This window comes from Alteromonas sp. M12 (assembly GCF_037478005.1).
GTDB classification, from domain to species: Bacteria; Pseudomonadota; Gammaproteobacteria; order Enterobacterales; family Alteromonadaceae; genus Aliiglaciecola; species Aliiglaciecola lipolytica_A.
This window is the reverse complement of the sequence record NZ_CP144164.1, coordinates 1,211,103-1,326,445: the sequence shown is the minus strand read 5'-3', so window position 1 is coordinate 1,326,445 and position 115,343 is coordinate 1,211,103. Positions and strand designations below refer to the sequence as shown.

Here is a 115,343-nt window from a genome sequence, read left to right as displayed (position 1 = left end):
GCACAGATGTGATTAGTGAAGAAAATGGTGCTCATAAGAGTGGTCCTTATAATAGTGTTAGAGGGCAAAAGGTTATAGAGCACGGACGTCACTGGCTTGATGTCGCCGCTCCGCTTGAAAAGGGAAGCCATCAGAATGTAACAGCCTACTCAATTGAACAATCAACTTTAATTTGCAAACTTGATAATGGTGAGCAAACCCAACTGAGTGATACAGATCAATATATAGGTTTCATTGGCGAAGTTGGCGACCCTACATCAATTATTCTTATCCACAACGGGCTGCATATTGAGTTGCAATTCGACCGCTCGCACCCAGTTGGCGCTGCCGATCCGAGCGGATTAAAAGACATCGTACTCGAAGCAGCTTTGACTACTATCATGGATTGTGAAGACTCTGTCGCTGCAGTAGATGCGGAAGATAAAACACAAGTTTATCGCAATTGGTTAGGTTTAATGAAAGGCACGCTTTGCACCTCTGTACAAAAAGGTCAAAAGTCCATTGAACGAAAGCTTAATGACGACAAGGTTTTCACCAACCTTGATGGACAAACGAGTAGCTTAAAAGGCCGCAGTTTGATGTTTATTCGAAATGTTGGTTTATTAATGTCCAATGATGCAATTCTATTTAATGGTGAAGCTATACCTGAAGGTATTATGGATTGCATGATAACTTCATTAATTGGAAAACATGACTTATTAGGTCACAGCCCATTTTCGAACAGTGAAAAAGGCAGTATCTATATAGTGAAGCCTAAAATGCATGGTCCAGAAGAAGTTGCGTTTTCAAATGCCTTATTTGCACAAGTTGAAAAAATACTTGGACTAGAAGCAAATACTATAAAAATGGGTATTATGGATGAAGAAAGACGTACTTCAATTAACCTAAGTGCGTGTATAGAAGCAGCGAAAACCCGTGTAGTGTTTATCAATACTGGATTTTTAGACCGTACCGGCGATGAAATCCATACGTCAATGCAGCTTGGTCCATTTGGTTTAAAAGGCCAATTGAAGACGCTTCCATGGATAACTGCTTATGAAAAAGATAACGTAGGTCATGGCTTAGCGGCCGGCTTGTCTGGAAAAGCACAAATTGGCAAAGGCATGTGGCCAATCCCCGACCACATGGCCGAAATGATGAAAGCAAAAATACAACATCCTAAAGCCGGTGCTAATACAGCTTGGGTGCCCTCACCTACCGCTGCTACTCTGCACGCTTTGCACTATCATCAAGTTGATGTATTTGCAGTGCAATCGACACTTAAAGAGCAACATAGTGATGGATTAGACGATATCCTTACTGTTCCTTTAATGGAGCCAGGAACAGTGCTAGATGACGAAACTAAGACCCGAGAATTAGACAATAATGTTCAAGGCATTTTAGGTTACGTGGTTAGATGGGTAAACCAGGGAATTGGCTGTTCAAAAGTGCCAGATATCAATGATGTAGGGCTGATGGAAGACAGAGCGACACTTAGAATTTCCAGTCAGCATATAGCCAATTGGTTATTGCATGGAATAGTTGACGAGTCACAAGTCAATGCATCATTAAATAGAATGGCAAAACTGGTAGACCAGCAAAATGCCGGAGACCCTGAATACATCAATATGTGTCCAGATCTGGATAAATCTATTGCTTTTGAGGCGGCTAAGGCGCTTATTTTTGAAGGGGTAGATCAACCAAATGGTTATACCGAACCTTTACTGCATGAAATGCGTCGTAAGATGAAAGAACAACTCGCTTCTTAACCATTTACTGAGTACAAATAAAAACGCAAGGTGACCCTTATATAGAGTACCTTGCGTTTTTTTATTTCAAACTTGAAAAACGATTAATTCACGTTGAAGTAATCTTTATACCAACCTACAAAGTTTTTAATCCCGGTTTGAATTGTCGTTTGTGGACGGTAATCAACATCTCGAACCAAAGCTTCAACATCTGCGTAGGTATCAGGAACGTCACCCATTTGCAGCGGTAGTAGCTCTTTCTCTGCGGTTTTACCCAGGTTTTCTTCCAAGGTCTCAATATATTCCATCAACTGGACAGGTGATTGGTTACCGATATTGTACACTCGCCAAGGGGCTTTACTTGTGCCTGGATCAGGATTCTTACCTGACCAATCTGGGTTAGATTCAGCCGTATGATCAAGGGTACGAATGATACCTTCCACAATGTCATCAATGTAGGTGAAATCGCGTTTATGGTTACCGTAATTAAACACTTTAATCGGTTTATCTTCTAAAATCGCTTTAGTAAATAAGAATAACGCCATATCTGGACGTCCCCAAGGACCGTAAACGGTAAAGAAACGCAAGCCAGTAGTAGGCAAGTTGAATAAATGACTATAAGTATGAGCCATCAGTTCGTTGGCTTTTTTACTTGCCGCGTATAACGATACTGGATGGTCAACGTTATCGTGCACGGAGAAAGGCATAGACTCGTTAGCCCCATAAACTGAACTAGAGGAAGCATAAACTAAGTGTTTCACTTTATTGTGTCTGCAACCCTCTAATATATTCATAAAACCAACAATATTGGCATCAATATAAGCGTGGGGATTTTCTAATGAATAACGCACACCAGCTTGTGCCGCTAGGTGTACGACTTTGTCAAATTTATGTTCTTCAAACAAATCAGCCATAGCCTCTTTGTCTTCCACTGACATTTTAACAAAAGTGAAATTGTAGCTATTCTTATGCTGCTCTACTCTTTTTAATCTATCTAGCTTGAGGTTCACGTCATAATAATCATTGAGGTTGTCTAACCCCACTACTTCATCACCACGTTCAAGCAAATACAAACTTACATGAGATCCAATAAAACCGGCAGCCCCAGTTACTAAAATTTTCATTTACTTTGTCCTAAAGTCTTAAATCAACGATTTCTTTATCAATAATATATTTCAAGTCAAACACAACACAATTGTCTTTGCCTAGCGCACGGAGTTCTTGGCTCGACATTTGTTTGAACTCTTGGTGGGCAACGGCCGCAATGATAGCGTCATATTTTCCCACTTCCGGTTCACTGACTAATTTCAATCCATATTCAGCTTGAACCTCTTCAGATTCGGCCCAAGGATCATAAATATCGACATTCACATGATAGTTATCCAGCTCAGTGGCAATATCGACCACCTTAGTATTGCGAATATCGGGGCAGTTTTCTTTGAATGTGATCCCCATAAGAAGCACATTAGCGCCATTAACCATAATTTTTTTATTTAGCATTTTTTTCACTAAACGACTGACCACATATTCGCCCATTTGGTCGTTAATTCGACGTCCCGCCAAAATGACTTCAGGATGATAACCAATCTCTTCGGCTTTATGGGTCAAATAATAGGGGTCAACACCAATACAGTGTCCGCCCACTAATCCGGGGCGAAACGGCAAGAAGTTCCATTTACTACCAGCGGCTAATAACACCTCTTCAGTGTCAATACCGAGCCTTTCGAATATCATTGCCAACTCATTTATTAGCGCAATATTTAAATCTCTTTGGGTATTTTCAATTACTTTAGCCGCTTCGGCGACTTTTATGGAAGACGCCCTATGTGTACCCGCTTCAATAATACTGAGATACAATTGATCGACTAAATCACCAATTTCAGGAGTGGAACCACTGGTGACTTTGATAATGCTTTCCAGGCGATGGGTTTTATCTCCTGGATTGATTCGCTCTGGGCTGTAACCTGCATAAAAATCTTGATTGAACTTCAAACCAGAATATTTTTCGATTAACGGAATACATACTTCTTCAGTCGCACCAGGGTATACCGTTGACTCATAAATAACAGTAGCGCCAGATTTGACCACCTTACCAATCATTTCACTGGCTTTTTTCAAAGGGGTCAGATCAGGTTGACGATTTTTATCAATTGGCGTAGGCACGGTAACAATAATAAAATCACATTGAGAGAGGTCTTCAGGTTCAGATGAAAACGTCAAAGATGTCACGCTTTTTAACTCTTCAGGAGAAACTTCCAAGGTGTGATCTTCACCTCGATTAAGTTCTTCAATACGCTGTTGGTTAATATCAAAACCCAGCGTAGAAAACTTTCTGCCAAAAGACACTGCTAGGGGCAAACCAACATAGCCTAAGCCAATGATGCCTATTCGCTTTTTATATATATTTTCCGTCAAACCCTAACCTCTCTCTAAAGAACAGAATATGATTATTTTTAACCGCGTAGTTTGCACGTAAATCAGGCAAATTAGTAGTGCTATTTAAGATACCTAAGTATCTAATTTACCTAGCTAGCTATACCAACTTTTATTTGACACTATGCGTTATGTTATTGAAAGTAAGTGAATAAGTTTAATATTTCATATAAATAGAATGGTTAAAAGCAAAAGCTGTTTAAAATCTATAAATAGATATTACCAGTTCGGATTTTGGGGTAATTTGGGGTCAAAATGATGTTTACCCATAATCTGATCACGTATCGCAAAAAATGATTTAAACGCAAAGTGTTTGCAAAGTACTGCAAATGGCATCTTGATCCAGTGGCCACGAAAATAAACGATTGTTTTAGCCCATTTAATTTTGGATGACATAACTAAACTATGTTCGGGGGCAATTGATGGCAATATAGCATTTTGAATAAGCCAGCGTTGCAATTTGGTCAGTCTATAATCATTTATGTAGCTGACGACATCTGTTGGTATATTCAGGTTGGAATAATGTTGCAAAGCCTTTATACAACAAACAAATTCAAACTCAAAATCAGTTTGTTGAGAAGATTCCATTAAAACTTTCCAGAACTCAACACTCTCATTTTCTTTAATCAGAAGAATAATATCATAAAGATCACGCATCCAGCTGCTGCTATCTTCATTGGCAAACATATGAATAATGCTATGCATAACAGTGGTTGCTGGTTCCAGTACAAAGCAACCAGATTGCGTTTTTTGGCGTGAAGAAATAAATTTCTTGATATTAATTGCACGGCCACTAATCGGTGGGTATAAATTATGATGCATATCCACTACAGTTGCTCGGTTTATATGAATCAATGGTGGTATTTCATGAGCCCAATCTCGATAGTACTTTTCGTCATAGTCATTAAGGGTTTCTGATTGCCAGCGATTTTTTTTAACATGGGCTTCAGCAGCCGTAAGGTCGTTCTTATTCACCAAAACGTCAATATCAGAACAGACTCTGCCGTAACTATTCAAACTATTTCGTAGAGTATATCCCGCTCCTTTCAAGAACACTGCAGTAATACCTACTTGCTCAAGCAATAAGCGAAATTCGTTTGCCTCGAAAAAGATTTGTTGAGCCTGACGGTTTGCATAGACGTAAGCAGAATATAAATGACGTTTTACAAAGTGCGGATAAGCGTCGTAGCAACCATCGCGTTTTGCTGCATGATATAAACTAGCTAACAACTTACCTTCGCGTAAGATAAAAATAACATTTTGCCAATCCGTCAAAGCTAGATTTAACCCTCGACTTGGGTTTAATAAAATCTGGTAAAGCAATTTTGTATTCAACAACACATTATCACCCGATTACATCTTCTTTGAGAAATTCATTGACTTCATTTAAGTCATTGTACTCAATTTCAAAAAGGCGGCAGGATTTAATTATCTTAGCAACTGTATCAAACCCCGTTCCACCAAGTACATTATAGTTAAACGCATTCTTACTCAAAGTATTAAAAGCTTCCAATTGTGTTAATTGGTAAATGGTTAATTCTGAATCTGGGGAGTACTTGGGAAACACGACCGCGACAATTTCGGCTGGTTTAAATTGACTATATTGAGTTCTTTCCAGTACTTTAAGGTGTGCTACATCGCCTTTTTGAGTATCTTTGCAGATGGGAGTGAAAAATGCTTCTGGGTGCCACTTTTTGATAAGATCAATAGAGTTGTTTTTTAAACAAACAGGTCGATACCATGGGTGAACCTTAGATGTCGTGGTATCAATTATTGCCATCTCATCTGAATAGACATCCCAACCAGATAATCCAAGATGAGCCGTCAGTGTACTTTTCCCTGAGCCTGGCAACGCAGGAAATACAATGGCTTTACCGTCTTTAACTAAAACCGCTGAATGGATAAGTAAACGTTCAAATTCATGGGCTGCAACACACCAGTTCATCCCCCACTCGAGCACTGCCGCAGCTTGTGAAATGGGTAACGGTTTAAAAGGAGAACGTTGATCAGAATAAAAACTAATTTGCGGCTTAATAAACCGTCTTACGAAAGACTCATATACCAAACGTACAGAGAAATCGACTGGACCATCTAAATCAACAGAATTACCATATAAACTATCGGCGACAGACTCAACACCTTTGACATCGGTGTGTAATAAAAAACGGTACAAACCTGTTTCAATAATTTTCATTTATTATTGTCAGTCCAAAGCACTTTTTCGGTGATTAGACGCTCTATCAAACTCTTTGCCGATTCAGCACTGAGATTGAGATTTTTCATTAAATCACTTTGAGTAAAGCCAGAGGAGAGATCAGGAAAGTCAGAAAGTAATGCTTGATTGCTTTTGTTTACTAGAAAAGTGGTATCGCTATTATATCCGTTATAAATTGCAACGCCACTGTGATCCGGTAAAAAAATAAGCCGAGAACCGGCAGGAAGACTATAACGTTGCGTATTAATATTAAACACCTAAATCGCTAAATAAAGTAACAAATTTAACAGGTATATGGAGCCCAATCAGTACTACCTTCATTATACCCTAAGTCTGAGTCGGATAAGCCTACAAAACTTCCAGATAAGGACGATACATACCAATAAAAGAAAACATCTTTAATAGCTTCTGTAGCCGCTCCCACACCTTCACTATAGCTTGAATAAAAACCAAAATAGGTATTAAGATAAACTGCTGCCAAATGGTAATAAATATTGTTACTTCCAGTACCTTGCGACTCTAAACCTTCTCTGACAGTTAAAACTCTAGGGTTTAAGTCTGCAGGCAAGTTCATAGTGTGGTCATAAACTTCTTCAATCTCAGTTGCGAAACAAGAAAGCATAACCTTGTATTCATTACTATTTTTTCCATACCGGTTTTTACAATCTTTCAATTTATTAAAAGTATCATGCATATTATTGGAGTATTTTTTCCAATTACCGGGAGAACGACCGCCACTCAAATACGGCATTGAACATGTGTGTCTATCAGTATTAGTTGACAAATTACCTGACAATGCGCCAGATACAGAACATGCACCCCAAACTGATTTGGCTGGAAGGCTAACAATCACTGCTCCGGTGGCCGACTTCTTAAGAAAATTACGGCGCTTGTTCACAGCAGAAACATCCTTTTTAAACGACTTATCGAATTCATTCATTGATTTAAACCCTTTTTATGCGACTTCTGAACGCAATTAACTTTAATGAGATCGTTAAAGCAAAAACCACGCCAAGACAACAATCCATTGATTTATATATGTTTAATTAATGTAATATAGTGGTAGTGTAAATTTTTTCGACAAGCTAATCGACTTCTACGTTAGCTGATCTTAAAAGTTGTCTGACGTATTTTACAGGTATTGAGTAAGTAATGCCACTAGGCGCGGATAAAATAGTCTCTTTTGTTTCTTTTACGAACACTTTATTGATAACAGCTACGACTTTACCGGTGTCCACCTCATAAACTGCACTGCCGCTATTGCCAGGGTAAGCCGTGGCATCCATTTGATAGACTAAATACGGATCTCTTAAGCGTCTCAATGTTTTAGCATCTAATTGACTAGAATGTTCAGTAGGCACTATAACCGGCGTTGACGAGGCAATAATACCGCGATGAGTAGCCGGGTAAAGCCCTAAAACAGCCCCAATGGGAAATCCTGTAAATGCCACTTCAGTGCCGTCAGCTATCAAGTTACTTCCGGCTAGTTGAAAAGGCTTTAATTTGTTACTAATTCGAAGTAACGCTAAATCATGTAATTCATCAACTTCGACTACATATGCCTCGTACATTTTGGGATAACGTCCGACACCAGCTAGAACCACACGTTTTTGTTTTGCATTGGCGTCCAACGGTTTAGCAATAACATGATTGTTCGTCACTATATACTGTCCATTAGCTACCGCGAAACCAGTACCGTGTAAACTCGTTTGTGGGGCTTTAATTGGGTCGTATATGCCTATCCCGACTACTGATTGTTTAGCCACTTTTACGATATCGACAATGTCGTGGGCATAACTTGGACAATTTGAAAATAAAATAACAAATACAAACAAACGCTTAATCAAACTAGACATAAAATCCATATTCCATTAATTAGCTTAAAATAATAATGCAAAAAACCAAATTGTCAGCCATATTTGAAAGAAAACCAGCTTTGAGCGAAGTAATGATGCCTCAACCATACGATACCAATAAAAACCAAATCGTTCCTATATTTTCAGGTGGAGGTACACGTTTAACCTGTCATATCGGTATCCTACAGGCTCTGTTAGAAATGAAGTTAACATTTAGCCATGTAGTTGGAATATCTGGAGGCTCTATCGTTTGTGCCCTTTATTGTAGCGGAATGCCATTAGAAAAAATATTGACACTCGCACTGCACACAGATTTTAAACAATTTAAAGGCTATTCTATATTTCGCTTATTAAAAGAAGGAGGCTTAAGTTCTGGCAATCAATTTGAAAATTGGATGGATAAACAGTTAAATGGCAAAACATTTTCTCAATTATCGACTGATTTAAGTATAGTCGCCACCGATGTCAACGGCGGTGGACCAGTGATTTTCAATAAGGAAACCAGTCCAGACTTGAAAGTTTCACAAGCGGTCCGGTTTTCAATGTCGATTCCATTAATTTTTAGTTTTAAAACCTACGGTGATCATCTACTTGTTGATGGCGCAATTTTAGCCGAAGATGCACTTTTTAGAAATTGGACTGACAGCGATGCTAAAAATGTTTGTTTCAGATTGAAGAGTCAACAAATACATCAGGTGCGAAAAAGGCAGGCATTTTTTCACCTACCTGAATATATTTTCATGTTGATAAAAACATTTATGACGGCCCTATCGAGAGAGTATGTCCACGCTGAGCATTGGCATAATACAATTATTGTTGAGACTGGAACCTATTCGTCCGTGGATTTTTCGTTATCAATAGAGCAGAAACAAGAACTTTATCAAATCGGCTATGAAACCGCACATGAATACCTGCCCAAAAAAATCGATACCGAGTAACATTTATACCTTTGTCAGCAAATAACAGAACAGTTTAGTTAAACTCAACAAAATTAAGTTTAGCTCACTTTCCTAACATGGCACTCAAAGGTAAAAGCACTATTTGCGCCATAAATAGAGGTACATTTCCTTTTAAATAACCGACACATATGTGACTGACTTTATGCCCATTGCCTGGCATCGCTATTTCTGGTGTCACTACAATGTTTAACACATCATTACTTCGTAAAGATTCTAATAATCGTTTATCAATACTCAATTTATGAGAAGAGTAAATCATAGGATCTTTAATTAAGTCATGACCTATTGCTTGTGCACGTTCTAATAAAGCCGATGACAATAGACTCATGGGATACATCTGTGGAAACCGTACCTTATCTGCAAATTCATCGATGTATTCAGATTGTTCGCCAAATGCGCTGGTTAAAAAATTCTTGGCGTTGCCTACGATCATGTATTTCCGTTTTAAGAAACACTGACTTGCTTGATCAAAAGTGCGATCTGCACGCATGCCCCAGTCAATATTTTTAGGAAAATTATCCGGCAACTGAATTGGGCAAAATTCAGACTCTCGTTTAAACCCTAAAATAACAGCTTTGCCATTTGCTTTTAATAAAAGTCGATTAGACTGCTGTTCACCGTCCACACTTTGCGTTTTTTTACCTGCTTTGATATCCAGCGTTAGGCTATCACCAGGATTAACGACCCCAGCAAACGTGAACTCAAATACACTGAAGGAAAAGTTTTTAATTTCATCCGATGTATTTAATTCAGTTTGACGGTGTTGAAATTGTGTTTCGATAAAGCAGCCTAATTGAAATCCCAGAGCGATAGGCCCTTTAAATGGATTATCAGCAATCCAATTCCAGCGATTTTTATCATGAAACAAGTTAAAATCGTCTGTCGAATTCCTAGCCGTTTCAATGTGAATTTGTGATAACTGATAGTTTTTCAATTAAAATCCTCTTTTGAATGATATTCAGGCCAACTTTAAACTAATGTATAACATAGAAATTGCGGTATTTGTTTGACAAATAAGGACTTTAACCCGACACTTTAGTATTAACATAGTTTTAATTTTTTGAGTTTCCCTATTAATAATGGTCAATAAACATAACAAAGGAAAGTTGTAATGACAGAAATTTCTGCGGACAGTATTTCGGGTCATTTTTCCGATTATTTAAAACCTGTATTTTCGGAGTCTGAGCAGCACAAAAAACACTCCTTTGGTATTCGTCACCAGGTGTACTGCGAAGAGTTGCATTTTGAACCTGAAAACATTCAAAAAGTCGAAACTGATGATTTCGATGACCATGCCTATCATTGCCTAATTCAACATAAATCAAGTAAACAATATGCTGGCACTGTAAGGTTAATAACCTCAGCAGATGATAGTCAAAAATTACCGATTGAACTTTACTGTCAAGATGCAATTCAACGACCTGAACTTTTTCCTGATAATTTTGCTAGGAACGATATTTGTGAAATATCACGTTTAGCGGTTCCATTAGAATTTAGACGCCGGAAAATGGATAATTACGACGGTGCAGCTTTAGGTGTTATCAATAAAGAAATATATTCAGAAACAGAATTGCGCTGTTTTCCATTTATTGCAGTTGGATTATATTTATCTGCCACGGCAATTTTGCTGAATAAAAATATTCATCATTGTTACGTTATGGTTGAGCCTAGGTTAGCCAGAAGTATGCGATTTGTTGGACTACCTTTTGAACAAATAGGTCCGGTAATCGATTACCATGGGAAACGAGCCCCATTTTATATTCAACCTCAATCAGTTGAACAAAACCTTAAACAAGATTTTAAAGCCTTATTACGCAACATAACAGCTGAACTCGCCCCACAAATATAGATGATTGATAGCGACTAAGCATTACAGCCATAGGCGATACAAGGATATTACGGGAATTTAGATATATCCCGTTAATAGACCACGACACTAATTACTTTTGAGAGCGAGATTTATGTTTGACTATAAAGAAGCATTTTCACGTAATATTGGCTGGATGACTGAAGCAGAACAAGATGTTCTCAGACATAGTAAGGTTGCAGTAGGCGGATTAGGCGGTGTAGGTGGAGACCACGCAATTGTCTGCGCAAGGCTTGGCATAGGTAACTTCCACATATCTGATATGGATCAGTACGATTTAGTAAACTTCAATCGCCAAGCTGGAGCTTCAATGAAAACTTTAGGACAAGAAAAATCTAAAGTTATGGAAGATATATTGGCAAACATCAATCCTGAATCAAGTGTCAAGAATTTTGACAAAGGGATTAATGACGAAAATCTCGAAGATTTTTTAGACGGTGTAGATTTATATATTGATAGTTTAGATATTTTTGCTATGGATATTCGCAGAAAGGTTTTCAAGAGGTGTTACGAAAAGAATATCCCTTGCATTACTGCAGCTCCAATGGGAATGGGAACTGCAGTATTAGTTTTCATGCCGGGTAAAATGTCATTTGAAGAATATTTCTGTTTAGAAGGGTTAGAACCTGAAGACCAGTTCTACAATCTAATCATGGGCTTATCTCCAGCTATGTTGCAATTGAGCTATCTAGTTGATAAAAGCAAAGTAGATTTTTGGGCAGGAAAAGTTCCCTCAACACCAATGGGAATCTCGTTGGCGGCAGGAGTATTAAATTCAAATGTGTTGAAAGTACTGCTAAAACGAGGGGAAGTGCTGCACGCTCCTTGGGGTTGGCATGTTGATGCATATAAAAATAAAGCGAAAAAAACGTGGCGCCCCTGGGGTAATAAAAACCCTATCCAAAAATATATTATGTTCCCAATGGTTAAAAAAGCAGTAGGTAAATCGAAGCCTAGCTAAGTTTTTTAACATCTCTTCAAAAACAAAATAATAGCCATCAGCAACATAGCCCTAAAGCTCAAGCTGTTGGCGCTCCCTCCCCCCTTCTGTAGGGCTTTAGACTTTTTAGCATCATTGAATACCCAATAATAAATTAAACTTTCTATAAAGCGGCTCAGAGCTTGGCTTTCTTGTCTAACCTAATCATGTAGTAACGGAAAAAGTTCTGGCAGAAAAGCCAGCTAAGAACGTAAAAGCATTTCATTGGTAATTAGGACGGCAACTATAGATATATAACAGAAGCGTAACTTAGCTAAATGCAGACTTTATGAAACTAGCTATAGTTACCTGTACCTTGGATTTTTAGATCTAATCTTGAACGGCCGAGTATGTGACGTAAATTTGGAGGAAATATAGAGGTTAAATGGGTTAAAGATAATAGTAACTTTTGATTTTTGTAACTTTAAACAATAAAAAACCCGGTGTTTAAACCGGGTTTTTAGAATGCTTTAAAGCAATCTTAGCTTTTACGTCTGCGAGCTGCACCAGCAAGACCTAGAAGACCAAGACCCAATACCGCTAAGCTTGAAGGCTCAGGGATTTGGAAAGAGATAGAACCATCATGGTTACCATTCAATGTGAAAGTACCATCGCCGTTGTTAGTAACAGCTACGTCGTTAGGGTCAGTATTGAAATCAACGAATGAGAAGATATCAACCATGTCACCAAGTAAGTCAGTCATAGAACCGTCAGCGAAGTTGAAAACATCACCAGCAGCAACACCATTGACAGTACCAGCACCTACAGAACTAACCATAGTTTTCAAAGAAGGACCACCCAAGCTTTGAACAATTGATACGAAATCAAGAGTAAATAACTCTACGAATTCAGAAGTGTTAGTAAAACCAGGTTCAAAATAATAGAAAGTGATATCACCTGAATTATAGTTAGTTGCTAAAGATGGACCAAGAGTACCAGAAAGTTCGAATTGGAAAGTTAAACCCCAATCGCCATAGTCATTATCACTTTCAGGACCAAAACTGTTAGGCAAGAAACCTTCAACAGCATTAAAAGCAATCGCTGAACTTCCAGCTGGACCGCTTACGAAACCACCAGTAGTAGTAATTGCATCACCATCACTAAGACCGTTTGCGTCAGCATCAGTAACAAGCGTTTCAGATTGGTAGTTGTATGTAGCTTGATTTAACCAACCAGTAGTAGTTGAGCCAGCAGCTTGATTTCTTAAGTTGTCACCAAAATCAGCGCCAACATCGATAAAGAATTGGTCAGCCATAGCAACAGACGAACCAGTTGCTAAAATTATCCCTGCTATTAAGGACTTAGTTTTCATGTCTATTCTCCAGCGTAAGTAAAATAAAGGTTTTAAGTTTGCAAAGCTGCTAATTCAGTCACAAGCTTTCCATGGTTAAGTTAAAGCACATTACGGGCCAACTTTTATCTTGTTGATTTATAAGAATTTTAATTTAACATCATTTCAGCCCTGTTAAAAAGTCTGACACTTTATTTACCCAAACCTAAATATTTATTGATTTGCTTTGAGAGAATTCTCGTAATGAATACGATAACTCTGATTACTCGGTTCAATATCAAATGCTTTTTTACTCACTTCAATAGCACGCTTTATTTGTCCGTCTTCCAGTAATGCAACGCCAAGGGTGTCTAAAAGCTTAGGGTTCTCTGGACGCAAAGCCACTGCTTTTTGCGCATAGTCAACAGCCTTTTGACTATTACCGGCTTGAGTATAAAGCCATCCAAGATTGTTTAATGCAATAATGTTCTCTGGTAAGAACTTTACAATCATTTCATAATGCTCAATTGCTTTTTCTGGCTGGATATCCATGTAACTCTCAGCTAAACGCCCCCTTACATTGACATCATTAGGACGTTTCGCTAAGTGCTCTTCAAGAAAATCTATTGCGGAGTCAGCGTTCTCTAAATTAGCTTTCGCTTTCGCTATTAAAATTGCAAAGCGACCATCTAAACTCGCATTATAAGACTCTTCTAATAACGGCAACGATTCCTTAATTTTGCCTTCTGCAAAGAGTATTTGGCCATTAATACCTTTGACCGTAACCAAAGATTTAACTTGTTCAGGGAGATTATTCATCAGCCTTTTTGCAACAGATACATTACCACTCATTAAACTGTAATGAACTTCCATTACTTTAAACTCAGGGTCATCTTGATGATACCCCAAGGCTCGCTTAACTGTATCTAACGCACCGGACAAGTCCCGAAGGCCGTCATTGATATAGATCGCTCCCGTCCAAGGCTCTCTTCTTTTTGGTTCAAGTTGTTGCCAACGAGAATAAACATTCAAAGCATCTGTTGGTTTATTAAGCGCTAAATAACTATCAGCTTGAGCTTTCCAAAAGAAAAGAGGCATATCCTTAGCGGGCTTTATATTCTCTAAAATACCTAGCGCTTTTTGTGGTTCAACATTAAATACCAGTGCACGAGCATAATTGAGTTGCTTCATTAAATCATCTGGCTGCTTTTCATACATGGACTTAATTAAATCCAATGCTTGCGATTGTTCATCTTTGCCTTGTCGTGAAGCTTCAATAAAATAATCAAATGAACCTTGAACATACTCTGGATTATTCTGCGCAGCTGTTTTAAGAAGACTAAGTGCCTTATCTTCATTTCCATTTTGTTTAGCTAACTCAGCCAAAAATTTTAATGAAGCAGGATTATTAGGCGCAAGTTTAAGTATTTCATTATGAGTTTGCTCTGCTAGTTGATTTTGTTCAGACACTTCATAAATTTCAGCCAAAAGGTTGTAGGCGGTTATTTGTTCTGGTGCAAACGCAATCCAATTTTTTGCAACGCCAACCGCTAATTCATATTCGCCTTCACTCACATATGCTTGAGCTAAAACCAAACGTGCTGTTTCCATTTCAGGAGATAGTTCTATGGCCGTTATTAAATTTTCTTTTCCTGAATCATCTTTAAGAGATAATTTTAGAATACCAACACGGGTTAACTCTTCCGCGTTAGTTGGCTCGGTTTTTTTAGCCAATTCCAACATTTTTCGCGCTTTGGAATCATCTCCACTTTTTATTAGATCGAAACCAGCTTGGGTAAACAAAGTAACATCATTCAGATCATAACTTCCCATACCACCTAAAGTTTGCGCAGCATCAGTGCTATAGCCTAAGCGCAATTGGATTTCTGCGAAAAGCCTTTTTGCAGGATGTGAATCTGGAAGGACATTTTGTACTGCAGCTAAATGGTTGTGAGCTTGCTCTAGCTTCTGTAAATTATAAGATGAAACACCTGCAATAAGTCGTGATGTGGGTGAATTAGAGCCCGCTGAAATAGCCTTTTCCATGGATGTTTTTGCGGCAGCGTAATCTTTGTCATGGAATTGTACGATACCCATAAACTCATTTAATTTAGAATTATCAGGTAGCTTTTTAAGTAATGTAGTAGTTAGAGACTCAGCCTTGTCGTATTGCTCATCTCTTAGTAGTGCATCGATTAACAAAAAATTACCCTGAGCATCACCAGGTTTCTGCTCAACATATTCAGTGAAGTCTTTAATCGCAGTTGCATAGTCCCGTTGCTGCATGCTCAATTGTCCCTGCAGCAACACCGCTTCCATAAATTTCGGGTCTTCAGCTAGTAACTCTTCAAGAATGATTAGTGCATCTGTAACTTCACCATCGTTTAGTGCGTGATGCGCTCTTCCTAAGCGGCTATAGGATGAGTTAGGATAAAGTTCAGAGGCTCGCTTAATAGCTAGTTTCGCCCGCGACACTTCGTTTTTTCTAAATAAAGCTAAGCTTTTATATACCTGAGCGATCGCTTCAGTCTCGCTAGTGAGCCCAGTTAAACGCTCTACCACTTGAATTATTTCGTCATCTCGCTGTAAAAAATTGAGCGTACCTAAATAAAGAGGTAAAACTTCATTTTTAAAGTACCCTCCTTCAAAAGCTATCTTTAGTTCTTTTTCCGCAGAGTTCGAATTACCCCGTTTAAAATATACCGAGCCTAATAAAAATCTTGCTCTTAAGTTTTTAGGATCTGATGACAATGCATTCTTGAGTACGATTACTGCACTTTCGGTGTCATTTTGTAAAATCGCTTTTTCCGCTTCATCGATGTATTCGGAAGGTGTTTTTTGACTACACCCCATCATTACCAGAACAACAAGCAATACTCCGTATTTTTTAACTGAACACATATGTTTCTCTTTAAAGTTGGTATGAAATTTAGGAATTAGATAGGCCCGAATAGGGCCTATCTATGATGATTTTATCATTGAAATAGCTCAACAACTAGGCAATAAGCCCACTGGAATCTATCAAAACTTTAGTATTTAAATGGGTTTTATCAAGGCCTTTAAACTGCTTATGGTTAACCAATACAACCACTATATTAGCTCGCTCCAGAGCTGTTTCAATGGGTAACAATTCAATATCCGCAGCAACTAATTTATCCGGTAATGCATGGATATTAGGTTCAACTGCAAGCACTTTGCCCAATCCCATCTGCGCTAACCGGAGAGTAATATCCAAAGCAGGACTTTCACGCAAATCGTCAATATCAGGTTTGAATGCCAATCCTAAACAGGCAATTACAGGTCGTTTAAATTCGTCAGCAGCTTTTTGAACTTTGCCAATAACAAAGCCTGGCTTGCCGTCGTTAACTTCTCTAGCAGTACGAATAATTCTTGCTGTTTCGGGAGCCGAGTCAACGATAAACCAAGGGTCTACAGCTATACAGTGCCCACCAACACCAGGACCTGGCGTCAATATATTAACCCTTGGATGACGGTTAGCTAATGCAATTAAGTCCCATACATTGATATGCAATTCATCACATATCATCGATAACTCATTTGCAAAGGCAATGTTTACATCGCGGAAGCTATTTTCAGTGAGTTTGGCCATTTCTGCAGTGCGAGCGGTGGTTTTCAAACAGTTCCCACGTACAAACACATCGTAAAGCTCAATGGCTTTGTCACTGCATTCCGCGGACATACCACCGATAATACGGTCATTTGATACCAACTCTTCTAACACACGCCCAGGGAGTACTCGTTCAGGACAATGTGCCACAAACATATCAGGCTCTTGGCTACTGTGTCCGGGGAAGTGCAAATCTGGACGAAGTTCTTGTAACCAAGCAGTCAATTTTTCAGTAGCGCCTACAGGAGACGTTGACTCTAATACAATTAAATTACCTTTTTCCAATACCGGAGCAATGGCATTAGCCGCTTTTTCAATAAAACTTAAATCGGGTTTTTTACCTTCTTTAAAAGGTGTAGGGACGGCTATCATAAAAGCGTCAGCTGGTTCAGGTGTGAGGGAGGCTCTTAGTTTCCCCATAGTCACAGCAGCTTGAACAACCATGTCTAAATCAGGTTCAACAATATGTACCTTGCCTTGATTAATTGTATCAACAGCCTTTTCAGAGACATCAATACCAATCACTTCTACACCACGAGAAGCGATGACTGCGGCAGTGGGCAAACCAATATACCCCAAACCAATAACTGAAACTTTAGCAAATGCCATGTTTTTCCCTTAGTTATTTATAATTAAATCCGCTATTCGTTGACATGCTTTGCCATCTCCATAAGGATTATGGGCGAAAGACATTGCCTGATAAGCTTTCTCATCATTTAACAGCGCAAACGCATTTTCAACTATTTTATCGTAATCCGTACCAACCAATTTAACCGTACCGGCTTCAACTGCTTCTGGTCTTTCGGTTGTGTTGCGCATTACCAATACAGGCTTACCAATAGAGGGCGCTTCTTCTTGCACTCCACCAGAATCGGTAAGAATAATGTGAGCTCGGCTCATTAGGTACACAAAAGGAAGGTAATCTTGCGGATCAATTAGAAATACGTCTGGCGTATTTGCTAACAAACGATTGACCGGCTCTTGTACATTAGGATTTAAATGCACAGGATAAAGTACCTGTACGTTTTCTTGCTCGGCTAAGGTTTTTAACGCCCTACATATATTCTCAAAGCCATCTCCAAAACTCTCGCGACGATGGCCGGTGACGAGAATGAGCTTTTTACTTGCATCCAAAAACTCAAATCGACTGGCAAGTTCGCTATTCAATGCTGTATTAGTGGCTATTTTATTTTCCACCTGAATGAGCGCGTCTATGACGGTATTGCCTGTGACAAAAACAGAATCTTTAGATATGTTCTCCACCAACAAATTAGCTTCAGCTTTTGGCGTGGGTGCGAAATGCAGTTTGGTTAAGGCACCGGTTAATTTGCGGTTTATCTCTTCAGGCCAAGGACTATAGATATCACCGGTTCGAAGCCCAGCTTCCACATGACCCACAGGTATACGTTGATAAAATGCAGCTAAGGATGCTGCAAAAGTGGTTGTGGTATCACCATGAACTAAAATTAAGTCTGGTTTGGCTTCACTGAAAACATCCCGTAATCCCAACAATGCCCGAGTGGTAATGTCGTATAAATCTTGCCCAGGTTGCATTAAATCTAAATCAAAGTCTGGTGTCAGTTCAAAAAGCGACAATACTTGATCAAGCATTTGACGATGTTGTGCGGTCACACAAACTGACACATCTAACTGGCTATGTTTTTTAAGCTCAATTGCTAATGGCGCCATCTTTATCGCTTCAGGACGGGTCCCAAACACCAACATAATTTTTTGATATTTCATAATGACTCTTTATTGATTAGGTAAACTAGACTTTGGTTTCTACATATCCGCACAAGGCACCAAATGTCTCGAATATATCAGCGCTTATTTCATCATCATCGACCTCAACACCAAAAGTGTCTTCTATCGACGTTAACACTGTTACTACCGCCATTGAATCAAATTCAGGGATTGCGCCTAACAGGGGAGTTTCTTCATCAAATTCAACATCACTGGATAATTGTAAAACATCAATTAATATTTCTTTCACAGACGCAGCTGTATTCATACTCTTAGTACCTGTATTATTATAATTTTTTCGCTAGATAGAGCATTAATCTCTATCATCCGTTAATGTATTGTTCCATTATTTAAAGTAATAAGAAATAGTTGCAACCCATAAACAAGAGATAAGTATTAAAAATGGTAACGTTTTTTGATGAGTTAGTATCGGAATCAGCTAAACAGCATGCTCAAAAGTCTGCGTTAATTTTCAAACAAACGAAAATGACTTATGAAGAACTTGAAAATAATGTTTTGAATTTGGCCTGTGGTCTTCAATCTATCGGGGTAGAACGGCACGATCGGGTCGCGGTTTTCCTACCCAAATTGCCTGAGACTATCGTAAGTTTATTCGCAATTAGTCGCGCAAACGGTGTGTTCGTTCCAGTGAATTCGGTTTTAAAAGGGCCGCAAGTTCGACACATCCTAAATGACTGTGATGTCAAAATTCTGATTACTAGCAGTGACAGACTTAAATCTCTTGAACCGGTATTATCCAACTGCCCTGCTCTACAACAAGTAATACTCACCGACAAACTACCCGCGTTTAGCATTGATGGCGTGTCTTTTTCGTTACTCTCAGATTTACCAATTCAAGCGTTGAAACATGTACATCGCACCGACAATGACATGGCTGCCATCTTGTATACATCAGGCAGCACTGGCAGACCCAAAGGGGTTGTGTTGTCTCATCGCAATATTGTTGTAGGGGCAATTAGCGTCGCCGAATACTTAGAAAATGATCAATCAGATGTGCTTTTAGCACTGCTACCTTTGAGTTTTGATTATGGACTAAGCCAAATTACTACTGGATTGTTGTGTGGTGCAACCGTAGTGCTAATGGACTACTTTTTGGCAGGTGATGTTGTGAAAGCAATGGCGCAACATCAAGTCACCGGTCTAGCAGCTGTGCCGCCGCTATGGCAACAATTAATGAAAGCTAAATGGACAACAGAAGCAACCGAAAATTTACGCTATTTCACCAATTCCGGTGGTGCTATGCCGCAGGTAACCCTAACCTCGATTCGCGCAACATTCCCCAATGCAAAACCTTACTTGATGTATGGCTTGACTGAAGCCTTTCGTAGTACTTATTTGGCTCCTGCTTTAGTGGATGACAAAATCGGCTCCATGGGTAAAGCCATTCCTAATGCAGAGGTAATGGTTGTTAGAGAGGATGGCACTGAATGTGATGTCGATGAGCCCGGTGAACTGGTCCACAGAGGTCCTCATGTCAGCCTAGGCTACTGGAACGATCCGGCTAAAACAGCTGAACGATTTAAACCTGTGCCCGCTCAGCTTGGCGGTTTAGTATTGCAAGAAATGGCCGTTTGGTCAGGAGATACGGTTAAACGAGATGATGAAGGCTTCCTGTACTTTGTAGGGCGCAAAGATGAAATGATTAAAACTTCGGGCTACCGAGTCAGCCCAATGGAAGTTGAGGAGGCATGTTATCAAGGAGCCAGTGATATTGCTGAGGCCATAGCCAGTGGTGTAAAGGACTCTGAGCTGGGGCAAGCCATTACGTTATTGCTTGTACTCAAAGAAAATGCAAAACATTCCGAAAAAGAAATATTGGCGATGTGCAAAAAGGCCATGCCCAATTTCATGCACCCCAAATACGTCGAATTCAGAACGTCGCTTCCACGCAATCCAAATGGTAAAGTTGACCGCAGTTTGCTTAATAAAGAAGTAAAGGAAAAGTACGAAAATGTCTAAACCCACTCCCGTGCACGCCCCTATGGACCAATTCGAGACCGATCATCAGCAGATTTTAGTGGGTGGAAAAAATCTTGACACCATCGAAGCAATGCTTGATAAATCAGTGTTTTATGCTTACGACAAAAAAATCGTAAAAGCACAAATAGACAAATTTAATCAAGCAATACCTGACGCAATAAAATTACATTATGCAATTAAAGCCAATCCCTACCCGCCACTGGTGAATGCCATGTGCGAATGGGTAGAGGGCTTCGATGTAGCATCGCAAAAAGAAATGTTAATTGCTATCCAATCTGGTATGCCGGTAAAAGACATTAGTTTCGCAGGTCCAGCCAAACAACAAGCTGAAATTAAATCCGCTATTTGTGCCGGTGTCACATTACATGTGGAATCAGAGCTGGAACTAGCGCGGGCCATCGAAATAGGTCAGCAAGTAGGAATATTGCCGATCATTGCGTTTCGCGTTAACCCTGCCTTTGAGCTCAAAGCCTCGGGTATGAAAATGGGGGGTGGTCCGAAGCAGTTTGGTATTGACGAAGAACGTTTGTTTGAAATTCTGCCAACACTCGATTACAAAAAAATACAATTTCGCGGTTTCCACATATTTTGGGGATCTCAAAACCTCAAACAAGAAGCTATTATTGATGCCCATAACAATACATTCGAATTAGCCCAGCGTCTTTTAGATGTGACTCCAGTTAGCGTCGAAACAATTAATTTAGGGGGTGGCTTTGGTATCCCATATTTTCCAGGAGAAACTAGATTAGACCTTGCACCAATTGGAGATAATCTGGCGACACTGTTGTCTAAATATCCAAATTTAGCTCAAATGGAACTGATCATTGAATTAGGTCGATTTGTGGTGGCCGAAGCTGGAATTTATGTCAGTAAAATAACGGATAAAAAAGTGTCGCGGGGCCACACCTACTTAATGACCAATGGTGGTTTACATCATCACCTTTCAAATTCAGGTAATTTTGGTCAAGTGATTCGTAAAAACTACCCAGTGGCAATCGGTAATAAAATGAATCTAGGCCAAGGCACAGAAGCCGTTACCGCCGTCGGTCCTTTATGCACTCCCTTAGATACGCTAGCCGACAAAATGATGTTAACAGACCCGCAAATAGGCGATTGGTTGGTGGTATTTCAATCTGGTGCTTACGGTCCAACAGCAAGCCCTCAAGACTTTTTAGGCCACCCACATGTAGTTGAAATTTTGCTGTAAATTAATCTGGCTTAATAGTTTATGAAATTTAATAAGGCTGGCGTTAAAAAGCTTGCTATCGCTTGCGCTTTTTTCGTCTTTATTGCTTCTGCAGTTGTTCTGATTTTTCTACAAACAGATTACGCAAAAGAGCTAACAATCAAAGGCCGTCAGTACGTACAAATTAATCTGCATAAAAATTGGGGAATAAGGCTTACGCTGTTAAAAAGTGCTGACTTGTTCCTCAAACTCATACCTCAACCATCACTGATTCCGTTTGATAAAGAAGCCTCTGGGGTTGGAGTTGACCATAACAAAATAATTGATTCTCACAGTATTAAAGCACTGTCATTACTCGCTTCCAATTTTTACCCCGTGCAAAACGTCGAAGAGTTACGATCTGCAATGTTGAAGGCTCGAAAAGGCGATGTGATTCTGCTCTATCCAGGTCATTATTCTATTCTAAAACGTCTTGAAGTGAGACACCACGGTAGTCAAGACAGTCCTATTCGACTATTAAGCAGCGTGCCGGGTACCAGCATTTTGGAAATTAAAAATACAGAGGGTATATATTTAAATAAAAGCAATTGGCGCATTGAAAATCTCACATTCCAAGGAGCCTGTGGTCAACAAAGATATTGCGAACATGCAATCCATATGTATGGTAATGCTGATCAAACCCAACTAATTAATAATCAATTTATCGATTTTAACGCCGCCTTGAAAGCCAATGGAAACTACCAACAAAGCCCCGCAGTATTTGCTGATAACGTGTTAGTACAACACAATGATTTTTATAATCAAACCTTACGAAAAACCGACACCCCAGCGACGCCAATAGATGTGGTAGGAGGAAACAATTGGCTTGTTGATAACAATTTCATTGCTGACTTTGCTCGCCAATTAAGTGGTAGAGTTTCAGTAACATACGGAGGGTTTATGAAGGGCGGAGGCTCAGGTGGTGTGTTTAGCAATAATGTGGTGAATTGTGCGTGGCATTTACCTTATCAATCGAGCTTAGATGTTCGGGTGGGCTTATCATTCGGAGATGGTGGCACTCAGGATCAATTTTGTCAAAATACAGATTGTGAGTATGAGCATTTTGCGGGAAAGATAAAAAATAACTTGGTGCTTAACTGTATCAATGATGTGAGCATCTATCTCAATAAAGCTGCCGACACAGAAATAAGCGGAAACACCATATTGAACTCTGTCGGTATAGATGCTCGCTATAAACAAACTTCAGTGAAAATATTTGATAATAGATTAAATGGGCGTATTAATGCCAGAGACAATGCATTTATAAGTCAACGAGACAATGTTATGGTTAAATAACAGCTCACAGCCTACTCAGTTAAAATGAAAAACTTATTTTTATCTTTATATTCTTTAATATTTTTCACGCTGCCTTCTGAAGCACAAATATTCGACAACAGTGTTACCTTCAATTACGCCAGTAATATGGCCCAAATATATTGGCCTGAAGGTAATTTTGCTAAATTCCATAAAAAGTATGCCCGGCATTTAAATGAGTTTGAAGTTCAGGATCTGGATCGTGAGCACACTATTAGCATCGACCTATCGTCTGTTAAATTAACTAATCCACTAATGATTACCATTTCCGCCGCCCCAGGAAACAAAGGCGTGGCCGATTTCCACAGCGTTGAAAAAGGTGGATACAATGCACCTCAATTAACCTTTGTAGAAGGCGATAAAAAGCGTTTATTGTTAGCGGAAATAGATACCTTTGTGGCTAAAAAAAATCGTAAACCAGATGGATCTAAGTCGATTATTAAAGCTGGAGGTGGACATAGTGTGCTGCTGAAATTCCAGTTTAGCGAAGATATCGATTGGCAATCTTTGAAAAATCTTAAGTTACTTCTCACCACGACAAAACGTCAGTACGGCAAGTCGACGCTGCAAACAGATCAAATAGATTATGTTCCGCCATCTCGGCTGCCAGAAGTTAACGGGATTGCACAAAAATACATACTAGATAAAGGAATTAAACAAGATAGCGCAGTTTATTATGCAGATGATTTTGACGAGCAAAGTTGGTTAAACGAGATTAAGAATAAAATTGGCATGTCTGAACCCAAATGGCAAAACACTGGAGAGTTACAATTTATAAAACACAAAAACGTTAGACACTTTACTGGTCAGCCCGGCAACAGCGTGAATATTCAATTTAGAACTTCTCGTAATCTAGCCGGTAACCTCGACTATTATTTTGCTAAGGAAATTGGACGTGAGCCCGAAGAAGCTTATTTTAGATATTATTCGATGTTAGCTCCAGGCGCTAAGGTTAGTGGTGGTGGAAAACTGCCAGGCTTCAGCGGCACATACAACAAAGCCGGCTGGGGTGGTCGGCCAAACAATGGAAAAAATGGGTGGTCGGTACGTGGATCATTTTTTCAAACTGTGCCTTCATCAAACCTTGAATGGGGAGGCCGAATGCCAATCGGTAGTTACCTTTACGAAGTGGATACCAAGAACAAATATGGCAAAACTATATCTTGGGGAGACGAGTTATCGACAATGAAACCGGGACGCTGGTATTCAATTGAACAATATATCAAATTAAATACCCCTGGTGATAACGATGGTATTTTCAGAGTATGGATAGATGGAATACTCATTTATGAACGGGAAAATATGCACTTCAGAGATACGGATAAACTTAAAATAGAAAAAGTATGGTTAAATTATTATTTTGGTGGCGTCGCTAAGCCTAAAAACAACTTCAATATGTATCTCGATAATATCGTTATTGCATCAAGTTACATTGGTCCAGTTAGAAAATAGCCGCCTATTTAGGCGGCTAAGATTAAAAGTAGAATTCCATACTCAATTGAACAAAATCATCACGGCGATATTGATAAATAGGTTCATCTGGCGTATCGCTAGAGAAAAACCAGGCATCAAGACGCCACTTCCAGTTGTCACTGATTCGACTGGATGCTTCAATAAAGCCCGAACGACTATTAGTTTCATCTAAATCTTGCACAATACCAAACAGAATTTCAGTGCCATCAATATCATTGTAGACAATGCGGGTACCAAGCATTAAATCATTCTGCGACGGTGTGAGCAGAGTATTGTCCCGACCATCATATTGGTACTCCATCAGCCACCCCAAATCAAATTGAGTGTCAAACACACCAACAGTGGTATATTCAAATCCTCCCACTAACGCAGTGTAATCTTCAGCTGTAGTTTTACGGCTTATTCCTTCAAACTTAATAAGCCAAGATCCCATTACCGCAAGAAGATCGATACCAGCCTGTTGCATTTGAGGATAATAAGGTCGAAGCAAAGCCGAGTCTTCATTTAATTCAGGAACTAAAATAGGCTCTCGAGAAGTACCATCAAAGTAAGAGACCCCAACTTCCCACATTCCTAACGTGTGCTGCCAACGGGCTGCCCAATCAACATTATTTTCATCATCATCCGACTCATAGAGTGGATTATCAGTATCAACGTCTAGCGCGAACCTTGGTCGTCCATCTAATCCGGCAAACGTACGTTCACGAAAGTAAGGTAAAACGAAGACAGAAGTGGTTCCCCAATCTCTAATTAACGAAAGGTTGACCATGGGTTGGCCAAGCTTATCTTCACCATCAATGGCTTCAATCGAATCAGTTTGGTTAATAACATCAACCAGATGTAAGGATTCTGTTTGTCCCCAAAACACTTTACCCACGCCGGTACGCATTTCCCAACCGTCACCAACGTGCAACCAGATAAGTTCGCGAATATCAGCATGAGTTCGCTCATCGTCGTTTTGATCTATGCGATAAAAAGGTTTGAACGAAATGCTATCATCGCCATCATTGAAAGCTTTGTAGATTTCAGCATACCCGTAGATAGAAAAGTTCGCACGGTCCTGCTCTTCATACAAAGCATCCTGCAAAAAATAACGTTGTTCAATCACTGCTGAGCCGCGAATTTCAATATCACTGGCGGCTGAATTAGAAGCAGTAAATAACAACGCTAAGCATGTTAGAGCAGCGGTACTACCTCGCCCGTTTGAGACTATTCTTGTCAAAGTCACTGTCCTCTAGTCCAGTTTTAAACTCAATTTCATGGGTAATAAGCTCGGTACTTTTACCATTTTGCTCATTAAACATTTCAGTGCGCAATGCACGCCAATATTTATCTAAGTATAAAGTATACTCATCTAATTCAAGGGTTTTTAATAAACTATTTTTCTTATCAAAGTACTCTATTTTGTAAGGGATGTATCGTTCTTGATCTATCCAAACCTTTTGTCGAGTGTAGCCAGAAAACTCATCTACAGGTGTTTGTTCAACCACAAACATTTTTCGATTTTTGTAGGTTTCATCAGTAATATATTTAAAAGTATATTTCTCAACTTCAAACGCTGTCATATCTTCATACGCAAATTCACTGCCCATAAATGGACCAGATTTATTGCGCGATGCAATTCGCTTGACTCGTTTTAACGCAGGCAAATAAATCCATTGTTCATCGGGCTTTTTGGCATGAGAGAAATTAAGAAATGCGGTTCCATTTACATCTTTGGGCTCATCAAATATAGTGAGCGACTTGTCCCCCCCATCTAGATTTTCAAGCCCATGCAAACGCATCGCCCGCTCAGTTTCTTGCCCTTGAGAGTTGCGCAAAATCATAGTTAATTGAGCCACAGAATCTCCCCAACCTCGATCTCGCAATTTACGCTCTTTGGCGATTTCTAACCCTTTTTCCTGTGGCGATTGTGCCAACCCTTCTTTGCCGATTGTGCATAACATGAATACAGTAAAAAAAAGACCGAAACGTTTAATATGAATTTGATTAAATTTCATTGCTTGCTTCCTCAGACAAATTTTGTTTGTCAAACATCAATAGAAAAGCGGGTAAAAACAGGAAATCGACAGCTAAAGCAACGACAATAATAATACCTGTTAACAGCCCCATATCAGAGTTTAGTGCAAAGCTGGATAAAGTTAAGACAGCAAACCCTAAAGTTAAAACCACAGTGGTTACCCAAAGCGCTTTACCAACACTTTTAAAAGCATATCGCACGGCATTTTCAGCAGATTCACCGTGTTGCCGCGCATGCTGGTATTTACTTAAAAAATGAACGGTGTCGTCGACTATTATACCTAAAGCCATACTTAATACGACTGACAAGCCCATATTAATTTCGCCCGAGTATAGTCCCCAAATGCCAAAACCAATTGCTGCTGGTAATAAATTGGGGATTAAACTTATGGCCCCCATTTTCCAAGATTTCAGCGCAAACATTAAGATGACACTAATTAAAACCAAAGCCAAAACTGTACCTCTAAGTAAACTATTCATATTTGCTTCACCGATGTGAGCAAACATTAAGTTTTGACTACCAGCAGTTAGGCGCAATTCTGGGGCATTTTCTTCGACCCACTGATAAGCTTGCTGTTCAAAAGAGGTAATTTCTTTACTGCCTAAGGTTTGCATAGTAACAAAGATTCTAGTTCCCGATTTATCAATATTTAACTGATTATTAAGGTCTAAGTTAAACGGTAGTGACATTTCATAAAGGAGTAAAAACTGTGCGGCCAATGGCTGGCTTTCTGGCAAACGATAATACGCTGGGTCATCGCCATGCATATTTTTATTAAGCCGTAAATAAACATCACTAATTGTAGATACGTTGTCCACCTCTGGTCGTGCTTTTAACCACTGACTAAATTCATGAATATGTTTCAGACTGGTCGGCTCGTTAATTCCCGACTCTTGTTCGGTAAATAAAGCAAAATCTATTGTTGTCATACCGCTTAAAACTTGCTCTTGATAATCTGCGGCAATTTTGAATTCCGCACTATCATCAAAATATTCAACAGGAGTGTCATTTATCTTGTTCATAAGTGACGTACCTATAGCGGCAACAACCACTACAACAGTAAAGGGTAATATACGTTTATGGTGGGCTATTACCCACTCTCCAATCTTTACGAAGCTATCATTGCCGCTATGTGATGCTTTAGCTGCTTTTATTGGCAAAACTCGCAGTATAGAAGGCAGAAAACTAATCGACATAACAAAGGCTATCATCACACCTATTGCGGTTAATGTGCCTAAATCAGCCAGCGCAGGGACATTTGAAAAGTTTAATGTTAGAAAACCAATAGCAGTTGTCGCGCTGGTGATAAAAATAGGCTTGATATTCAGTTGCATACTAGTTTCGATAGCTTCTAATTTTCCTTTACCTTGTCGTAACTCATATAACAAAGACGCGATAACATGCACACAATCGGCCACAGCTAACGTCATAACCAAAGTCGGAACGTTAACTGTTGCAGTGGTTAAATCAAACCCAATCCAGCCGCCGATCCCCATTGTTGAGACAATTGAAAGCGCAACCACCAACAACGTCACAAAGGTGCCAACAAAAGACCGTAATAACACGCCTAAAACCACTAAAATAACAACAAACATCAAAGGTACAAGGGTTGAAGCATCGCCTTTCGCCGCGGTTTCAAAAGCAGAATTCATAAATACAATGCCGGTATGATGAAATTCATGGTCGGGATATAACAATTCATACTTGGCAGTTAATTGTTTTAGAAAATCAACAATCTCAGCGGTTTCTTTGGTCTTATCCCCATCAGGAAGATTAACCGTCACGGCCACAAGCGCGACTTTTCCGTCCGCGTCTACTAATCGATTAAGTAAATTCGGTTCTACTAAAGCAACACTTTTTACTCGCTCAACCAACGCATTATCGATCTTGTCGGAATCAAGTATTAATTGCTCAACTATCATGTCATCGTCTTCAGCCCAAGTATGCTGAAAGTTGGCGATTGAGTCGACGCGACTAGATAAGGGCGTTTGCCAAGCGTCTTCGGTAAAGTCAGCTATTAATTTTAAGGTAGTTGGGTTGAAAACATTTCCCGTTTTTGGCGAAATTAGGATATTGGCGTTTTCGTTTTTACTAAAAATAGCCTGCATCTCTTCAAATGCAATTCGCTGCGGGTTATCTTTCTCAAAATAAACTTTATAATCACCGTTGAAGGCTAATTTCTGCGCACCTGCCCCACACAGGACAATAAATATTAGACTTAGAAATATTGTTAACCAGGGTCTATTTAAAACGGTATTCAACCACAAACTGCGCATTTTTAATCCTCTAAGGGGGGTAAATTGATCGCATTGCAATGCATTAATATTAATTTGCAACAATACATCAATAAGCCAACAAATTCTTTATAAAGCAGATGTTTAACATAATAGTTTAATCCTTCAACAAACACCTAATTACTACCCCATACAATTTTTCATGCCGTATAAAAAAATATTTTTTTATACTTTCCAACTCATCAAAAGAAAAACATAAACCTTTGTTAAACATATATTTAATCTTAACCCGCTGTCTATTTAGCAGTAAATTTCGGACATCTTTATCACAGTTTGTTTTGATCTTTTGTTAAAAACATGTAGTATTAATCTCAACTGGTCAGATGAGCGGATGTGTTAACAATGAGTATAAGAACAAGTTTAAAGAAAGTTTTACCCCCAATTTCAGTTACCGAGCAAGAAGCCTTGGATGCTGGTGATGTTTGGATTGAATCGTCAATTTATCAGGGGAAGCCTGACATGCAGGCCCTTAGAGATATTCCGGCGGCAAAGCTAACTAAAGACGAGCAAGCCTTTTTAGATGGGCCGGTTACCGAATTATTGGCAATGGTTGACGATTTTGAATTACAAAATAGCAAACATATTCCAGATGAAATTCTCACTTTCTTAAAAGTGAATAAATTTTTCGCTTTGATTATTCCTAAGAAGTTTGGAGGATTAGAATTTAGTCCTTATGCAAACTCAACGATTGTAGCCACTATTGCTGCGACAAGCGGTGCCATTGCGGTAACCGTTATGGTTCCTAATTCCTTAGGCCCTGGTGAGCTATTAATGCACTATGGTACTGAAGACCAACAAAATCAGTGGTTACCAAAGCTAAGTGTTGGCGAAGATATCCCTTGCTTTGCATTGACTGGCCCTGAAGCGGGTTCCGATGCCGGTGCAATTCCAGATGCGGCATACGTCACTAAAGGCACATGGGAAGGCGAAGAAGTTATTGGCCTAAGTGTTAGTTGGGATAAGCGTTACATTACCTTAGCTCCGATTGCCACAGTACTTGGCCTTGCTTTCAAAGTATTTGATCCAGACCATTTAATTGGTGATTCCCTAGAACTTGGTATCACCTGCGCGCTGATTCCTAAAAGCCATCCAGGTGTGGAGTTAGGTAATCGTCATGATCCCATGGGTGTGCGTTTTTATAATGGTACCACTCGGGGTGAAAACGTATTTATTCCAATGGACTTTATCATTGGTGGCCAAAAGAATATTGGTCGTGGATGGCAAATGTTAGTGGCCTGTTTAGGTGCCGGCCGCGGTATCTCATTGCCTGCTATGGGCGTTGCGACTGCACAAACTGCATTTAAATCTACTGCGGAATATTCGTTCGTACGTGAACAATTTGGTGTACCTATTGGTCGCTTCGAAGGTATTCAAGAAAAACTAGCTGACATTGCTGGAAAAACCTTTGTGTTAGAAGCGATGCGAGTTTTAACAACTGAAGGCCTTGGCTTAGGGCTTAAACCATCGGTTGTCACAGCTATTGCCAAATACCACATGACAGAATTAGGTCGCGATGTACTCAATTCAGCCATGGATGTGCAAGCAGGTAAAGCGATTCAACGTGGTCCTCAAAACACCTTGGCAAATGGATATTCGGCACTACCAATTGCGATAACGGTTGAAGGCGCGAATATTTTAACGCGTAACCTGATGATTTTTGGACAAGGTGCGATGCGTTGCCACCCTTACCTAAAAGAAATGGTTGATTTAATTCACAGTGAAGATAATTCGGCTGATAGCGAATTCAATAAAGTGTTAGGCAAGACGGTTAAATTCAGCGTGGCGAACTCGTTCCGTTCAATGTTGAATAGCTATATACCTTTTGCACGTTCAGCGAAAAGTGCGATGCCTGAAGTGAAAAAGTACGAAAAACGGCTAAATGCACTGTCGGCAAAACTTGCTCCACTGGCTGACCTTTCATTGTTAGTATTAGGTGGTGATCTGAAAAAAGCAGAGCTTTTATCTGCACGTCTAGGTGACATCATGAGCTACACCTATGCTGCCATGGCTGTTGTACGCTTTTATGAGCAAAAAGTGTCTAATCGAGCTGAAGCGTTACCCTACTTCGAGTACGCAATTCAGTGGTGTTTACAGCAAGGTGAACAAGCGCTGGTTAATTTTGTTAACAACTTCCCGAATACTGCTACCCGCGGTTTGATGAGAGTACTAACAAACACTTATAGCTCTTCGGTAAAAGGAATTTCTGATGATTTGGTTCGTCAGCTATCTGCGGCAACTATGCAGCAATCGAGCATTAAGAGCGAATTAACACATCTAGTGAAATCTAATGTAGGTGATGGAAATTACATTAACGAACAAGCGTTCGATGCAAAACATGCGGCCATGCCTGTTCTGAAGAAGATTCAAAAGCAATTACGTCAAACTCCTGTAGTGCCGGCTTTAACCTTCGAACATATCGTGAATACCTTTGCTGACAAAGGTCTGTTAAGCACTGCTGAAGTTGCTTTAGTTATGGATTACAACGACAAACGTAAATTGGCCGTAAGAGTAGATGAATATACATTTGATTTAGAACTAGTGGATATACATAAAGCGCCCGATTCCCAGCAAGCTGACGCAGCTTAGGCGAATAACCGTTCAAAAAGCAGATAATAATATCTGCTTTTTTTTTGCCTAACTTTTACTTAATTTACCCCTCTGATGCAGGATAATTGCTGCATTGATAGCATCGGCCACAAAAAAACGCTACCATCACGGATATCCGTAAAGAATATTGTTTAATCAATATTTAGACACGATCCCCATCACAAACTCAAGATTATATAAGGTTGGATTATACGTAATGGCAAACGAGCGATTAGATAACGATCTTCCTAACATCGTTCTAGATAAAGAAGATAGAGAAGCTTTTCAACGCACAAGAGCGAAAGAAAAAACCAAATCCAAAAAATCAGGCGACTCCAATAAGGAAGATAAAAGTGGTGTTTCGGGTGCTTGGTTATTTTTAGTATTGCTGATTGCATTGGCAGCTTGTGGCGCAAGTTATTGGCTTTACCAACAAAAAATGCAAAGCGATGCTGAATTAGCTAACGCGATTAGTCGTGTAGCAGAATTAGAAAGACGCCTGTCTGCCACAGGTGAAGAAATGGACCAATCGGCTGGTGCACTTAGAGTAACTGTCTCTGAACTAACGGAGAAAACAGATGAGTTATGGGCTCAAATGGACAAGCTTTGGGCCTCAGCTTGGCGCAGAAATCAAACTGACATCAATCAACTTGCTGAAAATGTAAAACAACAAAATAGTCAAACTCAGAAGAAGTTAGGTGTCATGGAAGGTGACTTTTCAACTGTCTCAACTAACTTAGCGATATTACAAGAGCAACTGTCACAACAAGCAAATGAGTTATCGCAACTTAGTACTTTGTTAGCGGAAGTGAAATCTAGCAGTAACAATAGCGCCAGAGAAGTAGGTGATATTCAAGCGAAGCTCGTCGCTCTAGATCAAGTTAATGGCGCATTGACTCGCCGTGTCGCTGAATTAGAAAAATGGCGCAGAGATGCCCAAATCACCACCACGGTTCCCTAATCAATTTGAAATAACTGTGTAGTTAAAAACAAAAGGCTCAATATTTGTAATATTGAGCCTTTTGCTTATAAGTACTGACATTTAAAACTAACAACCCCAACAATATTCACTGGATGATAAAGAGCTACTATTGTCTTTATCCCAGGCTTTTCTTCCGTCACTGTAGAAATAAATATTGCCATCAGCGGCTTGAGAAGTGCCAGACACAGGTGTTGCGGTTATCATATAACTGTTTCCCGACGTCGAAACGCTTTCAATAGTTAGGTTATACTTTTTGTTGGCTGCTGGTTCAGATGATGGAGAATAATCATGAAATATAGCTGGTTTCCCCGTATCCGCAGCAGATTCAGCAGCTCCTTTATAACTATAGGTCGACGCTTTATGGCGCTCCATAGCTGCGGCTAAAGCCATTAAATCAGACTGGGCAGCACCTCTGTTGCTGGTTTTTAAAAAACCTTGATAACTTGGATAAGCAATACTGGTGATAATGCCAATTATGGCAACTACTATCATCAACTCAATTAACGTAAAACCCTGATTTAAATTACGTTGCATCATCATTCCTCTTGTCACTCTCTTTCAACTTCAGTTTTCCAACTGTTTTTCAACACTCGTTCGAAACGTCCATAAATATTTTCAGCTAAACACTCAAATGCGGTACCACATGCTATTGGGTCTCCATCCTCATCAACGTCAATCACTGCTGAGGTACATTCAGTACCTAAACACACCACAGGTGTCGTAATATCTTCTATTAGAATTTTAGTCTCAGGCGCGATACCCGTTTGTTGCAGTTGTGCATATCTGTCTTCATTGGACAAGTCGTCATCATAATTCAAATCAGTTACTGCGTTAGCATTGACTAGATTAACTAGATAAGCACGACTGTTCCCTGTGGGAGGTGCACAGGCGCTATCACTTGCTGACGCGGGTAAGTAGGTGGTGAAAAACAACTTATAATCAATAATTAGTGGCGAGGCTAATACCTTTTCACCACCAGCTCCTAGGGTTAAATACCAACCGTGTTTACTGGCGAACTCTGATGTTGCAATTTCCTTAACGGTATCATCGCTAGAGGTCAATGTATGAGCAGTGGCATCAAATAAATCTGAAATCAGATAGGGTGTTGCTGGTAAGGTATAATTACCATCTTCATCAAGATTAAAAACACCTTCGTCTTTAATCATGTAAAAGTGATCCTGAATTACACTATTTAGCGGTTTAGCTCGAAAGCCTGAACCAACAGCCACAGCGTAAAAGTGATCATTACCGAGGTTGATTTCTGACACATCTGGACCATAAAAGAAGCGTCTATTATCAGCCGCTGCATCGCCACCAAATTTGGCCATTACAGCTCCTGTAACAAGCTCGCTTACACCATTACCATTATGTATATCTAGTCTGAACAGCTGACCGCCCATATCAGCAACATACATATGATCTGCAACACCGTCCCCTTCCCTGTCAATCACAGATACTCGAGCAGGAATACTGTACTGCATATCAGTAAGCACTAAATCTGCATCAGCATTACTCGCACTCCAAATCAAACTGCCAGTATCAGCGTCTACCATATAGACCGCGTTACCAACAGAATCAGCACTGCGAATTTCTTTATCGTCTTGCGACTCATCATAGCCACCAGCAAAAATTAAAACATCTTTAGTGGTAGAACCTATTTTCACTTTAGTAACAGTAGGCCTTGACCAACTTTGTCCTAACTTTTCAAAGCCAGTGCTACCACCACTAATTTCAAATTTCAGTGCAGGTTGGGTTTTATTGGTAATATCAAATGCATAATAATTGCGGCCACCTCTGCGCATTCCTACATAAAGGTAAATACTGTCGTCAACATTGCGTAAGACCATATCGCCATCTAAACCATAAATATGATTATAAGATGAGCCGTCTTTATATAAATCATACTGATTAGTTAACAGCTCTTTGGGCATAACCGCAAAGTTTTCACTGCCCGAACTTGGATCAAATGAATGCAATAAACCGTGGTTAGTAGCGACTAAAATTGCACTATCTGTGGATGAATAATTAACGATAATAGGCTGAGAATGAATCGGGTCTCCCATAGCCAAGCGAATATCAGTGTAGTCGCCGTCCCCATCTTCATCTCTAATATCTACGCCGCGTACCCATTTAAGAATATCCGTACGCAGTTCATCCGCATCAGGTAAGGCTGAAATAGCTAAGTCATCTTTACTAATATTAGAATTACTTTCATGTATTTGATTCGCATCAACGGCTATAGAACCGGTACCTTCAAACGCATATATATTGCGCGTCAGATTCATTCTGCTTGCCGCACCACCTTCTCTAACGTCATTACCATCGGCTAATACAGACCAGTAGCTATGCGCATTTTCAGAAAAGAAACCAGTACCTTCATCTACTGCCTCTATACCATTTTGATCTAAAACTTGATCACCGTCGATGCGATAACGTTTCAAGTTTCCAGGCCATATAGCGCCTTCTGAAGGTTTAAATAAAGCAAAATAAAGCTCATCATTGTGGGTCAAGCGATTTAGCTGGTTAACCGCAACACCAGGAGACACGAAGGTCGTATTAACATCTTTAACCGTTTTTAAAATTGATGAGAAAGCGGTAACTAAATCAGCGGAATTATCGGCTTCATAGAAACCTCCGCCACCATTGATAGCGAGTTGGTTTAAAAAAGCACTGGCACTGCTGCTGGTGGCAAACCCAATGGTGTGTGTGATAATTCGAGTATCGATGACAGAGTCACCCAAATCACCGATATTTTTGACCAAATCTACACCGCATTTCTCACCACCACTTCCGGAGCAATTTTTCCCTAGCAAAGCCTCAATTTTTGACTCGCTGTGATTGTAGTTTGCTTCACCATCAGAGAGTAAAACAATATGGTTATTGGTCTGACATTGCTGATCTTGAATCGGCGTATCGTATACCGCACCTGAAGGTATGTACTCACCAACACAATAGCTAGAACTTAAATTATCTTCAGTACATCCATATGGAAGCACTGAATTATCGCCGATATAAGACAACCGGTGACTGACACGAGTGCTTCTGCGCACAGAAGATGACACTGAACTAGGACCACGTTGTAAGCCATAATCTACCGCTCGACCACCGTAATAATTTGTAGCCTCTAATAATGTATCAACTATGGGGGTATAACCATTTGCGGTTAATTCATCCACTTTACCAATCAAGTGCTCTCTTACCGTTGAGGTACTTCCTGGTGTAGATAATCCTTCATATTCAACCACTAAAACGGGAGCTGCAGAGGGTTTACCATTATATGAGTAGGCACCTCTAACACCGGTGATATCAGACACCACAAAGGACATATCATTCCCCGACTCCCAATCCCCTCGATTAACTAACTCCTGCACAATAGAAGACAAGTCTGGGGTTTCATAAGTGTAGTTCTTGTACCAACTTGGAATGCTTCCCCAGGTCACAGACGCCGAAGTTTTAGGGTCGTTTCGCAAGCGATACCTTGAATAATATTTAAAGTTACCAGGGTCGGCTTGATTAATACCTTTAATAACAAAAGAGGCACCACTGCCTGTGCGGTTTTGATATGCTGTAAAACGAATATAAGCGTTAGTGATTATTGCATTTTGTGGTAGTGCTAAGCTTCTAAATCGCATACCTACATAAGCGTTATAAGACGGATTGAAAGTTAACTCTGTCCCCGTAGATTCATAACCATTAGTGCGTTCTTCAGCATTATCATCGTTAGAAGCAACTTGATAAGTACTCGAGCCTCTCACGCAGCCGGGTGATGAAGAACTGTCATAGGCGACCACCAGTTGCACGCCCGAGCCCGAACCATCTTCAAAGGATTCGATTTTTCGGTTACTTGAACTATCCACACTTGAGCCTTCAATAATGACATTTAAGTCGTTTTGACCACACCACGTAGTTTGATCAATCACTTCTTGTATTACGTTGGTTATATCTGGTGAAGATATGGTTTGGCCGGCCAATGGCCAACTATTGTCGCTACTCCAATCGACCTCATTTGAAGTTAAAGTACGGGTGGAAATATCGAAACTATTACTATTAAAAGCAGTAGCATCAGGGACCCGTTCCGCGCGTATTTTAAAAGTAGTAGCTGAAGTATTTAGCTGTGCTGAGGTAAAACGCAAATAAGCGTTGGTAATAGTCGCGCCTTGAGGAATATTGAGCTCTTGAAAACGAAAACCACTGGTAACCACCTCAGTTCCATATGAAAGCCGGATTTCAGAACTAGTCCGGTTTACACTACCCAGTATTTCATAGGCGTCATCATTGCCCTCAATTATCGTTTTGGTTAGCACCGGTAAAACACTGGAGTCTATTTGGCTCACTGGATAGAGTACGGGGCCACCGTAATCGGAAAAGCGCATTAAACCTGCATTAATATTGGTTACCGAGCCTAAGGTCTCTTTTAACGCATTTTGAACCCGCAACATCCGCGTTTCATCTGTACCATCCTTTGAGTCCATACTGCCTGAGGTATCCATAATGAACAGTACGTTGGGATAATATTCAACAGCAGCATCAGAACTGCCTAAATAAATTTCTAAATCATCAGCAAATGCTGAAAACATAATCATGCTCGACAATATGCAAGCTAAACCAGAATGCAGCGCTTTTTTAATAGACATAAATACAACCTCGCTATTGTGACGCTGGCGCAAAAACGGATGCACTTAACGTATTAGCCACAGCAAACTTGGATCCTTCCATCCTTCCGCAACCTTTAATGATAAAAACATGACAATTAATGTTACTGCCACCAATAACATTGCTCGATCCTAAACACGCACGTTCTGCAATAAACGCTGTTCTGGACCAACTGGAAATGGCCGGATTATCATCGTATAGACCTTCAGCAACATGAACAGTATTAGTAGTCAGCCCATTGGCGGCGGTAACTGCGCGGTTTGTCCAATCGTCGTCATTGAAACAACTCATGTCATCATTAACCAAATCCACAGCGTCTCCCATTCTGGCTTGAGATAAGGGATCAAGTTTATCAGGATCAGAAAGTAACACTTCATCTTCAGATTCGAACACCACCCCAGCAATTGCAGATTCTGCTGCATCAAAAGCTAAAGATTGTTTCTCCATTGATACCGCCATTTTGTTTTGCATTAAACTACTGGATACTGAAGCCACACCAAGAACGGTTAAGCTCATTAACACCAATAGTGCAAATACCATAACTAAACCATGTTGTTTCATACTTTTATACTTCGCATTAGGTTCTTTGCATTTCGTAACGTAATTGTGGTTTCAAACAATTTAAACAGACGATTCTCGCTAGGAGAAATGGCTGTCTCATTTAATAATTTGAAACTCGGCACTGAATTTAAAAACACTTCAGCGTCACCTTTAATCAATACAGCAATTCGAATAGCCACAACTTGACCATTATCAGCTAAAATTGCAGGCAGTTGGTCGGCAGTAACGTAACTTACTGGCCGCGCAGAGTTGTCGCCAGTTAACAAATTATTGGTGTAACCGTATTGAACTTGAAAGCTTTCGACTTCATCCAGTAGGATCACTGGGGAATGTCCATCGTGTCCTACGGCCACTTTTTGTCCCCGTAACACACGTCCATCAAATCCCCTGCACTTTAGGGTTTTACCATCAACAAAGTATTCGTTAACCACGAAAAACTCTTCATCATCGGCATATCCTAATTTATAACCACGACAATCCGTCTTCCCTTGCATTGCTACAGCTACTTTGTCACTCGCTCCTGACGCCCCTTGGGCAGAACCAACATCATCAAAAGCAGCAAAATCCCCAGGCAGAATAACGGGGTGGTTTCTAACAAATGCACTTTCTAAGACAATATCTTGATCGGTATTTAATGCGGGGTCTAAGATGTCGTATAAACCCGACATTAGAAGTTCGTTACGCAAACGGGTAATAATAAAGCGTCCACTTTCTTGGGTAGACGACAAAGAACGGTTCAAACGTTCAGTCAAACTGTTGCTGACTAAAACTTGAATAATGGCGCCGGTAATCAGTAGTCCAAGCGCCAAGGTGATCATAATTTCGACTAAACTAAAACCACCTTGAGAACGATTAAATGCCCTCATAACAGCACATCCAACTTAACGCAATCACGAGCTTCATCATCTTCCGATTCACACTCGTCATTTAAGGTTCGATCAATATTTTTCCAATTTTCCACCGGCCAAGATAAAAGAATGCTCACTCTTGAACCTGTGCTGCACGCCTCGCCATCAAGAGCATTGTTATCTTGACAACTAACTGCCAAGGTTACCGATGGATTCGATGACACCGCCGAACAAGATGCTTCGTAACCATCATAAACAGCAAATTGAGCCGCAGAACATTGTCCACCCGCACAATCAGGTATCGCCGCCGGTTTAGTTAAACAGAAACAGTTATAATCCGAAGCTGTACTAGCACATGAAAGGTTATTAAAATTATACACATCGCTATCAAAGTAGTTTTCATCAACCACCAAACCATCACCAATTAGAGACATTCTAGCACTGGCTCTGAGCCTCTCACTTAGTTGCTGAGCAACCATTACCGATTGTGAACGGTTTAACGCGTCAGAATTAGAAAAAGAACTGATAAACTGCAAAGAAGCCACACCCAGTATGCCAATTGACAATATAAATAGCGTCACTAACACTTCAATCATACCTACGCCATGTTGACGCAAATAAATCTGTTGGTTAGTTTTGCTATTGATCACACCCATTCCTCAATTCTCGTTTATCTTGCCGAATTTAAGTTATCTGCAGCACCTAGTATAGCCAGTAACCTTGCTTCCTAAGGAAAGACTTGCTTGATGGTAGTAAATTTAGCCTATTTGACACAAGTTTTGGTTATCGTAAGTACGGCTTAGGTATGAAAATGAGGTAGTAAAGTATAATTTTGAGAGCGTTATAAAGCGGAGGTATTCAACAAAGACAGCCATATTAAGAAAAATTAAGGCTGCCTTCGTTATGCTTTTCAATACCTTAATAAAAAGGAAAAATTAAAATAGTTGCCCAACCGAAAAGCAAATTGGCGCTTAAAACAGAAATTATATTTGACGTACTCTGAGCTCTTTAGGTACAGCAAACTCTATATTTTCTTCACGACCAGGACGTTCGTGTGCTTGTTTAGCGCCCCAACTAAGAAGTTTATCGATAACTTCCTTAACTAAAACTTCAGGCGCGGAAGCACCTGCGGTTACGCCGATATTTTTAGCGCCATCGAGCCATTCTTTTTGAATGCATTCAGCACTGTCGATTAAATGTGCTTGTGCGCCGATTTTTTCAGCAAGTTCACGAAGGCGGTTTGAATTAGAGCTATTTTGCGCACCAACAACAAGCAATACATCACAGTCTGCCGATAGCTCTCTGACCGCATCTTGTCGATTTTGAGTGGCATAACAAATATCGTCTTTGCGCGGGCCTTCGATGGCAGGAAACTTTTCCCGAAGGGCATCAATCACATCCGCTGTATCATCAACTGAAAGTGTTGTTTGACTGCAGTAATACAACTTTTGAGGGTTCTTCACTGGCACATTGGCAACGTCATCCACCGACTCCACCAGATAAATTCCACCAGCATCGTTATTGTACTGTCCCATAGTCCCCTCAACTTCAGGGTGTCCTTGGTGACCTATTAGGATACATTCAGTGCCTTTTTTACTAGCGCGCATGACTTCCATGTGTACTTTGGTAACCAGTGGACAAGTTGCGTCAAACACTTTTAAACCGCGTTTATCTGCTTCATTGCGCACCGCTTGAGATACACCATGAGCAGAGAAAATAACGATACTATCATCGGGAACTTCATTTAATTCATCAACAAACTTGGCACCACGTTGTTTCAATCCATCGACCACAAATTTATTATGGACGACCTCATGGCGTACATATATTGGCGGCGCAAAGATTTCTAACGCTCTTTCAACGATAGTGATCGCGCGGTCAACACCGGCACAGAAACCTCTTGGATTGGCTAAATGAATCTGCATAAGTTACACACTTAGCTTACGCTAAGAATCTCCACATCAAAAATTACCGTTTGACCGGCCAATGGGTGATTAAAATCGACAGTTACTGAGTCTCCAGCGACATCGCGAATAATTCCCGGAATTTCACTGCCATCTGGCTGACTAAAAGCAATGATAGCGCCCACTTCAATAGGAGTCTCAGCAGAAAAACGAGATTTATCCATATGGTGAATATTATCAGGATTAGGCATGCCAAAGGCTTCATCCGCTTGTAAGGTAAATGCCTTTTTATCACCTTCTTTCAAACCCAATAAGCAGGATTCAAAATTAGCAGTCAAACTGCCATCCCCCATTTGCAGCTTAGCAGGTTTATTATTCACCCGAGTGCTATCTGCAGCTGAGCCATCAGACAATTTAAGATCAAAATGCATTAGCACCTCACTGGATTGATTAATTTCCAGCATTATCTGTTTCTCCATCTTTTTCTTTATTCTTAAACATATCAACAATTAGTAAAAATGCGCCCAAACAAATCGCGCTATCAGCGACATTAAATACCGGCCACTCATACTGTTGATAATAAACATGTAAAAAGTCGACTACGTAACCATACATAATACGATCGTAAACATTGCCAAGTGCACCACCTAGAATTAAACAAAATGCAACGGGCAACATAATTTGATGTTTTTTGGCACCTTTTAACCAACGCAAAATTACCACACTTACGGCTATCGCTATGCCAGTGAACATCCATCTTTGCCAGCCACTTGCATCATTGAGAAAACTAAATGCTGCGCCATAATTACGTGTATGAGTTAGATTGAAAAAAGGAGTAATTTGAATGGATTGATACAACTCCATTGCAGCTAGCACTGCATGCTTACTCCACTGATCTAGCACTAAGGTTAAAACAGTAAGCCATAAAAAACGTAATCCGGTTTGAGAGAATAAATTAAGCATATTGTCTCGTCTCACCAGCACCTTCTACATTGTCTACGCAACGATGACACAACTCAGGATGAGTTTGGTCAGTACCTACATCTGCTCGATGGTGCCAACAGCGAACACACTTGGCATCCTCTGATTTCACAATCTCCAACCATAAATCGGCGATTTCAGTGCCAATTGCGTTGTCAGGCTTAGCTGAAGCTTCGACTACTTTCGCTGTGGAGGTAATCAACACAAAACGCAATTCATCTTGCAATTGTAAAAGCTTAGCGGCTAATTCTTTGCCTGCATACAGGGTCACTTGAGCTTCAAGTGAAGCACCTAATTTCCCCTCTTTTCGCTGTTGCTCTAAAGCTCTATTTACCTGCTCTTTGACTGCAAGTACCTGTAACCAAAAAGCATTATCGAAGCTACCAGCGCTAGATTGTTTCGGTAAACCATCGTACCAAGTACCAGTAAACACGAATTCGTCACGTTTACCTGGCATTTCCTGCCACAGCTCTTGTGCAGTAAAGCTAGTAATGGGTGCCATCCAGCGTACTAATGCTTCAACAATGTGGTACAACGCGGTTTGACAAGAACGTCTAGCATGTCCATCGGCCTTAGCAGTGTACTGACGGTCTTTAATGATATCTAAGTAGAAACTACCTAATTCAATCGAACAAAACTGCATCATTTTTTGGCTTACAACCAATAAATCATACTTTTCGTAAGCTTGAATAATGTCATTTTGAATTTCTGCAGCACGTCCAACCGCCCATTTATCCAGTTCAACCAACTCATCAAAAGGCACTAAATCTGTTTCCGGATTAAAGCCATTCAAGTTAGCTAAAAGGAATCTCGCGGTATTACGTATACGGCGATAGGAATCCGCTGAACGTTTTAAAATTTCATCCGATACTGCAATTTCACTGCGATAATCGGTAGAGGCAACCCACAAGCGCAAAATGTCCGCGCCTAATTTATTAATCACTTCCTGAGGAGCGACGGTGTTACCGATAGACTTTGACATCTTCTTACCTTCACCATCAACGGTAAAGCCATGAGTTAACACTTGCTTGTATGGAGCATGTCCTTTTTCAGCCACACTGGTCATCAATGATGACATAAACCATCCGCGGTGTTGGTCTGAGCCTTCAAGATATAAATCAGCTGAAGCAGGAATATCATCTCTACTGTCCACCACAAAGTGATGAGTGACACCTGAATCGAACCATACATCCAAGGTATCTGGAACTTTTACAAACTCTGTTGCGTCGTCACCCAAAAACGCCTGAGTGTCGATGTCCCACCAAGCTTGGATCCCACTTTTTTCAACTAACTTCGCTACTTTTTCCAACAGTTCATCGGTATTTGGATGCAGTTCACCGGTATCTTTATGAACAAATAAAGCGATTGGCACACCCCACGTACGTTGGCGTGAGATACACCAATCAGGACGTCCTTCGACCATACTCTCTATTCGGCTTTGCCCCCATTCTGGTATCCATTGGGTTTTCGCGATTTCGGCCAAAGATTGTTGACGTAACCCATTTTTGTCCATGCTGATAAACCATTGGGGAGTTGCACGGAAAATAATTGGCGTTTTGTGACGCCAGCAATGAGGGTAACTATGCGTATAAGCATGATGGTGAACCAAAGCTTTGCGCTCCACTAACACATCAACAATGTGAGAGTTAGCTTTTAGTACGTGCTCGCCTTCAAACAATTCAGTGCCAGGCAAATATACACCGTTTGCACCCACTGGATTAGCGACTTCTAAACCGTACTTTGCACCAACGTTAAAATCGTCGACACCATGACCAGGCGCTGTATGTACACAACCAGTACCGGACTCAGTGGTAACATGGTCACCTAAAATAATAGGTACCGTAAAGTCGTAAAATGGATGCCATATATGTTGATTTTCTAATGCATCACCATGGCAATAACCTAACGCGTGATAATGTTCAATGCCAAAACGGTCCATACAAGAACTAACCAAATCGGACGCTATCACCAATCTTTCAGGCTTATCACCCTCAACTTGCACTAAGGTATACTCAAGTTGCGGACTCACACAAACAGCTCTGTTGGCAGGTAACGTCCATGGTGTTGTCGTCCAGATAACCACTGAAACGGGACCTTCTCCCACGTGATTTTCTGGATGTTTAAAGGCTTCTGCTATGGCGTCTTGATCTTGCGCACTAAAACGCACATCAATCGAAGGTGACTGTTTGTCTTGATATTCAACTTCCGCTTCAGCTAGAGCCGAACCACAGTCAGTACACCAATGAACAGGTTTAAAGCCTTTTTCCATATGACCTGAACGCACTATACCGCCAAGTGCCCGAATGATGTCGGCCTCTGAGGTAAAGTCCATTGTTTTATAGGGTCTGTCCCATTCGCCTAAAACACCAAGGCGAATAAAATCACTTTTTTGTCCGGCTATTTGACGTTCAGCATACTCGCGACATTTTTGTCTGAATTCAGCCGCAGTGACCTTCTTACCTGGTTTGCCTACCTTTTTTTCAACTTGTAGTTCAATAGGCAGACCATGACAGTCCCACCCGGGCACATAAGGCGCATCAAAGTCAGATAGAGTCTTAGATTTAACAATAACGTCTTTAAGAATTTTATTTACCGCATGACCGATGTGAATATCACCATTCGCATATGGAGGGCCATCATGCAAAATAAAAGGTGTTTTGCCTTTTTTAGCATCGCGAATAGCATGGTAAAGTTTTTTCTGAGTCCATTGCTTCAGCATTTGCGGTTCCCGATTAGCCAAATTTCCGCGCATTGGGAAGTCTGTTTCGGGTAAATTTAACGTATGTTTATAATCGCTCATTGAGGCTAAAATCCAATTCTTAAATCTATTTTAATCAGCGCACAAAAGCTCACGAGCTATTTGTGCATCGAACTCTATTTGTTTTTTCAATAGTTCGAATGACTCGAACTTAATTTCGTCTCTTAACTTCTTAATAAATTCCACTTGAATCAACTGCCCATATATTTGTTTATTAAAATCAAACATATGAACTTCAAGCTGAGAACGTTGACCATTTACTGTAGGACGGATCCCCACATTAGCAACGCCATTTAAGTAAGCACCATCTAATCTTACTTTTACGGCAAACACGCCTTGAATTGGTGTTTGACATCGTTTCAACAAAACATTTGCCGTAGGGAAACCTATTGTTCTCCCACGTTTTTCACCATGAACCACTTTACCGGCAATGGCAAAAGGCCTGCCTAACATCGCTTCTGCTTCTGAGATATCCCCATTTGCCAAAGCGGTGCGTATTTCAGTAGAACTAATACGGCAATCTTTACGTAAAAAACTCCGAGTACTAACGACTTTGTATCCGTACTTGTCGGCATTTTGCTCTAGTAATGTAAAATCACCTTGTCGCCCTTTGCCAAAGCGGAAATCATCGCCTACCACTAAAAACTCGATACCCAACTTTTCAACAAGCAGGTGTTTAATGAAATAATTAGCGGTTTGGCTTGCAAACTCTCGGTCAAACTTAATACATAACAGGCGATCAACGCCAACCAATCTAAGTTGTTCGAATTTATCCCGCAATCGACTTAATCGCGCTGGCGCATCTTCAGGCGTAAAAACTTCTTCAGGTTGAGGTTCAAATACCATAACGGTGGAAGGCAACCCAAGATTTTTAGCCTGTAGAACCAAATTTCGCAAAACGGCTTGATGACCTAAATGTACACCATCAAATTTGCCAATTGTTAACACGCATCCTTTGTGGTCCTCGCGGATGTTGTGTAAACCTCGGATCAATTCCACTGCTTTCCTCAATTCAATAACTAAATTATTTCACTTCGATCAAAGGCGGGAATTATAACGAACTGTGCAAGTAAAGAAAGTCAATCGGTGTTATATACTAGCAAAAGTAGGTATTAGTGGACAAAACTCACAAAAACCAAGGAATTTATCGGTTTAATATCTAGGTTTATTCGCTGATTGATTGTTTTACTGAACTTTATGGGTACCGACGAAACTGCTTGTTCGAACCCCAACTAGCAGTAAGGTGACTACAAAGGATAAAAATCCAAACACTATTAGCTTGGCTAATTCGTATGCTTTTGAAAGCGTGTCCATGTTCTGCCAAATCGTCACATCAGCATTAAAAAATTGTATGACTGACACCATCACCACACAACCGGCTAGTATTTTAAGCAAAAACACACAAGTATTAGCCGTAATTTGAAACACCCCTAAACGATGTAACTGCACGTACAAAAGTGTTGCATTCATGGTTGCCGACATAGCCGTTGCGATAGCAAGACCGACATAACCATAAGGAATGGCTAATGCGATGTTAAAAAATATGTTAGCCACCATGCAATAAATACCGTAACGCACAGGGGTTTTGAGATCTTGTCGAGAGTAGAAGCCAGGTGCCAGTACCTTCACTAACATAAAGCTCAATAAACCAGTGGAATAGGCCATTAAACTATAAGACGCCATAGTGGCATCTTGCGCGGTGAAAGCACCGCCATAAAATATGGTTAATAACATAGGTTCAGCCAGCACAAATAAACCAGCCGCTGCCGGCGCCCCAAGCAAACACACAACCTTTATTCCCCAGTCCATACTGTTGCTAAAGGATTGTCTATCTTGACTCACATACTGTTTTGAAAGGGTTGGTAGAATAACAGTCGCAATAGCAATACCGAAAAGCCCTAACGGAAACTCCAATAACCTATCGGAATAGTAAAGCCAACTAACCGAACCTGTCATTAATGTGGTGGCAATCATAGTATCGATAAGTAGATTGATTTGACTCACAGATACACCGAACAGCGCGGGGATCATCAAACGTCTTACTTTACGAACTTTAGGATCGGACCAAGCCCATTTGGGCTTAACTAGCACACCAGCGCGATATAAAAATGGAATTTGAAATAGTAATTGCAACATTCCGCCTGTAAAAACACCCCAGGCCAGCGCGAACTCTGGATTTTCAAAATACGGAGATAAATACAGTGCGCAACTGATAATCGCCACATTTAGCAGCACAGGCGTAAACGCCGCAACCGCAAATTTATTCAGCGTATTTAATATGGCACCAGACAAACCAGTTAGCGAAACAAAAAATAGATACGGAAAGGTAATTTTCAGCATTAAAGCAAAGGGTTCGAATTTATCCCCTTGCGGGCCGTCATTTAAATAATCAACAAACCAACCTGCGCCAAAAAGCGCCGCCACGACTGGCGAACCTATTACCCCTAAAAGAGTGACTATGGTTACAATGACACCTAAGGTACCTGAAACTTTTGCGATAAATAACTTGAGATGCTCTTCATCACCCTCACTTTTCACTTCAGATAAGACCGGAATAAAGGCTTGAGCAAACGCCCCTTCAGCGAATAAACGACGTAAAAAATTGGGAATTTTATTCGCGACTAAAAAAACGTCAGCGGCTGCGCCCGCACCGAGCATGTTGGCGACCACCACATCACGTATTAGGCCAAGTATGCGCGACAAAAACGTCATAAATGAGACAATGACACCGGACTTAAGCAGTTTTTTTGACAAAAATGATTCCTTTACACCGTAGCCGGTAAAAACAGGGGGTTATTATGCGCGATAAAGTAGAACAGAGTCTATACTCTCCCCTGAATCCAAGGTAAATTAGAATACTTGATGTAAATATCGATTATTCCTTTAAAACTGTTTGACAAAGGCCTATCAAATAGGCACAATCTGCGCCCTTGAATTTTGACTAGATTTTTTTCGGGAGTTTCAAATTGGCTAACATTAAGTCTGCTAAGAAACGCGCAATCCAAGCAGAAAAACGCCGCCAGCATAACGCTAGCCGTCGTTCAATGGTACGTACTTACCTTAAGAAAGTAATCGCTGCTATTGCTGCTGGTGATAAAGAAGCTGCTACAGCTGCTTTCACTACAGCTACTCCTTTGCTTGACCGTATGGCAACCAAAGGTTTGATCCACAAAAACAAAGCTGCTCGTCATAAGAGCCGTCTTGCTTCACAGATCAAAGCTCTATAATTACGCGTTTAGTAATACATTAGAAAAAGCGCTTATGGCGCTTTTTTTATGCCTGCAATTTGATATCTCCACGAATCCTGTCAATTTAATGCCAATTTGATTAGCTTTAGGCCTGCCTGCCGTGGCAAACGAATTTTCCTTGGCCTGTCATCATTTATTCAAATAAACGTCACTAATTTGTAAATACCGTCCGTTAACTTGCAAACCCCATAAACAAAACTTAATTACCTTACAGCTTCGGTGAAGGGTAAGGGTTTTATTTGTTCTGCTTTCTACTTCACGTTTATGGTGCGCACATGAAAAAACAATATAGAACGGTTTGGTTGTCTGATATCCATTTAGGTAGCAAAGACTGTAAAGCCGAATATCTACTCGACTTCCTGAGCAACCACCAATTCGAAACCATTTATTTGGTAGGTGACATTATTGATATGTGGGCGATGAGTAAGCAGTTTCGTTGGCCAGATAGCCACAATCAGGTTCTGCATAAAATTTGGCAATTATCACAAACTGAAACCAAGGTAATTTACTTACCAGGCAATCATGACCAACCATTGCAAAAATATAATGGCATGGAGTTTGGTCATATCAAAGTAGTGCGGGACACCATCCACATCACCCAGGACCATAAAAAACTATTGGTTTTACATGGCGACCAATTTGACCAAGAAGTGTGCTTCGGACCAGTCCATGCGTGGATTGGCGATAAAGCTTACGACTTATTATTGTTTATAAACCGTTGGTTCAATCGTATTCAAACCCTGCGTGGCAAACCTTATTGGTCACTGGCGGGACATATTAAAAAGCATATTAAAGGGGCCAGTTTAGCCATTGAGAGATATAAACAAGCCTGTTGTGAACGAGCAACTAGTCGCGGCTTAGATGGTGTGGTTTGCGGTCATATTCATCACCCTGAAATATGCACAAAACGTGATGCTACTTATTTCAATGATGGAGATTGGATAGAAAACTGTTCAGCGCTGACGGAAAATGCAGAAGGTCAATTACAGCTGGTGTATTGGACTCAATTAGCTGAAAAAGCTCAGGTAATACCGATAAAAACTGACGAGAAATCAAAAAATTCGCAAGCAGCCTAAAAGCATATTAAGACAATGCAACGTCACAAATTTGCAAGAAATGTGGCGTTAAATTGTCATATTTGCAACGTAACATCCGCCAAAATGCAGACACATTAAGGTGTGAATATGTTCACTGTTGAAGAAGTTATAAAAAAACATTACCCACAAGCAGAAAACAACCCTTGGCTTTCGAAACCGCTGCAATTCGCCTTACGACACTTACTTCATGAAAAAGAAATGTTGGAATTTGGGCAGACCTATCCAAATATCCAAGGCATTGATTTTATTGAGCAGGTACTGGAATACTTTAATATTAGTTACTCCGTTAGAGATATTGAAAAAGAACGCATCCCAAGCTCAGGACGGGTTGTGGTGATTGCTAACCACCCTATCGGCTCGCTAGACGCCTTAGCGTTATTAAAATTGTTATGTGCAATAAGACCCGACGTAAAAGTCGTTGCCAATCAGATGTTGATGACCTTAGAGCCACTACAAGACATGTTACTGCCAGTCAATAACATGCATGGAGGCACCCCTAAAGAGCATCTTCAAAATATTCATCAACATCTTAAGCAAGAAGGGGCTGTGCTGATTTTTCCTGCTGGCGAAGTCTCACGTTTACGTCCTCAAGGCGTTAGAGACACACGCTGGAATTCAGGTTTTTTGAAAATTGCTCGCTCTACAAACTCCCCCATCTTGCCAACTTTTATTGACGCCAAAAATTCACCACTTTTCTACGGCGTTTCCATGTTATACAAACCTTTGGCTACCGCGTTATTGGTCAAAGAAATGTTCAAACAAAAACGCAAACATTTACCCATTCGAATAGGCGAAATAGTGCCGGTAGAGTCATACAACCACAACACCTTATCGCGCACTCAACATGTCAAATTATTCAAAAAACACCTGTATAAAATCGCGTCAGGTAAACGTGGTGTTTATAAAACCCAAACGGCCATCGCACTACCAGAGAACCGTAAAACATTGTCGAAAGCCATTAAAGCAGAATGCGAGTTATTGGGTGAAACCGGTGATGGCAAGCTTATCTATTTATATCAATATGCTAAATCATCTCCGATTATGCGTGAAATAGGACGACTTAGAGAGGTGGCTTTTCGTGCTGTGGGTGAAGGCAGTAATAGGCGCAGAGATATTGATAAGTTTGACAATCATTACTTACAGCTGATCTTATGGGATAGAGATGATCTGGAAATTGCCGGAGCTTACCGCATTGGTGATGCAAAAAGAATTGTCGAAAAATATGGCATAGATGGACTTTATTCAAGTACTTTGTTTAATTACCAAGACAGCATGACCCCCTACTTTGAACAAGGGTTAGAGCTGGGGCGAAGTTTTGTACAACCACGCTATTGGGGTAGACGCAGCTTAGATTATTTGTGGTACGGAATAGGCGCTTTTATCCAGAAAAATCCTCAATACCGCTATTTATTCGGTCCTGTTAGTTTAAGTAACTCTTATCCTAGCGCGGCAAAAAGTATGATTGTGCAGTTTTATCAGTTGTATTTTCCACCGCAGGAACATCTGGCCAGTTCAAAGCTACCCTATGAGATGAGCGAACAACTCACTTCACCATTTACTGGTGAAAATTACAAACAAGACTTCACGACGTTAAAACACTTATTAGCGAATATGGGCATGCTTGTACCAACCTTGTATAAGCAATATTCTGAGACTTACGATGATAATGGTCTGCAATTTTTGGACTTTAATATCGATCCTGACTTTAACGACTGTATTGATGGGCTAGTTTTGGGCGATATTTCCAAAATGAAAGCTAAAAAGCAACAGCGTTATCTGCAGCAGGATATTAAAAAAGCTAGCTAACTTAGAATGCAAGTAAAAGCCTAACCAGTGGATATTCACGATTCACCATTGACTATTGCTGTTGAATCGCATTATCGTTGATAGCATCTGAGCTACTTTAGCCACTTGCTAGCTCTACGCTGATGTTAGGAGGAATACATTGCTGCGCTTTTTATTTTTAATACCCATTGCGCTATTCCTGATTTGGATAGTCTACCTAAAAACCCACGGTTACAGTTTAGATGACGGCAAAAAAGGATTTATTAAAATCCTAGTAATTTCAATCGGTATTGCTGCGACCTATTTGATCTTAATGTGGATACTTTGAACAATTTCATCCTCATTAACCTAGGTGTTTTTACCAGCACTTCTTAGGCTCACGCTGCATGGATTGATTAATGCTTAGAATGCTGCATGCTGAGTCTTTTTTTTGATTATTTTGTGCTTTTGCAAATAGGGTAAAAGTTGCTCCGCCCTTTATTTCTGAGGAGTAGATATAATGTTCGGAATTTTCTAAGCCCAATTCTTCAACACTTGCATAACGCCCATTAGTGATTCGAAATTGCCCTTGCATAAGGGTACTTTCGAGCATCTGATTTTGCGCCTGCTGCCGCCGTGACTTTAAGATATTACCGCTAAAAACATTACCCGATATGGCCACCAAAATGGCAATGATTGCCAAGGTAATCATTAATTCGATCAAGCTAACTCCTTTGCTCATAAAACTGTACTCCATCTTTTTTAAATTTTCATATACTCAATATCAGTAAAGCACATGGAAAATTTCAAAGGGTATTGAAAGTGCGTTTAAATAAAAAACATCAGCTTAGATCTCACCTCACTAGAGGGCTTACCATTTTAGAAGTGATGGTGGCGCTTACAATTATCGCTCTACTTGCTGCAATTGGCGGCCCATCAATAATTCAAACTTTACGCCATCAGCAATTGAAGGCTTCTTTGCAGACCAGTTACTTTTTACTGCAACAAGCTAAATCCACGGCAATCACACAGAATAAAAACATTACCGTACAATTTAAAAATGGCGACAACTGGTGTATCGCATTAAGCGATACGGGCCCTTGCAATTGCCAAGTAAAATCGCTGTGTAGTGTGGATAACATAGAGTATCGCGTATCGGCTGAAGATTATCCTCACATCTTATTTTCGAAAATTACCATGGGAAAAGATCAGGCTATTATCTTTGACGGGGTCAGAGGCACTGCAATTGGCAATGCAGGCTCCGGTGTGTTTAGCAATGGCACTGAAGCCGCCAAACTCATTGTGAGCAATTTAGGTCGAGTCAGAATTTGCATGCACAGTGGTCACTTAGGAGCTTTCCAAATATGTTAAGTAGACAACTAAGAGCACTTGGTTTTTCGCTAATTGAATTACTTATTGCCATGGTAATTGGAATGTCGGCATTGGCCAGTTTAGCCGGATTTATTGGTAATGCCGCAGCTTCTAATAGCAAGTTCTTAATGCTAATGCGTTTAAATGAGGAACTTAATACCGTAACAAACTTGATCACTGCAGAAATACAGCGAACAGGTTTCAATGCTGAAATAACCGCTGCGATACATAATCCTGATATTTACCTTAGCCAATTTCATCAACCTATTGTTATTTCCAAGCACCCTAAAGAAAGCAGTGATAGCTGCATACTCTATGCGTACGATAAAGATAAAAATGGCGTTATCAATTTAGAAGGAAGTGATGAAAATTACGGATTTCGACTACATAACGACGCAGTTGAGATGCGTCAAGATGGCGCTGATTGTGCTGCTGGCGGTTGGCAAGATCTGACCGACAGCAGTGTCACTTCTGTTGAGGAGTTACGATTCAGCATCATTTTCATATCCGAATCGACAATAGGTATCCGGATACATATATCAGCCTCAGTGAAACAGCATAGCACCATGAGTAAGCAAATTACTCGAGACGTGTATGCACATAGCCAGCAAAATGTTTAAGCCTAATCGAGCCAAGCAACAGGGTGCAATGATGTTAATCACAGTTACCTTATTGTTGCTGCTGACTTCGACCATCATTGTATATAGCGCTAGGGTTAGCCTAGTAAAGCATCGAGTTAGCCTGAATACACAAAATAAGGTAACCGCTGAGAATATGGCAGCGTTAGGTAACTTCCGATTGCTGTCGCAAATTAGTCAACAGCCGCAACAAGAACTGCCTAAACTAAACATGCTGATAGAAGGACAAGGACAGTATTCTGCTGAAATGAAAAGCTTACAAACTGAGCGATTTAGTCATCAAATGCGCGTCATAAAAATTAGCACTACAGGCACATCAGAAGACCATTTAGCCAACATAGAGGTTTCCCAACATATTATTGCATACCCGCTAATTCGCTCATTGCCTAAGGCAGCATTAATAGTTGGTAAATCCATATCTATCGAAAATAAGTTAAAATTAATTGCTAACCCCAACGGTGCAGGTATAGGTCTACCCTTGTCCCTGTGGACGTCCGACAAAATCGATATCACTACCTTAGACCTAATTACCTGTCAGTTGTATGAATATATCAATGGCGAATGTGAATCATCCCCCTTGAGTAAGGGTCAGCAGAAAAATGGCGATATTGTGGATAATCCGAAGGATTTTCCCAAGGACATATTTGCTTACCTGACGAATTTACCGGTTAAATACCGAACACAGCTATTAGATGAGGCTGATAAAGTCATTTCCCACTGTGAAGACCTGAACAATCTAAGTTCAGGATTAATATGGGTGAAAGGCGATTGTAAACTAAGTAAAGAAACCACAGTGGGTACAACAGAACGTCCTGTCATGTTAATAATTGCGAATGGCAATTTGGTTTTTTCTGAAAACTCAGGAGTCCAGGGCATTGTGCTGATGTTGAAGCCATTTGATTCAATTTTGGCAGCCCATATTGAAGTCAACGGGCCTGCATTAATTGAAGGTGCGCTAATCGCAAGCGAATCAATTTCATTTAACAACCTACCTTTAACCATAAAATATGATGCTGTTGTGTTAGACAATTTTCGGCAATCTCCAAGTAACTGGCGAATCGCACTTGTACCTAATAGTTGGCGCAACTTCTGATGCCTTTAATAGGTGGAGCTTCACAAAAGTTATCACAGGGCTTTTCACTCGTTGAAGTGATGATAGCGTCATTAATATTGCTTGTGGGAATAACGGGGTTTGCAACTATGCAAAACCGCATAATGCAATCAGAAAAATCCTTAGATTTACACGCTAAAGCGGTCCAAATTGCGAAACAAAAAATGGCTGAGCTTAGCCATTTTAAACGTAATCAAACAGCCGACGGTAAAACCAGCTACCAATCAATCGCTGACGATAAAGGGGGCGCTTCAGCGGCAGGTGAGATTGAAATAATCGAAAATGCGCATACGGATAATAGCGCTAAATTTAAGCAGCACTGGCAGGTTACAGAGCAATATTATGTTGATTCTGATGATGATGGTAAAGCTGACAAGTGGGTAAATGATGAAGATAAAGATGCACCAGCTCCGCTACCTTCGTTAGCAGACAGAAAAGCCGTAACCGTTAAGGTAAGCTGGCTAGGTAGTGACGGCAAAACCCAACAATATGAGTTAAGTGGTTTTATTGCCCCTATCCCCACAAATAGAAGTTTTCATGTATTTCATAAAACGCCAGAGGGTAACTTAGTAGCCAAAAATCAAATATCAATGACGAGTCAGAAAAATCTCGTTAAACACAAATTAGACGAAGATTTAGTACAGGCAAGTTTACCCATTAAATTCGACGAAAAAACTAAAATCAGCACAGCGAGTACGATTAGGTTGGTGCTCGATGAAGATTCAAAACACGCCACAATACAACAACAAAGAGAATTTGCCTTCGCCCAGTGTCGATGTGCATTGTCCACTGAAACTAAGGCTAAAACGCCAGCACAAGTTGTCATTGATGGAAACCAGTTGGCAATCAAAAAAGGGCTGTGGAAAATCAAAACCTCAGGTATTGCCGAACCAGGTCAGTCCCCATTGTGTTCTAGTTGCTGTCGTGACCATCACGATACAAAGGATATGCTGACAAATCAAAATTACTATAGAAACGAAAGTGGTAGTGCGCACAAACATTTTAAAGTCGTCAGCAAAGGCAAATATATTAGTGCCAGCAAGATTGGTGATCAATATGATGAAGTATGCCGCTTTGAACGAGTTGATGGCGACTTTGAGTTACTAGCAGATTTACATTCCCTGCAAACCATTTCTTTTCTCAAAAATCAGATGACGGAGGAGTTCAGTAACCAATATCAACAATATGTATCAAACCTGATTAAGAGTCACGTTTTAGAAAAAGCTTTACCTTTATCACCACTTGAAAATACCTTGCTGATGTCGCCATCTGCAGCTCAACTTGAGTTGAGAAGTATCTATGTGGAACGGCTTCAACATGAAGACAACGAAGTCATTAAAAAAATGATCCTCGACGGCGACTCTGATTGGCAGAGCTTGATACCTTTTTTAGATTTTGAGATAACCATGCAAGCTAACTGGAATAGCAGTAATGAACTCGTTGCTAAGGTTAGCAATCAGCCGAAGCAAAGTGTATTTTCTCCCGAAGAGTTACAATATGCATCTTATAGTAAGGGCCGTTTAATTGCCTTAATGGCTGGCAACAGTGAACTATCAAATGAAATAAGCAAAGGTAACGAAGGCCTAATTGGCTCCCCTTCCATTTCAATGTTTAATCAATATCAAACAATATCTAGCAGAGTACTCCAGCTAAAGGTGAAGGGTGGCGGTACACCTGGCCTAATCGTGGATATATTTTGTACGAACACTGAGGATGATATTCAACTGCCTTGTAATGAGAAGCAGATAGTAGAAATAAGTAAACTTAAAATGGCACCTGAAAAAGGCGAGTTTAGCTGTAATATTGAAATGTTAACAAACCCTAATACTAGTTTCTTTAGCTGCTCAAACGCTCCTAAAGGCTGGCTGGGCAAGATTGTTATTGATACCAGTCTGCTAGACTCGAGTGTCAATTTAGTTTGGAGAGATCCTAGTGAAAAAACCACAATGGGCACTAGCTTTGGATTGATAAAGCCATTAATTGAAACATCCCACTCTGACTATTGGTTGATAGTAGAATTTGATAGCTGAGCTAGATTCAGGTGGTAGTCTCCCCATGCGTTAGCAACCATAAAAGGCAAACTTCAGGCATAAAAAAGGCCAGTGAGACTGGCCTTTTAAGAACTAATTATGAATTACTGAATATACACTTCGATATCTGCTTTTGCTTTCAATGCTTCAATTAGATTAGTAATTTCAGTTTGAGATTGCATTTGGCCTAGTTGACGTTGCATGGCTATCACCTGCTCTGCAGGTAATGCCGCGGAGCTGTTCACATTGTTTAGCTGCACAACACCAATATCACCGTTGGCTAATTCTACTACCGCTTTATTTTGCTCAGGATTAGCTGATAATTGAAATACTTTATCAACAATCGCCGCTGGAATTTCACTACCGAATCTAGCCACGTCAGCTTGTAGTTCCCAACCAAGATTTTTTTCAGCAAGTTTATCGGATATATCAGTACCGTCTTGTAAATCAGCCAATAAAGACTGCGCCCAAGCTTTAGCTGCTTCTTGCGCTTTTTGAGCAGTAAGCTGAATGACGATCTCAGGTTTAACTTCATCTAGTGACTTAGTGCGCTCTGCTTCGTGCTCTTTAACACGAATAATCATCACATTATTCTCACCAATTGAAATCAGTTCACTATTTACACGATCTGCAATTAACTCTTCTGAAAATGCTTGGTTCACTACCAATGGACTTGAAACCTCTGCTGGAGGCGCATTTTGAGTAAACAACTCCGTAGATTTCACTTCAGTATCTAATGCTTCTGCAACTTCGACCAAACCATTTGGCATTTCAAATGCCAACTCAGCAGCGGTGTTCTGAAGAATAAAGAACTCTTCAACTGCTTTTTCCCGTCTTACTTGTTCAGTTAAGGTATCTTTAACTTCGGCAAAAGGCGTTACTTGCTGATCTTTAATCTCAGTAAGCTTAATGATTTGTAATCCGAAATCAGACTCAACAATATCGGTAATATCACCCACATTTTCAAGATTGAATGCTGCATCTTCAAATTCACTATCCATATCACCGCGAGCAATAAAATCTAAGTCACCACCATTTTCAGCAGAAAACGCGTCATCTGATACTTCAGAAGCAACTTTTGCAAAATCTTCGCCACCACGTACACGCGCTAAAGTAGCTTCAGCTTTCGCCCGGGCAGCTTCTTCGTCATCACCAAATTCGATAAGAATAAGTGAAAGTTTTCTTTGCTCATCAGTTTGGAAATCATTAGAAGATCTATTGTATAAGTCTTCTACTTCTTGTTCTGTCACTTCAATACCTGACATCAAATCATCAGCATTAAGCTCAATATATTCCAAGCTTACTTTTTCTTGAGTATCAAACTGAGCAAGATTTTGTTGATAATATACTTCAATATCCTGATCGTTTACTTCTACTGATGAAGCAAAATCAGCCGAGGGCACTGAGAAATATTGAATATCGCGAGTTTGCAATTGCAGGGAAAGAACTTTAGAGGCTTCAGACTTTAGACTAAACTCACTGCCTAACATCGCGCTGACGAACTGTTGTCGCGTCATTTCGCTACGCAGGTAGTCTTTGAAGGTACTAGGTTGAAAGCCAACTTGACGTAATGTCGCTTTAAAACGCTCATTATCAAAAGATTGACCAACTTGAAACTCTGGCATATTGACAATACTTTCACGAATTTGCTCATCGCTAACACGCAAACCAATTTCTTCGGCTGCTTGCTCCATCAACTTATCCGCGATAAGTCTATCCAGAATACTCTTACGGAACTGATTCAAATACGCAGTATCAGCAGCAAGTATGCTGAAGCTTTCTCCGAATTGTGCTTCCATCCGTGCACGCTCATTCTGATACGCACGATCAAATGTAGTTTGGGATATTTCACTTCCATTAACCGATGCAGCTGCATTGCTTGATGAAGATACATAACCGCCAACGCCCGCGAAGACGAAACTTAAAATAACTAAACCTAGGATCACTACAGCCCAAGTGCCTTGCGATCCTTCTCTAATTTTTTCCAACATATGCGTCTTTTCTCTCCGACGGACTAATGAATTCAACCGTGTTAAACGTTTTCTACACGGTAATAAAGCGGCAGGATTATAACGTGAAAAATGGTTTGATCACCAGTGATATACCCAAGTAAAACGAATTCAGCGGTTGTTTCGAATAATTCTTTAAAATTTATTCACATTGGAGGCCAACTTAACCCCCTAATAAGCAACCAACTCATTGCGCTTTGCGCTTTTTAGTTTTTTCGTACTAAACATACAAAAAGGGCGATGATCGCTCATCGCCCTTTTTTAAAAGACTAAAATTCTTAGTTACAAGAATCTTTAAGTGCTTTACCAGCTTTGAAAGAAGGCACTTTCGCTGCAGCAATCTGGATAGTTTCGCCAGTTTGCGGGTTACGACCACTGCGAGCTGAACGCTCACGAACTGAGAATGTACCAAAGCCAACTAGCGCTACTTGATCGCCGTCTTTAAGAGCTGCAGTAACTGCATCGGTAAATGAATCAAGAGCACGACCAGCAGCTGCTTTAGAAATATCTGCACCAGCAGCAATACTATCGATTAGTTGAGACTTGTTCACAATAGATCCCCTTCATTTGTTTTTATTTATTGTTCCGCACATTTTTTATTACGGTCACGTTATAGCAAGCTTAATTTTTAATTTCAAGCAATGTTTTACGATTTGTTTACATTTATGAATCGTCTCAATCCCTTTTGTGATAAGGCTTCTGACGAATCTGTGCTAAAGGCTATCATATCTTTTAACTTAGGGAAGCCCTAAAATCCAAAAAATATAAAAAAAATAGCCGTTATTGGTTACTTTTTCTTCGATTTCACTTTTTCGGGGCTAAAACCCTCAGGGTTTTCCTGTAATGCCAAGTTCAAAACCTCATCAATCCATTGGACTGCGTGAATATCTAGGTCTTGTTTGACGTTATCTGGAATCTCTTCAAGGTCACGTTCGTTGTCTTTAGGAATCACTACTGTTTTAATTCCACCACGGTGAGCGGCCAGTAATTTTTCTTTCAATCCACCGATGGCTAACACTTCGCCACGAAGTGTAATCTCACCAGTCATAGCCACTTCAGCTTTAACTGGATTACCGGTCAGAGAAGAAACCAAAGCTGTGCACATTGCGATACCCGCACTTGGACCATCTTTTGGCGTCGCTCCTTCAGGAACGTGCACATGGATATCACGTTTTTCATGGAAATCTTCGTTGATACGTAATTTCTCAGCTCGGCTACGTACAACTGTCATTGCCGTTTTAATGGACTCGAGCATTACGTCGCCCAAAGATCCGGTAAAGGTTGTTTTCCCTTTTCCAGGCACAGAGGTTGTTTCAATTGTGAGTAAATCACCGCCAACAGACGTCCAAGCGAGTCCAGTTACCTGACCTATTTGATTGCTACCTTCGGCTTTTCCATAATCAAAACGTTGAACACCTAAGAAATCTTTTAAATTATCTTGGTTAGCAACAACTTGCTTTATCGATTTATCCAGTAAAATGTTTTTCACTGCTTTGCGACAAATCTTGGAAATCTCTCGTTCCAAGCTACGTACGCCGGCTTCCCGAGTGTAATAACGAATAATGCCAATAATCGCCGAATCTTCAATGACCAATTCACCGGTTTTAAGTCCGTTTCTGGACATCTGCTTTTCAACCAGGTGACGGGTGGCTATGTTCAGCTTCTCGTCCTCTGTGTAACCAGATAAGCGAATAACTTCCATACGGTCTAACAATGGACCGGGGATATTCATACTGTTAGACGTCGCAACGAACATCACGTCTGACAAATCATAATCCACTTCTAGATAATGATCGCTAAAGGTGCCGTTTTGCTCGGGATCTAACACTTCTAACAATGCAGAAGAGGGATCACCACGCATGTCTGAAGACATTTTGTCAATTTCATCTAGTAAAAATAGTGGATTTTTAACCCCAACTTTCGCCATTTTTTGAATCAATTTACCAGGCATCGAGCCAATGTAAGTGCGTCTATGACCACGAATCTCAGCTTCATCACGCACTCCACCAAGGGCCATTCTCACGTATTTACGGCCGGTAGCTTTGGCGATTGACTGTCCCAATGAGGTTTTACCCACTCCAGGAGGACCAACTAAGCATAAAATTGGACCTTTGAGCTTCTTAACTCGCTGTTGAACCGCTAAGTACTCAATGATTCTTTCTTTAACTTTGTCCAAACCGTAGTGGTCTGAGTCAAGAATATCGTCAGCTTTGGCTAAATCTTTCTTAACCACACTGCGTTTATTCCAAGGTACATTTGCTAGCCAATCAATATAACTGCGCACTACAGTCGCTTCCGCAGACATTGGCGACATCATTTTAAGTTTGCGTAGTTCAGCCGTTGCCTTTTCTTTTGCCTCTTCAGGCATTTTAGCTTCTTCAATCTTTTTAGCTAAGGCTTCAAATTCATCTGGAGTTTCATCCAGCTCACCCAATTCTTTTTGGATAGCCTTCATCTGCTCATTCAGATAATACTCACGTTGGCTTTTTTCCATTTGCTTTTTAACCCGAGTACGGATTTTTTTCTCTACTTGAAGCAAATCGATTTCGTTTTCCATAAGTGCCATCAAATACTCTAAACGCTCATTCACGCCTTCCATTTCGAGTACTTTTTGTTTTTCAGACAGTTTCAATGGCATATGTGCCGCCATCGTATCTGCAAGCCTAGCGGCTTCTTCGATACCACTAAGAGAGGTTAACACCTCTGGTGGGATCTTTTTATTCAGTTTAACGTAACCTTCGAACTGAGAAATTGCTGAGCGTATCAACACTTCTTGCTCGTTTTCTGCAACCTCTTGATCTTCTTTACGCACAACTTCTGCAACAAAGAATTCGTCGGTTTGTAAAAATGTTTGAATTTGACCTCGTACGTTACCTTCAACCAACACTTTCACTGTGCCGTCAGGTAATTTAAGAAGCTGTAAAATCGTTGCGATGGTACCAACTTGATACACATCATCTGTCTCTGGCTCATCTACGCCAGCGTCTTTTTGGGCAACCAAAAAAATCTGCTTATCTTTGTCCATTGCTGCTTCTAAACAACGGATAGATTTTTCTCTGCCAACGAACAATGGGATAACCATGTGGGGATACACCACCACATCACGCAATGCCAATACTGGCATTTCAATGCGATCTACTCGCTCATCTGTCATGCTACATCTCGTTTTAGTTAACTGCTAGAAAGGTAATGCTTATGTATATGGGGTTAACACAGTAAAGTTCAATTAAATAACACTACGATACTATGAAATCTTATTCAAATTATATTTTTATCTTTGAAAATCAGAAAGTTAAATAGACTAACAATATGAATTAATTTACCTAAATTAAATTAGGTAGAATTACGCTTAAGCATTAGGGGGACTTAGATAGAGTATCGAGTTAATTAACTCGTAGATAATAATAAAGGCTCCGAAGAGCCTTTAAATTTCTAACTAGTTTATTCTGCGGCTGCTTTTTTATCTGTACCGCTGTCGTAAATAAGGATGGGTTTAGATTCCCCTTTGATGACTGTTTCATCAATAACCACTTTACTTACGCCTGTCATCGAAGGTAAATCATACATTGTTTCCAACAAAACACCTTCAACGATAGATCTCAATCCACGTGCACCAGTTTTTCGCTGCATTGCTTTGTTGGCAATAGCATGCAAAGCATCTTCTCGAAACTCTAACTCAGTATCTTCCATTGCGAACAATGCACCGTATTGCTTAGTTAGCGCATTCTTAGGCTCTTGAAGAATTTGGATCAATGCTTCTTCGTTCAACTCTTCTAAACTAGTAAGAACGGGCAGACGACCTATAAATTCTGGAATCAGTCCATATTTCACCAAGTCTTCTGGTTCTACTTTTTTGAATAGTTCATTAGATGCTTTTTTATCGTCTTTACTTTTAACTGTTGCACCAAAACCAATACCAGAGCCCACCGCTGCGCGCTGCTCTATGACTTTATCCAAGCCAGCAAATGCACCACCACAGATGAATAGGATCTTAGAAGTATCAACTTGCAAAAACTCTTGTTGAGGATGTTTACGGCCACCTTGAGGTGGAACCGAAGCAATAGTACCTTCAATTAGTTTTAATAGTGCTTGCTGAACACCTTCACCTGAAACATCACGGGTAATCGAAGGATTATCAGACTTCCTAGATATTTTGTCTATTTCATCAATGTAAACTATGCCGCGCTGCGCTTTTTCGACGTCATAATCACATTTTTGCAATAATTTTTGAATAATATTTTCAACGTCTTCACCCACATAACCGGCTTCGGTTAATGTAGTTGCATCGGCCATCGTAAATGGCACGTCTAAAAGCCTTGCAAGTGTTTCTGCAAGCAATGTTTTACCACTACCAGTAGGTCCAATAAGTAGAATGTTACTCTTACTTAATTCAATGCCATTATGTACGTCGCCACTTCTAAGTCGTTTATAGTGATTATAAACAGCAACAGACAATACTTTTTTAGCGTGTTCTTGACCAATCACATACTCATCAAGATGGGCATGGATTTCTTTTGGTTTAGGTAAAGCGTCTTGCTTTTTCTTAGGCGAAATCTCTTTAATTTCTTCACGAATAATATCGTTACAAAGTTCGACACATTCGTCGCAAATGAACACTGAAGGTCCAGCGATAAGTTTGCGCACTTCGTGCTGACTCTTACCGCAGAACGAGCAATACAATAGCTTGTTGTCGCCGTCTGTGTTTTGCTTATCACTCATTTATCAATTGCCCCTTCCAATTCGTCATATCGTTTTGTGCTTTATCTCTAAGCCCATATTGACGTTACAGGCTAAACAATATACCACTTAAATTACTATTTGGTTTTTAGTGCATCACTTCGACTAGTTAACACTTGGTCAATTAAACCGTAATCTTTAGCTTCAGCTGCACTTAAAAAATTGTCACGATCTGTATCTTGAGAAACTTTATCGTAATCCTGACCGGTATGTTCTGCCATCAAACGGTTTAGCTTCTCTTTAATAGACAGGATTTCTTTAGCATGTATTTCAAAATCAGATGCCTGTCCTTGAAATCCGCCCAAAGGCTGATGAATCATCACTCGAGAGTTTGGCAAACAATAACGCTTACCTTTAGCTCCACCTGACAACAAGAATGCGCCCATACTGGCAGCTTGCCCAACACACACAGTGCTCACGTCAGGTTTAATAAAGTTCATTGTATCATATATGGCCATTCCTGCCGTAACAGAACCACCTGGAGAGTTAATATATAAAAATATATCTTTCTCAGGGTTTTCAGCTTCTAAGAACAACATCTGAGCCACGATTAAGTTAGCCATGTGATCTTCAACTTGACCAACTAAGAAAATTACATTCTCTTTCAATAGTCTAGAATAGATATCGTAAGAGCGCTCACCCTTTGCAGTTTGTTCTACAACCATGGGGACAAGTGCATTGAGTGGATCGATCGGATTATTCAACATAAAATTAATTCTTCAAAAATGAAAATGCTCGGTAATTACCGAGCATTTAATCAGGTGCTGACTATTGAAGTCAATTACCAAAGGCCTAAATTATTGTTGTTTGTTCATGATATCGTCAAAAGCTGTGTCAACTTCTTTAACTTTAGCCTGACTTAGAACCAATTCAACTGCTTGCTCTTCAAGCGCAACATTTTGAATTTGCTGCAATAATTCATTATTTGTTTTGTAGTACTCAATGACTTCAGATGGATCTTCGTAAGCAGAAGCAGTTGTTTCAATTAACTGCTCAACTTTTGCATCATCCACTTTAATTTCATTGGTTTTGATGATTTCACCTAAAATTAGACCAATTGAAACGCGACGTTTAGCATTTTCTTCGAACAAGTCAGCTGGTAATTCAGGCATATTTGCACTGTTGCCACCAGATTGTTGTTGGAAACGTTGCTTCGCTTGCTCGCGTAACGCGTCGATCTCTTGATCAAGAAGTGCTTTAGGAACATCAATACTGTTTTGCTCAAGCAATCCAGAGATGACATCTTCTTTCAATTTAGCTTTAAGGGTTTGATCAAGTTCACGTTGCATGTTCTTACGAACTTCAACTTTAAGTGCTTCAATATCGCCATCTTCAATACCGAATAATTTAGCAAATTCTTCGTCTACTTTAGGTAGCTCTAAACCTTCAACCTTAGTGACAGAGATAGTGAACTCAGCTTCTTTACCTTTTAGGTTTTCAGCGTGGTAATCTTCAGGGAAAGTCACTTTAGAAACAACTTCTTCACCTTTCTTCGCGCCAACTAATGGTTTTTCAAAACCAGGAATCATGCGATCTTTACCAAGCTCTAGTGGGAAGTCTTCGGCTTTACCGCCGTCAAACTCTTCACCATCAATAGTACCTACGAAATTAATCGTTACACGATCATCTTTCTTCGCTTTACGCTTAACTTCTTTCCAGTCAGCGTGTTGCTTACGCAAGGTATCCATCATGTTGTCGAGATCTTTGTCGTTTATTTCAACAACAGGCTTTTCAATCTCGATTTTATCAATACCTTGAACTTCTAGTTCAGGATAAATTTCAAAAGATGCAACAAATTCTAAATCTTCGCCATCCACATCTTTTGTCATTTCAAAGCGAGGCATACCCGCTGGATTCAGTTTCTCTTGAACCACAGCTTCGTAGAAATTACGTTGCATGGCTTCACCAGCAACTTCTTGACGAACAGCCTGGCCAAAGCGTTTTTTAATAACAGTGACTGGCACTTTACCTGGACGGAAACCATTAATACGTTGGGTTTTAGCCAACTGCTGTAAACGTGACTTTACCGCTGAATCAATAGAATCAGCAGGAACAGATATGGTTAAACGGCGTTCTAGGCCTTGAGTCGTTTCGACTGACACTTGCATTATTATTCCTCAACTATGCGTCACATAACGCGTAATTCGAACTCGCAGCAACTGATAAATAACGTATTAGATTGATGTATTTATTTAATGTAAAAACAACAGGCTATTTTAGATACCAATACTGCCGCATATTGCGGACCTTGTTGGTCCACCTCGGTTAAAAAAGACGCGACAGTATACAGGCTGAGGGCTGCATAGTCGAGGGTAAAAATTAATTTAAATTAGCCCATCAATATAGAATAAGAATATCAGTCAAAAACCCATAGCAGCAGCGTCGGCTGATATGTTTTTTTCACCGGCTTAGGTTAATTGCATAACTGCTTAATATGTGGAATATTATTTGAAGAAAAAGTGACTATACTCTGAGCCTAATTTGAATCCCAAAGATATACTATTGCATCAGTTGAGATGCATATTGACGATTTCAGGTGCGAAACATATCAGCATGTTTCACCCCCAGCTGGATTGGAAATCTGATCGAATTTCGGCCGGTTCAACTGAACCTATTGGGCAATTATCAAGTGATGAGATTAGCTTTTATACGGGTATAGAAGCAGTTCGAACATCGTTAGATAAGAAGGTTCAATACAAGCCCTTAGACCAAACAACAATGCTGATACAAGTCACGGTTTCCTTCAGCTCAGATGTTAGCAGTTTAAACAGTGAAGACTCCAATTTCGACTTAGTACCACCAGAAAAATCTCGCCGCACCCCAGTTCGCCCTTTTAATGCAGAGCAGTCTTACTTTGTAAAAATGACGTTCAACCAAGCTTTGCCTGCATGGTTAACTCAATCAAGCAATAATTCAGAACAATCGAACAATACCTTTTCTGCGTTAGAGCAGTTGATCTTAGCCGCCGGAATGCAAAGTCAATTAGTTAGTGATTTCTTATTTTTATTGTCTGACCCTCTCACGAACCTGTGCCCAAGACCTGTACTGCAAAGTAAAATCGCCAAGCTTAGTCAATCCTATTCGATTGGTTTAGTGATGCTGCACTGTATCGATTTTCACCAGATCAATAAGAAATTTGGACACCAATTTGGCGATACCGTAATACAAGAAATCGCGACTAATCTTAAAGATATCACTCGTGAAGGTGACATCTTATGCCGATTTGGCGGGGCACTTTTTGGCGTCGCATTCCCCGTCAATGAGCAGACGGATGTTGCTAGCCTAGCTAAAAAATTACAACGCTCCTTGCAGCAAAAACAATATCTAGAGGGTGCAATCAACCTATTATTCGATTTAGGTGCTGCAATTGTGGAGCATAATGAACAGTCAAGCAGTGAAAATGAAAGTGCCAATACGCTAATTAATCGAGCTGACCAAGCATTAAAAGTAGCCCAACAAGAAAATCAACCGTCAATCATCACTTGGCATAAAGATGATTTCAATTTGTATCAGCAACAGTTTAATTATCTTGGCGGAATATTTACGGCCGACACAGTAACAGACTATCGTAACATGTTGTTATTGTGGGATATTTCCTCACTTATCGCAGACAAATACGACTTTTCCCAACTCTGTCAAAGTGTGGTGCAGCGTTTAGCTCAAACCTTTGACTTTGTCTGTGCGGGGATCATCAGCACACAAGAAAATGACGAAACCGAATATAAATATTCAATCGATTCAAACGATAACGCGATTTCCTTAAGTAATAAGGACCACGCTTTTTTAGCTGAAATTAAACAAATGCAAAAAGTAGCGATAGAGAGCAGAAAGCCATCCGAACGCTATATGGGAAGTGCGCTTCTATTGGTTTTACCTTTAGAAATCGAAACCCAAGATTGTTTTTTCATTTGCGGCAATGCCGAACGATTTGAAGTCAAACATGACACCAAAGTCTTGTTATCAGGTTTAACTCGTCAACTAGGCAAAGCACTGCGCAGAAGTCGATTGGAAGAAGAATTAAATCGAAAACTTGAAAGTCAAAATGAACAACTTCAAATTGAATTGGCGCAATTAAAAGAAGGTCTGCAAGTAAGCAGTATTATTTATCGTTCACAAGCAATGGAAAACTTGATGCGCCATGCCAAACGTGCAGCATTAACCGATACAACCGTTTTGGTAACGGGTGAAAGTGGCACAGGTAAAGAGCGTTTAATCAATGCTTTACACCAAATGGGCAACCGCAAAGACAAGGCATTTGTAATTGTAGATTGCGGCTCTATTCCTGAAACATTAATAGAATCTGAATTATTTGGTCACGTCAAAGGTGCGTTTACTGGAGCGCAAAATACCACCTCAGGAAAAGTGCTGGATGCGAATGGTGGCGTGCTAGTGTTAGATGAAATTGGGGAACTGCCTTTGAATATGCAAACAAAGTTATTACGCTTTGTACAAGAAAAACATTTCACCCCCGTGGGCGGCAATAAAGTCATCAGTGTCGATGTGAAAATTATTGCGGTTACCAATCGAGACTTAGCCGAAGAAGTAGAACAGGGACGTTTTCGTAAAGATTTATATTACCGTTTAAATGTTTTAACTTTACACAATCCACCTTTGCGCGAAAGAGTCGAAGATATCGCACTGTTAGCGACGCATTTTTTAAAGAAATTTGCCGAACAATTCAAAGTCGAAAAACGAACCCTAGCCCCCGCCACTCTAGAAAAAATGATGAAGTATTCCTGGCCAGGTAATATTCGTGAGTTAGAAAACCGCTTGATGCAAGCAACTTTACTCAGTGAAGATAGCCTTATCGAATGGGAATTGTTGAATATTCATGACGAGGGGCAACAATATGCAATGCCCAGTGTAGGTCATTCTGCCCCTACGCCGCTTCAGCAGCGTCCGAATGCAGGTTTGGTTTCACATACCAGCAGCAACTTGCCTAATACCTTATCTGCGACTGAGACGGTTATGCCTACGCAAACGCCAGTACCTATCCATGCAAATAATGAGGCCCAATCACGACGTTTAAACACAGAGCTCTATTTTGAAGAGCTGTTAGCGGTTTTTAAACATCAACTTGCCACGTCGGGTCAACACCCTCAATTTTTTAATGCGCCATATGGCACTTGGATTGAGGACGAATTAATCATAAAAACCTATATCGCAACCGATCGTAAGATGCGCTTAACCGCCGCGCGGTTGTCGATATCACAAAGTACGGCTCGCCGAAAAGTAGAGAAAATTCTAAAAGAGATTGATGCAGGATCATTAGACCGCCCTTCAGACTGGGAGCAGGTTAGTGCGGCCTTGTTACCTATTGCCACAGGAGACATTCACGTTAACAATTGTGTGGCGAAAATAAAGCTGTTGGTTTTGCAAGCGGTTTTAAACACGCCAGTTTATAGCATGGCCCAAGCAGCTGAAATGTTGGGGGTTAGCGAACCAACCTTTTATAAACTAAAACGTGAATTAGAGAGCTCTGATTAAACAAATCTGACTCAAGCAAACTCATATAGGTATTTTTCAGATTAACAAAAGCGATGGCATTTTAAATTTAAACCGCAAATCACCCTAGTGCAGTATTAAAATATAGGTGAGACCCAGCAAATATTATCTGCGTCTTAATTTAATATCTAAGACTTTGGAATCACTACTGATATTAGCCTGCCTAATTCGGACATAACCTTCATCAATCACGTTATCTATGTTTTGCGTCAATGTATTCATAATCCCCATCGGCGGCATTTCTTTAGACTGCAAGATACCTGTCCACTGGTTGCGCCCCGCCTCTTTGGATTTGTACAAAGCATTATCGGCTAACAGATGCACTTGTTCCCAACTCAAGGAGTCTGGGTAATGATGTGAGAACGGGTACATGCTGTATCCGATGGAGCAAGATAAATGCATCTTTTGTTTAAGATCAATATCAAAGCCGTAGCCGGCAATTTTGCTACGCAAACGCTCTGCGAGAAGCTCAATTTCCTTCACTTCTTCAACTCGTCCCATTATTAAAAACTCATCCCCACCCCAGCGTATCACCGTATCTGACTTACGACATACCGCTTTCAACAAATCACTTACCTGACAAATCACTTTGTCTCCAGCATCATGACCATAGGTATCGTTGATCGGTTTGAACCCGTCTAAATCAAACATCAGGAAAAACAATCTTGGACCATCGTCAGCGGTGAACTTTCCAGCACTAAGTGATTGTTCAAAGTCACGAAAAACACTTGCGCATTGTTGTTCAACAATGCTGTTTAGATAACGTCGATTATGTAACCCAGTTAGTTGATCAGTGACACTGGCGTTAAGCAATTGTTCATTGGCTTCACGCAATTCGACAGTTCGACTTTTCACTTCTAACTCAAGTTCATGGCGATAATTCGCTTCTTTTTCCAACTTGTTAACATACGAACGATAAACCCAATAACCTATTGCAACGGCGATAAGGATATAAATCGTATAGGCCCACCATGAATACCAAGGTGCGGGTAACACGGTTAATGCAACATCAGCGCCCTGTTCATTCCAAATACCATCATTGTTGGACGCCTTAACTCTAAATAAGTAATTTCCAGCCGGCAGGTTAGTATAGGTGGCTTTTCGAATATCTCCGGCTTCTATCCAATTGTTATCAAAACCTTCTAACTTGTACAAATAACGATTATTGTTTGGTGAGGCGAAATCTAAACCGGCAAATTCAAAGGCAATTAAATAGTCTTTATGGGAAATTTGAATGTGATTGCTTCGTTGACCTGATGAGTCTAAAACAAACACTTCATTTAACTTTTGGAATTTGGTCAAAACAACCGGCGGAACATGTTGGTTTGGCGCTATTTTTGATGGATAAAACGAAGTCGCTCCATTGGTTCCACCAAAATAGAGTTTACCACTTTTCGACCGGTAGTAAGCGCCATTGTTAAACTCATTCCCCTGTAATCCGTGGGAACTATCATAGTTTAGGAGCTCAGAGGTCTTTGGATTTAACTTGCTTATACCACGGTTTGTGCTCAACCATAAGAATCCAGCTTCATCTTCAAGAATACCGAAAACACTGCTACTTGGTAGGCCTTCGTAACGAGAAATCCGTTCAAATTCAAATATGCCGAGTTTACGATTCTCAGCAGAAAGTTTCGCCACACCAGCTCCTCTGGTGCCAATCCACATATTTTCTTGGGAATCTTCGTAAATCGTCCAAACTTCTAGGCTGCCCAAAGATTTTGGATCATCAACCTTATTCGGAATTCGCATAGCGGTGCCCGTAGTAGGATTGAAAATATTTAATCCAGCTCCCCAAGTGCCTATCCAAAGTAGGCCATTCTTGGCTTTATGAACGGTCAATAACTTATTGCTACCTAAGGTTTGTAGATCTGTTTCATCTGATAAATAACGCATGAATTTTTGAGTTTTTATGTCAAACAAATTCAAACCACCACCAAAGGTAGTAATCCATAATTTGTTATTGCCAGCAGGTTCAATTGAGGTAACCCCCGGTGCTGATAAAGCGTTAGGATTGTTTTTATTCGCTGGGTAATGAGTGAAGGTCATCGTGCGAGTATCGAGTTTACTCATACCTTGGTCTTGATAGCCAATGTAAAGCTCATCACCATTTGCAGAGTAAAGTGACATCACAGTGTTACTGCGTAACGAATTATCGTCATTTTCATCCGCAACTAAATGTTGAATAATGCCAGTTTCAACATTTAACAAATCCAATCCACCAATCGAGCCTATCCAGATTTGATTTTCTTTGCCGTCAAAAAAAGTATTGATGTAACTACCGCTAAGGCTTTTTGATTTGTCTACCGCTTCCCGAATGTGGTCAAAGTTAGAGGTAGCCGTATTCCACTTGTTCAACCCCTTAATACTTCCTACCCAAAACACATTACCGCGATCTTGGAATAAGTAAGTTAACTTGCTATCTGAAAGGCTATAAGGGTTTTGTTTTTCAGGTTTGATATGTAAAAACGATTCACTATCGCTTTCCAATCGAAAAAGACCGTCAGAGGTAGCTAACCAAATTTTATTATTGCGATCTTGATATATATGGCTGATTTTCTGGTCAACTAGGGGCTCAGGTAACCAAACTCTGTAATCATCATTCGCTTCTTTGGGCAAAGTAATAACAGTTGCACCTTTATCACTGCCTAGCCAAAGCCTTTGTTGACTATCAACCATAATTGTCTTTACTTGATTAGTTTGCCCCCCCGTAACTAGGTCCATTTCCGCAGCGTCCACTAAAACCTGATGGGAATTGGCGTCGAGTTTGATTACGCCTAAACCTAGGGCTGAGACCCACAAATTGCCTTGCTGGTCTTCGCTGATACTTTGCACTGAAATACGCTTTGTTTCGTCAGCGCTAAGGGCTACATTAGTGAAATCATCAGTGGCTGGATTATATATATTCAATCCGTTGTCAGTGCCAATCCAAATTTGATTTTGTGATGAGTTAAACAGTACTCGCACAGTGTCTGAATTTATACTACCTTTGTCTGCGGCTTGATATCGGTAATGTTTGAAGGTTTGCGAGCTTTTATCAAACACATTAACGCCATTGCGTGTGCCTATCCATAAGACATTTTTTTGCGGCTCTATAATCGAATAGACCCAATCAGAACTTAACGAGTCTTTATTTCTGGAACTGTAAGTGAATACTTTGAATTGATAACCATCATATCGGTTCAGGCCTTCTTGCGTGCCAAACCACATGTATCCTTCAGAGTCCTGAAAGGCGGTTAATATATTTTCTTGGGACAACCCTTGATCTAGGGTAATACGCTGAAACTTAATATTTTCATTATCTGCTATCGCGTTAAAAGCGCTAAACAATACAATTAAAATAAGCATTATTTGTAATTTTAGGTTTTTAACTAGCATCAATGACTTCATCTATTTATTTTGTCCTAATCGTTGAAAGCATGAGCATCTTAGTAGCCGATTACCACATGTTCAACCAAAATTGATAACTCTTTTATTCTGAAACAAGCAAGCTGCATTCATGGAATGCAGCTTGCTATTACGCAATGTAGAATTAATTAGTCTATTTCAATTTCCAATAGCTGATTTGATTGTTGTTCATCATTCGCTACAGATTCGTCTAACAATGCTTGGTCGACAGATTCGATTGATGTATTTCCATCCCATACTGAACCTTCGATTGAAGTTAAGGCATCCCAAATTGAGCCTTGGATAGACGATAAACCATCCCAAATCGAACCTTCAAGGGCAGTAGAACCATCCCAGATTGAACCTTCAAGACTAGACAAACCATCCCAAAGTGAACCTTCAAGGGCGGTAGTGCCATCCCAAATTGAACCTTCTAATACTGAGAATCCATCCCAGATTGAACCTTCAAGTATAGTAGAACCATCCCAAATCGAGCCTTGCAGGGCAGTAGTGCCATCCCAGATTGAACCTTCAATAGTCGTTGAACCATCCCAAATTGAACCTTGAAGTGCAGTGGTCCCATCCCAAATTGAACCTTCAATTGCAGTAAGTCCATCCCAGATAGAGCCTTCAATTGTTGTCGTACCATCCCAGATTGAACCTTCAGCTACGAATTCACCATTACCTAGTGCTAACAACAGTTGACCTTGTTCAGTCACTCGTGCTGGCCCTTTAAAGTGAGCAACACCGTTCAAATCAGCTGTAAGATCTAAGCCTACATTGGCACAACCTGAAGCAGTACTTGTAACTGCCGCATAGGCATTGATTAGACCTGCACCTTGTGTGAAAGGACCATAAGCTTCACCTGTAGATGGATCTGTCATAGCTGACGCTGAATCAATCAAACGACACTTTACATCATCAGGGCTTAAGTAAGGATTGTGTTGCAACATTAAAGCAACCGTACCTGTAACCACTGCAGCTGCCTGTGAAGTACCAGATATCATGTGGTAATCTTCACCGGTCTCAGATTCTACGAAGTTTTTGTTTTTCAGTAAATTTTTGTTCATTTTAGAGCTGATATGCCCGCCAAATGCTACGATTTCAGGTTTAACAAAGCCCTCTACTGAAGGTCCCTTAGACGAGAACGTAGTCATACGATCATCACTTGCATCGCTGGGAGTATAACTGTCTGTCGCTGCACCAACGGTAATAATATACGGATTGTTACCTGGAACTGACACTGTCGCATAATCTGAGCCAGTGTTACCCACTGAAGTCACCACTACAATACCAGCATCCCATAAACGCATCACAGCTTGGTTAATTGGATCGCTCCAATAGTTAGATTGCACACTAGCCCCTAACGACAAATTTAGCACACGGATACGATAGCGATTACGGTTTTGATAGATATAGTTTAAGCCGTCTAACACATCCGTATAGCTGCCGTTTCCTGAAGCATCAAAGGCTTTAACAGATAACAAATATACATCTGGCGCCATGCCGTTAAACTTACCATCTTCACTTTTTAAACTGCTGGCAATTATCCCGGTCACGTGACTACCATGACCGTTTTGGTCATCATTCAAAGTTCGCGTCTTTTTACTTTTAATCGCGTTATACTTATAAAATGCACGAGCACGGTCATATTGATTGCGTAATAAATATTTACCTTGGCTTCCGCCCATCAATGTACCGCTGTCTAAAACAGCTACTGTCACACCTCGTCCAGTAATCCCCCTTTCATGCAACAAATCTGCCTGAGTTTGAGTGGCGATATTATTATCGATGGCGAATTTTTTAAGTTGGCCTGATGCACTTTCCAACTTCCCATTATCACTTCCCATGGTCATTACGTTTCTATCTGCGGTAACGTGCAAACCAGATATATTGGCTAGTTCATCAGCCTGAGAAACAGACAAATATGCGCTTATGGCGTTGATAATAGGGAATTCACGAGCCACCGCACCACCAACGCGCTCTACTGCAGAAACTAGAGCATCGCGACCTAACCCCTGTAATATATAGGATTGTTCTTTTGCGACGTTCTGTTTAATAACCATTTGCGGGGTACTGCCCGATTCGGTAAAAAAAGGAACACTGCTACTATTGGCTTGAGTTGTCAGCATCACTGCTGAAACACTGCCAATTAGTGATAACGCTCCAACTAACAATGTTTTCTTATCTGTAAAAAAACTCATTTTACCACTCCACTTCGGATAAATTTTAATCTCTACAGATATCAATGCACACACCATGCCAGATTTAAAAATAAGTGTAACCCATTGTTTTAATTGATTTAATATAATTTATCAAAAACAAAACTTAAAATATGAAACATAAACTTAAATACTGAACAAAAATAAGAACCACTTATTCATAATTTAAGTCATAAATGCGAGTCCAATTAAATTACCTTAAAATTTGCGTTACTTGCCTTTAGTATTTGTTAGACAAAGTAACAAAAGCCTTCTTTAAGATGTATTGATAACCGTTATTAGGGTGTCCCCCTGAAATAGGCATTGAGAAGCAAGCTAGTGATGGTTATCCTGCACCTAACATTAATACAAATTTACTCCCGAGTTCTCTGCATGAGCAATAGCAATAGCAAAATAATTCTAACCATCCTTTTCATCGCAATAGCAGTATTGTGTTATGTCATGTTTGCACCTCCTGCTCATGAGCCAATTGAGCTGTCAGAGGAAGTCAAAAAAGAGTTACTGAATGAGACCGGCGATATCGGTATGCAACAACAACAGCATCCACAACATTCACAGCCGGAGGAACAAGAAATAGATTTGGAAGGTATACCGCCAAGCCCATTAGATATTTCATTAATAGGCGTGGTAGCCAGTGATGTGGATACTGAAGCCTCAGCAACCATTCAATCACGTTTACAAATTCGCACTTACTTTATTGAGGACCAAATTGCATACACCAATGCGGTTATTCAAGAAATAAGGAACGATAGGGTTATATTGTTAAATGAAGGTCAACGACAGGTTTTATTGCTTAGAGGAACCGCTTCGAGTGATGAAGACAAGGGAAGCACTAATACCAATTCAAACTCATCAAATGGTTATGATCAAAATTCCAATGATGATGACATTGCAAAATCAATTGGCAATCGGCCTAAATTATTAGAGCACATTATTCATATTTCACCGTTTGACCAAAATGACTTATCGGCAGGTTTTAACGTGTCTCCAGGCATGAATCCAAAACTGTATAAAAGTGCAAATTTCAAACAAGGTGATATTTTACAAAAAATAAATGGTAACGATATCACCACAGAAGAGGGACTAGAGGCCGTTCAAACATTACTGCCCACCGCTCAAACATTGGTGTTTAGCGTATTACGTGGTGGTCAAGTGATTAGTTTATATTTAGATATTCCTTCAGAAAACCTAAGTATTCAGAAAATTTAGAAAAACGAAAATAGGCAAGGATGCTTATCGTTAAATAGACACAAAGAAAATTAAGAAAAAGGACAGAAGGAAAATAAGGGAGTTTAACGGTTATTAAATAACTGAGATATTGAGAAGGGATCTTCTAAATATGGTGCGGAAGGAGAGACTTGAACTCTCACGCCGTGAAGCACTGGAACCTAAATCCAGCGTGTCTACCAATTCCACCACTTCCGCAAGTGGGGTGGACGATGGGGTTTGAACCCACGACCACCGGAATCACAATCCGGGGCTCTACCAACTGAGCTACGTCCACCACTGTGTTACTCTTTTCTACACTAAATCTTTTTTACTTACCAGATAATTATATATCCGTATTCATCTGTCACTCTCATTAAATATACATTATCGAGAAGTAACACTAGATATCAAATTCATATCCAACCGTTCCGCTGGCGCGTCCGGCAGGATTCGAACCTGCGACCACCCGCTTAGAAGGCGGGTGCTCTATCCAGCTGAGCTACGGACGCTCTACGAATCTGAACAAGCAAAAAAATGGTCGGTGAGACAGGATTCGAACCTGCGACCCCTTGGACCCAAACCAAGTGCGCTACCAAGCTGCGCTACTCACCGAACAATCGTTGCGATAAAAACCTCATCGCTTCGAGGGGGCGCATATTACCCACTTGCCCCAATCTCGTCAAATACTTTTTTATAGATTTTTTCTAACTGCTTAATTATGGAGCAAATAGTTTATAAAACAGTCTTTTTTGATGCTTATTATTAATAATTCGTACAGGTCAGCATAAAAACCAAAAATTTATTTTAATAACGCATGATCAGCGGGCAATTTATTTTTTATCCAAATAGCCAACCTGTGCTTCATACTCAACAAATCTTCAGAATCTCCACCTAAAGACGCAATAAGTTTATCGTTTACTAATAGACGATAAATAATTTCCACTTTTTCCTTTTGTCCCATGGTTTCACTAAAACCATCATATCCACGGTTTTTTGCATAGGTTTCCCCTACGCTAATTGCCATTTTCAACAATTGTTGTTCATTTTTGATTTTCTTCAAAATAATTCCTTAAGCCAGAAAACGCTACTATACGCTTATTTTGTTTTGTCTACTTCAGCGCTGTGCTTTGATTGAGGATAAAACCATATACCATTCTTCTCTGGGGAAAAACCCAGCTGAACTAAATAGTTTTCATGTTTCAAGCTGTCTGCTTTAGCAAATACATTCCCATAACCAAATTGTTTTTTTAATCGTTGGCCTTGCCCCAACACGAAGTGTCCAATGCGACAATCTCGATAAGCAGGGATTACAAAATCAAAATCAACAATAAAATTATTGTTTTCATCAGGGTATCCAGAAAGCAATCCTGCCACTTCAGTATTTTCCATCATAAAATAAAATCGACGGTCCTTTTGTTGCATTTTTTTGAAAAAACGAGGAAAGTGGAATTCAATATCCTGGCGATGATAATCAAGGAAAAAATCCACATAATTCGAAGGCATACTCACCTCTAATACAGAAAAATGCTGCTCGGCTTGCATTAACATTTTGCGTAAATAAACAACGTTAGTAATAGCAATAAAACCATTTAGAAAAGCCACCGGAGAAGCGCCGATAATAATTCCGTAAATACAAAATGATGAGGCTCCAAATAGATTGTACCAACGGAGTCGTACAATTGAATCTCGCGTTAATGAAAACGCAATTAACGCCGATGCACAGTAGCCAAAAATTTCTACGCCAGAGAGTTGCAAGAGTCTTTTCCTTTATAATGTCGGTTATCTAAACCATTTCAGATAAACATATTGGGATTATACGTCAGTTCAATTGCAATTCCTGCTAATCCGTAGCATCAATTAATTTGCACCTAACATCTAAGCATAATTAATATCAACTCACGATTGCTTGGCTTGCCATGGTTATGGGACAATAAGCGCAACTGAAGATTTAAAAGCTAAACAAATGCCAGCACAACTGATAAACGGAAAATCAATTGCCAAACAGGTAAGAGAAAACGTCGCTTCCCAAGTAGAAGCCATAACGGCCGCAGGAAAAAGACCGCCAGGCCTTGCAGTAATTAAAGTGGGGCACGATCCTGCCTCAGGTGTATATGTGGCAAATAAACGTAAAGCCTGCGATGAAGTTGGCTTTGTCGATAAAGCCCATGATTTACCAGCCAACATTACTCAACAACAGTTGCTAGATTTAGTGGATACACTCAATCAGGACCCTGAAGTTGACGGTATTTTAGTGCAATTGCCTTTGCCTGCAGGATTGAATGCAGAAGAGGTTTTAGAACGCATCCGTCCGGATAAAGACGTTGACGGTTTTCACCCTTACAACATTGGCCGTTTAGTGCAACGTATGCCAGCTCTAAGGCCGTGTACTCCAAAAGGTATAATGACCCTCATTGAATCGACAAAACGTCCAGCAAAAGGGTTAGACGCTGTAATAGTTGGGGCTTCAAATATTGTCGGTCGACCTATGTCTCTTGAACTACTTTTGGCCGGATGTACCGTCACCACTTGTCATAAGTTTACCCAAGATTTAAAAAGTCATGTGAAGCGCGCTGATATTCTTGTAGTCGCCGTCGGCAAAGCTGAATTCATCCCTGGTGATTGGATTAAGCCAGGAGCAATTGTCATTGATGTTGGGATTAATCGCCAAGCAGACGGCTCGCTAGTTGGCGATGTAGAATTTGAAGTAGCTAAAGAACGTGCTGGATGGATCACTCCCGTGCCCGGCGGTGTAGGACCAATGACAGTGGCAAGCTTGATTGAAAACACCTTAGAAGCTTATGTTAAGTATCGCAGCTAGTGACTAACGAGAGTGAACAACTTGGTAACCAAGCGGTTGAAGAAACCAAAGCTTGGTTAAACCAAGTGGTAATTGAGTTAAACTTTTGTCCATTTGCGAAGCGAGAAATGCAGCGCAATTCGATTCGATACAGGGTTTGCAATTCCAAAAAAGCCAAAGATGTACTCAACCTATTCGCTCAAGAAGTACTGTTTTTAGATCAACACCCAGAAATTGAAACCTCTTTACTTATACTCACTGAGGGCTTTAAACACTTTTTTAGCTATCTAGACATAGTGGATATCACCCAAAACTGGTTAGATGAAAACGACTATTCAGGGGTTTATCAAATTGCCAGTTTTCACCCTGAATATGTTTTTGACGGGGAACCAGGTGATTCTGCGGCAAACTACACTAATCGATCTCCCTACCCCACTTTACACTTGCTCAGAGAAGAAAGCCTAGACAGAGCAATTCGCTCCTACAAACATCCAGAACAGATACCCGAAGACAACATTAACAAAGCGCACAGCATGGGAGAGGCCGCGCTGAAGGCATTGTTATTATCTTGTATGATAAACTAAAGGGTTAAATGACGGGATAAAATAGCCAAGTATAAATACACTAACGATTGAACAAAAGCCTTACACAATCGGCACAAGCAGATTACAAAATGAACCTGCGATGATGAGTTACGCACTTGAACGCTTTCGAAGTGGAATAACACCGCAGGTTTGTGAACGTTGTTAAATCTTACCTCACAGTATCAAATAAATGGATTATTGCGGCGACTCACCTTCATCAATTGGATACTCTTGCGGCTGCTGAATCTGACTATTTTTGTTTTCAATGAAGTCCTTGTACTCTTTGTCTATTTGACCTGCAGAAAAGCTGGATAACTGATAATTAACGTCATACCAGTATTTGCCAGAATCACCTTCAAAGCGAGCAAAAATAGCACCTTCGTTTTCCCATAACCACATGCTTAGAATACGACCATCTTGCAGGCCAATTTCGAACACTGCGGTCACTGACTGAGGATTAAATCCATTATCTTCAGTTTCAGCAATTTGTTCAAATTTCAGGTTCACTAGGTTATCCACATAAGCACTTAAAATGCTGTCATATTTGAGTTGTGCGCTGTCTTCCAAACCTGACAATTGAAAGTCATCTTGCTGTTCGAAATCCCGTAAAATTTCAAAACCTAAGTCTCCTTCGCGGCGCACATAGCTTACTTGCTCAGCTAACACGTCAAGAATAGGTTGTTTTAGCCAAGCGTTTTGATCTGATGGCAAACTGATTATACGATCCAACAACCAAGTTTGTTTTTGTCCCAGCAAACGCACATAGGTTCCTTGCCCTAAACTCGCTTGTGAACCTATTAATACCTGATAGTTTTTTGCGCCCACGCGCAATTCCACTAATGTTGCTTGACTGTCAACCACATCAATATCTTGTAATCCCAATCGAGCAAAGTTTTCAGCTTTAGCGGTTTTAGCTTCGAATAAAATGGCTTTTGATAAAGCATCCACTAATTCAGCCAATGCCTTTTGTTGCATTGGATACTCGCGCTTACTTTCTGCTAGCACTGTCACCCATCCATCATCAGACTGACGAGCACTGAATAACATTCCATTAGTGTTAGAAACTTGAATTTCTTGAATCTTTTGAGCCTGCACAGCAAGTTCTGGAAACAGCTTAACCTTTTCCCCAGAAACCTGATTAGCACGGATGGTCAAAAAATAAATTGCAGTTGCTAAAGTAACAATAATGACCAGCAATGAAATCAATTGTTTATTCATGTGATAACCCCTCATCACCTTTAGAACGAGTTCTCAGCAAACTAGCAAGTAGCATAAGGATCAGCATTAGCACTATAGGGGCAACAGCGATATTAATAAATTTCAACCAATTCCCCAGCGCCTCAATATCCTTGTCTAACTGATGTCTCACTTCACGCAGGGCTTTTCGAATCTCAGTTCGTTTCTCGATAAATTCGTCAAGTGCTTGTTGTTGTTCTGGCAGCATAACCAAACCAGCTCCTTCTACTTGCTGACTTTGCAACTGAGCGAGTTGCTGTTCAGTTTCGTCTAATTGTTGCTGTAGAAGTTGTTCTTGTTCGCGGAACTTACGTTCAGCCTCCACTTTTAAAGCATCGACAGTGTTAAATGGACGGGCAAATGTACCGCGACTACGAATACTGATAAGTGCCTCACTCCCGCTTAGATTCTCTACCGCATTAGTAACAAAATCGCCGTTGTTCGCAAAAGGTGTGTAAACCGTTTCGCCAAAGAAGTTCGCTTGTTGCACCCAAAACCGATCTGCCAGCAAATCCGTATCACCCACCACAATGACATTTAATTGATTGGTAGAAGAAACGTGTGCACTATCAGCTGTAGCATCATCTGGCGCATTTTTGTAAGCGGAAGAAGCTCTGCCATGCAATCTGGCAGCAAGCACATGTTGTTGCTTCTGGTTGGTAAACTCTCTTGCTAATGCGTTAGGGTCTCGTAATGCAGAATAAGTGGTTACATCAATGAAACCTGAATTTGCAGAAGAACGCATCAACGGTGTCCAACGTAAGTTACCACCTGTGGATTTACTAAACGCGCCAAATGACGCGCCATTGATTATTTCGAGACTTGCGGTAGTTACGTCGTCGCGATCAAGTTGTTGAGATTGAATCCCCACAAAACCAAAATGACGAGCGACACCGCCATCTGCAGTGCGAATATCTAGGCCTAGTTCCGCATCAAGCAGTACCTGACTATCATTAAACTCTAGTCCCCAAGCTTCGAATAGAGAGGTTAAGTTAGAACTATTTTCAGTAGATGCGCCCATACCTGCCATCATCGCCATCGGATCTGACTCATTGTTGGGATCAACAAAAGCAATGAGTTTTCCACCTTGCATAACGTATTGATCAACCGCGTATAACAAGGATTCATTTAACGATTGAGGATGCACTAGCATAAGCACGTCAGTATCTTCAGGTAAGGCTTCTGCGCTATTTGGAATCTGTTCCACTTGATACAATTGCTGTAATTGAGTGTAAAACGTCCAAGCTGGATCAAACTGTCCTGTCATCGGATTCTGTCCACCAGCTAGCGGCAAATCCGTGATTAAAGTCACTTTAACCGACTCAGGTTGAGATAGTTTATGGATCAGTTTACTGATTTCGTATTCAAGAAACTTCTCTTTTTGGGGATCAAAAAAGCCAATCACTTCTTGATCATCTAAAGCGTTAGTCGCCGCCAAGCCCAAATATATAGCATCGCCCATAGTGCCAAGTGTGGCGGCAGTCAGACCAAATTCATTGGCTTGATCTTCCGCTTCAGAAAAGGGCTCAGGATCAACAATATGCAAATTGATTTTTCCATCTGCGGCTTTTGAATACTCTCGCAACATACTTTCTACACGGTTCGCATAGTTGCGCAAAGACGTCATACTTTTTGATGATTTATCTGAGAAAAAGAAATATAAATTAATGGGTTCATCAATTTTTGAAACAATTTCCTTGCTGCCATCAGACAAAGAGTAAACTTGATTCTCAGTCAAATCGAGGCGAATTGGACTCAATAACTGATTGTTTAGCACCGTTAAAGCAAAAAATAAAACGGCCAATAGAATTAAAATTATGGAGGTGGAAAATTTACTCATATTACTAATCCGCCTTTTTACGTTCGATGATCAATAAACTGGCGTATAACCAAATTACAATTGAAATGAAGAAATAACCTACGTCATTGAGGGCGATTACTCCCTTCGCAAGTGACTCATAATGAGTCAAAAAGCTAAATGAGGCGACGGTATCAATCACCATGGTTGGTGCCCAGTTTTTGAACGCATCCAAAACAATATTGCTGCCACTGACAACAAACAAAAAACACACGACCACTGCCAATATAAACGCCACCACCTGATTTTTAGTCAGTGCCGACATACACATTCCAATGGCTAAAAAGGCTCCCGCCATTAACCAACTACCAATATAAGCGGCGACCACCACCCCGTTATCAGGATTCCCCAAATAATTGATGGTTAGCCATAATGGGAAGGTCAATAATAACGACAACCCCAACACAGCCCAAGAGGCTAAGAACTTTGCAACCACAGCCTGTAGACTGCTTATTGGTAGTGTCATCAGCAGTTCAATACTTCCACTTTTACGCTCTTCAGACCATGTGCGCATAGCGATTGCTGGCACTAAAAATAAATATAGCCAAGGGTGGAAGTTGAAAAAGGGCAGTAAATCGGCTTGCTCTCTTTCATACAAACTACCGATAAAAAACGCAAAAACAGCTGATAAAATCAAAAATATTGTGATAAAAACATAGGCAACAGGGGTAGCAAAAAAACTTGCAATTTCCCGCTTAAATAGTGTTGAAATCATTCCCATTAGCCCTGCCCTCCTTGTGTCAATTCTCGAAATACTTGGTCTAGACGACCTGGCTCAACATACAAAGTATCAACCGGTAAACGACGCTCATGAATGTGTTTATTTACCTCATGCAAAATATCACTGCCAGGTTCTGTCAATAATGTCACTTTCCCAGTGGCTCTATCGGCTTGAATATCCACTATGCCCGGCACATCTAAAAAGCCTGAAGTATCCGATGGATAACTTAAATGTAAGGTGATGGCATTGTGATATTTAGATTTTTGGATAAGTTCTTTCGGAGTACCATCAAACTTCATTTGACCTGCAGCTATAATCATTACTCGATTACACAGTGCAGACACTTCCTCAAGTATGTGAGTGGAAATAATCACTATTTTATCTTTCGCCAGATTTTGGATGAGTTCACGCACATGATGCTTCTGGTTTGGGTCTAGTCCGTCAGTCGGTTCATCTAAAATCAGTATTTGCGGATCATGCAATAAAGCTTGTGCTAAGCCAACCCGACGTTTAAATCCCTTAGATAAATTATCAATGGGTTTATCTAACACCGATTGCAGGTCTATTTTGTTAATTACATGGCTAATTCGTTGGCGTTTTAAATCCCCCTTTAAACCTCGAATATCTGCAATAAAATTCAAAAACTGCAATGGCGTCATATCACCATATGCTGGCGCACCTTCAGGTAGATAACCTATTTTTTGCTTTATTTTTTTGGGGTCTTCATAAATTGATAGGTCATCAATGAATATTTCACCATCATCTGGGGTGATAAAGCCTGTGAGCATTTTCATAGTAGTTGATTTGCCTGCCCCATTGGGGCCCAAGAATCCAACTACATCGCCAGGTTGTATATTAAAGTTTAGGTGATTAACAGCGACAAAATCACCAAAAATCTTCGTTAAATTTTTTACATAGATCATGCTATTCCCATTATGATCATTGAGTTCACCAAATTCTTTGTGAATATGGTGCTCAGAAAAAAGAAATCAAGAATTTACGCGAACAATTAAGACTATTTTTATTTTAAGTAAAACGTCAGTGCGACACAGTTTCATTGCAAAGGAATTTTATTAAAAATGCAATTTGATGCCAATTTTTTTTAGAATACCAAAAAAAAAGACTTAAACTCGGTAAAAACGTTAATTTAACCTAAGTTTAAGTCTAAAATTGGTTCGGGAATTGAACGCCTAAAGGATAACAAAAAATGTATGGCATAATCATTTCAATATAATGCCAATGTGTTGCAAAATGTGTCCCCTCAGTTTAGAGATTCACCTTGCAACAACTGATTAAAAATATGAAAGGCCTCCATGCCAATAGAGATTACCCCAATTGGGCACATTAAAACCCCGTATAAAGAGAAGTTTGCAATCCCAAGACAACCAGGTTTGGTGACTGCAGCATTTGGTCAGATAATGTTTACCCAAGCATTCAATTCGGTAGACTTTATTCGTGGTATAGAGCAATTCAGCCATTTATGGCTAGTTTTTCAATTTCATCAGACTGCCGATAAATCCACATCCCCTTTAGTTCGCCCACCTCGACTCGGTGGCAACGAGAAAGTGGGAGTGTTCGCCTCACGCAGTACTCACCGCCCTAATAATTTGGGCATCAGTGCGGTTAGGCTGGAGAAGGTATCGTCTATAAGTGGCCAACATTGTTTAATTGTTTCAGGAATGGATCTACTAGACAACACACCAATAATAGATATCAAACCTTATATTCCATATTCAGATAGTATTGCCGACGCCGCAGCGGGTTATGCGCAAGATAAACCAGAAGAGTTACTCGCCGTTAGGTTTTCGAAAAGCGCACAACAACAGCTAACTATCTACCAGCACAAATATCCCCATTTAAATATTTTGATTGAGCAAATATTAAGTCAAGATCCCCGTCCGGCGTATCACAAAACCACAACAAGCGATCGCCTTTATGGGGTAGCTTTATATGATTTAAACATCCAATGGCGTGTTGCAGAACATTGTTGTATCGTGGAACAAATCAACCAGATTTAAACGCTTACAGAGATAAATCTGGAAATATCCGACTAAGCTGTTGCCGATTTAACTTCCAGTGAGATTGCAGAGCCTTGGCATACCAGTAACGAACGTCGCTAGTCGCCATCAAATTACGCCCCTGATACAACTTTTCAGGAGCAAGACCAGGCCAATCACCGAGCACTTTTGCGCCGCCTGAGAATAGCAAAATCTATGCAGTCTCAATTTAAGACGAAAATAGTGACAAGAAGTTTATCCTGACAAGGATAATATCCCTTTTGCCTTTTACAGGGTGCTGGTAGAATGGCGGCCGTTTACGATTTAAGAGCAAAATAAGGATCAACTAAGCTGATGCGTACCAGCCAATATCTGTTATCTACCCAAAAAGAAACTCCTGCCGATGCGGAAGTGATTAGCCACCAATTAATGTTACGGGCTGGGATGGTTCGTAAGCTTGCTTCAGGTTTATATACTTGGCTACCCAGTGGCCTACGAGTGCTCAATAAAGTGGCTGACATTGTTCGTCAAGAAATGAACAAGGCTGGAGCGATAGAAATGTTGATGCCGGTGGTGCAACCAGCAGATTTATGGCAGGAAAGCGGACGGTGGGACGAATATGGTCCAGAATTGCTGCGCATTAAAGATCGCCACAATCGTGATTTTGTTTTAGGTCCAACTCATGAAGAAGTGATTACTTCCCTTGTTAAAAATGAAATCAGCAGTTACAAACAACTGCCAATAAACCTCTATCAAATTCAAACCAAGTTCCGAGATGAAGTACGTCCTCGTTTTGGCATAATGCGTGGACGCGAGTTCACTATGAAAGACGCCTATTCATTTCATACATCAGATGAATCAATGCAGCAAACCTATGCTGGAATGTTTCAGGCTTACTGCAATATCTTTGAGCGCCTAGATTTAGAATATCGTCCGGTTATCGCTGACTCCGGTTCAATTGGCGGTGCGGTTTCCCATGAATTCCATGTATTGGCTGATTCCGGTGAAGACGCCATTGCCTTTAGTAATGGTTCAGATTACGCAGCCAATATCGAAATGGCTGAAGCGATAGCGCCCTTGACTGAAAAATTGCCGGCCATGGCAGTAAAAACCCAAGTTGCCACTCCTGATGTAAAAACCATTGAACAAGTTTGTGCGCACTTTGATATCAGTGCCGACAAAACGGTTAAAACCATAATCGTTTTAGGTGAACAAGATGACAAAGGACAACAAGATTTAGTCGCGCTAGTGCTGCGCGGCGACCATACGTTGAATGACATCAAAGCCGAAAAGCTAGATTCAGTGTATGCGCCCCTTACAATGGCCTCAGAGCAACAAGTTATACAAACGTTAAGCTGCGAACTTGGCTCAATTGGTCCAGTAGAGCTTTCAATTCCTGTGATTGTCGATAGAAGTGCAGCCCACTTAACAGATTTTGTTTGTGGCGCAAACAAAACAGGGTTCCATCTAACTGGCGTAAACTGGGAAAAAGACATCGTAGACTATCAAGTTGCCGATATACGTAACATTGAAGCCGGTGATCCCTCTCCAGATGGAAAAGGTACGTTAGAGATCAAACGCGGTATCGAAGTGGGTCACATATTCCAGCTAGGCGATAAATACTCCGAAGCAATGGGCTGTGGTGTACTCAATGAACAAGGCAAACACCAGATTTTATCTATGGCTTGTTATGGTATTGGCGTATCGCGCATTGTTGCGGCGGCCATTGAACAAAATCACGATAAATTCGGCATTATTTGGCCTGATGCTATCGCCCCTTTTCAAGTTGCATTGATTCCAATGAATATGCATAAATCTCATCGTATTCAACAGGTTGCAGAGTCGCTGTACGAAGAATTAGTTGCTGCTGGCATAGACGTTCTCTTTGATGATCGTAAGGAACGTCCAGGTGTCATGTTCAATGATATGGAACTGATTGGTATTCCTCATACGATTGTCATTGGTGAACGCAATTTAGACGAGAATAACGTCGAATATAAACATCGACGCACAGGCGAAAAGCAGCTAGTCAGTATCAATGATGTATTGTCGCTGTTACAAAAGCAATAAAGAATTTAATAGCAAAGACCAACCGCTAGGTTGGTCTTTTTCCTGCTAAAATCTATTTCCATATATTTTTCAATAACTTTGAATAACTTCACATCTTAATTGTTGAATTAGTCAGTGATACGCTATGCTAATATCTGCGAATAATAAGTTCGCAAGGACAAACTGCAACAAAGAGATGGAATATGCGATTAACCTTTTTCGGTGTTAGAGGCTCAATCCCTGCACCGGGTCCAGAATATATAAAGTATGGTGGCAATACAGCCTGCGTGCACATTGAATTAAATGATGGCACTGACATTATTCTCGATGCAGGCACAGGGATTAAAAACCTCGGTCAAAAATTAATTTCAAAACAGACCGATGTACATTTGTTGCTGACCCATAATCATTGGGATCATATTCAGGGTTTTCCATTTTTTGCACCTATATATCAGCCTGACAGAAATATATTTATCACGCCAGGTATGACGACCTTGGATGAAAATAACGCCATTTTGAATCAGATGTCTGGCAGTTATTTTCCTGTTCATTACAAATCACTACAGTCAAATATAGAACTCAAACCTGTACCTGAAGGCATTAATAGTTGGCATATTGGCAGCGCTAAAATTTATCGGCACCCAATGAACCATCCCGGCAGCGGCAGTTCTTATGTAATCGAAGCCGATGGTGCTAAAATTGCCTACATCACCGACAACGAACTTTACCCTCCCTACCGTAAAGAAACTGATTTTCTACAATGGGTAGAGTTTGCAATGAGCGCCGATATTATTATTCACGATGCCCAATACATGCTGTCTGACATGCCAGGTAAATCAGGTTGGGGACACTCGGTGGCAGAAGAAGCGGTAAAGCTAGCTTTAGCATGCAGAGCTAAGCGTTTAGCACTTTACAGCCATGATCATATTCGTACAGATGAAGACATCGCAGCGATTGAATCCCATTGTCAGGAAGTCATTGCTATTGCGGAAGATGATCTGCAAGTTTTTGCTGCGGCAGAAGGATTGGAAATCGTATTTTAAGTTATATCTAAACACTACTTTGCAGAGTTTGACGGCTCGATATTGTCGGCCAGAACGTCGGCCACAACGCGATTGCGGCCATTTTCCTTTGCAAAGTACAAACGCTCATCAGCTTTAACAAGTAAATCATCTAAATCAGTGCCATCAACACCGAGATACGAAATCCCAGCACTAAGGGTGATATTGATTTCTTTTTTATTGTAGATAAATGGCTTATTCATTAGTTTTTTACGTAGAGAGTCAACTTGTTGGAAACTATCTTTAGGCTTAGATGCTAGCATAATCAATGCAAACTCTTCCCCGCCAAAGCGCGCCAGTAGATCACTTTTTCGGGTGTGTTTTTTCAGAAAATCAGCCACAAAACACAGCGCAGCATCGCCAACATGATGACCATATAAATCATTAATTTTTTTGAAATAATCAAGATCAAATAGCACTATAGTTAAAGGCACATTGTGCCTTTTCGCATATTCACTAGCAGATGCATACACATCGATTAATTTCATCCTATTCGCTAAGCCAGTCAATTTGTCAGTACCAGCCAATTGCATAAGTCGCTCTTCGTTCTTCTCCCGATTACGCTCATACACATGAGCGAGAGCAATCATCAGCACCCCGCTGAGTATTACGTTCAATGACACTGTAATACTCAGCGGAATATCATCGGTCATAAATTTCAAATGAAAAATGCTGATTCCCAGCGTCATAAAAACAATCGAGAAGTAAAAGCCAATTTTTTTACCTAATAACAAATAGGAAATAACGGGGATAGTTAGAATCCAAACAAAAATGGATTGGGAGGAACCAGGTACGGATAAAGCATACATCATTATCGAAAAAAACGGGAAAAGGTAACTGATTACCCAAAATTGAAAATTAGTGGTATTGCCAATTTGACGCCATACTAGAAATGAAAATAATCCATATCCTAACTCTAGAAAAGCCAAGGTGTAGAGCTCTCGATAAATATTGCTCAAACCAAAAACAAAGCCACCGAAAAATGTTATCAGCAACAATACTTGTAAAACTTTGCGTCGATATTGGGTATTTTGATCAAAATCGCTAAGCATAGATAGTCTCATACAACCTAAATGAGCTTATGGATTTATTCTTATTCGCAGAATAACCCCATTCATCATTTATTACTAAAAGAGATAAAAATTAATTTAATAGTAATGACAGTCTAATGTTATTAGCTGCAAATGGGTATGATAAGACGAAATAATATCAATAATAATTGCCGTTAATTTCGACAAGACTGCAATTTATTGCCGCCTATGTCGAAATTAAGCTACTTTGTAGCAGTTTTTTCCATTTTGTTTGGCTGCATACAAGGCTTTATCTGCACGATTAAATAAACTTAGTTCAGTGTCACCATATTGATACATAGTACTGCCGATACTACAGGACATTTTATGCTTGGCCAAAATCGGATTTTTATTCATAAAACCCTGAATTCGTTCAGCTATTTTACCATTCACAAGGTTGTCACTACCTGGTAACAAACAACAAAATTCATCACCACCAAAACGAAAAGCATAGTCACTTTCTCTTAGTGACTGACGTAATACGTCTGCCGTGGCGGTCAATACTTTATCACCCTCATGATGACCGAAGGTGTCATTAACGGCTTTAAACTTATCCATATCAATCACCAGTAGTCCAAAACCTTCGCCAGCCCGTTTGGCCTGACTAAGTAAGCGCACCAAGGATTCTTGATAATGTACTCGATTACCCAATGACGTCAGATAATCTTTAAGGGCAAGCTGTTTAACACTATGAAATTCTAGTGCATTTTTTAACGGAAATTTGAATAATCGATGTAAATCATTGAGTATTGCCGCTTCCCGCAAACTTAACACTTTGGAAAAAGAATATACTAGGGTAGCAAAAATTGTGTGTTTACTTACTTGATCTAATGTTTTGATATTATTAGATTTTTCTGGCTCTCCAAGGGTAACTAAACCACTTGAAAATTTAATAGTTAAACCATCTAAGTTTAACTTCGCTCGCAATTGGCGATAAAATACTTGAGCAATCTTTTGCAGGTCGATACTCGAAGCCAATTGCAACATAACTTGATGAGATTCGGTATGGCTTAAGCCGCCCTTGTAGGGATCTGAGCTAAACAAATTGTTGTCTTTCAACGCAGTGTCAAAAAGCTGTGTCATGTGCTCCAAGGCGAATGCTCCTGCCAATTTATTGGCGAATTTAGGTCTAAATACGCAATTTATTAATTAAAAATGTTTTATGATTGGTTAATTAGCAATCTCTGTGCCATCGATTACTGCTAATATTAAAGTAATGCTAACGGCAAATATGCCCGTTCAGCTTACTCCTCAGTCAACAAGTTCACGCGGTAAAAAATTAGCCAAATAAAGAGATAAAATTTATGCATGTGGGTTTCACAAATATTTTGGTATTGATGACTGTTGCGGTGTTAACCGTGTGGGGATTCAAACGTATAAACTTACCTCCCATACTCGCATATCTAGCCTGTGGAGTAGTCGCTGGTCCGCACATGCTAGCAATCATCGATCATCCAGAAGAAATTCACTTTTTCGCCGAGTTAGGCATCGTCTTTCTATTATTTTCGTTGGGCTTAGAATTTTCTCTTCCTAAAGTCATGGCTATGCGCCATCTGGTTTTTGGCATTGGTTTAGGCCAAATGATACTGACTACTCTGGTTTTTATGGGGATCGCCAGTGTATTTGGATTCGATTTAAAAGCCGCATTAATCATAGGCGGTATGATAGCCCTTTCTTCAACCGCGATTGTGATTAAACAAATGAGCGAACGAGGCACGTTAAATACGACCCGAGCACAAATGGTTGTCAGTATTTTATTATTTCAAGATCTGGCTGTGGTGCCTTTGCTGATATTAGTTCCCTTGCTATCAGATCAATCCCATAGCAGCTTATGGCTAGCGATTGTGATGGCGCTTTTAAAGGGCACAGTGGTTGTCGGTATTTTAATGTCTGTAGGCAAATGGCTACTACCTAGAATATTTAATGAAGTAGCGCGAACGCGTACCGATGAATTGTTTGTGCTAACGACTATTTTGGTTGCCTTGGTAGCGGCAGGTTTGACCTACTCGTTTGGCCTTTCCATGGCACTAGGAGCTTTTCTAGCGGGAATGATGTTAAGTGAAAGCCAATACAGGCATCAACTAGAAGCGGATATTCGGCCTTTCAGAGATATTCTAATGGGGTTATTTTTTATAACTGTTGGTATGCGTTTAGAAATGCAGACTTTAGCATCACAACTACATTGGATAGCTTTGGGTTTAGTCACCATAATGATAATAAAAATCCTGATCATTCGTGCTTGTGCTTGGCTATTTAAAGCCGACAAACTAGATGGCTGGTCAACAGGATTAAAGCTCTGTCAGATAGGTGAATTTAGCTTTATTATTGCCGCACTGGCGGTAAATCACGACATTCTCAGTGCTGAACAAGGCTCTGTTTTGATGGCAATTGGTGTGCTCAGTATGGCGGTTACACCTTGGTTGATTGAAAATAGTCTCGACATGGCTAAATATATTATTGGTAAACCCGACTTACAATTAGACCCAATGGATGAAGATAATTATCATCCTAGCATGCAAGACCACGTTTTAATTCTTGGTTTTGGCCGAGTTGGTCAATCGGTAAGCCGCTTATTAAGCGTGGAGAAAATCCCCTATTTAGTCGTAGACTTTGATCCCGTGCGGGTCAATGAAAGCCGAAGTGCAGGACAACCCGTGGTGTTCGGTGACGTCAGTCAACCAGATATATTAAAAGCCGCTGGAATCGATATGGCCAAATTAGTGCTTATCACCTTTGATGAACACCAAAGAGCCCTCAATGTAATCAAGATCATCTCGGAAATGCACCCAGAATTGCCCATAGTGGTTCGCACTAGAAAAGACTACCACCTAGAAGAACTTTATGCGGCTGGCGCTAGTCAAGTTGTGCCTGAAATTCTCGAAGGCAGCCTTATGTTGGTATCTCAGATACTCCATTTATCCGGTATCCCTATGGCGCGAATTTTAAAACGGGTTCGTTCAGAGCGAAAAGATCACTATCGACATATGCACGGTTTCTTTCCTGGAGAAACCACTGAAATTAGCCAAGGTACCAAAGATAAGCTGGAATTTATGCACGCTGTGCAACTAACTGAAGATGCGTTTGCGGTCGGTAAAACAATTGAACAGTTGGATCTTTTTAAACGCAAAATAAGTTTGCATGGATTACGGCGAGCAAATATAGAAATTGCAAATCCTGACTTTACAAAGCCCCTACAACCTAACGATGTTATCGTGATCTCAGGCAAACCGCGACGAGTAGAACGCGCAGAACATTTTTTATTAGAAGGGCATTAAACCTAATCTTGACTATTTATTAGGTCTATTTTTGATTGCGGGGTCACATAACACCCTAGCGTTAGCTACAGTATCCAATATAACTACCGAGTATTCCGAATCAATATTATCAGTATTGGTATCAGTAATAACGGCAAGGTAAGGTGGGAATGTAGAACGCCACGACAAATCATTTGCACCGTTACTGCCAAAAGTAATGTCAGTAATATGATAACGAGGGTCAGCCTGAACATGCACGGTTATGAGTGCCTGTCCTGTACCTGTTATTTCAGTAATAGTGCCATCATTGTTGGGGCCACCTGTAAAACGGTAGCTGTATGTGCGTGCATTCGAAGCGGGTATATTGGTGTAGCCACTTCCTGCTGCACTTCGGAAATTTCTTACATCTAAAGTTACAGTAGCATCCATAATCCTTTTCCTTGTTGTTGGTAAAATGCCATACTTTGGAGGTATTGCCGTATCAAAAGATACGGTTTTATGAATTGAACATAATTGTTCTCTTACAATTCTAAACCCTTTCCCGAATAGTACAAATTTTAATCAACCAAAAATGGGGTGAATGCAATATAACCTGAATTATTTAAACGTTTTTGATGTATATTAAGTTGCTGATCATCCCCTAACAAGCTTAATACAGTAGTCAATTCAATTAGCCGAGTAAAAGGTAACTTATCCGGCTTAGGATTTACTCCATATTCCAATTCAGTCTCAGTTAACAATGCTAAAGCTTGTTGCCAATATTGTTGGGCGGTTTGTTGTTGTTCGATTTTAAAGGCTATCTTTCCTTTTAAAATTAAACCGCGAGAATACACCAAACGAAAATCTTCGGTTTTTTCCATTTCTTGATTATGCCATGCAGGCTCAATATTCTGTTCAAATTGCTCGATATAATGAAGCGCCAAGTCTATTTGGCCATTTAACAAAGCAAATTCACTTTGAGCGACTTTAAGATCTCCATAGAATTGTAAAGTCCTTTCCTCTTTTTTCTTTAGGTTATAAGCCTTCTCAATCAGTTTTTCAGCTTGCTGCAAATGTTGTTTAGCTGACCGACCAGACATTAGCGCAAGCTGCCATAGGCAACGTCCGTAATCCAACATCCAGTACGCATTTTGTGGATCTTGATTAAATAATTGTTCAGCGATATCTTTTGCGGTTATGTACAATTTAGTGGCTTCTTCCACATCCCCTAAATGGACGCTTACGCTGGCTAAAAGACGATTGGCGTACAAAAAGTCTTCTTTCCAGATAATATTATCTGGATCCTCTTTAATATTTTTTTTAATCGCGGCATTTTGTTCTTCGAAATAATTCTTTGCTTCATTAAATCGTCCTTGTTGTAAGGCAAGACTTCCCAACCAAGATGACGCATTTGCCATATCGTATCTTAACTGTAAATTATCTGGTGCTTGTTCAGCCCACTGAACGTAGAGATTACGCACTTCCAACATTGCCCTTTTAGCTTGCTCAAAATTGCCACGGCTTTTATCCAATATCGCCAGGTTCTGATAACCGTATGCAGCCTCTATTTGCCAATCAGGATTATTGCTGTCCATTGCGGCTAACCTAATTGCACTATCTCGATAACGAATTAGCCATTTTTCGGCATCGTCCAAGCGCCCTTGTTGCCAGGCTACGTTGCCAAGCCAATACTCAGCTTGAGATAAATCGAACAATCGGATGCCATTTGAAGCGTCTCTTTCGTATAAGGCTTTAGAACGTTCATAAGCTTCAGCAAAAGCTGCCATGGCCAATTGATAGTCGCCTTCATTCAGGCGCACTTCGCCTATGCCGGTTAATGAACGGGCTTGTTCCGCCAATGCGCGGTCAGATAAATCTCGTTTGTTTAACTTTGAAAAATAGCTTGTCGCTTTATCATCCACCGAACGCATTAAATCCAAACGTCCAACGGTTTGTAAGCGCTCACGTAAGTCACCTAACATAAAACCGACAATGTCTTCGGCTTGGTCTTGGCGCCGTTGTGCATCATTACGGGCGATGACAGCAGTTATCGCCAATGCGGAGGCAAACGCCATTCCGGCAAAAGAACCTACGCTAATTAACGCCAAACGTTTATATCTGCGCTGTGCATCTCGCTGCGCTAGGCTATCAAAGCCCACGCCTAACAAACCTGCTACCAATTTTAGAAATGCCCTGTCTTTACCATCTCCTTCCATTCTGGCATCAGCAGCCAACGGCTCTCTATTAGGCTGGCCAGCTTGTGCGGGTTTGAGCAAAGCTGGGGGAAAACAAGCTATCTCAGGATCACAGCTCATAGGATCGCCGTCGGCAATAAAACACAAAATACGTTCTTCACGACCCATTTTACGGAATTCAGTGATTTCGGTATTCACCCATTTTGACTTCGCAGAGAAAGGCGAGCAGATGACAATCAGCGACGATGAGTTCTGCAACGCTTGATTGACCCTTTGGCCCAAATTTCCTGCTGTTGGGAGTTCATCGCGGTCACGAAAGATTTTTCCAATTCTACGGGGAACAACACCAAACTCAGCGGATTGGCCAATTAGTTTAGCGGGCACTCGATAGGCTTCTAACTTACGCATAAGCCAGCGAGCCAACTTTTCATCTTTGTGGCTGTAACTTATAAATGCGCTGTATTGCATTTTATTCCTCAGGATCAGATTGAAAGAGTGAACATGACATATACAACAGCAACATGTGGTCAAATAGTATACAAGTCTCCTATAAAAGAAAAGGAAGCATCGGTTTTACCAAGCCGAGTGCCACCAGCGAATGAGATAAAATCAGGTTTAACAAATGCTTTATTGATGATAATTTATACAAATATCGGAGTTTAATGTTAAGGAATAGCGACTGATGTCATCAGCTCTCACAATTAATATAGGGGTTACCGGTCATCGCGATATTCCACAACAAGATATCCCCATTTTAGAAAAAGCCTTGCTTGAAGAGCTGACCTCGCTGCAACAACAATGTCCTAGAAGTACGATTCAAATTTTATCAGGTCTAGCAGAAGGTGCTGACCAGTTAATGGTCAAAGTCGCCTTGAAACTCAAACTTAAAGTAACTGCGATTTTACCCTTTGACGTGCAAGAATATGAAAAAGACTTTAGGTCTCCCCAATCCTTAGAAACCTTCCGTAGACTCTTTGAACAATGTTCCGAAGTGAAGATTTGCCATCGTAAAGCCAATACACCAAGAGTGGAAGGGTATACTGCACTAGGCAAAACACTGGTAGGTTGTTCTGATTATCTAATCGCTATTTGGGATGGTGTAATAGACCATAAAAAAGAATCAAGTTCCTATGCGCTAAAAACCGGTGGCACAGCAGACGTAGTAAGAATGTGTATCGAAGGACTCGTTGACGAAAGCAGCCTGCTATTTTCTAAGCCTAACAAAACATACTGTAAATGGTTAGTCAGTACACGAGAACGTCATGCCACCCTACCTTTAAGTGTGGGAAGCGAAGAAGATATTGGAAGTTGGAAGGCAATAGAAGCATATGGCGTGCAAAATGTCAGTTTGTTTAATGAAATTTTGGCGAAAACAGAACGTTTTAATACTGGTGCGCTACGTATTAAAAAGAAAGACAAAGCCAAGAGTTTAACTCACCTGCTAGGAGAGCACCCACCGACGGAATCATTAGCCCCCATTAAACACTTAGTTGATGCCTACTGTATTGCCGATTGTCTTGCACAAATTCGTCAACATCAAAGATTAAAATCATTAAAATGGATTACCACCCTATCCTTTTTTGCGATCTTCGCACAACAAGTTTATGTTGGGCTATTTGCCACACTGACTTGGTTTTTAATCCACTTGTTTCTAGTTGGAGTGGTAGTACTTATATATTGGCTCTTTTTCGTCGGCACCGAATCAAAAGAAGAACAGTATGTGGAATGGCGCGTATTTGCTGAAGATCTTAGGGTGCAAATTTTCTGGCACTTGTCTGGTATTCCTGATCACAGTGCAAATAACTATCGCACGACAAAACTATATGAGATGGATTGGATTGTAGATAATTTGAATAAACTGATGTTGCAAGTCCCTTCTCCCAGCAAACAACACATTCATTATGTGCGCAAGGTTTGGATATTAGACCAAAGAAATTACTTTTATGGGCAAAGAGGAGAAAGGGGAAGAGCATTTGCATTGCTTAACAAATCAAAACAATATCAACGAAATTCAATTTTTCTATTCTGCTTAGCAATAGCACTGATGTTCTTTAGTGTAGCAAAAATCCAATTCAATCTTATTCCCGCTTTTTCGATATCAATCTTGTTCATTATTATTGCTATGTCGTTTATCAGCTCAGCATTACTGAAAACCTTTGCTGCGCAGATGGGCTTCGAGGAGCTTAGTCAGCGCTACTTGCGAACAGGCTACTTCTTCCAACAGGCGATGAATAGAATGTCTTTGTTAGATCAAACTTACGCTTCTGAAACTGAAAATATAGGGAGCTATCAACAGGTCATTAAAACCATAGGTATTGAGGCATTAAATGAAAATGCAGCTTGGTTACAGCTGCATAAAATGAATGCTTATCAAGTTCAGGTTAGTTAACTTAAACTTGATAAGAAATGACAAATTTTAATTCGTAGGGATGCTGATTTATGCAATCTAGTTGTTTAAACCCCGTGAATTGCAAGCAAGATAAGCGCAAAATTACTGCGCTAATAGCAGATTGCGCTCCCTCGCTTGGGTTAATTAAATTTTAGTTAACCAGTTATGGGTGTCTGGCGCTTCGCCCCACTGAATTTGGTTTAATGCTTGGCGCAATCTAATTGCTTTAGGACCCGCTTCTCCGTTACCCACTTTGATATCTTTACCATTGTGAATTAAGGTTCCTACCGGAGTCAAAACCGCTGCGGTACCAGACAGAGCGGCTTCAGTACCAGGTTTAGCCACCCGTTCTAATAGTTCAGTCACAGAAAGGCTACGTTCGCTAACCTTCATTCCTAAATCAGCCGCAAGGGTTAGTAGTGTAGCTCGTGTAATACCGTGTAAAAATGAGCTATCTAAGGCTTTAGTGATAATTTCATCGCCGTCAATCAAGATAAAGTTAGCAGCACCGGTCTCTTGTACATCACCATTAGGGCAAAATAAAATTTGATCAGCATTGTACTGCGCTTTACCTGCTAAAATTGGCCCTAAAGCACTGGCGTAATTACCGCCACTTTTAATCATGCCCATATGTGGCGCACAGCGCATCCCATCTTCCGCTAATAACAATCTTAATGGACGAGCTCCACCAGCAAAGTAATCACCCACCGGTGATAACAATACATACAGCATTGAAGTAGCTGATGGTGCCGCAGCTTTACCTATTGAAGGCTCAGTACCAATATGGGTAGGTCTGATATACATTGAACCTGGAGGCTGGGGAACTTCATCAGCGTATTTTTTTACCATATCAACAATCATCTGTGATAACTGATTTGCATCAAAGTCAGGTAAAAACAATAATTTAGAGCTCTGTGCCATACGTTTTATATTTTCTTCCATACGGAAAATATTGACGCTGCCATCAGCATGACGAAATGCTTTGAGACCTTCGAAACAAGTACTCGAATAATGTAAGACATGAGCCCCGGGGTGCAATTGAATACTTTCAGCGCTGACAAACTCAGCCTTACTCCAGTGATTATTTTCAAAGGTAGCAAGTGCCATCTCAGGCATAAAAACAGTTCCAAATGCAGCCATAATAGTCTCAAATCTCCAAAATAATAATAAGGTCAATTTACCGATAGAATTAAAAGTAATCCTATCTTGTAATATATATACGATTTTACGCTAGAAGCAGGGGCAAACACTAGCATTGTAAGGATAAAAATGTGTTTTAGTGTCCATCAATGCGAATCAGCTAAGATAATTGACTAAAAATTCAGAGACAAAATCAAAGTTGAGGTGGATTTACCCTAAAATGAATACTTGAAGTGAGTTCCGCAGGTGCATCATTTGCAAAAATAATATGTTGCTCACATAACACCGCAATCACCTGATCTTGCCAACATAAAAGCAAACTTCGCTGTCTTTCCCAAACTGGCACATCCCACTGTTTAAACCATTGTTTCAATAATTTGGAATGGGGCTGATCAAGGGGTTTAAATTTAAGACTATTCACCTTAGATTTTATGGTTAATTGACCAATGTATTTTTCTGCAATATGTAAATGCCCCAATTCATTGGGTAACAAGGTGTTAGCTGAATCTAAAGTAAGATGAATATCTTCTTCAAATGTTTGCTTTTTAATGCAATACATATGCTCTCGAAAGCGTCGCAACTGGTGCTGGCCTAGGTCAATGATGGGGTTACCATCCTGCTTGGCACTAAGAAGTTTAGGTAATTCCGCCAGCACGGTTTTAGAAGGCATATCGATTTTTTGTTCTGCTAACCAATATCGCACTATTTGATTTTGCCATGGGCTAGATAGTGCACGTAACTTGCAAATATGAATCGCAAATCGTTGATTCACCATGGTCTGCAAATGTTTCCCGTTAACTTCATCTAACAACTCTTGTTGTTCAGCGCACAACTGGGCTGAGCGGTTTGCCGCCGTTGCCAAATTTGGCCATCGTTGCAGTAAAGTTGGAATCACTTCTGTGCGTAAAAAGTTTCGATCAAATCGTGTATCGTGATTCGACTCATCTTCGATCCAGTGTAATTGCTTGTGTTTGGCTAATTGCAGAATTTCATGCTTCTCTAATTCCAGAAAAGGTCGCGCTAGGGTAATACTGTTTTCATTTACCGCAGATTGCGCCATTGCTGAGAGCCCTTTAGGACCAGCCCCGCGCTTCAACTGCAATAGCACCGTTTCCAATTGATCTTGAATATGTTGTCCTAACAAGATCAAACCATGATGTTCGGTCATGGCTTCAAGGGCTTGATATCGCACTTTTCTAGCGGCCGCTTCAACTCCCCCATTACCACTGGCATTGACCTTCACCTGCTGAATTTTTAGTGGAATATTGAGCTCAGAGCAAACTTGCTGACAATGCTGTTGCCACTTTTCCGCATTGGGACTTAAGCCGTGATTAACATGCACAGCAAGGTAATCGTGGTCAGGAAATTGGTTCGCTAATTCGGCAACAGTGATCAGCAGCAGGTGAGAGTCAACACCACCGCTGTATGCGATAACAATTTGCCTAGCGGGTCCTTGAAGGAACCTTTCAACAAGTGCTGTGGTACGATTTTGAATGTTCATAAGGCAAAAACCGCCTTGTAAATACAAGACGGTTTGAGGTGAATCAAGGTGACTATATTAACAATAACCAAAAGACATGATGCGCTCGTAACGCTGTTCGAGCAACTCGTCTTTAGATAAGCTCAGCAATTGTGACAACTGTTGCTTAAGGGTCGCTTTGAGGTTGGCAGCCATAGCGTCGTGATTGCGATGAGCACCACCTAGAGGTTCCTCTACGATATTATTAATTAATCCTAATTCTTTAATTTGACCTGCGCTTACACCCATAGCTTCAGCAGCTAAAGGTGCTTTTTCTGCGCTTTTCCATAATATGGAAGCGCAACCTTCTGGAGAAATAACCGAGTAAGTACTGTATTGCAGCATATTCACTCTGTCACCCACACCTATAGCAAGTGCACCACCTGAACCACCTTCACCAATAACGGTACAGATAATGGGCACGCTTAAATCGGCCATTTCCTTGAGATTACGAGCAATGGCTTCACTTTGGCCACGTTCCTCAGCACCTACTCCAGGGTATGCACCCGGAGTGTCGATAAAGGTAATGATAGGTAAATTGAAGCGTTCAGCCATATGCATCAAACGAAGCGCTTTGCGATAGCCTTCTGGTTTAGGCATACCGAAATTGCGTCGAATTTTTTCATGGGTGTCACGACCTTTTTGATGTCCAATAACCATTACTGGTTGACCATCAAAGTCGGCTAATCCACCTACAATAGCTTTATCATCAGCAAAAGCGCGATCACCGGCTAATTCGTCAAATTCTTCAAAAAGGCGGGGAATATAATCCAATGTATAAGGTCGCATTGGGTGTCTAGCAATTTGTGAAACTTGCCATGCGCCCAAATCGGAAAATATTTTAGCAGTCAATTCTGCACTCTTTTCCCGCAACTTAGTGATCGATTCTTCAATGCCGACATCAAACTCACCGCCTTGATTGACTAACCGTAGTTCTTCAATTTTTGCTTCTAAATCAGCGATAGGTTTCTCGAAATCAAGATAATTCAAACTCATTCCAAACCTTATATTTGTTTACAAACACACTATTGGTGTCAACTAAATTGCAGCTCTACCGCTTGTTTGGGTAACATTTGCTGCAATTCATAAATTAATTGGTCTTCTGGTGTCACGTACCACTGTGCACCAAATGCTAAAACCATTTCCGCATCAGGGTGAACAACCCGCATATTAACAGGACAGCTTCCGCCTTGATAATTCTGCAGAATTGCTTGCAGTTTAGCTACTCTTGCTTCGTTACACCAGTCAGATTCTACTTCTAACCCTAAGCATTTTACATTTTTCTCCCGAGCCTGCACTATATCCATAGCATCACGGCCTGATATTGTATTGCCCCCCGAGAAATCATCAAAGCTGACCTGTCCGGAAATCAATAGAATTCGGTCAGGTTGAAGAAGCTCCTCGTACTTTTCAAACATATCAGGGAAAAAGCGCGCATCCATACGAGCACTTTTGTCATCTAAGGTAACAATCGCCCAACGACGTCCCTTCTTGTTAGTCATCACTCTAACACCGATGACTAAGCCAACCGCAACAGACGTAGTGTCTTTATTGGTAGGTTTTAAATCTACCAAACGAGCAGAACTATAATGTTTTAGCTCTTTTTCGTACTGATTTATTGGGTGACCTGTTAAGTATAGGCCAAGAGTTTCTTTTTCTCCGTCCAACCATATTTTTTCTGGCCATTCCGGTACATTAGAAAAGGCCTGAACCACTTGATCAGGTTCAGTAGTTAACAAACCAAACATATCTGATTGCCCATGAGATTCAGCTTTAGCATGCTGATCCGCCGCGGCTATCGCTTCGGGTAGGGTCGCCATGATACAGGCTCGATGGGGACCTAAATTATCCATGGCGCCAGCCATAACCAACTTTTCTAGAACCCGTTTGTTAATCTTCTTCAGATCAACTTTAGCACAAAAATCAAACAAGTCTGAAAATTTAGTGTGTTCTTTACGGGCAGCGATAATTGCTTCGATAGGACCTTCCCCTACCCCTTTTATTGCGCCGATACCATAAACAATACGACCTTGTTCATCTACCGTAAACTTATATTGGCCCGCGTTGAGGTCTGGTGGCAGTATGGTTAATCCCATACGATTACATTCATCCACCAAAGTGACTATTTTATCGGTATTATCCATATCCGCAGACATTACCGCCGCCATAAACTCGGCAGGATAATGGGCTTTTAGCCACAAAGTTTGATACGAAACTAACGCATAAGCCGCAGAGTGAGATTTGTTAAAACCATAACCCGCGAATTTTTCCACCAGATCGAATATTTTCATCGCTAGATCAGGATCGATATTATTGCCTTTAGAACCTTCGGCAAACACACTACGCTGCTTGGCCATCTCTTCAGGCTTTTTCTTACCCATCGCACGACGTAACATATCTGCGCCACCTAGGCTGTATCCTGCCATGGCTTGTGCAATCTGCATTACTTGTTCTTGATAAAGAATAATGCCGTAGGTTGGCTCAAGAATTTCCTGCAAACATTCATGTTGATATTCTGCATCCGGATAAGAGATCTCTTCTCGGCCGTGTTTTCTATCGATGAAGTTATCAACCATCCCAGATTGCAGCGGGCCCGGTCTAAATAGAGCCACCAATGCGATAATATCTTCGAAGCAATCTGGTTTAAGACGTTTAATCAAGTCTTTCATACCGCGAGATTCCAATTGGAATACCGCAGTTGTTTCTGCATTTAATAGAGTCCGAAAACTTTTAGGATCTTCCAATGGAATGGCGGTGATATCAATTTGTTTGCCACGACCCTCAGCAATCATATCGATCGCCCATTGGATAATGGTTAAGGTACGCAAGCCCAAAAAGTCAAATTTAACCAAACCTGCAGTTTCGACATCATTTTTATCAAACTGAGTTACTGGGTTTTTGCCTTCGTCATCACAATATAACGGCGCGAAGTCGGTGATTTCAGTGGGAGAGATAACAACACCCCCAGCATGTTTACCAGCATTACGGGTAACCCCTTCCAGAATCCGCGCCATATCAATCAGATCTTTAACGTCTTCATCTTGTTGATAAAGCTCAGGTAACCTAGGTTCAACGGCAAAGGCTTTTTCTAAGGTCATTCCTGGATCAGAAGGTATTAATTTAGAAATGCGATCCACAAAGCCATAGGGATGCCCTAATACTCGGCCAACGTCTCGAACTACCGCTTTGGCAGCCATGGTGCCGAATGTTATTATTTGAGAAACCGCTTGACGACCATACATGTCGGCCACGTGGTCAATCACCTCGTCACGTCTATCCATGCAAAAATCGACGTCGAAATCGGGCATGGAAACCCGTTCTGGATTCAGGAATCGCTCAAACAGTAAGTCAAACTCTAGGGGATCCAGATCGGTAATATCAAGTGCATATGCAACGAGCGAACCTGCGCCCGACCCACGGCCAGGTCCCACCGGGATACCGTGATCTTTACTCCACTGAATAAACTCCATTACAATCAAGAAGTAGCCGGGAAAACCCATTTGGTTGATAACGGTTAATTCAATTTCTAAACGTTCGTCGTATTCAGGACGTTTTTCAGCTCGCTCTTGTTCATCAGGAAACAGGAACTTTAAGCGTCGTTCTAAACCTTCCCATGACACTTTTACCAGATAATCCGCATCTGACATTCCACCGGTTGGAAACTTTGGCAGAAAGTATTCGCCCAACGTCACGGTAACATTACAACGCTTGGCTATCTCTACGGTATTTTGCAGTGCTTCTGGAATATCGGAAAACAGTTCACACATTTCCTCAGGACTGCGCAGGTATTGCTGATCACTATAAAGTTTGGGACGACGCTTATCATCGAGGGTATAACCATCATGGATACACACCCTTATTTCATGGGCATCAAATCCCTCTTTAGCGATAAAACATACTTCATTTGTGGCCACGACGGGAAGATCATGGTCCAAAGCCCAATCTGTCGCTCGTTGAATATATTCCTGTTCACCTGGTCTGCCAGTGCGATTTAACTCGATATAGTAACAATCGCTAAAATGGGTTTCATAAAATTGCGATATTTGCTCTGCTAAAGGCATATTTCCTTTGGTTAATACCTGTCCAAGATCACCGGACAAGCCACCAGATAAAATAATCACGCCTTCTTTGTGTTCTAGCAGCCATTGTTTATCGATTACCGCTCTATTTTGTACATGCCCACGCTGATAAGCTTTGGAAATGAGCAAGGTAATATTTTTATATCCTTTGTTGTTGCTTGCCAACAAGGTCAGTCTGAATATTTCATCGCCTAACTCTTCACTTTGTACCCAAAAATCAGCGCCAATTATTGGTTTGATCCCATTGGCATGTGCAGCATCATAATATTTTACCAATCCACACATATTCATCTGGTCAGTAATGGCCACTGCGGGCATCCCCATTTCTTTGACCTTTCCAAGAATGGGTTTGATCTTATTCAAACCATCCATCATGGAATAATCACTATGGACGCGCAAATGGATAAATTTCACAGGTGCTTCTGTGGCTTCAGACTGCATGGATGACTCCATTGTGTTGTATCAATATTTGTTGCACAGGTTTAAAACTCATACGGTATTCTTCCGTTGGCCCTAGCTCAGCTAAACGTAACAAATGAGCTTTGGTAGGGTAGCCTTTATGTTGATCAAAACCATACTCAGGATAGCGTAAATGCAATTCTGCCATCTCCCGATCTCTGGTGACTTTAGCAATAATAGACGCGGCTGAAATTTCTGCGACACTGCCATCGCCTTTAACGATTGCTTCACTGGCATAATGCCAATCTGGGCATCGATTACCATCGACTTGCACCAAATCAGGCTGAATTGATAAACCTTCAACAGCGCGTTTCATAGCCAACATAGTGGCATGTAGAATATTCAGCTGATCAATTTCTTTTGGGCTAGCTCGCCCTACTGACCAACATAATGCATTTTCAATAATTTGGTTGAACAATACGTTGCGTTTTTTCTCGCTCAGTTTTTTGGAATCGTTTAATCCTAAAATAGGCTTTTGCGGATCCAATATTACCGCTGCGGTCACAACATCTCCCACCAAAGGTCCACGGCCGACTTCATCAACACCGGCGATAAGGCAAGCCTCACTCATATTCTGTACCAATTAACTTTAATACGGCAGCCGCAGCTTGTTTATCTGCGTCCTGTTTTAACATTTCATGCAAACCAACAAACTCCTCTGGAATCTTTACGCTATCACCGGCGAACATCGGGATCAGATATTCAGAGATGGTTTCAGGGTTCACTTGTTCTTGTAATAATTCAGGCACAATGGGTTTATCTGCTAGCACATTAGGCAGTGAGAAGTAATTGGGTTTATACATTGCTTTCATTATTTGATGTGTAAGCCATTTTAAACGATAGGCTACCACCATTGGACGCTTACATAACATAGCTTCAAGTGACGCAGTACCAGAGGCAAGTAGAATAGCATCCGAGGCGATCATAACATTTCGAGATTGCCGCATAAGCACTGAAATATGCATGTTTTGCGGATACTCTGGCAAGCTCTTAAACGCCGACACTATGGCTTCAATTTGCGATTTTCGCACTTCATTGACAGCGGGGATCACCACATGTAATTCACTTACCGTAGTACACACTTTGCTTGCGCTTTGCAAAAAGACCTCAAGCAACATATTCACTTCGCCAGCCCGGCTGCCCGGTAGCAACGCCAGCACTTTTGCGTCTTTGCTTAACGTTACGCCATCAAGTTGTTGGCGAGCTAGAGTTTGATCGGGGTAAAGCTCAATATCATCCGCCATAGTATGGCCAACATATTGGCAAGGGAATCCATGTTTGTCGTAAACGGCTTTTTCGAATGGAAAAATACTGAGTACTAAGTTAGTCGCTTCAGCAATCCCATAAATTCTATTTTCCCGCCAAGCCCACACAGTAGGACTGACGTAATGGACGGTTTTGACCCCAAGTTTTTTTAGTTTCTTTTCTAACGGCAGATTAAAATCAGGGGCATCCACTCCGATAAAGACATCGGGGGGATTATCGGTAAAATGTTGCAGGACGGTTTTTCGAATAAACAGTAATCGGCGAATACGGGACAGTACCTCTACTATCCCCATCACAGAAAGTTCTTCCATTTCAAACAAGGTTTCGCAACCTTGCTCAAGCATATTAGGACCGGCAATTCCTGTAAACTGTGCATCGGGGTGAATTGCCAAAATCTGTTTCATCATACCCGCAGCTAACACGTCGCCAGAGGCTTCTCCGGCAACGATAGCAATTTTCAAAGGACGCTTAGACATATAAGGTTGGCTCGCAGTTTGCGATAAAGCTAATCAGTATGATTAGCGGATTATTCCTCGGGCAGAGTTTGCTACAAAATCAGCCATTAATCCCACTTCTTTTGTGGTTTCGGCCATTTTGCGTAACTCTTGAACGGCTTCTTCGGCACGATTGCCGTTCCGATAAAGTACTTTATAAGCACGTTTAATACTCATTATTACCTCTTTATCATAGCCTCTGCGACGCAACCCTTCGGAGTTAATTCCTGCCGGCGTATTGTCGATACCATTGATCATAACAAAGGGAGGGATATCACGTAATATGATGCCACCGCCACCAGTAAAACTGTTAGAGCCAATATGGCAGAACTGGTGCACAGCCGTGTTACCACCTAAGATAACGTAGTTGCCAACATGTACATGACCAGCAAGGGTCGCATTGTTAGCAAAGATGTTATCATCTCCAACAACACAATCATGCGCCACATGTGCGTAAGCCATAAATAAATTGTTTGAGCCTATTTTGGTCAGTGATTTATCTTGAACCGTACCACGATGGATAGTCACACATTCCCGAAAAACATTGTTGTCACCAATTTCTAATCGGGTTTTTTCACCAGCATACTTTTTATCCTGGCATTCTTCACCAATCGAACCAAACTGGAAAAAACGATTGTTTTTACCAATAGTACATGGTCCCTTAATGACCACATGTGACTCGACAACCGTTCCACTTCCTATCTCGACATCTTCACCAATGACGGAATATGGACCAACTTGAACGTCTGCTGCTAACTTAGCAGACGGGTGCACAATAGCTGTTTCATGGATCACTGGTTACATTTTCCTCATTGCACACATAAATTCAGCAACACAAGCTTCTTGACCGTCCACACTGGCAACGCCTTTAAATTTCCATATACCGCGCTTCTCTTTCACAACACACACGTCGAAATCTAATCTATCGCCAGGAACTACAGGGCGCTTAAAGCGTGCGTTGTCGATACCAGCATAAAGGTATAACTCATCACTATTTCCCGCAGTTTTAAACCCTAATATGCCCGCAGCTTGTGCCATTGCTTCAAGAATTAAAACACCAGGGAATATGGGTTTTCCAGGGAAATGACCTGTGAAACAAGGTTCATTAAAGGTAACATTTTTATAGGCTTTAATCGTTTCGCCTAAAACATATTCAGTTACTCTATCAATCAATAGAAATGGATATCTATGGGGTAAAAGCTCCATGATTTCTTCGATTTCGATGGTGTTCAAATTGTCGGCCAAAGGCTGATCTCCTTTAATAAGTAATGGGAACTACCCTGTTACTTTGTAGATTGTTGTTTCTCTAAAACTTTGACACGTTGAGCAAGAGACGTTATTTTTTTGAATTGAACTGCATTTTTACGCCACTCAAGATTGGGCACCGCCGGCATACCTGAGGAATATAAACCAGGTTCGGTTATGCTCTTGGTAATCATACTCATTCCAGTAAAATGAGAGTTATCACAAACTTCAATATGTCCGTTAAAACCGCACAATCCTGCAACGCTACAATTTTTACCCAATTTGGTACTGCCAGCAATAACTGAACACGCTGCCATAGCAGTGTTTTCACCTATTTCTACGTTATGGGCAATTTGCAATTGATTATCCAGTATCACCCCATCGCCGATAATTGTATCTTCAAGAGCACCGCGATCGATAGTAGTACTAGCGCCAATCTCGACACGATTACCAATAATGACTCGTCCCAACTGAGGGATCTTAATCCACTTACCTTTATCGTTAGCGTATCCAAAACCGTCACTACCAATAACAGTAGCAGATTGCACTAAGCAATCTTCGCCGATTACCGAATCGTGATAAACGGTGACATTTGCCCAAAGTTTAGTTCTGTTACCTAGTTGACAGTTTTTGCCTACAAAAGTACCTGCACCAACTTGCACGTCATCGCCTAAAACCACGCCTGATTCAATCACAGCATTGGCTCCCACACTCACGTTATTACCAAGTTTTGCGTCTTGGCCGATAACGGCTGTTGGATGGATACCTGATGCCGCAGCCGGAGTCGTATCAAGGGCCTGTGCTACCAATGCAAATCCCACGTATGGATTTGGATGAACTAGTGCAGTGCAAGGACAATGGGATAACTCGTCTGGATGTAAAATAACCGCTTGTGCTCTAGTGTCAGCCAGGTGACTACGATACTTGCTATTGGCTAAAAAGGAAATCTGACCAATGCCTGCATTCGCCAAGGTACTCAAACTATTAATTTGGGTATCCTCAGTATCATTGCCAGATAAATGGATAGATGCACCAATAAGATCTGCCAATTGTTTTAAACTGAGTGACTGCATACAGGCTCCGGTAGGTTATTTCATTTGACTAACTTTTTTCAATACTTTCTCTGAGATATCGTATTGAGGAGTAGCGAATACAACCGCTTGTCTATCTAGAACCATGTCGATATTTTCTTCATTTACAACTGCTTGGATAGCTTGTTGTAGCATAGTAACGATTTTGGTGTTTTCTTCTTGTCTACGTTTTTGTAGCTTTTCTTGCAAAGGTTTAGCTAGCGCTTCAAATTCAGTGTTAGCTGCTTGTAAACGCTCTTGTTCAGCTTTAATTTGTGCTTCACTCATAGTCGGTGCGTTTTTCTTAAGCGACTCAAGATCAGTGGCTATCTTTTGACGCATCGCATCTACTTTTGAACCTTCGTCTTTAAATTCAATTTGCAAAGCTTGCTGACTAGCAATCGCTTGTGGCATTTGCTGAATTACCGCCTCGCGACTTACAACAGCAATTTTCTGTTCTGCGTAAGCTACTGAACTTAATAAAGCACTGCTCAAAAGTGCAGTAACGACTAAGGTTTTAAATACTTGTTTCAAAGGGAACTCCTTCCTGTTTTTATAATACTAATTAGCTCATGCTAAATTATGTTTAAAATGTTTGTCCAATGTTGAAAGAGAAGAATTTCACATCATCCCCAACACGTTCTTGCAAAGCTCTAGAGAAACTAAAGACCATTGGACCCATTGGTGATAACCATTGTACAGAAACTCCGTAAGAAGCTCTATAGCGAGTCCAATCGCCGTAATCTGCGACAGGGTCTTCACTAATCTGATCTAGATCACGATATAAGCTATAGTCGAATTCAGTATCCCACACATTACCGGCATCAAGAAACAAGCTTGAACGCACTGAATTATCAAACTCTTCGCCAACAAACGGAGTAGGTACAATTAATTCTACACCACCGAGCAACATCGCGTTACCACCTAAGGAACGAGAAGATACTGCAACCCGGTCAGATTCAGGACCTAACAAGATAGTTTCACCGTCTGGTCCGGTAATACTTGTGGGTGACAATTGTACGCCACGAGGTCCAACAGTGTTATTTTCGAATCCGCGTAAGGTATCACTACCACCGGCCGTAAAGTTTTGAGTGAATGGCAATATCTGTTCTATGCCATTTGTTTCACCATAACCGTTACCGTAACCTGCGCGCAATCGAGTAAGCACTGACCATCTTTGATCACGGGTAAGCGGGAAGTAGAATTTAGTATCAAAAATCGATTTGAAATAATTTACATCAGAATTAGGAGTAGTAATGCTAAAGGATGCGCTTTGTGACGAACCAGCCGTTGGGAAAATCCCTCGGTTTAGAGTACTACGAGTCCAAGATACAGATGCTAGGAAACTAGAGTAATCAATAGGTGCATCTGGATCATCTTCATTCACAAATTGGTTGTAAAAACGGTCTGTCTGTTCATAGTTACTGCGACGAGATAACTCTACATCACTATAACTCAAGCCAAAATTAATTCGGTTGAATTCATTAATTGGATAACCAGCGTTTATTCCAACGGTGTATTGTTTACTGTTGTATTGTACAAGGTTTGCACTTCCAGCATCGAATTCACTATATGAAATATTTCCGCCCAAACTAATTCCATCAATAGTGAAATAAGGGTCTGTGTAGGAAAGTTGCACACTCTTTTGGTAAGATACAGTACTAACATTGAATGCCAATCGTTTACCTGTACCTAAGAAGTTGTCCTGTTGAATACCGGCTTGCAGGCTAAGTTTGGTTCTATCACCGTAACCCACACCAGCATTAAATGAACCAGAAGGTTGTTCTTTAACTTTATATACCACATCAACTTTGTCATCTTCACCTGGTAAACGGACGGTTTCAAAATCCACTTCTTCCATGTAGGTCAAACGTGACAAGTTATTCTTAGACGATTCCAAAGAACTGTTCGAAAGCCAAGTACCTTCCATTTGACTGACCGACTGACGTAAAACCTCATCGGCAGTCACTGTATTACCTTCGAAGGTAATGCGGTTCACGTAAATACGTTTTCCAGGATCGACAGATAGCGTCAATTTAACAGTTTTGTCTTCATCATTAATTTCAGGGATCGTGGTTACTGTCGGATACGCATATCCAAAACGACCTAAATATTTACTGAAGAACTCTTCTGTGTAGGTTACTTCTGCTTGGTTATATAACTCACCAGCGGTAAGCGGTAATACAGCGCGCATGTATTCTTCGTTACCCAATAGGTCACCAATTAGGTCTACTTCAGAAATAGTGTATTGCTCACCTTCAGAGATATTCATTGTGACATAAATACCATCTTTTTCCGGGGTCATAGATACTTGCGTTGAGTCTACCTGATAGCGCAAATAACCGCGGTCTAGGTAGTAGCTTCGTAACGTTTCCATATCACCAGAGAGAGTTTGTTTTTGATAACGGGTTTCAGATAAAAAGTCCCACCACGGTGTATCGAACTTTAACTCCATTTGTCTTAACAACTCAGCGTCAGAGAAGACTTCATTACCGACAATGTTAATTTGTTGAATTTTTGCAGAGTCGCCTTCTTCAAACAACAGCTTCAAATCAACTCGGTTACGAGGCAATGGCGTGACAATGGCGCTGACATCAGCATTGTATTTACCAATACTGTAGAAAAAGTCTTTTAAGCCATTTTCGATACCGGTTAAAACCGTTTTATCCAACGGCTCACCCACGCGGATGTTGTTGCCATCAAGACTTTCTTGCAACTGCTCATCTTTTATATCGTCATTGCCGTCAAAGATAATATTACTGATGGTTGGACGCTCTTTGACTTTCACAACCAAAGTGGTGCCATCACGAAGAATTTCGATACTTTCAAAGTGAGTAGATGAATACAGGCTACGAATTAACTGAGCCGAACGGAAACTATTCATAGTGTCACCGACTTGCACAGGCAGATAGGTCAGCGCGGCTCCCAAAGCAACCCTTTGTAAACCTTCAACTTTGATGTCGGATACGACGAACTCTTGGTCTGTAGCAGCTAAGGCTAAGCTAGCACTGGACCATATGAATCCGGCTACAACTAACTGTTTAAACTTCATTTATTAATATTCTTCCTAAGCACTCATAGCCTACTTCGGCAATGTAGTTTGTGTCATCCACACTATAAACGCGCAATGTCATTATAAAAAGCTACTGTCATTAACAGTAACAAGATGATCCCGCCAATTTTAAATCCCACTTCCTGTACGGATTCCGGAACCGGTCGCCCAGTTAAAAGCTCTATAAAATAATAGAGTAAGTGCCCGCCATCAAGCACAGGAAGAGGGAAAAGATTAATAATCCCTAAATTCACACTAATAAGCGCTAAAAAGCTCAAAAATGCGACAATTCCAGCACTGGCCGTCATACCCGCACCTTGGGCAATCGAAATTGGGCCACTTAAACTTTTAACAGATACATCACCGGTAAAAAGCTTACCAATCATGTCAAAACTCAATGTTATAAGTCGCCAGGTTTCACTTACTCCTTCAGATAAACCTTCAATTGGACCATACTGCTTGTGAAATAAATACTCTTCCGGATAAGGTTCTAAGTAGGTAACTACACCTAATAATCCCTTATCAGGATCGTCTGGTTTCACGCCAATAGTCGCTGTCACCTGCTGTTCAATGCCATTTCTATCGATTGTGATAGTAACATTTTGTTTAGGGTGCTGCTCAATCAGCTCCACTATTTGTTCCCAATTTGCCACAGTAGTTCCATTAAACTTGAGAATAATGTCATTCACCTGCAATCCGGCGTCAGCTGCTGGCGAAGATTCACTCACCAAAGCAAGCTGTTTAGTGGGGTTAGTGCGATAAGGTGCAAAGCCCAAACTCGCCATTGGTGACGTGGTTTCAGGGTCAAATTGCCAATTCCTTAAATCTAAATCCAAAACTTTGTTGTAACCGTCTTTAGTGGTGACTTGCACTTGGGTACTTGAATCACCAATCAGCCGCATCACTTCATAGTTCACCGCTTGCCAGTCGTTGGTCTCGTGCCCAGATATTTGGGTAATTTGATCCCGTTCAGCAAACCCTGCATTGGCGGCAATTGAATCCGGTTCAATATTTCCAACAATGGGTTTAACCGATTGTTGGCCAATCAGTAACATTAAATAAATCGCCAAAATCGCGAATAAGAAGTTAACCATAGGTCCGGCAGCGACTATCGCGATGCGTTTGAGCACATGTTGGCGATTAAACGCATAGGGTAAATCAGCATCGCTAACCTGCTCCACTCGTTCATCCAGCATTTTTACGTAACCACCCAGAGGAATAGCAGCGATAACATATTCGGTTCCCAGTTTGTCTGTGCGCGACCACAAGGCTTTGCCGAAACCAATAGAAAATCGTTCAACTTTGACGCCGCAGCGGCGCGCAACCCAAAAATGTCCCCATTCATGGACCGCAACGAGTATCCCTAAGGCAACGACAAATGCGGAAAGATTGCGAATAAACTCAAAAATCAAACTAAGGTTCCTATAAATTGTTTAGCAAGGGATCTAACTTGTTTATCAAGGCCTAAAATCCCATCAATATCTTGCAAATGTTGCGCTTCGATGCGCTGTAACATTTCTTCATTCACTTCGGCAATTTGCGAAAATCCGATTTGATGCGACAGAAAAGCTTCCACCGCAATTTCGTTCGCCGCATTTAAAGCAGTTGTCGCGTATTGCCCAGCATCACAGGCATTAATGGCTAATTTCAAGTTTGGATAACGTTGTAAATCTGGCACCTGAAAACTAAAATCTGCTAACGCTGCAAAATCTAAGGGAGTCACTCCAGCATTAATTCGATTCGGAAACGCCAAGCAATGGGCGATTGGCGTTTTCATATCCGGATTGCCCATCTGCGCAAGCACTGAACCATCCGCATATTGAACCATTGAGTGAATAATACTTTGTGGGTGCAACACGATTTGAATATCCGCAGAATTTAAGCCAAATAACCATTTGGCTTCGATAAACTCCAAGCCTTTATTCATCATAGTGGCAGAATCAACAGAAATCTTCCGCCCCATATCCCAATTAGGATGAGCGCAGGCTTGATCCGGCGTAATATCGACAAAAGTATCCAACGAGCGATTTAAAAAAGGCCCACCGGAACCGGTTAATAATATTTTGGCAATGCCTGACGCTGCAAGGTCGCCATATTTGAAATCGGCAGGAAGGCATTGAAAAATTGCGTTATGTTCACTGTCGATCGGCAGTAATTGGGCACCTGTTTTATTCACTTCTTGAATAAAAATATCACCACACATAACCAAAGACTCTTTGTTCGCCAACATGACTTTTTTGCCAGATTTGACGGCAGCTAACGTTGGTAGTAACCCGGCTGCGCCTACAATTGCCGCCATAACACTGTCGACACTGGAGTCTGACGCCACCTGACATAAGCCTTCTTGTCCCACCAACAATTCACACTTTAAATTGGCATTTTGTAATGCCTGCTTAGCGTAGGTGTAGGAGGCTAAATCAGAAATAACCAGATAATTAGGTTGAAACAGAATCGCTTGGGATATTAGTTTGTCTACACTGGAATGGGCAGTTAACGCAACCACATTGTATTTTTCTGGATGTAATTGAATAACATCCAAGGTGCTTTGACCAATGGAGCCGGTCGCTCCTAAAATCGCTATATTTTGCATTAGGCCATCCACAAAACGTAGCAATAGGCAAATACAGGGAATGCCGCGGTGAGGCTATCGATACGATCTAATATACCACCGTGACCAGGCAGTATTTTACCGCTATCTTTAATTCCAGCACAGCGTTTAAACATACTTTCGTTTAGATCGCCTAAAGCTGACACTCCAACGGTTAAGCCACCGATAAGTACATGCATCCATATTCTACCGGGGTCTACTTGATAGTGCAGCGCTGCAAAGGCAATAATCGCGGTCGAAGCGGCAATACCACCTGCTAAGCCTTCTAAGGTTTTGCCAGGTGAAACATTAGGGCGTAGTTTATGTCGGCCGAATTTGACGCCAACAAAAAAAGCGCCAATATCTGCGGCCCAGACAATACCTAAAACATAAAATATAAGTGACACACCATATAGGGGGTCAATATCGTACATATGAGAGCGTAACGAGACAACAGAGACAAAGGTGGGGATTAGAGTGAACAAACCGAATAAGCACCGAATAGCTTTACTCGTTCGCCATATTGCTGAAAAGCGCGGGTAAGCAATAATCATCAATAGTGAAACAAACCACCAGATTGCTGCCACACCTAAAATATAAACATATAAACTATTTAAAGCGCCTTGATACCAAATATTTTGCGTGGGTACCCAGTAAACTAAAAATAGACAACAGAACAGAATGAAAAAAGCATAAAGAGCTTTTTGCGGTCTAGGCTTAATACTCGACATATTAGCCCACTCATAACCGCCTAAACCTACCACTAAGGCAATGAATATTTCAAAGCCTAATAGTGGTAAAAATAAAATACAAATTAACGCAAGAGGAGCTAAAATAACTGCTGTAATTATACGCTGTTTTAACATAATTAGCCTTTGAGCTTTGCGGAAAACATTATCATTTAGTTTCCACCTGCTCTCCTGTCATACCAAATCGACGTTGACGGTCAGAATAGTCATTAACCGCAAGCTGAAACGCTTGTTCATCAAAATCTGGCCAAAGAGTATCAGTAAAATATAGCTCTGCGTAAGCACATTGCCACATTAAAAAATTACTGATTCGGTGTTCTCCGCCAGTGCGAATGAGCAAATCTAGTTCAGGTTGACCAGCAAGCGACATAAACTGATTAAAATCAGTTTCGTCTACACTATCAATATCCAAGTCTTGGCTAACAGCTTGTTTTGCAAATGATTTGGCCGCATTCAATATATCCCAACGACCACCGTAATTGGCAGCAATATTGAGAACTAACGCACCATTATGCTCAGTTAACTTTTCCGCTTTATTAATTTTTTCGACTAACTTGTTGTCAAATCGTGATGTATCACCAATGACTTTTAGACGCACGTCGTTTTTGTTCAGTTTCTTGGCTTCGCTATTTAGCACAAAATTGAACAAGTCCATTAAAACGCCGACTTCTTCTGCAGGACGATTCCAGTTTTCGCTGCTAAATGCAAATAAGGTAAGAGACTCTATGCCATTTTGACGAGCAAAACGAACGGCAGATCGCACAGACTCAACACCAGCTTTATGCCCGAAAGTGCGGATCTTACCTTTCTTTTTTGCCCAACGGCCGTTGCCATCCATAATGATAGCAACATGTTTTGGGATATTTAGATTACTCATAAGGTAAAAGGAATTAACCAAAAAGGGTTAAATTTCCATCAACTCTTTTTCTTTATCTTGTAATGCGCTATCGATGGTTTTAACGAATTCGTCAGTTAATTTTTGAATTAACTCTTCGCCTTTACGACCTTCATCTTCGCCTAATTCTTTTTCTTTCACCAATTCTTTGATATCGGCATTAGCATCGCGACGAATATTACGCACGGCAACACGACCTTGCTCAGCTTCGCTTCGTACCACTTTGATAAGGTCTTTACGACGCTCTTCAGTCAACGGTGGTAAAGGAATACGAATAGCAGCACCTGAACTCATAGGATTTAATCCTAGGTCAGATTGCATAATGGCCTTTTCGACAGCGGCGGCGGCACTTTTATCAAACACAGTAAGTGCCAATGTTCTGGCATCTTCGGCAAAAATATTAGCTAGCTGCTTTAAAGGGGTATCAGCGCCATAATATGGCACCATAATGTTATCTAAAAGCGCTGGATGAGCGCGGCCAGTTCTAATTTTACTTAATTGGCTTTTCAGTGCACTGATGCTTTTTTCCATGCGTTGTTTTGCATCATCATGAATATCATTTATCACTGCAATCTCCCTAATTCTTATTTTACTAATCGTTTTTTAAATCGTTGTTATTGATTGTTTGTGCCTTGATGGGAAATTGTAGTCCCTTCGTCTTCACCCAAAACAACACGGCGTAAAACGCCCGGTTTATTCATGTTGTAGACGCGAATAGGCAAGCTATGATCCCGTGCCAAAGTAAAAGCAGCTAAGTCCATAACCTTAAGTTCTTTTTCCAGAACTTCTTGATAACTTACGTTTTTAAGTAATACAGCGTCTGGATTTGTGACTGGATCATCATTATAAACGCCATCCACTTTAGTACCTTTAAGTACTGCGTCGGCTTCTATTTCAATGCCTCGTAAACAGGCTGCAGAGTCAGTGGTAAAAAATGGATTGCCTGTACCAGCAGAGAAAATGACTACGCGTCCTGACTTTAAAAGACTAATGGCT

91 protein-coding genes and 4 tRNA genes (2 of these 95 cut by a window edge) are annotated in these 115,343 nt (G+C 40.6%); 27 read left to right on the top strand and 68 right to left on the bottom strand.

Annotated features, from left to right (window positions below; all coding sequences use genetic code 11):
- On the top strand, positions 1–1,748 hold the 3' portion of the coding sequence (locus tag VUI23_RS05595) for a malate synthase G (RefSeq protein ID WP_342807248.1). 424 nt of this gene lie to the left of the window's left edge; 1,748 of the gene's 2,172 nt are visible here — the last part of the coding sequence; its start codon lies beyond the left edge, outside the window; the stop codon is at positions 1,746–1,748.
- A gap of 83 nt (positions 1,749–1,831) precedes the next feature.
- Here the strand turns inward: VUI23_RS05595 and VUI23_RS05590 are convergent, their stop codons facing one another.
- From VUI23_RS05590 to VUI23_RS05560, 7 genes are all read right to left on the bottom strand, one after another.
- A complete protein-coding gene (locus VUI23_RS05590; RefSeq protein ID WP_342807246.1) occupies positions 1,832–2,851 on the bottom strand; it encodes an NAD-dependent epimerase in 1,020 nt (339 codons plus the stop codon).
- Between the two features lie 10 nt (positions 2,852–2,861).
- Positions 2,862–4,142: a Vi polysaccharide biosynthesis UDP-N-acetylglucosamine C-6 dehydrogenase TviB gene (gene tviB, locus VUI23_RS05585; RefSeq protein ID WP_216050002.1), complete on the bottom strand. Its 1,281-nt coding sequence runs from the start codon at positions 4,140–4,142 to the stop codon at positions 2,862–2,864.
- A gap of 237 nt (positions 4,143–4,379) precedes the next feature.
- The gene (locus tag VUI23_RS05580) at positions 4,380–5,501 is read right to left on the bottom strand and encodes a nucleotidyltransferase family protein (RefSeq protein ID WP_342807244.1); all 1,122 of its coding nucleotides are present in this window, start codon (positions 5,499–5,501) and stop codon (positions 4,380–4,382) included.
- 4 nt (positions 5,502–5,505) lie between these two features.
- The gene (locus tag VUI23_RS05575; protein WP_342807242.1) at positions 5,506–6,354 is read right to left on the bottom strand and encodes an HprK-related kinase A; all 849 of its coding nucleotides are present in this window, start codon (positions 6,352–6,354) and stop codon (positions 5,506–5,508) included.
- Positions 6,351–6,632 (bottom strand): hypothetical protein, encoded by a 282-nt coding sequence (locus VUI23_RS05570; protein WP_342807240.1) that lies wholly within the window; start codon positions 6,630–6,632, stop codon positions 6,351–6,353. The genes VUI23_RS05575 and VUI23_RS05570 overlap by 4 nt, the downstream gene beginning before the upstream one ends.
- A gap of 26 nt (positions 6,633–6,658) precedes the next feature.
- Positions 6,659–7,315, bottom strand: coding sequence for a hypothetical protein (locus tag VUI23_RS05565; protein WP_342807238.1), 657 nt, complete (start codon positions 7,313–7,315; stop codon positions 6,659–6,661).
- 145 nt (positions 7,316–7,460) lie between these two features.
- Complete coding sequence (locus VUI23_RS05560) at positions 7,461–8,231, bottom strand: serine protease (protein WP_216049997.1); 771 nt, start codon at positions 8,229–8,231, stop codon at positions 7,461–7,463.
- A 92-nt stretch (positions 8,232–8,323) separates the two neighbouring features.
- Between VUI23_RS05560 and VUI23_RS05555 the strand changes: the two genes are divergently transcribed.
- Complete coding sequence (locus tag VUI23_RS05555) at positions 8,324–9,169, top strand: patatin-like phospholipase family protein (protein ID WP_342808246.1); 846 nt, start codon at positions 8,324–8,326, stop codon at positions 9,167–9,169.
- A gap of 64 nt (positions 9,170–9,233) precedes the next feature.
- Here VUI23_RS05555 and VUI23_RS05550 read toward each other — a convergent pair whose 3' ends face one another.
- Complete coding sequence (locus VUI23_RS05550; protein WP_216049996.1) at positions 9,234–10,124, bottom strand: hypothetical protein; 891 nt, start codon at positions 10,122–10,124, stop codon at positions 9,234–9,236.
- 177 nt (positions 10,125–10,301) lie between these two features.
- On the opposite strand from VUI23_RS05550, the gene VUI23_RS05545 reads away from it, so the two are divergent.
- Entirely contained in the window at positions 10,302–11,039 is a 738-nt protein-coding gene (locus tag VUI23_RS05545) for a PEP-CTERM/exosortase system-associated acyltransferase (RefSeq protein ID WP_216049995.1), read from the top strand.
- Between the two features lie 112 nt (positions 11,040–11,151).
- The gene (locus VUI23_RS05540; RefSeq protein ID WP_216049994.1) at positions 11,152–12,018 is read left to right on the top strand and encodes a ThiF family adenylyltransferase; all 867 of its coding nucleotides are present in this window, start codon (positions 11,152–11,154) and stop codon (positions 12,016–12,018) included.
- Between the two features lie 499 nt (positions 12,019–12,517).
- Here the strand turns inward: VUI23_RS05540 and VUI23_RS05535 are convergent, their stop codons facing one another.
- The 5 genes from VUI23_RS05535 to VUI23_RS05515 form a co-directional block, all read right to left on the bottom strand.
- Positions 12,518–13,348, bottom strand: a complete 831-nt coding sequence (locus VUI23_RS05535) for a PEP-CTERM sorting domain-containing protein (RefSeq protein WP_342807236.1) — start codon at positions 13,346–13,348, stop codon at positions 12,518–12,520.
- A gap of 192 nt (positions 13,349–13,540) precedes the next feature.
- Complete coding sequence (gene prsT, locus VUI23_RS05530; protein ID WP_342807235.1) at positions 13,541–16,207, bottom strand: XrtA/PEP-CTERM system TPR-repeat protein PrsT; 2,667 nt, start codon at positions 16,205–16,207, stop codon at positions 13,541–13,543.
- Between the two features lie 94 nt (positions 16,208–16,301).
- Positions 16,302–17,543, bottom strand: coding sequence for a UDP-N-acetyl-D-mannosamine dehydrogenase (gene wecC, locus VUI23_RS05525; protein WP_342807233.1), 1,242 nt, complete (start codon positions 17,541–17,543; stop codon positions 16,302–16,304).
- A gap of 9 nt (positions 17,544–17,552) precedes the next feature.
- Positions 17,553–18,677 (bottom strand): UDP-N-acetylglucosamine 2-epimerase (non-hydrolyzing), encoded by a 1,125-nt coding sequence (gene wecB / locus VUI23_RS05520; protein WP_342807231.1) that lies wholly within the window; start codon positions 18,675–18,677, stop codon positions 17,553–17,555.
- Between the two features lie 25 nt (positions 18,678–18,702).
- Complete coding sequence (locus tag VUI23_RS05515) at positions 18,703–18,945, bottom strand: acyl carrier protein (RefSeq protein ID WP_216049989.1); 243 nt, start codon at positions 18,943–18,945, stop codon at positions 18,703–18,705.
- A 134-nt stretch (positions 18,946–19,079) separates the two neighbouring features.
- Here VUI23_RS05515 and VUI23_RS05510 point away from each other — a divergent pair, with 134 nt between their 5' ends.
- Genes VUI23_RS05510 through VUI23_RS05495 form a run of 4 tightly spaced genes read left to right on the top strand, consistent with a single transcriptional unit; the run spans position 19,080 to position 24,669 of the window.
- Positions 19,080–20,657 carry an acyl-CoA ligase (AMP-forming), exosortase A system-associated gene (locus VUI23_RS05510; RefSeq protein WP_342807229.1) on the top strand — a complete coding sequence of 526 codons (1,578 nt, stop codon included), beginning with the start codon at positions 19,080–19,082 and terminating at the stop codon, positions 20,655–20,657.
- Positions 20,650–21,885: a pyridoxal-dependent decarboxylase, exosortase A system-associated gene (locus VUI23_RS05505; protein ID WP_216049987.1), complete on the top strand. Its 1,236-nt coding sequence runs from the start codon at positions 20,650–20,652 to the stop codon at positions 21,883–21,885. Before VUI23_RS05510 ends, VUI23_RS05505 begins: the two co-directional genes overlap by 8 nt.
- A gap of 21 nt (positions 21,886–21,906) precedes the next feature.
- A complete protein-coding gene (locus tag VUI23_RS05500) occupies positions 21,907–23,199 on the top strand; it encodes a chondroitinase-B domain-containing protein (RefSeq protein WP_342807227.1) in 1,293 nt (430 codons plus the stop codon).
- Between the two features lie 24 nt (positions 23,200–23,223).
- Positions 23,224–24,669, top strand: a complete 1,446-nt coding sequence (locus VUI23_RS05495; protein ID WP_216049985.1) for a polysaccharide lyase — start codon at positions 23,224–23,226, stop codon at positions 24,667–24,669.
- Between the two features lie 22 nt (positions 24,670–24,691).
- On the opposite strand, the gene VUI23_RS05490 is transcribed toward VUI23_RS05495, so the two are convergent.
- From VUI23_RS05490 to VUI23_RS05480, 3 genes are read right to left on the bottom strand one after another with little or no spacing between them, the layout of a single operon-like run.
- Entirely contained in the window at positions 24,692–25,912 is a 1,221-nt protein-coding gene (locus tag VUI23_RS05490) for a hypothetical protein (protein WP_252729368.1), read from the bottom strand.
- Entirely contained in the window at positions 25,881–26,690 is an 810-nt protein-coding gene (locus tag VUI23_RS05485; RefSeq protein WP_216049984.1) for an outer membrane lipoprotein-sorting protein, read from the bottom strand. The genes VUI23_RS05490 and VUI23_RS05485 overlap by 32 nt, the downstream gene beginning before the upstream one ends.
- Positions 26,680–28,986 (bottom strand): MMPL family transporter, encoded by a 2,307-nt coding sequence (locus tag VUI23_RS05480; protein ID WP_216049983.1) that lies wholly within the window; start codon positions 28,984–28,986, stop codon positions 26,680–26,682. Before VUI23_RS05480 ends, VUI23_RS05485 begins: the two co-directional genes overlap by 11 nt.
- A gap of 360 nt (positions 28,987–29,346) precedes the next feature.
- Between VUI23_RS05480 and VUI23_RS05475 the strand changes: the two genes are divergently transcribed.
- Together VUI23_RS05475 and VUI23_RS05470 are read left to right on the top strand one after the other, a co-directional pair.
- Positions 29,347–31,590 carry an acyl-CoA dehydrogenase gene (locus VUI23_RS05475; protein WP_303499553.1) on the top strand — a complete coding sequence of 748 codons (2,244 nt, stop codon included), beginning with the start codon at positions 29,347–29,349 and terminating at the stop codon, positions 31,588–31,590.
- A gap of 217 nt (positions 31,591–31,807) precedes the next feature.
- Positions 31,808–32,551 (top strand): hypothetical protein, encoded by a 744-nt coding sequence (locus VUI23_RS05470; RefSeq protein WP_216049981.1) that lies wholly within the window; start codon positions 31,808–31,810, stop codon positions 32,549–32,551.
- Positions 32,552–32,638: 87 nt separating this feature from the next.
- Here VUI23_RS05470 and VUI23_RS05465 read toward each other — a convergent pair whose 3' ends face one another.
- The 11 genes from VUI23_RS05465 to murJ form a co-directional block, all read right to left on the bottom strand.
- A complete protein-coding gene (locus VUI23_RS05465) occupies positions 32,639–33,106 on the bottom strand; it encodes a type IV pilin protein (RefSeq protein WP_342807225.1) in 468 nt (155 codons plus the stop codon).
- A gap of 14 nt (positions 33,107–33,120) precedes the next feature.
- A complete protein-coding gene (locus tag VUI23_RS05460; RefSeq protein WP_342807224.1) occupies positions 33,121–37,206 on the bottom strand; it encodes a PilC/PilY family type IV pilus protein in 4,086 nt (1,361 codons plus the stop codon).
- 13 nt (positions 37,207–37,219) lie between these two features.
- A complete protein-coding gene (locus VUI23_RS05455) occupies positions 37,220–37,786 on the bottom strand; it encodes a PilX N-terminal domain-containing pilus assembly protein (RefSeq protein WP_216049978.1) in 567 nt (188 codons plus the stop codon).
- Positions 37,783–38,652: a PilW family protein gene (locus VUI23_RS05450; RefSeq protein WP_216049977.1), complete on the bottom strand. Its 870-nt coding sequence runs from the start codon at positions 38,650–38,652 to the stop codon at positions 37,783–37,785. The genes VUI23_RS05455 and VUI23_RS05450 overlap by 4 nt, the downstream gene beginning before the upstream one ends.
- Positions 38,649–39,290 carry a type IV pilus modification protein PilV gene (gene pilV, locus VUI23_RS05445; protein WP_216049976.1) on the bottom strand — a complete coding sequence of 214 codons (642 nt, stop codon included), beginning with the start codon at positions 39,288–39,290 and terminating at the stop codon, positions 38,649–38,651. Before pilV ends, VUI23_RS05450 begins: the two co-directional genes overlap by 4 nt.
- A 327-nt stretch (positions 39,291–39,617) precedes the next feature.
- Complete coding sequence (gene ispH / locus VUI23_RS05440; RefSeq protein WP_216049975.1) at positions 39,618–40,559, bottom strand: 4-hydroxy-3-methylbut-2-enyl diphosphate reductase; 942 nt, start codon at positions 40,557–40,559, stop codon at positions 39,618–39,620.
- 11 nt (positions 40,560–40,570) lie between these two features.
- Positions 40,571–41,002 (bottom strand): FKBP-type peptidyl-prolyl cis-trans isomerase, encoded by a 432-nt coding sequence (gene fkpB, locus VUI23_RS05435; RefSeq protein ID WP_216049974.1) that lies wholly within the window; start codon positions 41,000–41,002, stop codon positions 40,571–40,573.
- Entirely contained in the window at positions 40,989–41,501 is a 513-nt protein-coding gene (lspA, locus tag VUI23_RS05430) for a signal peptidase II (protein WP_216049973.1), read from the bottom strand. The genes fkpB and lspA overlap by 14 nt, the downstream gene beginning before the upstream one ends.
- Complete coding sequence (gene ileS, locus VUI23_RS05425) at positions 41,494–44,319, bottom strand: isoleucine--tRNA ligase (RefSeq protein ID WP_342807223.1); 2,826 nt, start codon at positions 44,317–44,319, stop codon at positions 41,494–41,496. The genes lspA and ileS overlap by 8 nt, the downstream gene beginning before the upstream one ends.
- A 30-nt stretch (positions 44,320–44,349) precedes the next feature.
- Positions 44,350–45,276 (bottom strand): bifunctional riboflavin kinase/FAD synthetase, encoded by a 927-nt coding sequence (gene ribF, locus VUI23_RS05420; RefSeq protein ID WP_216049971.1) that lies wholly within the window; start codon positions 45,274–45,276, stop codon positions 44,350–44,352.
- Positions 45,277–45,462: 186 nt separating this feature from the next.
- On the bottom strand, positions 45,463–47,031 hold the full coding sequence (gene murJ / locus VUI23_RS05415; protein WP_216049970.1) for a murein biosynthesis integral membrane protein MurJ: 1,569 nt from the start codon (positions 47,029–47,031) through the stop codon (positions 45,463–45,465).
- 212 nt (positions 47,032–47,243) lie between these two features.
- On the opposite strand from murJ, the gene rpsT reads away from it, so the two are divergent.
- From rpsT to VUI23_RS05400, 3 genes are all read left to right on the top strand, one after another.
- Positions 47,244–47,504 carry a 30S ribosomal protein S20 gene (rpsT, locus tag VUI23_RS05410; protein WP_216049969.1) on the top strand — a complete coding sequence of 87 codons (261 nt, stop codon included), beginning with the start codon at positions 47,244–47,246 and terminating at the stop codon, positions 47,502–47,504.
- 296 nt (positions 47,505–47,800) lie between these two features.
- A complete protein-coding gene (locus VUI23_RS05405; protein WP_216049968.1) occupies positions 47,801–48,601 on the top strand; it encodes a UDP-2,3-diacylglucosamine diphosphatase in 801 nt (266 codons plus the stop codon).
- A 108-nt stretch (positions 48,602–48,709) separates the two neighbouring features.
- Positions 48,710–50,428 carry a lysophospholipid acyltransferase family protein gene (locus VUI23_RS05400; RefSeq protein WP_342807222.1) on the top strand — a complete coding sequence of 573 codons (1,719 nt, stop codon included), beginning with the start codon at positions 48,710–48,712 and terminating at the stop codon, positions 50,426–50,428.
- Positions 50,429–50,765: 337 nt separating this feature from the next.
- Here VUI23_RS05400 and VUI23_RS05395 read toward each other — a convergent pair whose 3' ends face one another.
- Positions 50,766–51,128 (bottom strand): type IV pilin protein, encoded by a 363-nt coding sequence (locus VUI23_RS05395; protein ID WP_342807221.1) that lies wholly within the window; start codon positions 51,126–51,128, stop codon positions 50,766–50,768.
- 80 nt (positions 51,129–51,208) lie between these two features.
- Between VUI23_RS05395 and VUI23_RS05390 the strand changes: the two genes are divergently transcribed.
- Genes VUI23_RS05390 through VUI23_RS05375 form a run of 4 tightly spaced genes read left to right on the top strand, consistent with a single transcriptional unit; the run spans position 51,209 to position 55,536 of the window.
- Positions 51,209–51,757: a GspH/FimT family pseudopilin gene (locus VUI23_RS05390; RefSeq protein WP_342807220.1), complete on the top strand. Its 549-nt coding sequence runs from the start codon at positions 51,209–51,211 to the stop codon at positions 51,755–51,757.
- Positions 51,751–52,377 (top strand): prepilin-type N-terminal cleavage/methylation domain-containing protein, encoded by a 627-nt coding sequence (locus VUI23_RS05385; protein WP_342807219.1) that lies wholly within the window; start codon positions 51,751–51,753, stop codon positions 52,375–52,377. The genes VUI23_RS05390 and VUI23_RS05385 overlap by 7 nt, the downstream gene beginning before the upstream one ends.
- Positions 52,370–53,488 (top strand): hypothetical protein, encoded by a 1,119-nt coding sequence (locus tag VUI23_RS05380; RefSeq protein ID WP_342807218.1) that lies wholly within the window; start codon positions 52,370–52,372, stop codon positions 53,486–53,488. Before VUI23_RS05385 ends, VUI23_RS05380 begins: the two co-directional genes overlap by 8 nt.
- Positions 53,488–55,536, top strand: coding sequence for a prepilin-type N-terminal cleavage/methylation domain-containing protein (locus VUI23_RS05375; RefSeq protein WP_342807217.1), 2,049 nt, complete (start codon positions 53,488–53,490; stop codon positions 55,534–55,536). Before VUI23_RS05380 ends, VUI23_RS05375 begins: the two co-directional genes overlap by 1 nt.
- A 104-nt stretch (positions 55,537–55,640) precedes the next feature.
- Here VUI23_RS05375 and VUI23_RS05370 read toward each other — a convergent pair whose 3' ends face one another.
- The 6 genes from VUI23_RS05370 to tig form a co-directional block, all read right to left on the bottom strand.
- Positions 55,641–57,527, bottom strand: coding sequence for a SurA N-terminal domain-containing protein (locus VUI23_RS05370; RefSeq protein ID WP_342807215.1), 1,887 nt, complete (start codon positions 57,525–57,527; stop codon positions 55,641–55,643).
- Between the two features lie 296 nt (positions 57,528–57,823).
- Positions 57,824–58,096 (bottom strand): nucleoid-associated protein HU-beta, encoded by a 273-nt coding sequence (gene hupB, locus VUI23_RS05365; RefSeq protein ID WP_008844220.1) that lies wholly within the window; start codon positions 58,094–58,096, stop codon positions 57,824–57,826.
- Positions 58,097–58,332: 236 nt separating this feature from the next.
- Complete coding sequence (gene lon, locus VUI23_RS05360; protein ID WP_342807213.1) at positions 58,333–60,699, bottom strand: endopeptidase La; 2,367 nt, start codon at positions 60,697–60,699, stop codon at positions 58,333–58,335.
- A 287-nt stretch (positions 60,700–60,986) separates the two neighbouring features.
- Positions 60,987–62,264 (bottom strand): ATP-dependent protease ATP-binding subunit ClpX, encoded by a 1,278-nt coding sequence (gene clpX / locus VUI23_RS05355; RefSeq protein ID WP_216049960.1) that lies wholly within the window; start codon positions 62,262–62,264, stop codon positions 60,987–60,989.
- A 95-nt stretch (positions 62,265–62,359) separates the two neighbouring features.
- Positions 62,360–62,989, bottom strand: a complete 630-nt coding sequence (gene clpP, locus VUI23_RS05350) for an ATP-dependent Clp endopeptidase proteolytic subunit ClpP (protein WP_216049959.1) — start codon at positions 62,987–62,989, stop codon at positions 62,360–62,362.
- A gap of 90 nt (positions 62,990–63,079) precedes the next feature.
- Positions 63,080–64,390 carry a trigger factor gene (tig, locus tag VUI23_RS05345; RefSeq protein WP_342807211.1) on the bottom strand — a complete coding sequence of 437 codons (1,311 nt, stop codon included), beginning with the start codon at positions 64,388–64,390 and terminating at the stop codon, positions 63,080–63,082.
- 445 nt (positions 64,391–64,835) lie between these two features.
- Between tig and VUI23_RS05340 the strand changes: the two genes are divergently transcribed.
- Positions 64,836–67,769 carry a sigma 54-interacting transcriptional regulator gene (locus tag VUI23_RS05340; protein ID WP_342807209.1) on the top strand — a complete coding sequence of 978 codons (2,934 nt, stop codon included), beginning with the start codon at positions 64,836–64,838 and terminating at the stop codon, positions 67,767–67,769.
- Positions 67,770–67,892: 123 nt separating this feature from the next.
- Here the strand turns inward: VUI23_RS05340 and VUI23_RS05335 are convergent, their stop codons facing one another.
- Both VUI23_RS05335 and VUI23_RS05330 read right to left on the bottom strand, forming a co-directional pair.
- Positions 67,893–71,174 carry a two-component regulator propeller domain-containing protein gene (locus tag VUI23_RS05335; protein WP_342807207.1) on the bottom strand — a complete coding sequence of 1,094 codons (3,282 nt, stop codon included), beginning with the start codon at positions 71,172–71,174 and terminating at the stop codon, positions 67,893–67,895.
- Positions 71,175–71,320: 146 nt separating this feature from the next.
- Positions 71,321–73,375: a S8 family peptidase gene (locus VUI23_RS05330; protein WP_342807205.1), complete on the bottom strand. Its 2,055-nt coding sequence runs from the start codon at positions 73,373–73,375 to the stop codon at positions 71,321–71,323.
- A gap of 390 nt (positions 73,376–73,765) precedes the next feature.
- Here VUI23_RS05330 and VUI23_RS05325 point away from each other — a divergent pair, with 390 nt between their 5' ends.
- Complete coding sequence (locus VUI23_RS05325) at positions 73,766–74,602, top strand: type II secretion system protein N (RefSeq protein WP_342807203.1); 837 nt, start codon at positions 73,766–73,768, stop codon at positions 74,600–74,602.
- A gap of 131 nt (positions 74,603–74,733) precedes the next feature.
- On the opposite strand, the gene VUI23_RS05320 is transcribed toward VUI23_RS05325, so the two are convergent.
- From VUI23_RS05320 to VUI23_RS05295, 6 genes are all read right to left on the bottom strand, one after another.
- Positions 74,734–74,818: transfer RNA gene (locus VUI23_RS05320), tRNA-Leu, on the bottom strand.
- A 3-nt stretch (positions 74,819–74,821) separates the two neighbouring features.
- Positions 74,822–74,897: transfer RNA gene (locus VUI23_RS05315), tRNA-His, on the bottom strand.
- A 137-nt stretch (positions 74,898–75,034) separates the two neighbouring features.
- Positions 75,035–75,111: transfer RNA gene (locus VUI23_RS05310), tRNA-Arg, on the bottom strand.
- A 26-nt stretch (positions 75,112–75,137) separates the two neighbouring features.
- Positions 75,138–75,214, bottom strand: a tRNA-Pro gene (locus tag VUI23_RS05305).
- 187 nt (positions 75,215–75,401) lie between these two features.
- The gene (locus VUI23_RS05300; RefSeq protein ID WP_216049953.1) at positions 75,402–75,662 is read right to left on the bottom strand and encodes a DUF5062 family protein; all 261 of its coding nucleotides are present in this window, start codon (positions 75,660–75,662) and stop codon (positions 75,402–75,404) included.
- Between the two features lie 35 nt (positions 75,663–75,697).
- Positions 75,698–76,357 carry a hypothetical protein gene (locus tag VUI23_RS05295; protein ID WP_342807201.1) on the bottom strand — a complete coding sequence of 220 codons (660 nt, stop codon included), beginning with the start codon at positions 76,355–76,357 and terminating at the stop codon, positions 75,698–75,700.
- Between the two features lie 208 nt (positions 76,358–76,565).
- Between VUI23_RS05295 and folD the strand changes: the two genes are divergently transcribed.
- On the top strand, positions 76,566–77,420 hold the full coding sequence (gene folD, locus VUI23_RS05290) for a bifunctional methylenetetrahydrofolate dehydrogenase/methenyltetrahydrofolate cyclohydrolase FolD (RefSeq protein ID WP_216049951.1): 855 nt from the start codon (positions 76,566–76,568) through the stop codon (positions 77,418–77,420).
- On the top strand, positions 77,420–77,983 hold the full coding sequence (locus tag VUI23_RS05285) for a DUF1415 domain-containing protein (RefSeq protein WP_342807199.1): 564 nt from the start codon (positions 77,420–77,422) through the stop codon (positions 77,981–77,983). Before folD ends, VUI23_RS05285 begins: the two co-directional genes overlap by 1 nt.
- 195 nt (positions 77,984–78,178) lie before the next feature.
- On the opposite strand, the gene VUI23_RS05280 is transcribed toward VUI23_RS05285, so the two are convergent.
- The 4 genes from VUI23_RS05280 to VUI23_RS05265 are packed head-to-tail and all read right to left on the bottom strand — an operon-like array spanning position 78,179 to position 82,721.
- A complete protein-coding gene (locus VUI23_RS05280) occupies positions 78,179–79,201 on the bottom strand; it encodes a DUF4340 domain-containing protein (protein WP_342807198.1) in 1,023 nt (340 codons plus the stop codon).
- Positions 79,194–81,059, bottom strand: coding sequence for a Gldg family protein (locus tag VUI23_RS05275; protein WP_342807197.1), 1,866 nt, complete (start codon positions 81,057–81,059; stop codon positions 79,194–79,196). The genes VUI23_RS05280 and VUI23_RS05275 overlap by 8 nt, the downstream gene beginning before the upstream one ends.
- A gap of 4 nt (positions 81,060–81,063) precedes the next feature.
- Positions 81,064–81,798 carry an ABC transporter permease subunit gene (locus VUI23_RS05270; protein WP_216049947.1) on the bottom strand — a complete coding sequence of 245 codons (735 nt, stop codon included), beginning with the start codon at positions 81,796–81,798 and terminating at the stop codon, positions 81,064–81,066.
- The gene (locus VUI23_RS05265; RefSeq protein ID WP_216049946.1) at positions 81,798–82,721 is read right to left on the bottom strand and encodes an ABC transporter ATP-binding protein; all 924 of its coding nucleotides are present in this window, start codon (positions 82,719–82,721) and stop codon (positions 81,798–81,800) included. Before VUI23_RS05265 ends, VUI23_RS05270 begins: the two co-directional genes overlap by 1 nt.
- A 390-nt stretch (positions 82,722–83,111) precedes the next feature.
- On the opposite strand from VUI23_RS05265, the gene tsaA reads away from it, so the two are divergent.
- Entirely contained in the window at positions 83,112–83,816 is a 705-nt protein-coding gene (tsaA, locus tag VUI23_RS05260; protein ID WP_342807195.1) for a tRNA (N6-threonylcarbamoyladenosine(37)-N6)-methyltransferase TrmO, read from the top strand.
- Positions 83,817–83,820: 4 nt separating this feature from the next.
- Here tsaA and VUI23_RS05255 read toward each other — a convergent pair whose 3' ends face one another.
- Positions 83,821–83,982 (bottom strand): hypothetical protein, encoded by a 162-nt coding sequence (locus tag VUI23_RS05255; protein ID WP_342807193.1) that lies wholly within the window; start codon positions 83,980–83,982, stop codon positions 83,821–83,823.
- Between the two features lie 167 nt (positions 83,983–84,149).
- Between VUI23_RS05255 and VUI23_RS05250 the strand changes: the two genes are divergently transcribed.
- Positions 84,150–85,865, top strand: a complete 1,716-nt coding sequence (locus tag VUI23_RS05250) for a proline--tRNA ligase (protein ID WP_342807191.1) — start codon at positions 84,150–84,152, stop codon at positions 85,863–85,865.
- 182 nt (positions 85,866–86,047) lie between these two features.
- The gene (locus VUI23_RS05245; RefSeq protein ID WP_216049942.1) at positions 86,048–86,887 is read left to right on the top strand and encodes an MBL fold metallo-hydrolase; all 840 of its coding nucleotides are present in this window, start codon (positions 86,048–86,050) and stop codon (positions 86,885–86,887) included.
- A gap of 14 nt (positions 86,888–86,901) precedes the next feature.
- On the opposite strand, the gene VUI23_RS05240 is transcribed toward VUI23_RS05245, so the two are convergent.
- Positions 86,902–87,957, bottom strand: coding sequence for a GGDEF domain-containing protein (locus VUI23_RS05240; RefSeq protein WP_342807189.1), 1,056 nt, complete (start codon positions 87,955–87,957; stop codon positions 86,902–86,904).
- Between the two features lie 216 nt (positions 87,958–88,173).
- On the bottom strand, positions 88,174–89,058 hold the full coding sequence (locus VUI23_RS05235) for a GGDEF domain-containing protein (RefSeq protein ID WP_216049940.1): 885 nt from the start codon (positions 89,056–89,058) through the stop codon (positions 88,174–88,176).
- Between the two features lie 221 nt (positions 89,059–89,279).
- Here VUI23_RS05235 and VUI23_RS05230 point away from each other — a divergent pair, with 221 nt between their 5' ends.
- A complete protein-coding gene (locus VUI23_RS05230; RefSeq protein ID WP_342807186.1) occupies positions 89,280–91,250 on the top strand; it encodes a cation:proton antiporter in 1,971 nt (656 codons plus the stop codon).
- A gap of 12 nt (positions 91,251–91,262) precedes the next feature.
- On the opposite strand, the gene VUI23_RS05225 is transcribed toward VUI23_RS05230, so the two are convergent.
- Positions 91,263–91,658, bottom strand: a complete 396-nt coding sequence (locus tag VUI23_RS05225; RefSeq protein WP_303499576.1) for a hypothetical protein — start codon at positions 91,656–91,658, stop codon at positions 91,263–91,265.
- Positions 91,659–91,786: 128 nt separating this feature from the next.
- A complete protein-coding gene (locus VUI23_RS05220; RefSeq protein WP_303499577.1) occupies positions 91,787–93,871 on the bottom strand; it encodes a toll/interleukin-1 receptor domain-containing protein in 2,085 nt (694 codons plus the stop codon).
- A gap of 33 nt (positions 93,872–93,904) precedes the next feature.
- Between VUI23_RS05220 and VUI23_RS05215 the strand changes: the two genes are divergently transcribed.
- Positions 93,905–94,066, top strand: coding sequence for a hypothetical protein (locus VUI23_RS05215; protein WP_342807184.1), 162 nt, complete (start codon positions 93,905–93,907; stop codon positions 94,064–94,066).
- Positions 94,067–94,085: 19 nt separating this feature from the next.
- A complete protein-coding gene (locus VUI23_RS05210; protein WP_342807182.1) occupies positions 94,086–95,792 on the top strand; it encodes a hypothetical protein in 1,707 nt (568 codons plus the stop codon).
- 144 nt (positions 95,793–95,936) lie between these two features.
- Here the strand turns inward: VUI23_RS05210 and VUI23_RS05205 are convergent, their stop codons facing one another.
- The 17 genes from VUI23_RS05205 to pyrH all read right to left on the bottom strand — a co-directional run.
- On the bottom strand, positions 95,937–96,932 hold the full coding sequence (locus tag VUI23_RS05205; protein ID WP_342807180.1) for a branched-chain amino acid aminotransferase: 996 nt from the start codon (positions 96,930–96,932) through the stop codon (positions 95,937–95,939).
- Positions 96,933–97,125: 193 nt separating this feature from the next.
- Positions 97,126–98,433, bottom strand: a complete 1,308-nt coding sequence (tilS, locus tag VUI23_RS05200) for a tRNA lysidine(34) synthetase TilS (RefSeq protein WP_342807178.1) — start codon at positions 98,431–98,433, stop codon at positions 97,126–97,128.
- A gap of 57 nt (positions 98,434–98,490) precedes the next feature.
- A complete protein-coding gene (accA, locus tag VUI23_RS05195) occupies positions 98,491–99,447 on the bottom strand; it encodes an acetyl-CoA carboxylase carboxyl transferase subunit alpha (RefSeq protein ID WP_216049932.1) in 957 nt (318 codons plus the stop codon).
- A gap of 38 nt (positions 99,448–99,485) precedes the next feature.
- Positions 99,486–102,971: a DNA polymerase III subunit alpha gene (dnaE, locus tag VUI23_RS05190; RefSeq protein ID WP_342807176.1), complete on the bottom strand. Its 3,486-nt coding sequence runs from the start codon at positions 102,969–102,971 to the stop codon at positions 99,486–99,488.
- Positions 102,961–103,560, bottom strand: coding sequence for a ribonuclease HII (gene rnhB, locus VUI23_RS05185; RefSeq protein ID WP_216049930.1), 600 nt, complete (start codon positions 103,558–103,560; stop codon positions 102,961–102,963). Before rnhB ends, dnaE begins: the two co-directional genes overlap by 11 nt.
- Complete coding sequence (lpxB, locus tag VUI23_RS05180; protein WP_342807174.1) at positions 103,553–104,731, bottom strand: lipid-A-disaccharide synthase; 1,179 nt, start codon at positions 104,729–104,731, stop codon at positions 103,553–103,555. The genes rnhB and lpxB overlap by 8 nt, the downstream gene beginning before the upstream one ends.
- Before the next feature lie 42 nt (positions 104,732–104,773).
- Positions 104,774–105,544, bottom strand: coding sequence for an acyl-ACP--UDP-N-acetylglucosamine O-acyltransferase (gene lpxA, locus VUI23_RS05175; RefSeq protein ID WP_216049928.1), 771 nt, complete (start codon positions 105,542–105,544; stop codon positions 104,774–104,776).
- Positions 105,545–105,547: 3 nt separating this feature from the next.
- Complete coding sequence (gene fabZ, locus VUI23_RS05170) at positions 105,548–105,994, bottom strand: 3-hydroxyacyl-ACP dehydratase FabZ (protein WP_216049927.1); 447 nt, start codon at positions 105,992–105,994, stop codon at positions 105,548–105,550.
- A gap of 38 nt (positions 105,995–106,032) precedes the next feature.
- Entirely contained in the window at positions 106,033–107,067 is a 1,035-nt protein-coding gene (gene lpxD / locus VUI23_RS05165) for a UDP-3-O-(3-hydroxymyristoyl)glucosamine N-acyltransferase (RefSeq protein WP_216049926.1), read from the bottom strand.
- A gap of 15 nt (positions 107,068–107,082) precedes the next feature.
- The gene (locus tag VUI23_RS05160) at positions 107,083–107,598 is read right to left on the bottom strand and encodes an OmpH family outer membrane protein (RefSeq protein ID WP_216049925.1); all 516 of its coding nucleotides are present in this window, start codon (positions 107,596–107,598) and stop codon (positions 107,083–107,085) included.
- Positions 107,599–107,650: 52 nt separating this feature from the next.
- Positions 107,651–110,116 (bottom strand): outer membrane protein assembly factor BamA, encoded by a 2,466-nt coding sequence (gene bamA / locus VUI23_RS05155; RefSeq protein WP_216049924.1) that lies wholly within the window; start codon positions 110,114–110,116, stop codon positions 107,651–107,653.
- 62 nt (positions 110,117–110,178) lie between these two features.
- A complete protein-coding gene (rseP, locus tag VUI23_RS05150) occupies positions 110,179–111,525 on the bottom strand; it encodes a sigma E protease regulator RseP (RefSeq protein ID WP_342808244.1) in 1,347 nt (448 codons plus the stop codon).
- A complete protein-coding gene (gene ispC / locus VUI23_RS05145) occupies positions 111,525–112,706 on the bottom strand; it encodes a 1-deoxy-D-xylulose-5-phosphate reductoisomerase (protein WP_216049923.1) in 1,182 nt (393 codons plus the stop codon). Before ispC ends, rseP begins: the two co-directional genes overlap by 1 nt.
- A complete protein-coding gene (locus VUI23_RS05140) occupies positions 112,706–113,569 on the bottom strand; it encodes a phosphatidate cytidylyltransferase (protein ID WP_216049922.1) in 864 nt (287 codons plus the stop codon). Before VUI23_RS05140 ends, ispC begins: the two co-directional genes overlap by 1 nt.
- A gap of 31 nt (positions 113,570–113,600) precedes the next feature.
- Positions 113,601–114,329, bottom strand: coding sequence for a polyprenyl diphosphate synthase (gene uppS / locus VUI23_RS05135; RefSeq protein WP_216049921.1), 729 nt, complete (start codon positions 114,327–114,329; stop codon positions 113,601–113,603).
- 27 nt (positions 114,330–114,356) lie between these two features.
- The gene (frr, locus tag VUI23_RS05130; protein WP_216049920.1) at positions 114,357–114,914 is read right to left on the bottom strand and encodes a ribosome recycling factor; all 558 of its coding nucleotides are present in this window, start codon (positions 114,912–114,914) and stop codon (positions 114,357–114,359) included.
- 47 nt (positions 114,915–114,961) lie between these two features.
- Positions 114,962–115,343, bottom strand: the 3' portion of a protein-coding gene (gene pyrH / locus VUI23_RS05125; protein ID WP_216049919.1) for a UMP kinase. It continues 362 nt past the right edge of the window; 382 of the gene's 744 nt are visible here — the last part of the coding sequence; the start codon falls outside the window, past its right edge; the stop codon is at positions 114,962–114,964.

Coding starts and splice junctions, on each gene's coding strand:
- VUI23_RS05590 (WP_342807246.1), bottom strand. CDS start 2,851: ATGAAAATTTTAGTAACTGGGGCTGCCGGTTTTATTGGATCTCATGTA.
- VUI23_RS05575 (WP_342807242.1), bottom strand. CDS start 6,354: ATGAAAATTATTGAAACAGGTTTGTACCGTTTTTTATTACACACCGAT.
- VUI23_RS05565 (WP_342807238.1), bottom strand. CDS start 7,315: ATGAATGAATTCGATAAGTCGTTTAAAAAGGATGTTTCTGCTGTGAAC.
- VUI23_RS05560 (WP_216049997.1), bottom strand. CDS start 8,231: ATGTCTAGTTTGATTAAGCGTTTGTTTGTATTTGTTATTTTATTTTCA.
- VUI23_RS05555 (WP_342808246.1), top strand. CDS start 8,324: ATGATGCCTCAACCATACGATACCAATAAAAACCAAATCGTTCCTATA.
- VUI23_RS05545 (WP_216049995.1), top strand. CDS start 10,302: ATGACAGAAATTTCTGCGGACAGTATTTCGGGTCATTTTTCCGATTAT.
- VUI23_RS05540 (WP_216049994.1), top strand. CDS start 11,152: ATGTTTGACTATAAAGAAGCATTTTCACGTAATATTGGCTGGATGACT.
- VUI23_RS05535 (WP_342807236.1), bottom strand. CDS start 13,348: ATGAAAACTAAGTCCTTAATAGCAGGGATAATTTTAGCAACTGGTTCG.
- prsT (WP_342807235.1), bottom strand. CDS start 16,207: ATGTGTTCAGTTAAAAAATACGGAGTATTGCTTGTTGTTCTGGTAATG.
- wecC (WP_342807233.1), bottom strand. CDS start 17,543: ATGGCATTTGCTAAAGTTTCAGTTATTGGTTTGGGGTATATTGGTTTG.
- wecB (WP_342807231.1), bottom strand. CDS start 18,677: ATGAAATATCAAAAAATTATGTTGGTGTTTGGGACCCGTCCTGAAGCG.
- VUI23_RS05515 (WP_216049989.1), bottom strand. CDS start 18,945: ATGAATACAGCTGCGTCTGTGAAAGAAATATTAATTGATGTTTTACAA.
- VUI23_RS05510 (WP_342807229.1), top strand. CDS start 19,080: ATGGTAACGTTTTTTGATGAGTTAGTATCGGAATCAGCTAAACAGCAT.
- VUI23_RS05505 (WP_216049987.1), top strand. CDS start 20,650: ATGTCTAAACCCACTCCCGTGCACGCCCCTATGGACCAATTCGAGACC.
- VUI23_RS05500 (WP_342807227.1), top strand. CDS start 21,907: ATGAAATTTAATAAGGCTGGCGTTAAAAAGCTTGCTATCGCTTGCGCT.
- VUI23_RS05495 (WP_216049985.1), top strand. CDS start 23,224: ATGAAAAACTTATTTTTATCTTTATATTCTTTAATATTTTTCACGCTG.
- VUI23_RS05485 (WP_216049984.1), bottom strand. CDS start 26,690: ATGAAATTTAATCAAATTCATATTAAACGTTTCGGTCTTTTTTTTACT.
- VUI23_RS05480 (WP_216049983.1), bottom strand. CDS start 28,986: ATGCGCAGTTTGTGGTTGAATACCGTTTTAAATAGACCCTGGTTAACA.
- VUI23_RS05475 (WP_303499553.1), top strand. CDS start 29,347: ATGAGTATAAGAACAAGTTTAAAGAAAGTTTTACCCCCAATTTCAGTT.
- VUI23_RS05470 (WP_216049981.1), top strand. CDS start 31,808: ATGGCAAACGAGCGATTAGATAACGATCTTCCTAACATCGTTCTAGAT.
- VUI23_RS05465 (WP_342807225.1), bottom strand. CDS start 33,106: ATGCAACGTAATTTAAATCAGGGTTTTACGTTAATTGAGTTGATGATA.
- VUI23_RS05460 (WP_342807224.1), bottom strand. CDS start 37,206: ATGTCTATTAAAAAAGCGCTGCATTCTGGTTTAGCTTGCATATTGTCG.
- VUI23_RS05455 (WP_216049978.1), bottom strand. CDS start 37,786: ATGAAACAACATGGTTTAGTTATGGTATTTGCACTATTGGTGTTAATG.
- VUI23_RS05450 (WP_216049977.1), bottom strand. CDS start 38,652: ATGAGGGCATTTAATCGTTCTCAAGGTGGTTTTAGTTTAGTCGAAATT.
- pilV (WP_216049976.1), bottom strand. CDS start 39,290: ATGGGTGTGATCAATAGCAAAACTAACCAACAGATTTATTTGCGTCAA.
- ispH (WP_216049975.1), bottom strand. CDS start 40,559: ATGCAGATTCATTTAGCCAATCCAAGAGGTTTCTGTGCCGGTGTTGAC.
- fkpB (WP_216049974.1), bottom strand. CDS start 41,002: ATGCTGGAAATTAATCAATCCAGTGAGGTGCTAATGCATTTTGATCTT.
- lspA (WP_216049973.1), bottom strand. CDS start 41,501: ATGCTTAATTTATTCTCTCAAACCGGATTACGTTTTTTATGGCTTACT.
- ileS (WP_342807223.1), bottom strand. CDS start 44,319: ATGAGCGATTATAAACATACGTTAAATTTACCCGAAACAGACTTCCCA.
- VUI23_RS05405 (WP_216049968.1), top strand. CDS start 47,801: ATGAAAAAACAATATAGAACGGTTTGGTTGTCTGATATCCATTTAGGT.
- VUI23_RS05400 (WP_342807222.1), top strand. CDS start 48,710: ATGTTCACTGTTGAAGAAGTTATAAAAAAACATTACCCACAAGCAGAA.
- VUI23_RS05395 (WP_342807221.1), bottom strand. CDS start 51,128: ATGAGCAAAGGAGTTAGCTTGATCGAATTAATGATTACCTTGGCAATC.
- VUI23_RS05385 (WP_342807219.1), top strand. CDS start 51,751: ATGTTAAGTAGACAACTAAGAGCACTTGGTTTTTCGCTAATTGAATTA.
- VUI23_RS05380 (WP_342807218.1), top strand. CDS start 52,370: ATGTTTAAGCCTAATCGAGCCAAGCAACAGGGTGCAATGATGTTAATC.
- VUI23_RS05375 (WP_342807217.1), top strand. CDS start 53,488: ATGCCTTTAATAGGTGGAGCTTCACAAAAGTTATCACAGGGCTTTTCA.
- VUI23_RS05370 (WP_342807215.1), bottom strand. CDS start 57,527: ATGTTGGAAAAAATTAGAGAAGGATCGCAAGGCACTTGGGCTGTAGTG.
- lon (WP_342807213.1), bottom strand. CDS start 60,699: ATGACAGATGAGCGAGTAGATCGCATTGAAATGCCAGTATTGGCATTG.
- clpX (WP_216049960.1), bottom strand. CDS start 62,264: ATGAGTGATAAGCAAAACACAGACGGCGACAACAAGCTATTGTATTGC.
- clpP (WP_216049959.1), bottom strand. CDS start 62,989: ATGTTGAATAATCCGATCGATCCACTCAATGCACTTGTCCCCATGGTT.
- tig (WP_342807211.1), bottom strand. CDS start 64,390: ATGCAAGTGTCAGTCGAAACGACTCAAGGCCTAGAACGCCGTTTAACC.
- VUI23_RS05340 (WP_342807209.1), top strand. CDS start 64,836: ATGTTTCACCCCCAGCTGGATTGGAAATCTGATCGAATTTCGGCCGGT.
- VUI23_RS05335 (WP_342807207.1), bottom strand. CDS start 71,174: ATGAAGTCATTGATGCTAGTTAAAAACCTAAAATTACAAATAATGCTT.
- VUI23_RS05330 (WP_342807205.1), bottom strand. CDS start 73,375: ATGAGTTTTTTTACAGATAAGAAAACATTGTTAGTTGGAGCGTTATCA.
- VUI23_RS05325 (WP_342807203.1), top strand. CDS start 73,766: ATGAGCAATAGCAATAGCAAAATAATTCTAACCATCCTTTTCATCGCA.
- folD (WP_216049951.1), top strand. CDS start 76,566: ATGCCAGCACAACTGATAAACGGAAAATCAATTGCCAAACAGGTAAGA.
- VUI23_RS05280 (WP_342807198.1), bottom strand. CDS start 79,201: ATGAATAAACAATTGATTTCATTGCTGGTCATTATTGTTACTTTAGCA.
- VUI23_RS05275 (WP_342807197.1), bottom strand. CDS start 81,059: ATGAGTAAATTTTCCACCTCCATAATTTTAATTCTATTGGCCGTTTTA.
- VUI23_RS05270 (WP_216049947.1), bottom strand. CDS start 81,798: ATGGGAATGATTTCAACACTATTTAAGCGGGAAATTGCAAGTTTTTTT.
- VUI23_RS05265 (WP_216049946.1), bottom strand. CDS start 82,721: ATGATCTATGTAAAAAATTTAACGAAGATTTTTGGTGATTTTGTCGCT.
- tsaA (WP_342807195.1), top strand. CDS start 83,112: ATGCCAATAGAGATTACCCCAATTGGGCACATTAAAACCCCGTATAAA.
- VUI23_RS05250 (WP_342807191.1), top strand. CDS start 84,150: ATGCGTACCAGCCAATATCTGTTATCTACCCAAAAAGAAACTCCTGCC.
- VUI23_RS05245 (WP_216049942.1), top strand. CDS start 86,048: ATGCGATTAACCTTTTTCGGTGTTAGAGGCTCAATCCCTGCACCGGGT.
- VUI23_RS05240 (WP_342807189.1), bottom strand. CDS start 87,957: ATGCTTAGCGATTTTGATCAAAATACCCAATATCGACGCAAAGTTTTA.
- VUI23_RS05235 (WP_216049940.1), bottom strand. CDS start 89,058: ATGACACAGCTTTTTGACACTGCGTTGAAAGACAACAATTTGTTTAGC.
- VUI23_RS05230 (WP_342807186.1), top strand. CDS start 89,280: ATGCATGTGGGTTTCACAAATATTTTGGTATTGATGACTGTTGCGGTG.
- VUI23_RS05225 (WP_303499576.1), bottom strand. CDS start 91,658: ATGGATGCTACTGTAACTTTAGATGTAAGAAATTTCCGAAGTGCAGCA.
- VUI23_RS05220 (WP_303499577.1), bottom strand. CDS start 93,871: ATGCAATACAGCGCATTTATAAGTTACAGCCACAAAGATGAAAAGTTG.
- VUI23_RS05215 (WP_342807184.1), top strand. CDS start 93,905: ATGACATATACAACAGCAACATGTGGTCAAATAGTATACAAGTCTCCT.
- VUI23_RS05210 (WP_342807182.1), top strand. CDS start 94,086: ATGTCATCAGCTCTCACAATTAATATAGGGGTTACCGGTCATCGCGAT.
- VUI23_RS05205 (WP_342807180.1), bottom strand. CDS start 96,932: ATGGCTGCATTTGGAACTGTTTTTATGCCTGAGATGGCACTTGCTACC.
- tilS (WP_342807178.1), bottom strand. CDS start 98,433: ATGAACATTCAAAATCGTACCACAGCACTTGTTGAAAGGTTCCTTCAA.
- accA (WP_216049932.1), bottom strand. CDS start 99,447: ATGAGTTTGAATTATCTTGATTTCGAGAAACCTATCGCTGATTTAGAA.
- dnaE (WP_342807176.1), bottom strand. CDS start 102,971: ATGCAGTCTGAAGCCACAGAAGCACCTGTGAAATTTATCCATTTGCGC.
- rnhB (WP_216049930.1), bottom strand. CDS start 103,560: ATGAGTGAGGCTTGCCTTATCGCCGGTGTTGATGAAGTCGGCCGTGGA.
- lpxB (WP_342807174.1), bottom strand. CDS start 104,731: ATGTCTAAGCGTCCTTTGAAAATTGCTATCGTTGCCGGAGAAGCCTCT.
- lpxD (WP_216049926.1), bottom strand. CDS start 107,067: ATGCAGTCACTCAGTTTAAAACAATTGGCAGATCTTATTGGTGCATCT.
- bamA (WP_216049924.1), bottom strand. CDS start 110,116: ATGAAGTTTAAACAGTTAGTTGTAGCCGGATTCATATGGTCCAGTGCT.
- ispC (WP_216049923.1), bottom strand. CDS start 112,706: ATGCAAAATATAGCGATTTTAGGAGCGACCGGCTCCATTGGTCAAAGC.
- VUI23_RS05140 (WP_216049922.1), bottom strand. CDS start 113,569: ATGTTAAAACAGCGTATAATTACAGCAGTTATTTTAGCTCCTCTTGCG.
- uppS (WP_216049921.1), bottom strand. CDS start 114,329: ATGAGTAATCTAAATATCCCAAAACATGTTGCTATCATTATGGATGGC.